At 39.7% G+C, this 115,343-nt stretch carries 101 protein-coding genes and 3 pseudogenes (2 of these 104 only partly in view); 71 read left to right on the plus strand and 33 right to left on the minus strand.

Features of this window, described 5'->3' with window-relative positions; translation table 11 throughout:
- From QWY86_RS04775 to QWY86_RS04805, 7 genes are all read left to right on the plus strand, one after another.
- Nucleotides 1–816: the 3' portion of an ATP-grasp domain-containing protein gene (locus tag QWY86_RS04775; protein ID WP_290239327.1), read on the plus strand. The gene continues 237 nt to the left of window position 1, outside the view; 816 of the gene's 1,053 nt are visible here — the last part of the coding sequence; its start codon lies beyond the left edge, outside the window; it ends in the stop codon at nt 814–816.
- Nucleotides 813–1,478, plus strand: a complete 666-nt coding sequence (locus tag QWY86_RS04780; protein WP_290239329.1) for a LysE family transporter — start codon at nt 813–815, stop codon at nt 1,476–1,478. The genes QWY86_RS04775 and QWY86_RS04780 overlap by 4 nt, the downstream gene beginning before the upstream one ends.
- Before the next feature lie 5 nt (nt 1,479–1,483).
- Nucleotides 1,484–1,702 carry a hypothetical protein gene (locus tag QWY86_RS04785; protein ID WP_290239331.1) on the plus strand — a complete coding sequence of 73 codons (219 nt, stop codon included), beginning with the start codon at nt 1,484–1,486 and terminating at the stop codon, nt 1,700–1,702.
- 852 nt (nt 1,703–2,554) lie between these two features.
- Complete coding sequence (locus QWY86_RS04790) at nt 2,555–2,683, plus strand: hypothetical protein (protein WP_290239332.1); 129 nt, start codon at nt 2,555–2,557, stop codon at nt 2,681–2,683.
- Entirely contained in the window at nt 2,680–3,930 is a 1,251-nt protein-coding gene (locus QWY86_RS04795; protein WP_290240376.1) for a serine hydrolase, read from the plus strand. The genes QWY86_RS04790 and QWY86_RS04795 overlap by 4 nt, the downstream gene beginning before the upstream one ends.
- A 437-nt stretch (nt 3,931–4,367) precedes the next feature.
- Nucleotides 4,368–4,721, plus strand: a complete 354-nt coding sequence (locus tag QWY86_RS04800) for a response regulator (protein WP_290239335.1) — start codon at nt 4,368–4,370, stop codon at nt 4,719–4,721.
- A gap of 114 nt (nt 4,722–4,835) precedes the next feature.
- The gene (locus tag QWY86_RS04805; RefSeq protein ID WP_290239337.1) at nt 4,836–5,186 is read left to right on the plus strand and encodes a response regulator transcription factor; all 351 of its coding nucleotides are present in this window, start codon (nt 4,836–4,838) and stop codon (nt 5,184–5,186) included.
- A gap of 50 nt (nt 5,187–5,236) precedes the next feature.
- Here the strand turns inward: QWY86_RS04805 and QWY86_RS20065 are convergent.
- The 3 genes and pseudogenes from QWY86_RS20065 to QWY86_RS04810 form a co-directional block, all read right to left on the minus strand.
- Nucleotides 5,237–5,470 (minus strand): annotated as a pseudogene (locus QWY86_RS20065) (DUF6766 family protein); the annotation flags it as partial.
- A 50-nt stretch (nt 5,471–5,520) separates the two neighbouring features.
- Nucleotides 5,521–5,637: pseudogene (locus QWY86_RS20070) on the minus strand (DUF6766 family protein); the annotation flags it as partial.
- A 197-nt stretch (nt 5,638–5,834) separates the two neighbouring features.
- Nucleotides 5,835–6,320, minus strand: coding sequence for a CinA family protein (locus tag QWY86_RS04810; protein ID WP_290239339.1), 486 nt, complete (start codon nt 6,318–6,320; stop codon nt 5,835–5,837).
- A gap of 469 nt (nt 6,321–6,789) precedes the next feature.
- On the opposite strand from QWY86_RS04810, the gene QWY86_RS04815 reads away from it, so the two are divergent.
- On the plus strand, nt 6,790–10,137 hold the full coding sequence (locus tag QWY86_RS04815) for a PAS domain-containing protein (protein ID WP_290239341.1): 3,348 nt from the start codon (nt 6,790–6,792) through the stop codon (nt 10,135–10,137).
- A 752-nt stretch (nt 10,138–10,889) separates the two neighbouring features.
- On the opposite strand, the gene QWY86_RS04820 is transcribed toward QWY86_RS04815, so the two are convergent.
- On the minus strand, nt 10,890–11,138 hold the full coding sequence (locus tag QWY86_RS04820; RefSeq protein WP_290239343.1) for a hypothetical protein: 249 nt from the start codon (nt 11,136–11,138) through the stop codon (nt 10,890–10,892).
- A gap of 348 nt (nt 11,139–11,486) precedes the next feature.
- Here QWY86_RS04820 and QWY86_RS20075 point away from each other — a divergent pair, with 348 nt between their 5' ends.
- A complete protein-coding gene (locus QWY86_RS20075; protein WP_353958902.1) occupies nt 11,487–11,684 on the plus strand; it encodes an Hsp20/alpha crystallin family protein in 198 nt (65 codons plus the stop codon).
- Between the two features lie 682 nt (nt 11,685–12,366).
- Here QWY86_RS20075 and QWY86_RS04830 read toward each other — a convergent pair.
- Both QWY86_RS04830 and QWY86_RS04835 read right to left on the minus strand, forming a co-directional pair.
- The gene (locus QWY86_RS04830) at nt 12,367–12,624 is read right to left on the minus strand and encodes a hypothetical protein (protein WP_290239346.1); all 258 of its coding nucleotides are present in this window, start codon (nt 12,622–12,624) and stop codon (nt 12,367–12,369) included.
- Nucleotides 12,625–12,701: 77 nt separating this feature from the next.
- A complete protein-coding gene (locus tag QWY86_RS04835) occupies nt 12,702–12,899 on the minus strand; it encodes a DUF6496 domain-containing protein (protein WP_290239348.1) in 198 nt (65 codons plus the stop codon).
- Nucleotides 12,900–13,155: 256 nt separating this feature from the next.
- Here QWY86_RS04835 and QWY86_RS04840 point away from each other — a divergent pair, with 256 nt between their 5' ends.
- From QWY86_RS04840 to QWY86_RS04850, 3 genes are all read left to right on the plus strand, one after another.
- The gene (locus QWY86_RS04840) at nt 13,156–13,329 is read left to right on the plus strand and encodes a hypothetical protein (RefSeq protein ID WP_290239350.1); all 174 of its coding nucleotides are present in this window, start codon (nt 13,156–13,158) and stop codon (nt 13,327–13,329) included.
- 485 nt (nt 13,330–13,814) lie between these two features.
- Complete coding sequence (locus tag QWY86_RS04845) at nt 13,815–14,084, plus strand: hypothetical protein (protein ID WP_290239352.1); 270 nt, start codon at nt 13,815–13,817, stop codon at nt 14,082–14,084.
- Nucleotides 14,077–14,613 (plus strand): hypothetical protein, encoded by a 537-nt coding sequence (locus QWY86_RS04850; protein WP_290239354.1) that lies wholly within the window; start codon nt 14,077–14,079, stop codon nt 14,611–14,613. Before QWY86_RS04845 ends, QWY86_RS04850 begins: the two co-directional genes overlap by 8 nt.
- Before the next feature lie 799 nt (nt 14,614–15,412).
- Here QWY86_RS04850 and QWY86_RS04855 read toward each other — a convergent pair.
- Nucleotides 15,413–15,925, minus strand: coding sequence for an RNA polymerase sigma factor (locus QWY86_RS04855; protein WP_290239356.1), 513 nt, complete (start codon nt 15,923–15,925; stop codon nt 15,413–15,415).
- Between the two features lie 176 nt (nt 15,926–16,101).
- Between QWY86_RS04855 and QWY86_RS04860 the strand changes: the two genes are divergently transcribed.
- Together QWY86_RS04860 and ligD are read left to right on the plus strand one after the other, a co-directional pair.
- Nucleotides 16,102–16,260 carry a DUF3606 domain-containing protein gene (locus QWY86_RS04860; protein WP_290239358.1) on the plus strand — a complete coding sequence of 53 codons (159 nt, stop codon included), beginning with the start codon at nt 16,102–16,104 and terminating at the stop codon, nt 16,258–16,260.
- A 34-nt stretch (nt 16,261–16,294) separates the two neighbouring features.
- Nucleotides 16,295–19,189, plus strand: a complete 2,895-nt coding sequence (ligD, locus tag QWY86_RS04865) for a DNA ligase D (protein ID WP_290239359.1) — start codon at nt 16,295–16,297, stop codon at nt 19,187–19,189.
- A gap of 53 nt (nt 19,190–19,242) precedes the next feature.
- Here ligD and QWY86_RS04870 read toward each other — a convergent pair whose 3' ends face one another.
- Nucleotides 19,243–19,449, minus strand: coding sequence for a hypothetical protein (locus QWY86_RS04870; protein WP_290239362.1), 207 nt, complete (start codon nt 19,447–19,449; stop codon nt 19,243–19,245).
- 204 nt (nt 19,450–19,653) lie between these two features.
- Between QWY86_RS04870 and QWY86_RS04875 the strand changes: the two genes are divergently transcribed.
- Genes QWY86_RS04875 through QWY86_RS04890 form a run of 4 tightly spaced genes read left to right on the plus strand, consistent with a single transcriptional unit; the run spans nt 19,654 to nt 21,541 of the window.
- Nucleotides 19,654–20,256, plus strand: coding sequence for a hypothetical protein (locus tag QWY86_RS04875; protein ID WP_290239364.1), 603 nt, complete (start codon nt 19,654–19,656; stop codon nt 20,254–20,256).
- An 11-nt stretch (nt 20,257–20,267) separates the two neighbouring features.
- On the plus strand, nt 20,268–20,528 hold the full coding sequence (locus QWY86_RS04880) for a DUF3606 domain-containing protein (RefSeq protein ID WP_290239366.1): 261 nt from the start codon (nt 20,268–20,270) through the stop codon (nt 20,526–20,528).
- Between the two features lie 3 nt (nt 20,529–20,531).
- The gene (locus tag QWY86_RS04885; protein ID WP_290239368.1) at nt 20,532–21,305 is read left to right on the plus strand and encodes a DNA-formamidopyrimidine glycosylase family protein; all 774 of its coding nucleotides are present in this window, start codon (nt 20,532–20,534) and stop codon (nt 21,303–21,305) included.
- 11 nt (nt 21,306–21,316) lie between these two features.
- Nucleotides 21,317–21,541, plus strand: coding sequence for a hypothetical protein (locus QWY86_RS04890; RefSeq protein WP_290239370.1), 225 nt, complete (start codon nt 21,317–21,319; stop codon nt 21,539–21,541).
- Nucleotides 21,542–21,962: 421 nt separating this feature from the next.
- Here QWY86_RS04890 and QWY86_RS04895 read toward each other — a convergent pair whose 3' ends face one another.
- Together QWY86_RS04895 and QWY86_RS04900 are read right to left on the minus strand one after the other, a co-directional pair.
- Entirely contained in the window at nt 21,963–22,679 is a 717-nt protein-coding gene (locus QWY86_RS04895; protein WP_290239372.1) for a DUF3891 family protein, read from the minus strand.
- A gap of 244 nt (nt 22,680–22,923) precedes the next feature.
- A complete protein-coding gene (locus tag QWY86_RS04900) occupies nt 22,924–23,733 on the minus strand; it encodes an SDR family NAD(P)-dependent oxidoreductase (RefSeq protein ID WP_290239374.1) in 810 nt (269 codons plus the stop codon).
- A 157-nt stretch (nt 23,734–23,890) separates the two neighbouring features.
- Here QWY86_RS04900 and QWY86_RS04905 point away from each other — a divergent pair, with 157 nt between their 5' ends.
- Together QWY86_RS04905 and QWY86_RS04910 are read left to right on the plus strand one after the other, a co-directional pair.
- On the plus strand, nt 23,891–24,541 hold the full coding sequence (locus tag QWY86_RS04905; protein WP_290239376.1) for a Crp/Fnr family transcriptional regulator: 651 nt from the start codon (nt 23,891–23,893) through the stop codon (nt 24,539–24,541).
- A 77-nt stretch (nt 24,542–24,618) separates the two neighbouring features.
- Nucleotides 24,619–25,389 (plus strand): hypothetical protein, encoded by a 771-nt coding sequence (locus QWY86_RS04910; RefSeq protein WP_290239378.1) that lies wholly within the window; start codon nt 24,619–24,621, stop codon nt 25,387–25,389.
- An 808-nt stretch (nt 25,390–26,197) separates the two neighbouring features.
- Here the strand turns inward: QWY86_RS04910 and QWY86_RS04915 are convergent.
- Nucleotides 26,198–26,392, minus strand: a complete 195-nt coding sequence (locus QWY86_RS04915; protein ID WP_290239381.1) for a hypothetical protein — start codon at nt 26,390–26,392, stop codon at nt 26,198–26,200.
- 581 nt (nt 26,393–26,973) lie between these two features.
- On the opposite strand from QWY86_RS04915, the gene QWY86_RS04920 reads away from it, so the two are divergent.
- Nucleotides 26,974–27,426 (plus strand): hypothetical protein, encoded by a 453-nt coding sequence (locus tag QWY86_RS04920; RefSeq protein ID WP_290239382.1) that lies wholly within the window; start codon nt 26,974–26,976, stop codon nt 27,424–27,426.
- A 194-nt stretch (nt 27,427–27,620) separates the two neighbouring features.
- Nucleotides 27,621–28,154 carry a hypothetical protein gene (locus tag QWY86_RS04925; RefSeq protein ID WP_290239384.1) on the plus strand — a complete coding sequence of 178 codons (534 nt, stop codon included), beginning with the start codon at nt 27,621–27,623 and terminating at the stop codon, nt 28,152–28,154.
- Nucleotides 28,155–28,898: 744 nt separating this feature from the next.
- Here QWY86_RS04925 and QWY86_RS04930 read toward each other — a convergent pair.
- From QWY86_RS04930 to QWY86_RS04940, 3 genes are all read right to left on the minus strand, one after another.
- On the minus strand, nt 28,899–31,100 hold the full coding sequence (locus tag QWY86_RS04930; RefSeq protein ID WP_290239387.1) for a hypothetical protein: 2,202 nt from the start codon (nt 31,098–31,100) through the stop codon (nt 28,899–28,901).
- 438 nt (nt 31,101–31,538) lie between these two features.
- Nucleotides 31,539–32,993: an ArnT family glycosyltransferase gene (locus tag QWY86_RS04935; protein WP_290239389.1), complete on the minus strand. Its 1,455-nt coding sequence runs from the start codon at nt 32,991–32,993 to the stop codon at nt 31,539–31,541.
- A gap of 709 nt (nt 32,994–33,702) precedes the next feature.
- Nucleotides 33,703–34,215, minus strand: coding sequence for an RNA polymerase sigma factor (locus QWY86_RS04940; RefSeq protein ID WP_290239390.1), 513 nt, complete (start codon nt 34,213–34,215; stop codon nt 33,703–33,705).
- A 395-nt stretch (nt 34,216–34,610) separates the two neighbouring features.
- On the opposite strand from QWY86_RS04940, the gene QWY86_RS04945 reads away from it, so the two are divergent.
- Nucleotides 34,611–34,811 (plus strand): hypothetical protein, encoded by a 201-nt coding sequence (locus QWY86_RS04945; RefSeq protein WP_290239392.1) that lies wholly within the window; start codon nt 34,611–34,613, stop codon nt 34,809–34,811.
- 1,395 nt (nt 34,812–36,206) lie between these two features.
- On the opposite strand, the gene QWY86_RS04950 is transcribed toward QWY86_RS04945, so the two are convergent.
- Nucleotides 36,207–36,578 (minus strand): response regulator, encoded by a 372-nt coding sequence (locus QWY86_RS04950; RefSeq protein ID WP_290239394.1) that lies wholly within the window; start codon nt 36,576–36,578, stop codon nt 36,207–36,209.
- A gap of 216 nt (nt 36,579–36,794) precedes the next feature.
- Between QWY86_RS04950 and QWY86_RS04955 the strand changes: the two genes are divergently transcribed.
- Complete coding sequence (locus QWY86_RS04955) at nt 36,795–37,427, plus strand: PAS domain-containing protein (RefSeq protein ID WP_290239397.1); 633 nt, start codon at nt 36,795–36,797, stop codon at nt 37,425–37,427.
- A gap of 527 nt (nt 37,428–37,954) precedes the next feature.
- Here the strand turns inward: QWY86_RS04955 and QWY86_RS04960 are convergent.
- Together QWY86_RS04960 and QWY86_RS04965 are read right to left on the minus strand one after the other, a co-directional pair.
- Entirely contained in the window at nt 37,955–40,147 is a 2,193-nt protein-coding gene (locus QWY86_RS04960) for a catalase (RefSeq protein ID WP_290239399.1), read from the minus strand.
- A 7-nt stretch (nt 40,148–40,154) separates the two neighbouring features.
- Nucleotides 40,155–40,709, minus strand: coding sequence for a YciE/YciF ferroxidase family protein (locus QWY86_RS04965; RefSeq protein ID WP_290239401.1), 555 nt, complete (start codon nt 40,707–40,709; stop codon nt 40,155–40,157).
- Nucleotides 40,710–41,023: 314 nt separating this feature from the next.
- Between QWY86_RS04965 and QWY86_RS04970 the strand changes: the two genes are divergently transcribed.
- The 19 genes from QWY86_RS04970 (at nt 41,024) to QWY86_RS05060 (ending at nt 59,760) form a co-directional block, all read left to right on the plus strand.
- Nucleotides 41,024–41,530, plus strand: coding sequence for an ankyrin repeat domain-containing protein (locus tag QWY86_RS04970; RefSeq protein ID WP_353958893.1), 507 nt, complete (start codon nt 41,024–41,026; stop codon nt 41,528–41,530).
- An 805-nt stretch (nt 41,531–42,335) separates the two neighbouring features.
- On the plus strand, nt 42,336–42,665 hold the full coding sequence (locus QWY86_RS04975) for an ArsR/SmtB family transcription factor (protein ID WP_290239403.1): 330 nt from the start codon (nt 42,336–42,338) through the stop codon (nt 42,663–42,665).
- Between the two features lie 53 nt (nt 42,666–42,718).
- On the plus strand, nt 42,719–43,183 hold the full coding sequence (locus tag QWY86_RS04980) for a DUF6428 family protein (RefSeq protein ID WP_290239404.1): 465 nt from the start codon (nt 42,719–42,721) through the stop codon (nt 43,181–43,183).
- Nucleotides 43,184–43,190: 7 nt separating this feature from the next.
- A complete protein-coding gene (locus QWY86_RS04985) occupies nt 43,191–43,676 on the plus strand; it encodes a GNAT family N-acetyltransferase (protein ID WP_290239406.1) in 486 nt (161 codons plus the stop codon).
- An 11-nt stretch (nt 43,677–43,687) separates the two neighbouring features.
- Nucleotides 43,688–44,107, plus strand: coding sequence for an arsenate reductase ArsC (locus tag QWY86_RS04990; RefSeq protein WP_290239408.1), 420 nt, complete (start codon nt 43,688–43,690; stop codon nt 44,105–44,107).
- A 1-nt stretch (nt 44,108) separates the two neighbouring features.
- A complete protein-coding gene (gene arsB, locus QWY86_RS04995; RefSeq protein WP_290239411.1) occupies nt 44,109–45,173 on the plus strand; it encodes an ACR3 family arsenite efflux transporter in 1,065 nt (354 codons plus the stop codon).
- A 221-nt stretch (nt 45,174–45,394) separates the two neighbouring features.
- Complete coding sequence (locus tag QWY86_RS05000) at nt 45,395–47,218, plus strand: hypothetical protein (protein WP_290239413.1); 1,824 nt, start codon at nt 45,395–45,397, stop codon at nt 47,216–47,218.
- A 24-nt stretch (nt 47,219–47,242) separates the two neighbouring features.
- On the plus strand, nt 47,243–48,436 hold the full coding sequence (locus QWY86_RS05005) for a sensor histidine kinase (RefSeq protein ID WP_290239415.1): 1,194 nt from the start codon (nt 47,243–47,245) through the stop codon (nt 48,434–48,436).
- Nucleotides 48,437–48,449: 13 nt separating this feature from the next.
- Nucleotides 48,450–49,481: a response regulator gene (locus QWY86_RS05010; RefSeq protein ID WP_290239417.1), complete on the plus strand. Its 1,032-nt coding sequence runs from the start codon at nt 48,450–48,452 to the stop codon at nt 49,479–49,481.
- 108 nt (nt 49,482–49,589) lie between these two features.
- Nucleotides 49,590–50,021, plus strand: coding sequence for a Rossmann-fold NAD(P)-binding domain-containing protein (locus QWY86_RS05015; RefSeq protein ID WP_290239419.1), 432 nt, complete (start codon nt 49,590–49,592; stop codon nt 50,019–50,021).
- The gene (hemN, locus tag QWY86_RS05020) at nt 50,021–51,367 is read left to right on the plus strand and encodes an oxygen-independent coproporphyrinogen III oxidase (RefSeq protein ID WP_290239421.1); all 1,347 of its coding nucleotides are present in this window, start codon (nt 50,021–50,023) and stop codon (nt 51,365–51,367) included. Before QWY86_RS05015 ends, hemN begins: the two co-directional genes overlap by 1 nt.
- Before the next feature lie 31 nt (nt 51,368–51,398).
- Entirely contained in the window at nt 51,399–53,783 is a 2,385-nt protein-coding gene (locus QWY86_RS05025) for a heavy metal translocating P-type ATPase (RefSeq protein ID WP_290239423.1), read from the plus strand.
- Nucleotides 53,780–53,962, plus strand: a complete 183-nt coding sequence (ccoS, locus tag QWY86_RS05030; protein WP_290239425.1) for a cbb3-type cytochrome oxidase assembly protein CcoS — start codon at nt 53,780–53,782, stop codon at nt 53,960–53,962. The genes QWY86_RS05025 and ccoS overlap by 4 nt, the downstream gene beginning before the upstream one ends.
- Before the next feature lie 61 nt (nt 53,963–54,023).
- Nucleotides 54,024–56,165 carry a cytochrome-c oxidase, cbb3-type subunit I gene (gene ccoN, locus QWY86_RS05035; RefSeq protein WP_290239427.1) on the plus strand — a complete coding sequence of 714 codons (2,142 nt, stop codon included), beginning with the start codon at nt 54,024–54,026 and terminating at the stop codon, nt 56,163–56,165.
- A gap of 5 nt (nt 56,166–56,170) precedes the next feature.
- Nucleotides 56,171–56,350: a hypothetical protein gene (locus QWY86_RS05040; protein WP_290239429.1), complete on the plus strand. Its 180-nt coding sequence runs from the start codon at nt 56,171–56,173 to the stop codon at nt 56,348–56,350.
- On the plus strand, nt 56,337–57,284 hold the full coding sequence (locus QWY86_RS05045) for a cbb3-type cytochrome c oxidase N-terminal domain-containing protein (RefSeq protein ID WP_290239431.1): 948 nt from the start codon (nt 56,337–56,339) through the stop codon (nt 57,282–57,284). Before QWY86_RS05040 ends, QWY86_RS05045 begins: the two co-directional genes overlap by 14 nt.
- A complete protein-coding gene (gene ccoG / locus QWY86_RS05050) occupies nt 57,268–58,632 on the plus strand; it encodes a cytochrome c oxidase accessory protein CcoG (RefSeq protein WP_290239433.1) in 1,365 nt (454 codons plus the stop codon). Before QWY86_RS05045 ends, ccoG begins: the two co-directional genes overlap by 17 nt.
- A gap of 1 nt (nt 58,633) precedes the next feature.
- Entirely contained in the window at nt 58,634–59,062 is a 429-nt protein-coding gene (locus tag QWY86_RS05055) for a FixH family protein (protein WP_290239434.1), read from the plus strand.
- 26 nt (nt 59,063–59,088) lie between these two features.
- A complete protein-coding gene (locus QWY86_RS05060; RefSeq protein WP_290240379.1) occupies nt 59,089–59,760 on the plus strand; it encodes a sulfite exporter TauE/SafE family protein in 672 nt (223 codons plus the stop codon).
- 272 nt (nt 59,761–60,032) lie between these two features.
- Here QWY86_RS05060 and QWY86_RS20080 read toward each other — a convergent pair whose 3' ends face one another.
- Together QWY86_RS20080 and QWY86_RS05065 are read right to left on the minus strand one after the other, a co-directional pair.
- Nucleotides 60,033–60,218, minus strand: coding sequence for a DUF1810 family protein (locus QWY86_RS20080; protein ID WP_353958903.1), 186 nt, complete (start codon nt 60,216–60,218; stop codon nt 60,033–60,035).
- Nucleotides 60,219–60,459: 241 nt separating this feature from the next.
- The gene (locus tag QWY86_RS05065; RefSeq protein WP_290239436.1) at nt 60,460–61,176 is read right to left on the minus strand and encodes a class I SAM-dependent methyltransferase; all 717 of its coding nucleotides are present in this window, start codon (nt 61,174–61,176) and stop codon (nt 60,460–60,462) included.
- A gap of 1,126 nt (nt 61,177–62,302) precedes the next feature.
- On the opposite strand from QWY86_RS05065, the gene QWY86_RS05070 reads away from it, so the two are divergent.
- Entirely contained in the window at nt 62,303–62,839 is a 537-nt protein-coding gene (locus QWY86_RS05070; RefSeq protein ID WP_290239438.1) for a hypothetical protein, read from the plus strand.
- A gap of 189 nt (nt 62,840–63,028) precedes the next feature.
- Here the strand turns inward: QWY86_RS05070 and QWY86_RS05075 are convergent, their stop codons facing one another.
- Nucleotides 63,029–63,859 (minus strand): helix-turn-helix domain-containing protein, encoded by an 831-nt coding sequence (locus tag QWY86_RS05075; RefSeq protein ID WP_290239440.1) that lies wholly within the window; start codon nt 63,857–63,859, stop codon nt 63,029–63,031.
- Nucleotides 63,860–64,903 (minus strand): aldo/keto reductase, encoded by a 1,044-nt coding sequence (locus QWY86_RS05080; protein WP_290239441.1) that lies wholly within the window; start codon nt 64,901–64,903, stop codon nt 63,860–63,862.
- 1,568 nt (nt 64,904–66,471) lie between these two features.
- On the opposite strand from QWY86_RS05080, the gene QWY86_RS05085 reads away from it, so the two are divergent.
- Nucleotides 66,472–67,476, plus strand: coding sequence for an SDR family oxidoreductase (locus tag QWY86_RS05085; protein ID WP_290239443.1), 1,005 nt, complete (start codon nt 66,472–66,474; stop codon nt 67,474–67,476).
- Between the two features lie 81 nt (nt 67,477–67,557).
- On the opposite strand, the gene QWY86_RS05090 is transcribed toward QWY86_RS05085, so the two are convergent.
- Both QWY86_RS05090 and QWY86_RS05095 read right to left on the minus strand, forming a co-directional pair.
- Nucleotides 67,558–68,325, minus strand: coding sequence for an alpha/beta hydrolase (locus QWY86_RS05090; protein WP_290239445.1), 768 nt, complete (start codon nt 68,323–68,325; stop codon nt 67,558–67,560).
- Between the two features lie 797 nt (nt 68,326–69,122).
- Nucleotides 69,123–69,275 (minus strand): hypothetical protein, encoded by a 153-nt coding sequence (locus QWY86_RS05095; RefSeq protein ID WP_290239446.1) that lies wholly within the window; start codon nt 69,273–69,275, stop codon nt 69,123–69,125.
- A 667-nt stretch (nt 69,276–69,942) separates the two neighbouring features.
- Here QWY86_RS05095 and QWY86_RS05100 point away from each other — a divergent pair.
- From QWY86_RS05100 to QWY86_RS05115, 4 genes and pseudogenes are all read left to right on the plus strand, one after another.
- Nucleotides 69,943–70,170 (plus strand): hypothetical protein, encoded by a 228-nt coding sequence (locus tag QWY86_RS05100; RefSeq protein ID WP_290239448.1) that lies wholly within the window; start codon nt 69,943–69,945, stop codon nt 70,168–70,170.
- Nucleotides 70,171–70,394: 224 nt separating this feature from the next.
- Nucleotides 70,395–70,715, plus strand: a pseudogene (locus QWY86_RS05105) (MASE3 domain-containing protein); the annotation flags it as partial.
- A 259-nt stretch (nt 70,716–70,974) separates the two neighbouring features.
- The gene (locus QWY86_RS05110; RefSeq protein WP_290239450.1) at nt 70,975–71,142 is read left to right on the plus strand and encodes a hypothetical protein; all 168 of its coding nucleotides are present in this window, start codon (nt 70,975–70,977) and stop codon (nt 71,140–71,142) included.
- 331 nt (nt 71,143–71,473) lie between these two features.
- A complete protein-coding gene (locus QWY86_RS05115; RefSeq protein ID WP_290239451.1) occupies nt 71,474–71,857 on the plus strand; it encodes a hypothetical protein in 384 nt (127 codons plus the stop codon).
- A gap of 170 nt (nt 71,858–72,027) precedes the next feature.
- Here QWY86_RS05115 and QWY86_RS05120 read toward each other — a convergent pair whose 3' ends face one another.
- The 3 genes from QWY86_RS05120 to QWY86_RS05130 form a co-directional block, all read right to left on the minus strand.
- A complete protein-coding gene (locus QWY86_RS05120; RefSeq protein ID WP_290239453.1) occupies nt 72,028–72,708 on the minus strand; it encodes a type 1 glutamine amidotransferase domain-containing protein in 681 nt (226 codons plus the stop codon).
- Between the two features lie 6 nt (nt 72,709–72,714).
- Nucleotides 72,715–72,873, minus strand: a complete 159-nt coding sequence (locus QWY86_RS05125) for a hypothetical protein (protein ID WP_290239454.1) — start codon at nt 72,871–72,873, stop codon at nt 72,715–72,717.
- A gap of 217 nt (nt 72,874–73,090) precedes the next feature.
- Nucleotides 73,091–73,492, minus strand: a complete 402-nt coding sequence (locus QWY86_RS05130; RefSeq protein WP_290239456.1) for a DUF5655 domain-containing protein — start codon at nt 73,490–73,492, stop codon at nt 73,091–73,093.
- Between the two features lie 268 nt (nt 73,493–73,760).
- Between QWY86_RS05130 and QWY86_RS05135 the strand changes: the two genes are divergently transcribed.
- The gene (locus QWY86_RS05135) at nt 73,761–74,063 is read left to right on the plus strand and encodes a hypothetical protein (protein ID WP_290239459.1); all 303 of its coding nucleotides are present in this window, start codon (nt 73,761–73,763) and stop codon (nt 74,061–74,063) included.
- Nucleotides 74,064–74,415: 352 nt separating this feature from the next.
- Here the strand turns inward: QWY86_RS05135 and QWY86_RS05140 are convergent, their stop codons facing one another.
- The gene (locus QWY86_RS05140; protein ID WP_290239462.1) at nt 74,416–74,862 is read right to left on the minus strand and encodes a Fic family protein; all 447 of its coding nucleotides are present in this window, start codon (nt 74,860–74,862) and stop codon (nt 74,416–74,418) included.
- A complete protein-coding gene (locus tag QWY86_RS05145; protein ID WP_290239464.1) occupies nt 74,786–75,508 on the minus strand; it encodes a hypothetical protein in 723 nt (240 codons plus the stop codon). Before QWY86_RS05145 ends, QWY86_RS05140 begins: the two co-directional genes overlap by 77 nt.
- Before the next feature lie 201 nt (nt 75,509–75,709).
- Between QWY86_RS05145 and QWY86_RS05150 the strand changes: the two genes are divergently transcribed.
- Nucleotides 75,710–77,272 carry a TlpA family protein disulfide reductase gene (locus tag QWY86_RS05150; RefSeq protein ID WP_290239466.1) on the plus strand — a complete coding sequence of 521 codons (1,563 nt, stop codon included), beginning with the start codon at nt 75,710–75,712 and terminating at the stop codon, nt 77,270–77,272.
- A 292-nt stretch (nt 77,273–77,564) separates the two neighbouring features.
- Nucleotides 77,565–77,870 carry a hypothetical protein gene (locus QWY86_RS05155; RefSeq protein ID WP_290239468.1) on the plus strand — a complete coding sequence of 102 codons (306 nt, stop codon included), beginning with the start codon at nt 77,565–77,567 and terminating at the stop codon, nt 77,868–77,870.
- A 493-nt stretch (nt 77,871–78,363) separates the two neighbouring features.
- On the opposite strand, the gene QWY86_RS05160 is transcribed toward QWY86_RS05155, so the two are convergent.
- Nucleotides 78,364–78,972, minus strand: a complete 609-nt coding sequence (locus QWY86_RS05160) for a GIN domain-containing protein (protein ID WP_290239470.1) — start codon at nt 78,970–78,972, stop codon at nt 78,364–78,366.
- 1,054 nt (nt 78,973–80,026) lie between these two features.
- Here QWY86_RS05160 and QWY86_RS05165 point away from each other — a divergent pair.
- The 14 genes from QWY86_RS05165 (at nt 80,027) to QWY86_RS05230 (ending at nt 103,878) form a co-directional block, all read left to right on the plus strand.
- Complete coding sequence (locus tag QWY86_RS05165; RefSeq protein ID WP_290239471.1) at nt 80,027–81,853, plus strand: sodium:solute symporter family protein; 1,827 nt, start codon at nt 80,027–80,029, stop codon at nt 81,851–81,853.
- A 20-nt stretch (nt 81,854–81,873) separates the two neighbouring features.
- Nucleotides 81,874–83,055 (plus strand): glycoside hydrolase family 130 protein, encoded by a 1,182-nt coding sequence (locus QWY86_RS05170; RefSeq protein WP_290239473.1) that lies wholly within the window; start codon nt 81,874–81,876, stop codon nt 83,053–83,055.
- Between the two features lie 484 nt (nt 83,056–83,539).
- Nucleotides 83,540–86,818, plus strand: a complete 3,279-nt coding sequence (locus tag QWY86_RS05175) for a SusC/RagA family TonB-linked outer membrane protein (RefSeq protein WP_290239475.1) — start codon at nt 83,540–83,542, stop codon at nt 86,816–86,818.
- Nucleotides 86,819–86,836: 18 nt separating this feature from the next.
- Nucleotides 86,837–88,636, plus strand: a complete 1,800-nt coding sequence (locus QWY86_RS05180) for a RagB/SusD family nutrient uptake outer membrane protein (RefSeq protein ID WP_290239477.1) — start codon at nt 86,837–86,839, stop codon at nt 88,634–88,636.
- Nucleotides 88,637–88,669: 33 nt separating this feature from the next.
- Nucleotides 88,670–91,528, plus strand: coding sequence for a SusC/RagA family TonB-linked outer membrane protein (locus QWY86_RS05185; protein WP_290239480.1), 2,859 nt, complete (start codon nt 88,670–88,672; stop codon nt 91,526–91,528).
- A gap of 13 nt (nt 91,529–91,541) precedes the next feature.
- The gene (locus QWY86_RS05190; RefSeq protein WP_290239482.1) at nt 91,542–93,248 is read left to right on the plus strand and encodes a RagB/SusD family nutrient uptake outer membrane protein; all 1,707 of its coding nucleotides are present in this window, start codon (nt 91,542–91,544) and stop codon (nt 93,246–93,248) included.
- A 41-nt stretch (nt 93,249–93,289) separates the two neighbouring features.
- Nucleotides 93,290–93,820, plus strand: coding sequence for a hypothetical protein (locus QWY86_RS05195; RefSeq protein WP_290239484.1), 531 nt, complete (start codon nt 93,290–93,292; stop codon nt 93,818–93,820).
- A 52-nt stretch (nt 93,821–93,872) separates the two neighbouring features.
- Nucleotides 93,873–95,408, plus strand: coding sequence for an FG-GAP repeat domain-containing protein (locus tag QWY86_RS05200; RefSeq protein ID WP_290239485.1), 1,536 nt, complete (start codon nt 93,873–93,875; stop codon nt 95,406–95,408).
- Nucleotides 95,405–95,671, plus strand: coding sequence for a hypothetical protein (locus QWY86_RS05205; RefSeq protein WP_290239487.1), 267 nt, complete (start codon nt 95,405–95,407; stop codon nt 95,669–95,671). The genes QWY86_RS05200 and QWY86_RS05205 overlap by 4 nt, the downstream gene beginning before the upstream one ends.
- A 23-nt stretch (nt 95,672–95,694) precedes the next feature.
- Nucleotides 95,695–96,402, plus strand: a complete 708-nt coding sequence (locus QWY86_RS05210; RefSeq protein WP_290239489.1) for a ThuA domain-containing protein — start codon at nt 95,695–95,697, stop codon at nt 96,400–96,402.
- Between the two features lie 24 nt (nt 96,403–96,426).
- The gene (locus QWY86_RS05215) at nt 96,427–99,846 is read left to right on the plus strand and encodes a ThuA domain-containing protein (protein WP_290239492.1); all 3,420 of its coding nucleotides are present in this window, start codon (nt 96,427–96,429) and stop codon (nt 99,844–99,846) included.
- 151 nt (nt 99,847–99,997) lie between these two features.
- Nucleotides 99,998–101,686 (plus strand): DUF5060 domain-containing protein, encoded by a 1,689-nt coding sequence (locus QWY86_RS05220; protein WP_290239494.1) that lies wholly within the window; start codon nt 99,998–100,000, stop codon nt 101,684–101,686.
- A 2-nt stretch (nt 101,687–101,688) separates the two neighbouring features.
- Nucleotides 101,689–102,720: a glycoside hydrolase family 26 protein gene (locus QWY86_RS05225; protein WP_290239496.1), complete on the plus strand. Its 1,032-nt coding sequence runs from the start codon at nt 101,689–101,691 to the stop codon at nt 102,718–102,720.
- Nucleotides 102,721–102,729: 9 nt separating this feature from the next.
- Nucleotides 102,730–103,878, plus strand: a complete 1,149-nt coding sequence (locus QWY86_RS05230) for an esterase (protein WP_290239497.1) — start codon at nt 102,730–102,732, stop codon at nt 103,876–103,878.
- Nucleotides 103,879–103,880: 2 nt separating this feature from the next.
- On the opposite strand, the gene QWY86_RS05235 is transcribed toward QWY86_RS05230, so the two are convergent.
- The gene (locus tag QWY86_RS05235) at nt 103,881–104,756 is read right to left on the minus strand and encodes an AraC family transcriptional regulator (RefSeq protein ID WP_231461665.1); all 876 of its coding nucleotides are present in this window, start codon (nt 104,754–104,756) and stop codon (nt 103,881–103,883) included.
- A 304-nt stretch (nt 104,757–105,060) separates the two neighbouring features.
- Here QWY86_RS05235 and QWY86_RS05240 point away from each other — a divergent pair, with 304 nt between their 5' ends.
- The 3 genes from QWY86_RS05240 (at nt 105,061) to QWY86_RS05250 (ending at nt 109,595) form a co-directional block, all read left to right on the plus strand.
- Nucleotides 105,061–106,254 carry an AGE family epimerase/isomerase gene (locus QWY86_RS05240; RefSeq protein ID WP_290239503.1) on the plus strand — a complete coding sequence of 398 codons (1,194 nt, stop codon included), beginning with the start codon at nt 105,061–105,063 and terminating at the stop codon, nt 106,252–106,254.
- A gap of 354 nt (nt 106,255–106,608) precedes the next feature.
- Nucleotides 106,609–108,018, plus strand: a complete 1,410-nt coding sequence (locus QWY86_RS05245; RefSeq protein WP_290239504.1) for a glycoside hydrolase family 30 protein — start codon at nt 106,609–106,611, stop codon at nt 108,016–108,018.
- Nucleotides 108,019–108,020: 2 nt separating this feature from the next.
- The gene (locus QWY86_RS05250; RefSeq protein ID WP_290239506.1) at nt 108,021–109,595 is read left to right on the plus strand and encodes a carboxylesterase/lipase family protein; all 1,575 of its coding nucleotides are present in this window, start codon (nt 108,021–108,023) and stop codon (nt 109,593–109,595) included.
- 911 nt (nt 109,596–110,506) lie between these two features.
- On the opposite strand, the gene QWY86_RS05255 is transcribed toward QWY86_RS05250, so the two are convergent.
- The 3 genes from QWY86_RS05255 to QWY86_RS05265 all read right to left on the minus strand — a co-directional run bounded on the left by QWY86_RS05255 (nt 110,507) and on the right by QWY86_RS05265 (nt 113,689).
- Complete coding sequence (locus QWY86_RS05255; protein ID WP_290239508.1) at nt 110,507–111,280, minus strand: hypothetical protein; 774 nt, start codon at nt 111,278–111,280, stop codon at nt 110,507–110,509.
- Nucleotides 111,270–112,292, minus strand: coding sequence for a type IV toxin-antitoxin system AbiEi family antitoxin (locus tag QWY86_RS05260; protein WP_290239510.1), 1,023 nt, complete (start codon nt 112,290–112,292; stop codon nt 111,270–111,272). The genes QWY86_RS05255 and QWY86_RS05260 overlap by 11 nt, the downstream gene beginning before the upstream one ends.
- A 785-nt stretch (nt 112,293–113,077) precedes the next feature.
- Nucleotides 113,078–113,689: a GIN domain-containing protein gene (locus tag QWY86_RS05265; protein ID WP_290239512.1), complete on the minus strand. Its 612-nt coding sequence runs from the start codon at nt 113,687–113,689 to the stop codon at nt 113,078–113,080.
- A 658-nt stretch (nt 113,690–114,347) separates the two neighbouring features.
- Here QWY86_RS05265 and QWY86_RS05270 point away from each other — a divergent pair.
- Nucleotides 114,348–114,914, plus strand: a complete 567-nt coding sequence (locus QWY86_RS05270) for a DUF6088 family protein (protein WP_290239514.1) — start codon at nt 114,348–114,350, stop codon at nt 114,912–114,914.
- 17 nt (nt 114,915–114,931) lie between these two features.
- Nucleotides 114,932–115,343, plus strand: partial view of a nucleotidyl transferase AbiEii/AbiGii toxin family protein gene (locus QWY86_RS05275; RefSeq protein ID WP_290239515.1) — the 5' end (the start) only. Its footprint extends 560 nt past the window's final position; the window shows 412 of its 972 coding nt (coding positions 1–412); its start codon is at nt 114,932–114,934; its stop codon lies off the right edge, out of view.

Consider the following 115,343-nt stretch of genomic DNA (forward strand, 5'->3'; position numbering starts at 1 on the left):
CTTGCCAGACTTGGTGCTAGTGAGGGCGAATTGTTGGCGCTCATGAAAAGTGCCAATCTTCAGTTTCCCATCATTGCAAAGCCCGATGTTGGACAAAGGGGAATTCAGGTAAAACTGATCCATAACCAAAAAGAACTGAGTAGTTATGCGGATCAGATTTTTACCGCTTTTTTGTTGCAGGAATACATTAGCTACCCTAATGAAGTTGGAATTTTCTATTATCGGATTCCAGGAGAAAAAAGGGGGAAGATTTCTGGTATTGTTGGAAAGGAATTTATGGAAGTTACCGGTGATGGCATTTCTACTTTACGACAACTGATCATTAAAAATACCCGCTACCTGTTTCAACTTAACACATTAGAAAAATTGATGGGAAAGGCGCTAGAACAAATACTTGAAATTGGAGAGCGAAAAGTTTTTGAACCCTATGGAAATCACTGTAGGGGAGCCTTGTTTTTAGATCTTGGCGAGCTAATTACTGATGGGCTGACCCAGATGATTGATAATCTTTGTGTGCAGATTCCAGAATTTTATTTTGGCCGGCTAGATATCAAATACAATACTTGGGACGAGTTATGCGAGGGTAAAAACTATGTCGTTATCGAACTTAATGGTGCAGGTAGTGAGCCTACGCATATTTATGATCCTAAACATTCGATTTGGTTTGCCTGGAAGGAATTAATTAGACACTGGAACATTCTTTACCGCATTAGCATGGCGAACCGGAAAAATAATGGGCTGCAACTGATGGGTTTTAGGGAAGGGATGACCTTGATCAGGAATAATAGTGATTATGTTAAATTAATTGCCCAATGATGAAATATCTTAAAATATTTACAGCTGGTTTTTTAATTAGTCTCCTCGGCTCTATCCCAATTGGTACACTTAATGTAAGCATTGTTGGCTTGATTTTAAAGAGCCAATTTGGTGATGCAATTGCTTTTGGAATGGGCGCTATTATCGTGGAGATGCTGTTGGTATGGATTGGTATTACCATCTTGGGTAAGCTTGAGAAATTAAAAGCAATCTTAATTATCCTAAATATTTTAATGTGCACTGTGCTATTTACCCTGGCAACTCTCAGCTTTATCTCGGCCTTTAAAATGAAAGAATTAAAAGATGTTATTCCTTTCAGTAGCAATTATCCATTTTGGGCTGGGATGCTCCTGAGCTTTCTCAACCCATTACACCTTCCATTTTGGATGGGTTGGACCTCAGTGTTAAGGGATAAAAAGCTTCTTATAGAAACTAGCCTTGGATACAAAATTTACGTTCTTTCCACTGGTTTAGGAACAAGTATTTCCTTTGTGTTTTATGGGCTAACAGGTAATCTATTTATCGATTTTTTTAAAAAAAATCAGTACATAGTCAATTGGGTTATTGGATTTACGTTATTGTTTACAGCCTTAATTCAATCTTATAAACTATTGAAGCCGCTTCTTTTGCTGCGAAAATCGGCCCCACCTAACTTAACCTAAGCGAAATGAAAAAATCAATCTTTTTAATAGCGCTGCTTTTGCTAATTTTTAGTCGCAAAAAGGAAAATACGCAGACACAAGTTATTAATGAAAAAGTAGGTCTTTTGGCAGTTTCCAAAACTGCAGGTAATTTTAGTAATGGACCCTATGGTTCTGTTTCGGGGGTCGGCAAAGGTATATATGGTTGCAGATGTTTTACATCTGGCCTTCGAAGATCTTTCTAGTAGCAATGCCCCGGATCTTAAGGTATAACTAAGTATGGAGATTAGCCCGGGGAACTTTATTAACCTTGAAGATTTGAAATCGGTAAGCGGAAACCAGCTGTATGCGCTATCTGCAGGTACCGTTACTAAAGATTATAAATATGCACTTGTTCATTGTCAGGGATGCAGCCCCCTATTTGGCTATCTAGAGTTAAAATTTTAGCATTGGTTTTAATGGTCTATGTGATGTTTACCATAGGCCATTCTCCAATTTAAATCAAGCGATTACTCGAATTTTAAAATTAAGATTTCAACCTTTTTGTGGACTTTATATAGATTTGCCACCAAATGAAAAGATAGACACGAAGGGCTTACAATTTATATTTTAAAACTGTTGGACCTTTTCGCAAGCATATCTGATTTCCTAACGACCATTTGAACTTTTTTCAAAGAATATTGCGAAACCAGGTCAGAGGCTATTTTGTAAAAATAATTTATTTGACCCCACTTCGCCAAATTTGTAGTTGTAGTGTAATCAATCATTTATTGTAAATATAATTCCGGCGAAATTGGGTCAGTAAGCGGTGGTTTATCCAATATGCAAAATTTAAAGAAAATGATTTTTTTAACATGATTAGAAACTTTGGAAATATATTAATAAAATTTAACTATAATTTTAGTTAAAAAAGCCTTTTATTCGCGAATTAATTGTGTAGCTTAGTCATTCAGGTAGATAACACTCAAATGAACAACACCTTACAATACCATTTCAAATCTGAAGGCATGAAAATATTCGTGAAGGCAATAGGGGTCACCAGTCTGCTAATCACAGCATTTTGCATATGCGCCCTAAGCGCCTCCGCCCAGCAAAGCGTGAACGATAGAATCACTCAGGTAGAAAACAACCTTACCGGCCAGACGCTCATCAGCGGCGAAAAACCAATGAATCTCTTAGATCGAATGAAACATTACAACATCAAAGCCTTAGCATCGCGGTTATAAGAGATTATAAAGTCGATTTTGCTAAAGCCTATGGCATGGCCGATTCCGCTAGACAGACGAAGGCCAGCATACATACACTTTTTCAGGCCGCCTCTATCAGTAAATCTTTCAATGCCCTGGCCATTATCAAACTCTTTCACGATAAAAAGCTTGACCTATATATCGACATCAACACCTACCTGAAAAACTGGAAATTCCCTTATGATTCCCTTTCCAATGGTAAAAAAATTAATACCGCTAACCTACTTAGTCATACCGCGGGGCTGAGTGTCCACGGATTTGGCGGCTACGAAGCCAGCGCCGCTTTACCTACCACCATACAGATACTCAATGGCATAAAACCGGCGAATTCTGATCCCGTACGCTCCCAGTTTGCGCCTGGAGAAAAAATGCAATATTCTGGTGGAGGCACGACCATTAGCCAGCAACTCCTGACCGACCTTACCGGCAAACCTTACCAGGATTACCTTAATAATACTATTCTTAAAGCCTTGGCCATGAACGAAAGTACTTTTGCCCAGCCGCCACTAGACAGCAATAAACAAAACCTAGCAACGGGGTACCTTGCAGATGGATCAGCGATTAGAGGAAACTTTCACATTTACCCCGAACAGGCGGCGGCTGGCCTGTGGACCAATCCCATTGATCTGTCTAAATACATCATCGAAACCCAGCTAGCCTACCAGGGTAAATCCAATAAATTATTAAACCAGTCAGACACCAAAATCCGTCTGACGCCATATGCAAACATCAATGGATCTGCTCTTGGCGTCTTCATTGAATCGCCAGATAGTACTAAATATTTTGGTCACGGGGGTTCCAATTACGGATTTCAGTCCGCTTATTACGGCAGTCTGGAAGATGGCAACGGTCTTGCCATCATGGTCAATTCAGACAATGGCGACATCATACCTGAACTCATCAACAGCATCGCCAAAGTCTATGGCTTCAAAGGACTTTACCGGACAGAAACCGTAAATTTGACTCAGGTTCCCGAATCATTACTGGAAAGTTATACAGGTCGTTATCAGCTTATGCCCAATTTTATCCTGACCATCAGCAGGGATGGAAAAAGTCTTTTCGCGGAGGCCACCGGGCAGCCGAAAATCGAAGTCCTTGCCCAAAGCCAGACTAAATTCTTTTCAAAGGAAATCAATGGCACCATAGAATTCGTTGCAGCTGAAGATGGAAAAATAACAGAGCTGATACTATTCCAGGGCAGGACAGTTCATGCAAAAAAGCTTTGATGAACTACATTAGAAGCTCGCATTTTATTGTTGCTATTTCTAATTCTAAATATTGAGCATGGCCTGAAACAAGTGTTTCAGATGAGTGGTATTTGTAGCGTTATGCTAAGAAATATCGAATTTGATATTCGCTAGACACTAAAAAGTTTTAAAAGATTTTTGGATAAAGGCTATAAATGACCGATGCGATGCAATCAAAACATTAGCCTATATTGTAAAGATCAATCTAGTTGACCCCCCTTCCGCCAAATCCCTAATCACAAGATAATTAATAGTATAATTTATTTGGGATTTGCATGAGTGTGGGACAATGGGTTGTGTTTTGTCCAGGCAGATAGGAGACTATGAAGATAGTCTGCGCCAGCGCCTTAACCATCAGACGTATTTATACAAAACTGAAGCGTATAAATTTCTTTTTTTAGTTTTGTGTAAAACATTTGAACCCTATCAAAAAGTTATTATTTATAGACGACGACATCTCGTTATGTGAATTGGCACCGCTGATTTTCGACCATTTTGAGGTCTTAACTTCTGTTGAAAGTGCGGGAATACTCGAACTCATTACAAGTTTAATGCCTGATATAGTATTACTAGACATCAGGCTAGGTAATGTCGATGGTGCTCGGATATGCCAGAAAATAAAATCCCTTGATATATCTGCAAACATTCCTATTATCTTAATGACTGCTGGATATATTAGTGAAAAAGATAAAAAAAGTGGAGCAGATGGTTACGTCGAAAAGCCTTTTGATTTACTTGAATTGAAAGAATTAGTTCAGCGACTAACTTAACCTCGCTCGCTCTGGTGTTATAAGAATTGACAAAAGTCAATCATTTAAATTCAAAATTAGAATAAAATTAAAACTTACTATCTAATTTACTGTATTCTTTGAAAGATAAACGAAATGCAAACCATTTTTTTACTCGAGGACGATAGAGACATTCGAGAGTTAATACAGATGATTTTAGAAGGGGAAAACTACAAAGTATATGCTTTCAGCAATGTAACCGATTTTACAAATAGAGACAAATCTATCCCTGCAGATTTATTTCTCCTTGATGTGATGCTACCTGATGGTTCTGGATTAGATGTTTGCGAACAACTATCGCAAGTGCAAAAGACACCTATTTTAATAATGAGCGCTCACGCAACCCTAAAAGATATTGAAAGCAAGTGCCAGGTTAGTGACTTTATTCAAAAGCCTTTTGATATTGAGAATCTAATAATGCAAATTAGAAGCCGAATAGCAAATTAGCAGGTAAGTTTTCAAGGAGGCTGTAGAAAAAAGCTTTACCGGATTACAAATTAAGGCAGCGGAATGAATTCTCTCTGCCAATTTTTAAAAGTTGCAAACCAGAAGTTGGCTTTGTCGATATAATTAATAATGCTTCCAAATGGCTTTCCTTGGAGAGAAGGTTCAGTATGGTTGTCTTGCCAGCTGTCGTAAGGGTGGAGCACCCAGGTGGAATGAAAAAGTATTCCGTAAATGATAGAAAGTGCATAGCTGTAAAATTTGAGAGGTAATCCCAACTTTTTAACTACCCATTGTGCATGTTAGAAAGTTTTGGCTCTCAATTCAATTCTTATGGCTAAGTGAGCTTTTTGGATTCTGCGGAGCAAATTTGATGTAGTGGTGAGATGGTCAAGACAACATATAGTCCCCCCTGCAGAAATTCGCTTTCATAATTAACGAAACTAGAAGGAAAAAAGTTCTCACTTTAGATATAAGTCGCAAGGCTAATTATATTTGCTCCAAAATCTTTTAAAATGGGATTTTATCACTTACATCCTGTAATCGCCCGGGTGGAAAGGATGAATAAAAAAACCTAATTAAAAATAGATGGACCATTTCTATATGAGCAAGTCTTCTTTGAATATTCTGTTTCGCTTGTCATTATTGTTCTTATTTATTAGTTAGGTATTGCTCAAGCAGAACTGCTGTTCGATTGATAGTTTCGGCGACAATATTCTCTCTATCCCCCGAAAAACTTATTCGCTCGGAAAACAAACGATTACCTTCTTTAATCGCGTAAATAAACATTGTGCCCACCGGCTTTTCCTTACTTTCACTCCCTCCAGGACAGGTAAGTCCCGTAATGCCGATAAGGATACTTGCGGGCAATAATTGCCCAAGTCCCTCTGTGATTGCTTTAGTTACCTCCATCGATTCGGGCGAAAATTTTTTAATAAGACGGGAATCAACATTTAAAAGGTTTTCTTTGATAGAGGCATCATAGCATGCTATCCCACCCATTAAAAAATTTCCGGCGTCATTAACTAATGAAAATTCTGAACAAAGTCTTCCAGCTGTCGCGCTTTCAGCAAAAGCTAAGGTTAAATTTCGCTCAATAAGCATTTGCCCCACCCGTTGTAATGTCTCATTAATCATAGTCTAACTCTTTAAAGATTTTATTACTTAAAAACAAGCAATAAGGTTCATGGTTTGGTATAACGACTAAACCTTTATTTTTGCTATACTGTAACCGCAAAAAATCATTCAGTAATTACCAATTCTGGAATTGAAGGCTTTACAATACCTCAATAACACTGGCAAGGCTATTCACTTTGTTCATTCCGACTTAGCCCTTAGATCCATAAGTGCAATAAATGTTGCACTGACTTTAAAGGATTTATATCTTCAATATCACTTTTTCTTCACCATAGGCGTCTTATCGTCGCAAATTTGACTTTTATTTACAGTTTCATTAATAGAATTTATACTGAAAACGAACAGATTTTAATGGAAAAACAGTAAAGTTTCTTAAAAGTGATTCCTGCACGTTGATTCATTAAGGAAATATAGATTATATTTAAAGTTCACTAAAAATCTCAAATTCTTGAGTTAATAAAAACTGAGCGTGAAAAATCTTAATAAACAGAAATATATAACTCAGGCAATCTCAATTGCAGAAAATCTTTTGATACCGGCAATAATTGTTTCCGTTTGTGCTGAACAACATGTTATTGAGTTTGAAAATAACGCTTTTCGTCAAATAGACGTGCCAGTTACTATAGCTAATCAAAAGCTTTTCTATGAGTATATTTTCGATAATATAACCAAGCCCCTGCAAAAAGGATTGACGTATCATCATCAACCTAATAAAAGTGAGAGGCCAATCGAACTTCGCATTGGTAACAATTTATTTCATTTAAAGACCCTTTGTTTAATGCATGACGCCTGCAACGAAATTCACTTTATCACGCTAACCCCGGATGAAGTGAAACAATCGACATTAGAACAAGCTGAACAAAATGTTTATAATAATTTAAACCAAAAGCTTTTCAAGGCTTTAGTTCACGATGGCCTTGACATGATCGCCGTGCTCGATAATCAAGCACTATACAAATACGTCAGCCCCACCTCAAAAACCATTCTCAATATTAGTTCAGCTGAATTTATAGGACGAAGCGCATTCGAATATATTCATGATGAAGATTTAGATAATATTAAAGCCCAATTTGCTTCCTGCGCGAATAAAAAGAAAATTACACTGGATACCTACCGCTTCAGAGATGGGAATGGTGGATGGCGGTACCTGAGAACAGTGATAACGGATCTTCGACATGTGCCAGAAATTCAGGGGTTTGTCGCAAACTCTCAAGATATAACTACAGCGGTTATAGCCGCAAAAGAAATTGAAGGTAGCAATGAGAGATATCGTTACGCGACTATGGCGACTGCGGAACTAATCTGGGATTTGGACATGCAAACCGGAAGCATTTTATGTGGTGCAGGCTTCAACTTTTTTGCTGGCTATGAGTTAAAGGGCGTAGACCTGAAAATGGAGTCATGGCTACAGCGTATCCATCCCAATGAGAAAAAGAAATTAATTCAAAGGCTACACAACCTTTGGAAATCTCCAGCAAAAAAGTGGGCTGAAGAGTTTCACTTGAAAAACGCTTACGGTAAATATATTCAGGTTCAAACCAAAGCGTACTTAATCCGTGGGGAGAACGGAACACCACTACGCATGGTTGGTGCCTTGGCTGATATTACCAAGCGAAAAACTGAGAAAAAGAAGTTAAGGATAATGAAGTCCATTGCCACGAGTACAATTGATGCGGTATTGGTGGCCGAAATTGCACACCATGGTGAAAATCTCACCAAGATAATTTTTGTAAACGAAGCTTTTGAACGTTTGACTGGATACAGTCTTGAGGAGGTTTTACATCGGAGTCCTTGGTTTCTTCAAGGCTCAGGAAGTGACAAAAATGAATTATACAAACTCGTAAATAGTCTTAAAAACAATAAACCATACCAAGGTTCGATCATTAACTACACAAAATCAGGGAAAGAGATTTGGGTAAGTTATTCAGTTACGCCGTTAGCAGATGAAGTTGGCAAGTTTACGCACTGGGTTGCGATACTAAGAGATGTTTCTAAGGAAAAAGTTTTGGAAAAAGAAGAAGCATTTTTGAGAGATATTAGTATGGTCTTTAGCGAGGTAAGAAGTTTTAAGGAGTCTATAAAAGCAGTCCTAGCTAAAATTGTATCGTACCATCATGCTGCTTTCGCTGTTTTATTAACTGGTGTAGATTCCAAAAATTCTCTGGAAATTCAGGCCCGATTTTGTGCGGACAGTATTATAGAGAATTTTTTTGACAAATTTATCTTTGAGAAAGACTTGATAAATTATGCTCAACGTTCTATTGATGAAGGCCGGCTGTTCTCTAACGAATCTTTTCCTTGGAGTAATGAATGGCATGGAGATGTTCAAAACGTGGTTGCCTTTCCACTCTACGATAAGAGAAAGTTTATAGGTGCCCTTATTCTTGGTACTACAAAATCTGATTTGATTTCCGCTATTCAACTACAAAAAATTCTTTCTACATTTCTGGGGGCAGAGGTGCATAGAAAACAAATGGAACAGGACCTTGGACAAATTTTTACCCTCGCGCCAGATATAATAGCTATAACTGATTTTAATGGAAATTTCAAGACTCTAAACCCCGCGGCGTCCAGAATCCTAGGTTTTTCACATGAACATTTAATTAAAAATCCCTTTATCGAGTTCTTATACCCCGATACACAAAAAGATATTTTGAAAAGATTATATCATCTTCGAGAAAGTGGAACGCCATACAATATTGAGGAACGTTACCTCACTAGTGACGGAAGGAGCAAATGGATTTCGTGGACTTCCCAGTCATTAGCAGAAGAGCAACTAATCTATTCCGTTGGAAAAGATGTTACTCAACAGAAAGAGCTAGAGGAACTTTTATCGAATGCAAATAGCCTCGCCAAAATAGGAAGCTGGGAAGTGGACTACGTCGCCGGTCAAGTGTCTTGGAATGAGATTACACGAGAAATTCTGGAAGTTGATTTGCATTTCAAACCGACCATTAAAGATCCATTCGGAAACATTTATTTAACAGAAAAAATCATGCTGATGAATAATCTGATAAAGGATTGTATGATAGAGGGTAAACCATGGGATGAAGTTTTGCAGTTTATTACCCAAGGAGATAATATCAAATGGCTTAGAACAATAGGTAAAGCAGAATTTATAAGCGGAAAATGCATCAGGCTTTATGGTAGCTTGCAGGATGTAAATGCTGAGATAACAGCAAAGCTAGCTGCCGAATCTGCCACAGTAGCTTTGGAAGCTTCAGAAAAGCGATACAGCGAACTTTTTCATTTTAATCCAAATCCAATGTGGCTGTACGACTATGAAACATTGACTTTTCTTGACGTTAACGAGACCGCAATTAACCATTATGGTTATTCAAGAAAGGAATTCTTATCATTAACAATTAAAGATCTTCGTGCAAAATCTGAACTAAAGGTTCTGGAAGACGCTATGCTGAAAAACCGAAAAGCGGAGCCAAATGTTTTTCAGGGGGTCTTCAGTCATCTGAAAAAGAATGGCGATAAGATACATGTCGATATAAAGAGCAGTATTGTTTATTTTAAAGGAAGAAAAGCTAAGGTTGTTGTCGCAACGGATATTACTGAACGAGTTAAATATTATGATGCATTAGCGGCCAGAAATGCAACCCTACAGGAAATTGCGTGGGTTCAATCACATAAAGTCAGAGCACCACTAGCAAGACTGATGGGGCTCGCTGATATGGTGCTTTCAAAAAGAACTGGAAGACTCTCCACAGAAAAGATTATAGAAAACATGGCTTCCTCAGCTAATGAACTCGATCTCATCATTAGAGAAATTATAAAGATGACTGAGGTATTTCCCACGAATAAATGATTTTGTTGATTATAACCATTGATAAATATTTTTTGCCGAAAACCAAAATCCCAGCCTCAACCAGTTCGTTTTATAAATTGAAAGGGATTCTTTAAAAGCTACTCACTTCACGCATCCGCGTTTTGTTTTCCCCATATGCTAAACCATTGAAGATGGCAATCATCTTATCGCAGGTTTATGAGTTCATTTTTTATAATGCAAACTTAAACGTCAGGTCTATCCTGTCTGCTAAAACCTTTACCTTCAGCATTAAGGAGGCTAAACCGGAGTAAATTGATCCCGCTTCCCCACCAAGATTTGTTTTTAAATTTTTGATTATCTTAATGGTGATAAATCGGCGAGAAGGGGTCAAGACTTTTGGTTTATCCAACAGCGGGTAATAATATAAGAAATTAAAATAATTGCATGTAGGCCGTTGTAATATTTCAGATCGGTGATAAACTTCGATTCATCTTTGCCAGGGGCCATCAAGATAAATTAATATCTTGCGCGACGAGTCTGTAAAATAGGCTTTGCGGCTATTGTTCATAGATGTTTGTGAACTATTCAGGTCTTTCATTGCAGAGGTTTTCCGAAACCGGCTGGCATGACTTAATATAAGCAGCCAATAGGTTAAGTTTTCTAATCTAAAATTTGAAATTGTTTTTCTTTAATAAAATTCATAGGTGCCATTTGGGAAAAAGAGCAATAATACTAGCGGTGTAGAAATTTTAGGAGTCAAATCCAAACTTTACTAAAAGGCGGCGACACTATTATTTTTTTTTTAGATTTAACTTTTGGAGCTTAAACTGGTTTGAACAGCTTTTGCCTTTTATTTTTGGATGGTTCTTTCTTCTTGCTTGCGCATTCAATGCGGAACCGCTTATCTTGATAGCTCCGTCTTTATCGTTACAGAAAAAACTTAAAAATTGCCTCAGAAATTTTTGGGTATGGCCCCCCTCATAGCATTGCAAAAAGGTATGAGCCGAATTTCGGGCATTCCTTCCCTGAAATTTTTTCATTTTTCCTGCAAATTTTTCAGCTCTAGCGGACTGCTTTTGCATTAGCACATTATTCGATATATGAGCGCAAAGTTCAGGGTTTAATTAATTGTAAGTTTTAATCATTAAAAAATCAATTTAAGGAGGAAAGACCTATGACACTGGTTAAATTTAATCCAGATGGAAACGGATGTGTAAAGAAAAATGGGTCGATGCCGGTCTTCACCGATGTTTTCGATTCGATTTTCAACGACACCTTTTTTCTGACCGCATGGTAAGCCGGGTTCCTGCGGCAAATATTAGTGAAAGCGGTGACCATTACCATCTTGAATTGGCTGCACCGGGACTGAAAAAAGGGGATTTCAAGCTATCACTGGAAAAAGATATGCTAAGCATTCAGTTGAGCAGCAAGAGCCGGAGGACCGCAATTTTAACAAACGTGAGTTTAGCTACAAATCATTTTTACGCTCATTCACTCTGCCGGATTCAGCTGATGATAACGGCATCCAGGCCAGGTATGAAAACGGCGTGCTGTGTATTGACATTCCAAAACGGGAGGAGGCGTGATTACACAGCCGCCTGATCGAGATCCAATAATTTCTGGAAGTCATTAATTTTTAACAGGAATTGCCTCGGGGCGGCTCTTTTATTGACATGGACTATGGAAACAGGATTTGAAATTTCAATAAACATGAAAACGCCGAAGGGTCTTGAGACCTAGGTTTGTTTTAAAGCAGGTGCTTAGAAAGTCTTTGCAACCTCACTCTATGCACAACTGCAGTGGAACGAGGATATTCTGCCAGATTCGGTGATTACTATGGACCTGGTCAAAAGGGAAAACGGATTGCTGATGCCATTGGGTCTTAAACACTGTAATTATGATCAGCTGGCCGAAAATGTCAAAATCATCACGTGTGAGCTGTTCAAGAAACTTAACCTCGAGACGTAGGTAGGTATTGTCGGCTGTTTAAGAGCCTTATAGACGCTTAGTCAACTTTGGAAGGAATACCATCCGTAATTTCCTGACTTTCTACATTGCCAAATACTTTTTGCTGGAGCAACTTGAGCTTTTAAGCAGTTATAAAGAGAAACTATACATCAGGATTCCTACATTTATATCTTTCAACCAATCTGCGGCATATCCTCCCAATGATGCACCTTATAAACTATACCACCGCCGTCTGGCTATCACAAAAAAATATCTTCATTTATTATCCTGCAATTCTAAATACAAGGTCTAGATGCCAAGCTATTCGATTTCCCCTTCAGCCAGACCATCTAGTGGCCAGTTAGAGCAGTAATCAAAAGGTATACTCTGCGAACGTTCCTTGTCCCAGACTTTGCTGGAAAAATTATGCGCAATCAAAGCCTGCTGCTCAAGGTAAGCCTTGATCGCAATGGCCACAGTCTGCAAATCATCATCCGTTTGAAGGACATACTCCGGAATGCCTTGTTCATCAAGCAGCTCATCGAGCTGTCCACTCTTTATTTTCTCTTTAATATTCATATCAAATGTTATAAAGTAAGTAAGGCGATATCATCGCTCCAATAACACCAAATTTCTCCCGTCCAAAGAAATACGCATCATGACTTCTTTTTAGGCACCTTAGCACCTCCCTTTTTAGCCTGAGAGAGTCCAATTGCGATTGCTTGTTTTTCCGAGGTTACTTTTTTACCTGTGCTGGTTTTCAGTTTCCCATCTTTCTTTTCAATCATAGCCTCTTCAACCTTTTCACCCGCTTTTTTGGAGTATTTTGCCATAACGCTTCTTATTTTATTCATGAGCATGAAGCAGATGAAATTCTTTATTCCAAACCAGTCATGCTAGTTACATAAACAACCTGCTCAAGCGATGGTTTTTGTGTTTTTAATTCCATCCTGGATTTAGCGATCAAAACTCAAAATACTACATCCTCGGATGTTTGATTATGGTTTAGGTCTATGCAAGCGATCATAAAAGCAAATCGCGACAACTTTTTAAAGATTTTAATGTTACATATCTATACATTCAGCAATAAGGCAAAAAAAAATCGTAATTATGGAAGAGCAAAACCAAAATAAAAAGGACAAAGAAAAAATCGGAAATATTCCCGCCGAGGAAATTAAAGGCAGTGATGCAGATATGGATTACGGAGACGACCTGGACGCTAGGGAAAAGGCAAAGCAAAATAATGGTAGCGATGCTGACACAGACACCTCATCTAAAGGATAATTCTGAATGCACAAGCCTGATTCACAACTAAAACCTCGCGGAAAAAGGGTGAATATACCAAAGTGAATAATCATGGGCAACTTACCTGGGTACTATGGAAGCAAGAATGATAACAGTTAAACAGTATACATCCATTGATTTTATGCCCGCCGGTAGCTTAATTTCCTTGGCCGCAATTTTGAGCTTAGGCTGGGAAGTTCGATATTTTACTTTGCCGAGGCAACAATACTTCTGTTACATCTCCCTCGCCAACTAACCTATAACTGCCAAAAGAATCATACCACTCAAGATACACCGTAAATTAGTTCCTTACAGTATTAGCTAGTTTGGCCTTCAGACCATGCGGCCTGTTATTTGAAAAGGAAACCCTATTTTAATTGTCATTTACAGCCCTTGCAGGATTAATGGGGCTAGTGACTAATCGTAAAAAAGATAAACAAATACTCGGAGTTGCGATCCGGGAATTAAATCAATTTAAAATTAATATGGAAAACTTCAATTTAGCCATTAAACACAGATCGCTTGAGCGGAAATTTCAGGTAAGCGAGTACATGCACCACATAGATGATAAGTGCAACATCTGCATTTTTGAAAACGAAAACTTTGTCGCTGGATTTGTTACCGGCCGTTATGGCGTGCTTGAGGTATGCAAAAATCCTGGTAAACTAAGCAAAAAAATGCTAGAGGGTATCGCAGATTTATTAGAGCGGGACCTTCATTTCGGAAGTGCTAAACTATTTTGTGATTATGAATAGTCTCATCCGCACCGCACTAAAAGTTGTCATTTGCGACATTTCAGGTACAAGTGTCATGACCCTATTCAGCTGGATGACTTCAAAGAAAAAGCCCGGCTTCCAGGAACCTGCACACCTGGGCAAAATGGCTCATCGCCTCTTACCATTAATCTCCAAAGATAAATCCCGCCTGGTGGGCTGGGCCGCACATTACGGAATGGGTGGATTATTCACCATACTATACATTTATCTCTGGGAAAACAGGAAATTAAAATGTGATCTTAGCACGACTTTATTGCTGGGACTGGTGAGCGGGGTAGCCGGCGCAGGCATTTGGAAAGCCACTTTCAAATACCATCCACTGCCAGGAAAAACCAACTATAACCTTTTTTATCTGCAACGTATCCCTGCACATATCGTATTTGCCATCTTTGGAAGCTTGACTTACCACATCATAAATAAGCACGAAAATAACATGGCATCCCAAAAAGTGCTACCTGTTGAAGTGGATTATCAGGCTTCGGAGAGTAGAAGGATAACATTACCTTAACATCCTTAGCTCAAGATAGAGCAGCTTGAAGTGTTTCAAGACAAGTTCATTTGCTCAGCATTTGGCCAGTGTATATCATATTTGTTGAGAGGTAGCTTAAGAAAGCAAAGTTGATGGTGGTAAAGAATTTAGGAAAGCTAATCGCCTGACCAAAAAATCATCAGCTTCTGCTGTAAAGGTCGATAGCTGATGCTGGGATAGCCAGTAAAAAAATGAGGTATGTTACCTCATCCAGCGCATATTTCCCCAGTTCAACTCCGCTGATGTAAATTTTAATATCCAGTAGAAGGAATTAATCCCAACAACCTTTTTTATTTCAAAGATTTCTGCTACAGATCCAGAAAGGCCTATTTTGGCATTAACTTGGGTATTTATGATAGCGTTTAAGCAGCGAAACGCGATTGAACTCATTTTCAATCGCCATGCAATTTTAACGTTTTTTATATTTCAGTATCAGAGACAACAATCCTGAATTACATTGGTTATCAGTAATGAGTGCTTGACCAATACATTGCGAGCATGAATTATTGCCTGTTGGATCCAAATAATTATAAAAATAACCAGATCACCAATTCCTTGGCCTTCTTTCGTTTGCAATAATTTGTCCCGGTCGCGGGGTACCTGTGTATGATTTTTGTTTTCCTCCATTTGCGCCAATCCACAACAATTATCCAAAAATTAAAATCATATGACCTTAACACACAGCCAGTGTTTTTAGACGCGGGCATGTTGAGAAAAATATATAAAAAGCAGGATCAAAATTTAATACGCCAAACTTTATTTTTTGGGATGTTTATACTTATTTATCCTCCTGGTACATCACCAGATGCTTTTTAAGCGCCACTCTAGCTTGATGGATGCGGGTTTTCACAGTTCCAAGCGGAATCGAAAGTTCCTGCGCAATCTCCTCATATTTATACCCCTCAACATACCGCACGAACGGCACCCGGTAGGCTTCAGACAGCCTGTTAAGTGCCTTACGAATGTCCCCCATAGCGAAACTGCCTTCTGCGGTATTCTTTGCTGAACTCACCATCAACTGATCGGAAGAAATCTCTTCAGTCTGCACGACCATAGATTGCTTTTTAGCTCTCCTGCGGTATTCATTGATAAAAGTATTGCGCATAATCACAAAAAGCCAGCCCTTGATATTAGTACCTTCTTCAAAACGGTCGTAAAATCGCAGCGCTTTCATTAGCGTATCCTGCATTAAATCATGGGCATCTTCCAAATCACCAGTAAACTTTAAGGCATGCGCTAAAAGCGCTTTGGCATGCGGGTGCACATGCACATTGAACTCATTCGCAGTCATATCGGTTTTTCTTTTAGGTAGGTTTACTTAAGCAAAAAAAATACCAGCCTTGGATTTTCTCATGATTTTTTACAAAACATTATATCAGAAAGGGTTTCAAATACGCAAGTCAAATTTTATCAAACCAATATGGATTCTGGAGTGTTATTGCATTAACCTATAAAACGAAAAACATTATGGCAAGAGGAACAAAAGTCGAAAGAAACTCTGTGTCCAATCAGGACCACGAGATTGCTTACGAGGCAAAAAAGCTGGACGTTAAACAAGAGAAGATAAAAGATGCGAAAGCATCTGCTGGTAACCAGCGTAAAGCAATCGAAAAAAAAGTAAAATAAGATAAGCCCCGCTAGCGGAGCTTTTTTCGCATCCATGAAAATAGCCACCTACAACATCAACGGCATTAATGGCCGCATTGACACTTTGCTAAAGTGGCTCAAAAAGTCAAATACGGATATTGTCTGCCTGCAGGAGCTTAAATGTGAAGATAAATCCTTTCCAATTGTTAAGATCAATCAGGCCGGCTATCAGGCCATCTGGCATGGGCAAAAAGCCTGGAATGGGGTAGCGGTACTTTCCAAAAAACCAATTAAAGAACTCCGCAGAGACTTGCCAGGAAAAGATGAGCAATTTACGCATAGCCGCTACCTGGAAGTATTTACTTATGACACCGTTATCGGCTGCATTTACCTGCCATTCGGAAACCCGCTGCCTGGGGAAAAATATGAGTACAAGAAGCGCTGGTTTGCAAGGTTAATCGAACACGCCAGTACCTTATTTGCTACCGGTCTTCCCATCATCTTAGCCGGAGATTACAACGTCATGCCAACCGAGCTGGATACCTATAAACCCGAAAAATATAAAAACGATGGGCTCTTCCACCCCGAAGTACGTCAAAACTTTCAAGACCTCTTAACCCAGGGCTGGACCGATGCTATCCGGACGCTACATCCAAACGAGCGCATTTATACTTATTGGGATTACCTGAGGAAAGCATGGGAGCGAAATGCCGGTCTTCGCTTAGACCATTTTCTGCTCAGCCCGGATCTTGCCGAAAAACTAAAGAAAGGATTGGTAGATAAAGAAGTCCGCGGCTGGGAAGCGGCAAGTGACCATGCCCCAGTCTGGATTGAGCTCGCATCGAAACCATTAAAGAAAAACCTGAAAAAAGCTAAAGCCAACACTAAAGAAAAAGGAAATTTTATTGCTGGACTGCCTAATCATATCCAGCAGCTTATCAAAGCCGGGGCACAAACCGAAATGCCTACAGGCATTAAACCCATGAAAGCCACGCTGGTGGATGAGCCTTTTGATGAGCCTGGCTGGCTTTATGAAATTAAGTGGGATGGCTACCGGGCCATTTCTAACCTTGAAAATCAACAGTCTAAAATATTTTCCAGAAACAACCTGGAATTTACCCAGTTTGAAAGTATCACAAATGCCCTAAAAACCTTAAGCTTCAAGGCCATCCTGGATGGCGAAATTGTGGCACTAAAAGGTGATGGTACGGCCGATTTCGGCGCCCTGCAGAACTGGAAAAACAAAAGAGACAATGAACTTCATTATTACATATTTGATATCCTTTACCTCGAAGGTCATTCCCTGCTCGAACTCAACCTTTCCCAACGCCGTCAGATCCTGGAGGCGATATTGCCCGACGACAACGAAAGCTTAAAATTAAGCAAAGCCTATGAAACCAGCGGCATAGATTTTTTTGATGCAGCCAAACGCATGAAACTTGAAGGCATCATCGCTAAACGATCTGACAGTTATTATTCATCCGACAGCCGCTCTAGAGAGTGGCTGAAAATCAAAGCCAAAAAACGCCAGGAAGTCATCATTGGCGGCTACACCAGAAATGAAGGCACTGAAAAATATTTCAGTGCCCTAGCACTAGGGTTGTACAACAGCAAATGCGAACTGACTTACATCGGTAAAGTCGGTACCGGCTTTAACGCAGCCACCCAAAAAGCACTCATGGCCGCTTTTGAAAAGCTGATCACCAAAACCTGCCCCTTTCAAACCATACCCGATGTGGATGAACCCTCACAGTTTCGGCCACAGCGCTTAGGCGCTAAACCCATTTGGCTTAAACCTAAACTCATCTGCGAGGTAGAATTTGCTGAGCTTACCAGCGATGGCAAACTCCGTCAGGCATCTTTTAAAGGACTACGGGAAGATAAGAACCCAAAAGAAGTCATGCTGGAAATTGAAAAACCTACGCTAAGCACCGTAGAAGAAGTTAAACTGGAACATGACCTGGAAGCACATGACGAAGAAAACACTAAAACGAAAACAACAAAACCACCTAAAACCAAAACCTTAAAAAAACAAACGCCACTAATCCAGGGAACCGGCGATACCCTGGAAAAGAAAATCGATGGGCATATCCTAAAATTCAGCCACCTGAATAAATTATACTGGCCGGAGGATAAAGTGACTAAACGTGACATGTTTAATTATTATGACGCCGTTTCACCGCTGATGCTCCCTTACCTTAAAGACCGGCCGATGTCGCTGAACCGGTACCCCGGAGGCATCCACAGCCAAAGTTTTTACCAGAAAGACGTGACAGAAATCGCGTCATCATGGGCCAAAACGATGGCCCATACCAACGAAAAAGGAGAGGAGAAAAGTTACCTTTTGGGAAATGACAAGGCCACGCTGCTCTGGATGGCAACACTCGGCTGCATTGAAATGAACCCCTGGTTTTCACGCGCCCAAAGCCCGGACCATCCTGATTATTGCGTCATTGATTTAGATCCGGATGAAAACACTTTCAACCAGGTCATCCAGGCCGCGCAGGTGACCCATCAGATACTGGAAGACATCAACGTACCCAACTTTGTTAAAACGTCCGGATCTACCGGCATTCACATCTACATACCGCTTGGCGCAAGATATACTTACGAACAAAGCCAGCTTTTCGCTAAACTTATAGTACGTGAGGTTAATCGAGAGCTGCCTAAATTCACTACGCTCGAGCGTAGCGTTAGCAAACGCGGTGGAAAGATGTACCTGGATTTTCTGCAGAACCGTCCCGGAGCAACCATTGCCGGTGTTTATTCGCTGCGGCCAAAACCTGGCGCTACGGTTTCCATGCCACTCAGTTGGGAAGAAGTCAAGCCTGGACTCAAGATGAAAGACTTTAACATATTTAATGCCTTAGACAGACTCAAGGAAACCGGCGATTTATTCGCTGACGTACTCGGTAAAGGTATTGACATGCATAAAGTTATACAGGAGGCGCAAGGGAAATTTGGCTAAAACAAAAAGGGTTTCTGTAAACAGAAACCTTTTTAAACAAGAAAAGCAAAATCTTACATTTTGCTCATCGTGTCTTTTTTCATCGAGTCTGCCATCATGGTATCTTTCATCATTGTATCGCTACCCATTGCCATTGAAGTATCCGCCATGGTGCTGTCCATTGATGTTGAATCCGCGCCATCTGCTTTTTTCTCTGAACAAGCTGCGATGCTTAAGCTTAAAGCCAAAGCTACAAAGCCTAATTTGAATAAATTTTTCATTTTGTTTTTGTTTTAGTTGTTATTAATCTACTGATTATGAGTTAATATCACTTGGAAACAAAGGGTAACCCAAACCCGCCACATTTATCCTCGATTATTCTACTGTAGAGTTGCTATGGTTATTTATACTCATTTATCCTCCAAGAGAAAACATCAAACAGATTGAATAAAACTTATTGAAAAATAAGGTGTTAACCTTAAACTATGAAAAACATCGAACGGGAAAGCATAAAACCTAAGACCAAAGGAATTATCCTCGGCGCGGTTATAGCCTTTGGAATCACTTCAGCTTACCTGATCCAAAGAAGAAAACAAAAAAATAAAAGAAAACCTATCCCAAAAATATTCAACCAGGACAACCTCACCATGGAAAGATATGTATTTAACCTGCCAACGGACGAAGGCAATATCGAGGCGGTAATTGAGCAGGGCGGCGAATGTTACGCCGTCCACATTAATGGAAAATACACAGGCTCCATGTGGCAGGACGAAGAAAAAGGCATGCAGTGGAATACCCATGATAAGGACTTAGAACCATATGTCTGGGAAATCGCGGCAAACCTTTCTGAGGCTTTCTCGAGAAAAGGATTCCCCTCCATATTAAAAGGAACCTATAACGAAATCACCGCCACAAACTGGAAAACCAGCGAAACCCTGGAAGTGATTATCAGCGAGGAAACCGATATGGGGGTATTCAGCACTTTTTTGAAAGACGAGGTACTCAACATAGTCACTTTTGAAGAGCACCTGGACCTGATCGTTAAAAAAGAGAACGATGATTATTTCCAGCTCATCGGCATTAACTAAACGAAAAATCCATGGATACCGAATACCAATATAAAAATAAAGAAGCTATTCCTGACCCGGAAGAAATCCGCGAACGCTTCCCGATAGAAGAGGATTCAGATACCCTTGAACCATATGATGATGCCAGCGAACACCGCGAAATCAATCTTGATGATCCCGGCGAGCTAAAATACTGGTTAAACGAATTTCAAATCAGCGAACAAACTTTAAGGGATGCGGTCGCAATGAATGGCACCAGCGCCAGAGCAGTTAAAAAATATTTAAGCGTTTAAGCCATGGCAGAACTCCCTGATTTAACTGTCTTTGCCAAAACCTTAAGTAACAGGTTTAAAGGTAAGACTTTAAGCAAGCTGGAAATCAAACATAGCAAAAAGCTTAACGTAAGCGAGGATGAATTAAAAAGCGCCTTGGAGCATCAGAAACTCACCAGCGTTGAACGCTCCGGCAAAACCCTGCAGTTTCATTTTGGGAAAGACAGCATATTTGGCCTGCACCTTATGCTCCGAGGCGAACTGAAAGTCATAAGAGAAAACGAGCCGCTGCTAAAACATAACATCCTGGTTTTTCACTTTTCAAAAGACGGATTTGCTGTTACCGATACCCTAAAGCAGGCCACCCCCACGCTCAACCCGCCAGAAAATAAAACCCCGGATGCAATGGACATCTCTGGAACCGATTTTTTAACCCTGCTATCAAAGCGCCGGAAAAAAATTAAAGAAGTCCTCATGGACCAGAAAGCGATTCGTGGAATCGGTAATTCTTATAGTGATGAGATTTTGTGGGATGCTAAAATTTCACCTTTATCGATTGCAAACCAAATACCGGAAAAACAGGCCAAAGCCCTGCATCAATCCATCACCAAAGTCTTAACCCAGGCCATTAAAGACATCGAAAAAGAAAATGGGGATGAACTCAAAGGAGAGCTCCGGGACTTTATGAAAATCCACGGCGCAAAAATCACGCATTCTCCGACCGGCAAAATCATAAAATCTGAAACCATAGCCGGCCGCTCGGCTTACTTTACCGATGAGCAGCAACTCTACACTTAAAATCTATTAACATGAAAAATCTATCCGTCAATATCGAGAATACTATCTATCAGATTTCCCTTCAAAAAGACCGCACCTTTCTTATCAGAGAAAACGGAAAAGCAATCGGCAATATTTATCCTTCCCAAGGCCACCTAAAACTGATCTGGAAAAGTGGTGACCAGATTGAAAAGCAGCTGATCAAAGAACTTGGAGAATGCATCGAATCCCACCAGCTTTCTATCCAGGTGCTCTAAGTTAAACCCAAAAACCATGCAAACTGAAAACCTGATCGGCATCGCCACCGGTTGCCTGATCGCCATATCGCTTTTGCCACAGATCTAATTCGTCAAAAAAAGATGCAAAAACCATCTCTGTCTTTATGTCCTTTGCATTACTGGCCGGAAACGGAGTATTGTGTTAATGTGGTTGAGATATATTAGCCTGCGTTGCAGCCTTCTCTAAATCATTGATTTTCAAATTTTTAGCACGGTTATTTAAAAAGTTGATACCGCTTGTAGACCTTTGTTTTGGCAGTTTACCCACACTATTGCAGAATAGCTTTAATTGGAATGTGTACCAGGATTTCTTTGTACGTAGAAGCCTTTTGTCTGGATAATAGTATAGACTCCTAGTTTAAATTAATGTGGGCATTTTTTTCAAAAAATCGAACAAACATTATTTACTTTTCGCAATTGTAAGTCTGCGCAAAAACACCGGGGCAGATTTCAGGGACTTCCTGAATCCGCTATCGCTGGTGAATTTTAGCTCCTTTATAACACGTGTTTCATAGGTAAGGTCAAATTTGTCCTGGATGAAAGGCCAGGGTTCTACAGAAAGGTTCTCACCGCTCTTATGCAAATAGTAAGATGAGTTATTTGGTCCATCACTGATTTCGAGTTTACGGTTTTCTGGGGGAATCAGATCCTGGCATATCAGCAGTGAGAAAGCATCACAGAACTCGAGGAGATTGTAGGCTTTATCAATGTCAGTTTTCTTTAGCCCTGACTCTTTTAGCCAGTCTTTTTCCTTTCCGTTTATCTCCGCAATAAACGCTTTTGCTTTTGGTTCCTTGCCATGGGTAAATTTAATGTGCCGAGCAATCAAAAGGCTTATAAAACGGCTTTTGGTCAGGGCCATATCGATTTGCGCTTTAGCCCTTTTCAGATTAAAGGTCGTTGACTTAAAATCAAGTGGGGCGCCGTTTGAATCGATCAGGGGTTTAATATCGAATTCATTGTAAACATCGTCATGTTCGCTGCAGGCGATAACTGTCTCCAGCCAACTCGGGCTATAATCAGCTGTTTTCAATAGTGCACATATCTGACCGGAAAGTAAGCCATGGGCACGTTGGGTAATTATTGTCCAGCCCTTATCATCATACCTTGTTATCATTGATTTATTTTATGGTAATACTAATTGATTTTGAACTGTTATTAATGTTCTTTATTTTTCTTCCTTTCACACTATACACTTCTGATGCGGACCTGTGAATCACTCCATTTAGATATGTGTTAAAATTTTATTGCATGCAGTTTATCTCCAGCTTCATTGCAGGTAAAATTTTCCAAATACTAAACAGGCAGGCGGAATCCTTTACCACGCTGCCTGCCTGTTTGATGAGGAAGATCAATTCTCCCTATAAACTTTTCTTATGCTCGACATTTACCGGTTGCTGTACTTTTTCCATCTGCTCAGCCTGTAAGCTGTCTGGAGTAATGTTCCCAATGGCAACCTGGAGCTTGTTTTTCAACCCCGAGACAACCATATCTTTTCCTGCAAGTAAGGCCTCATAGCCATCCTTTGCAACCTTGGCAGGATCCCCGAGATCACCTTCCTGGACAATTTTCGCATTAAGCATATCCGCTTTTCGGAAAAAATCAGTATCGGTGGCACCCGGTAAAAGCGAAGTTACGGTAACCCCGGTATCTTTTAATTCTACACGGATGGCCTCGGAAAAAGAATGAACAAAAGCCTTGGTACCATGGTAGACTGCTTGATATGGTCCAGGTGCTTTACCGGCAATCGACGCCAGGTTTAATATTTTTCCTGCGCCGTTCTTAACCATGTCCTGCGCAAAGTACTTAGTTAGTGTCACCAGCGAAGAAATATTTAGCTGGATAATGTCCAGTTCACGGGCCAGTTCATTTTCAGTAAACTTCCCGTAAACGCCCTGGCCGGCATCATTAACTAATACATCCACCGGGATCGAAAGGCCTTTAATGTGGGTATATAAATCTTCTGCCGCACCTTCATCAAACAGGTCCAGGCTAACAATAATTACCTCAATACCATGTTTTTCCAGTTCGCCCGCAGTTAGTTTGAGTTTGTCTTCATCGCGAGCGACAATTATCAGGTTCTTTTTATCTTTAGCAAATAACCTGGCGAGCTCCAGTCCAATGCCACTGGTGGCGCCGGTGATGAGCGCGAATTGCTTCTTATTTTCCATTTTTTCAAATTCTAGGTATTTCTTCAACACCGACTCCAAGCAAAAAGATTTGTTTTTGTGAATATTTCTAAGCTAATGTCCAGCATATTGTCTTTACTTTATTGATAAAATCAAAGCTTCTCGGCTGAATTTTTTTATTCATTTCCACTAATAACTTATGGATAAGATTTACATTTTGCCACTTGCATCAATATATTTTATCTTCACTTCAAAAATATACAACGTGAGCCATCCCGAAATCATCAGCAGAACGCTATCCAGGTTAGTCAACTTTAACGAAGATCAGCTTAAACTTTTCTTATCAAAATTCATAATAAAAAAATTAAAGAAAGTTGAGTTCCTGTTGCGGGAAGGCAAAGTCTGCAAAGCGATGGTCATCGTAAATCGTGGCGCTTTGCGATATTTTGGCATTAATGAAAGGGGGGAGCAAAGTCACTGGTTCGCTTTCGAAGGGGAATGGCTTGGTGATTATGAAAGTTTTTTGACCCAGGCCCCCTCACAGCATTATATCCAGGCGCTTGAAGACACAGACGTGTTCTGCCTTACTTACCGGGATATGCAGCAGCTCTACAATGAAGGTGCGAATTTTGAACGGTTCGGGAGGTTAATTGCGGAGGAACTTTTCATCTCAATTGGTCGTTCCAGATACGAACTGGCCAGTTTGCCAGCGATACTACGTTATAAGAACCTGATTAAAAACTATTCCGAAATACATAAACGCATTCAGATTAAACATTTGGCTACATACTTAGGGATTCAGCCACAAAGTCTTAGTCGCATCCGTAAAGAATTAGCGAAGTCAAAATAGATTGAGCCCGAAGCAATATGTGATTTAAGTAACCTGTGTTATTTTAATTTTTCCCATTTTCAAAGATTTTTGAGACCATGAAAGTACATTCAATCCTTCGGGTCAATGAATCTCAATTCAACCGATACCTTTACTACTGCGGCTTGTCGCATTTTGCTCTTGCTTTTCTGATTCTACTTATCATGCCATTTGAGCATCGTCAAATCATGGGTATCAATCTATGGATAAAACCATTAAAATTTGCTGTTTCAATTGGAATCTACGCAATCAGTTGGTCGGCAATTCTAAGCTATTTTCCTCAACAAAGTATTATTCGCCGATTCGCCCGCTTCACTGTATTTGCACTTTGTTTTGAAATGCTGGCAATATCCAGTCAGGCAGCCCGAGGGGAATTGTCTCACTTCAACCAATCCGGAATATATAATAGTACAGTTTATAGCCTGATGGGGACTATAATTACTGCTCAAACCGTTTTTTCCATCATTGTCAGCATTCCAATGTTCCAATCAATGCCTCAAAAAATTGGATATGCTATGGCTTGGGCCCTACGATTTGGGATTGCCACATCAATCCTGTTTGCGCTTCAGGGCGGCTATATCGGATACCACATGTCACATACCATAGGTGGTACCGATGGGAGCAAGGGCATTTTAATATTAAACTGGAACAGGCAGTATGGTGACCTCAGAATTGCCCATTTTTTTGGAATCCATGCTTTGCAAATTATCCCGCTATCAATATGGCTTTGCCGTATCAAAAAAATCTTATTGATTATCCTCATCGGTAGCTGTTATTTTCTTTTGGTAAGTTTTGTGTTTTACCATGCATTGCTTGGAAGGGGCTTTTAATTATCAAGTAATTCTAGAAAGAAATCGATGGCCTGCCTATCATTAAGTATCTTAGCATTGTAACATCATTACATTCAATCTGACACTAAAAAATAGAATCTTTACTCCTTTTATTACCCAATAGATACTCTTCACTTTTCAATACTTTTCCAAATCCTTACGAATGTGTAATAAACACCCTATAATTTTAAAGCATGTTATTATTCAGATTCATTGCCCGCGTTATTTTCTAATGATAAAATAATTAGCGTTGAGATTTCGCGGGAAGGGAACAACTTATTCCAGAATTTAGGGTTAATCTGCTACGGAATCCCTTGTTTATCCAAGCCGAAATCTCCAAATAGGATGCCTTTATACCTATAAAAAAGATACGTTGATAAAAAACTGCGCTATCAAGAATGCCCTTGAACTTATTGCAATGGCTTTTAGATATAGGATTAGGAAATAAAAAAACAGGTGCATGAGATTACACCTGTTCTTAAGCAAAGAACATCAACCATGAACGCAGATCTATTAGCAATTTAACAAAAAAACCAGTCACACTAAATGCAATTGGTTTGTATGCTGCCAAGGAGTGGATAAACGTATCCTAAAATAGCATCGGTTAATTCCCGATGGCCAACGAAAATGTTCCTTAACATAATACATGATACTGGCATAAGGTCGTTGCAAAAGGGAAGACAGGCACATAAATGTGGCCTATCTTCAAAATAATGCTCTCTTGAAATCGAAGATAAAACGAAAACTGTTGACAATTATCAATTAAAATTAAGTTCTTTAGATTATAGTCTTAAAACGATTCCAAAAGCTATTCAGTTGGCGGGAGCGTCCTGGTAGATGAATCGATATTTGTGGTATCCCTAATCTGCTGACTGCCAGTTGCAGTTGTATCAATGGTGTCAGTATTTACTTCTGATTCTCTGTTCTTCTCGGCTGTATTGTTGTTGCATGCAGTCAAAAAAATAAAGATTGCGGCGATAGCCATTAATTTTAAATTTTTCATAGTATTCCTTTTTGATGTCTTTTGAGAACATTATTTATTGTTTAAGGTTTGAGTTTTTTTGTGTATTCCTCAGCCAAAGATTTAATAAGTAAAATGTTAAATATCCGCAAAACCTTAAAAAAAATTACCTAAAGTTATCTTATGAATTGCAAACGGCTTAACTAATAAACTAAAACGCAATAGGTAACTACGCTTTATTAATAAAATCTCCAGCATAATTTTGAAACTGGATAAAACGGTAAAGGAATGGAAAAGAAAGCTGGTCCTAACCCAGAACAAATAAACTATTAATCAAAGGTAGTCATGCTAGCCGCCTTTGTCAAGCAAGGTCCAATTCGAAAGAAAAGCTCGTGTTGCACTATATTATTAATGAACGGTTACTATTATAATTTTACAGTTCTGATGTCTAAAGGTTCACAATTTGAATCCCAAGGCGAAAAGAGGGGATTGTTATTCAACGGTTGGTTGCATTATGCTCACTTTTTATTGCATGAGTTATTAACCAAACCTATCATCCACTTTAGTGTTTTACTAATACAGATTCTCCAACCTCAAATGGTATACAAAGAAACAGTTTACTTATGCTGAAAGTTACCTATATAAGTTTGGCTAAAATGTTGACGATCACCATTACTATTTTCCTTTATTCCTGCCACAAGGAAGATTCAGGAAGATACGCAATGGATAAGAACACTTTTGTCCCTTCCGTGATACTGAAAAGCAATTACCAATTAGAATTCATCACTAGGCTAGCAAATGGGTCCGGCGCCGTTGCTTATGCCAATAAAAGAAAGGCATATTGGAATGCATATATCAAAGACCTACGTTGTCATTACGAGGTAATACCGAATATATTTCTAAGCGATTTGTCCTCAGAAGATACTGATGTGCTGAATAAAATAGATAAATCTTCGGCAGAGGATGGTAAGAAGATTACCATTGAGGCAATTCTTCAGTCCGATCAGGATCTTATTGCCATTCATATTCGCGCGGTATCGAATAGCGGAATAGATAACGCAGTAATACGCAATTAGGCTGAAAAATGGATTGGCTCATTAAAAGAAAACTTGAACGATACACAGTTGTTTATGAAAATGTACTAGGTGATTTATTCAATATTACTTGTCACTGGGGGAGAGACTATTATTTCAGAGAAAATTAGTGGATTATACCGGATCAAATAAGTGATCTAAAAAGCGGAATATTAACTCAAATACATTAAATAGCTATGAAAGAATTGGAAAATCAAAACCCTGAAGTGTCCAAAACTCCACTGGACGATCAATCGCTACACCCGGCAGACCGTAGCAATATGCCCGAAAGTCAGATTCCTGTTTTTAGGAGTAACCGGGAAGCTGAACTAGGTCAGATGAAAACCAAGGCTGGGCACTTAGGTACAGAAGTGGGTGAGGGTGATTTCGGGTCAGAAGAGGCTCGGGCAGATGCAGATAAAGGGAATAAGGGTAGTGGAGGTAATATGCCCTACTCTATATCCAAGAAAAAATATAATTCAAAAGAAAGGTTTCCTGAAACGCTCATGCAGAATTATCCCGAGATAATAGATTATAATTGGAAAACCAGCGAAACGTTGGAAATTATACTAAAATCAGGAAATTCTACAGAAGGCTTTGCAAATGCACTTAAAGATAGTTTGTTGCTCGAGATCTCTTTCGCTGAGCATCTGTATATGATGTTAAAGGAAAATGGACATGCTTATTTTAAAATCATTGAATTAAATAAAAATTCGTCTGAGAAAAGTTAACCGGATTGAAAGGCAACTTAGCCTCATGAGCTCCCATTGGACCTGAGTTTGTGAGTTAGCTTTGCTGTGCCGCTTGGACTAATCAACACCGCAAAGTAAATTTCGTTTTTTTTTGATCATGATGAATAATATTAGGCAGAACCGAATATACTGATTCACGAATTATATTCGGTTTTGAATTTCCCCAATAATCTGATTTATAATTGTAGTTTGTAGTTCGGGGCCCTTTGAGTCGGTCGATTTAACAGTTTCAGGAAAGGTTGCTTTAAGATCTCCGTAGGCTATTAGTCGCCCCTCGTTGCCTTGTAGCTTTAAGGCTCCAATAATTTCATCGACATGTCTAATCAGAAAGAATTCATGCTTCTGGGAGATTGTAATTTTGTAATATTGGTTTCCTTGTTCAATGTTCATCACAAATGGGACCATAGTGTGTTTTCTTTTTAACATATTATTTTACCTAATACTTACTGGAGTGTTTGTTTATTATGTTACTACCTTATACATAATTCAGAAACCATTGTTAGGTTAACTTTTCAAGGTTGTTTGAGGTTTTTAGGTAAATAACAATTTAGCACTGTTCTAAGACACCTCATCCCAGCACGTTCCCTAAATGCTAAAACATAATTTTTTAAATTTAGGTTTTTTATAAGCAGGTCACGGGGTTCGACTGGGTCAGCCTTAAAATTCTCCAGCTTCTACTTTAAATTTCCTATAATTCATACGCTTTTTTTTGCAGCATAAAGGCTAGCGTCTATTCCAATGTAATTCATACATCTTGTCGCCTTCCAACGTTAGCTCAAAATCCTTATCCATCTGTATGTTTTCTTTATGGTCACTACCATGAAGTGAAAATGATAAACCCTTATAAGTGTTTTGTCCATCAACGTCTTTATTTACAATTTTTAGTATATGAGTCATTTTTGGACTGCCCAGCATTTTAAAACGTACAGATTTTTCTTTTTTTTCCATTATCGCATACGGCCCGTCTATGAATATCATAAAGTTATTTTTTAGGATAGTGATGAAATGTCTTGGTAAAATCCCAAATGCGTTCCCCGCACCGTAAACCTCCTGACCGACTGAACCGCTTTTTTTGTTTCCATCCTGAATATCCTCTAACACTATCCAAAGTCCTTTTTCCAATTTACCTGTTTTCACCTCTTCCGATAGTACCTCGGGGGATAACATTGGCGGATAGTAAAAGGGTGCCCGGTGTATCAAGTATAGGATATACTCAGCACATAGGAGCTTAATACTGGGTAATATTTGCATGTCTTTCGCCTGTTCAAGGTAGTCATGCAAAGCACTAAAAACCTCCTGTTCCTCGTAGGCTGCAGTATATGGAGCATCGGTCAGGGGAAATAAAGCAAAAAATGTTGGAATCTCTTTGCAATATCCATAACTGCATTCCCAGAGCTGAACATTTTGAAAAATTGCAGCAATGCATCTGTAGCTAATGTTGAGGTAGCGTTTGTTGCCTGTTATTTTAAATAATTTTAGCAAAGCCCCTGCGGCAAAAGCAGTGTTATTAGCTTGATACATAATATCATATCCGACTCTTTCCAGTCGATTTGCTGCCCGGATTGCTTCATCAAGATATTTTTTCGATCTGGTAAGCTCATAAGCTTTTAGCATTACATGCGCGTACAATCCAGCTACGTCAGTCTCTCCACCCTTGCCAGGTTCGGTTTCAGCCTTCACGATTTCCAAAGAATCCATTTTGTAGAATACCGGCCATGTGTAGTCAAACTTGTGCGCAACTTTTATTGCAAATCCAATAGAGTCTAAAAATAATTTTCTGGCCGCTTTATCGCCATCCAGTGCCATTCTGGAAAGATTTAACAAAGGATGATGCAAGTACCATGAATCCATTACTAAAGGAACTTTCTGTTCTTCTTCACCTTTAAGCATATCAACAGCTCCGGGGTGCCATCTTACCAATGATTTCAGTTTTTCATCATAAAATGACGGCAGTCCTTTTTTAATGATTTCTGTGACGGGTAGACTTACACCACTCCATTTAGTATAATCCAACAATGGTAACAATACAGCTAGTTGAACCATTATCTCGGGAGGCGTCTGATAATCGCATAAATAAGCATTCAAATAACTGTTTTCATTGAGGCGGGTCCAACATCCAGGGTTATATATTAAATCTTCTAACCCATGGGATAAAATTTTTGGCCAGTTTCTGTACTGAGTAGTCGGTCTTGGGAGCATTTTATAAACTTCACAGAGCATCTCCAAGTAATCGATAGCGAGATCAGACTGTGGGTTAAGTTTTGTGTTTAAACAAATAAAGGCGTCCGAGAGCACGATTGACTTTCCAGATCGAAGTGGCTTGGTTATGCTGGGTGGTAATGCCAGGCCTAACTCAGGAAGTTTGCCTCCCACTACGCCGCTTAATGAGGTGTTTGTCTGCTGACAATAATCATTTAGTGAACTCAGATTCTGGAAATACAGGACTCGCATCCTGCTTTTAGGTTTAGAAAAGTATGCTAGCCCGGATCGGGTATGGCGTTGTATGCAGTGAAGGGTTCCAAAGTCTTTTATCGGCTGAGTCTTGGAATGCTGTAATAAAATATCTCTTGGCCAAAACGAAAGAAAGATTTCATAAGCAGGTGTGAATGTACACTTGTATTGCAGCACTGCATAATCTAGAGTTTTTAATGAAATGTTAATCAGAAAATGACCAATCACAGCCTCAATTCTAACCGAAACTCCTCCATCAACCGTTCTTGATTTAAATTGATTTATTTTCCCAGATGGGACGTAACAAGGACGGAAATATATCGGCGCCTGGTTGCTATTGCTTATCCTAATCCAAACCGAATCAGATGTAAGGTAAACTTTCAATTCAATTTCTGCATGTTCCTGGCGATAAAGCACCATTGACGCTTCAATTTCACTTAACGCACTCAACGCCCACGGAGACAGTCCTTTCATAGCTTCTGGTTTTAAGGTTAGATGTTTGATAACATGCTTATTTAAAATATTGTTTTTCCAAGTTGGGAGCTACCGTCAATCTTATTTACAACTTGTTTTGCACAGTTTCAAATTTCTAGAATGTTGAATTACATTTAAATTAAAACGGGAAATTCTGCATTAACCGTTATGCTAAACCAAAATATGGATTATCTTTGAATAGCTGATCATAGCGAACAGTTCATAGGCTAGAGTTTTATTCTTTTTAGAAGTTCCAAATAAATGCCAATATATCAAATGGGGTATTCATTTAGGTTGTAGATAAAGGTATAAATTCAAACTTAAACGTACTATTTCTATCAACACTTTATAGGGCGCATTTTTACAGAATGAAATGCACGGAAAATGCGAACGCTTTTCCTCAAAACTCAACTTCTGCTTTAGAATGTAAAATTAGACTTAAGATGAATCGATACTATTCAACACTTCCATTGAGCTAACGTCAGTTTCACCTGGATAAAAATCCTTTTTTTCCTTTAAAAATTGTTGCTGAAATCTTTCATTTGTGTTATTGAGAATGTATATATGAAGGCATCTCAAATGCGAATTTTCAAAATTGTGTACCCCGACTATTTTGACATTATCTGCGAGTTGAATAGCATGTTTCAAACCTTTCTTAGATATCAAAATAATATTTCTGCCAGATAGTGACTTCGGCGCCTCAAGTATAAAACTGTTTGAAGGAGAAATGACGGGAAGGTCATTTTGGTCTCCATAGTATTTTAGTGCACCAGCAATAGCATAATTATCGGTGTATACAAGTATCGGCTTGACAGTGCTTTTGTTTGCCACTGAATTTATTCCTGCAGCAAAGTCAGACCAGCAAGTCATATCTGCAAAGAACTGTGGTAATTTGCCTACATGGCCATCCTGCCAAAGGAGTGGCCTTCGAAAACCAGTAAGGCTGACCATTTTCGAAATGTAAATTCTGGTGAAATTCAATGTAAATAAGGGAATTACAAGGGGTAGGCTCAACACACTAAAGCTATACAATACCGTGAAAAAGAAGCCTATTTGAATTCTTGATTTTCTGAAAAGCAATATCTCCCAACATAAGCCTCCATAGGCGAAAAAAATCGGAAAAATACCTAATACATAGTATAGTTTGCCTGGAAGTAAACTAATCCCAACTAGAAGGGTAAGAAGACAAAGTAGGAATGAAATTTCTAACGCATTCTTTTCTCTTTTAAAAAGTAAAAACATACACCCTGCTGTCCAAATAGCGACACTAGCACCATGAAAGAAAAAAAGTTGAAATAGATAATCGCCAATATCAACCCTCGCAGTTTTCTCAGTCACAATAACAGAGTAATGCAGAATGGGAAACCCGTGATTCCATTGCCATAAAAAGTTCGGAAAGATTACAATAAGCATTAGCAGCACCGGGCCGCCCATTTTTTTGCTCACCAGGCATTTGTATCTTCCTGTGGTTAAAATATAGCTTAAGAGTAGAACGATTGGGTAACAAATGATGGTATATTTATTCAGCATACCAAAAGACAAAGCCAGAGCACAAGCATACAGATCTTTTGGTTGCTCATATTTGTGATAAGATAATATAGTGTAGGTGAGTAGTACCCAGAAAAACTGATCAAACACGGCAGGCTGAAGAAGATAAGAGGTGGCAAGAAAGGCCGGGGAACAGATTACTGCAGAACAGGCAATACAAACCGCCAAATTTCTTCCGCCCACTATTTGGGTGATTTTTCCGGTTAAAACAACCGTAAAAGCAGAGAATAAAGAAGGGAAAAAACGCCATGCAGTTAAGGAATTTCCAATTAATGACGCAATTGCTGCGATCCAGGTAATAAGAGGCGAAATATCCAGATAACCAAATGCAAAATCTTTACTCAACGCAATATAATAGAGCTCGTCCGCGTGGAGGCCATATCTGTTTATTGTGAATAAGTGTACCAGGAATTTCAATATGCCAAATAATACAACAATGATATTGGTTTTATAGGCGGAATGCATTTCTGATTTACTGCATCTGTTCCGTATTATCTTGGGAGACTCGGTATGCGCAGAAACGGTAAAGATTAGCTTGCGAATATTTCCCTCCCACATACAAAAACATTAAAAGTGAATTGACCACTGTAAGCGTGCTTATTTATTATCTTAAAAGCCTTTACTTTTGTGCTTAAAGAGATTACATCCCTAAAATCAATTGATAATGTTTCAGGCGAGTGAAACCCGATTGAGACATCAAAATTACGTAGCTCAAAAATTAGTGTTTCAGCCATATTGATGCCTCTTTGATTTAGTAAGTGTATATTGTCCTGGGCGGGTAGGTTTGGATGCATATTTTCAGAGCCGGCATGGTGGCTTAATTTTCAGATTACAGAATTGAATTAATAAAAAGGAAAAATGATTACCGCATCATTTACAAAATACCACCACTGGATAAGCTTTCGAAACTGATATCTGCTTTTGATAATGGCGGCTGAGGATTATAAAAACTCCGGCTAAATAACTTACGCAAATAAGTAATATTAAGACCCGTTCAATAAGTTGTAGTTTTCTCATCTGGTAAAAATCTATCAATTCTATAAATTCCTGGTTTTCAATTTTTGGGTCTATATATTTTGAGGTATTTCTTAAGTTCTTCTCTTGCCATATGAATTCGGGTTTTAACCGTACCTAGTGGAATGTTTAGCTCTTTAGCAATTTCAGCATATTTATAACCTTCGAAATATCGTTGGAATGGTATGCTGAATGTTGGGTTAATCGCTTTCAGAGCTTTTTGAATATCGCCCAATGCAAATCCTGATACTGCCAAATTAGAACTTGCTGAACTGCTTAGCTGGGCGTAAGTGATCTCTTCTTCGTTTGTAATCACCGCAAGTTTAGCTTTTTCTTTACGGTAATAACTGATGAAAGTATTTCTCATAATAACATATAACCAGCTATTCAAATTTGTTGAGGAATCAAACTTCTCACAAAAGCGAAATCCTTTCAATAAAGTTTCCTGGACCAAATCTTTTGCATCATCTGAATCCCTGGTAAAACCAAGTGCGTGGGAAAATAGCATTGCTTCTACTCGCTTTGCAGCAATGGCAAATTCATTGGTTTTCATAGGCTTGATTGGATTAAGGTAATAAACTAACAATGAGAAAATGCGTTTGTTTCATCCATGCTCCTCACTCAAGAATTTCGGGTATAAATTCGGTACAAGGTTTGCTATTTTACGTATATATTGCCCGAAGTCTAGATAAACCGCGTTCAAATTAACGCCCCCTCATCACTATAAAAGGCCCCTATGCGAAGTAATTTGATAAGGTCCGCCGATCCAAACCCCTCTTGAAATAGTAGATTCGTTTGTGCTGAATGGTTTGTTGGAATATGTTTTTGTTTAGCTTTTGCAAAACAAAAACTGCTGATTAAAATGTTCAATAAGCCTATCAAAATGAATAAACTAAGACAGATGATCCGTCTATACAGTCAGGGATTGGAACCAAGCGCATCTATGGAATGGAATCAACCTTAAGCAATACCATTAAAAAGTATATTTACATCTGGCAGACATTCACCGACCGTAAAAACGCACTTCGCTATTTCGGGGGTATACCGGAGGCGATTTTTTCTAATGAGCTTGGCGCTTCTATTACAAGGGAAAGCAGGTATGAGGCGGTACTCAACGATGAGTTTTTCAGCGTTTGCGGAACATTATAACACAACATTTGTTCCCACATATGCCTACAAACCTCGAGACAAATCAATCCTAGAAGGAGCTGTGAAGCCTATTTGTCGAAGCATCTATAAAATGCCTGATAACAGCCAATTTGAGACTTTGAGCAGCTCTATTCTGAGATGTTCCATTTCTGGAAATCCGTAATAACAAACCTTTTTCCGGCGGAAGCCGTTCACGCAGGGAACAGTCTTGAGAAATCGACATGAAGCGTTGCCGTGCTTAATCCCGTTCAATATGAGGTGCACAAGTTGGCGATGGTTACGATAATGAGAAATGGGTGTTAGATATCATTAAAATGCCATCACCAATGCTTACTAAAAAATTTTAGGGTATATATTTATTGGCTCACTCACCACCCAAATCTTTTCCTATGCCCATGCGTTTAACCAATAATGTAAATACACCCTTAGGTAGCGTGTATCCATAGGTATGTGACCATTCAGCATTCGTAAATGTCAATATTCCTTTATAAACTCCGTCAATATAAATTCGAAATTGGTTAGATTGATTTTCTAGTCTGGACACCACGATTGTACGGTTATTGAATACGACGATACGCGTATCCGTGTATGGATTATTAAACATCAGAGCGATATGTGGTTAGGTATGAGGGTGGCTAATATACTACCAAAATCAAAAAGTTTTGTATGATATTCCTTACGGCTATAAAAGAAAACTGGTGTAATGATAAAGGGTAAAATCAGCGGCTAATCGCGAAAATAATATTGCCTAAATTATATCGGGATTTCGCGGGGAGCAATCAACTTATTTCGACTTTTGGGTCAGCGTGTTTTGCTCTAGATTGACCACTCAAATAAACTGATGATTAATGTGCTAAAAATAACTTATACGTTTTCTTGGACTGGTCAATCTGCTACGGAATCCCTTGGTCAACGAAGCCGAAATCTGCCGGGTAGAGTGACTTTCTATAATAGAGTATCTGTTATCTTGTAATTGGTCAACAGCCTGTTGACCAGTTGATGATTTATAAAACGAATAAAACTTTGACAATATTTTAAGTTAGAACAATAAATGCAGAGGACATTGACCAAGCCTCGCCGGAGATAAATTGTCTGCAAAGTTTTGCTTGTCTATATTTTAGTGAATTGGAGGGGGGTAATACGAATTGGTTTTTGCATTTGACGAGTGTATGCGCATTTGCAAGTCAATTATTATGATCATAGCTTTATTGTAATGCCAAAATTACTATTGAAACCAAACGTAAGTATTCACTGCTAAAAATTGTTCATTTTTTACATTGTCATCAGGAATAAAGCTTCCATTCCAGCAGCAGTGTAGATATTCACCATATCCCTCATACGCCCTAGTAGCAACTTTTAGATTTATTAGTTTTAAAATAAACTTCTAGGACTTTCTTAAGCGGATAGTATACCTTTTGCAACTTCACTATCCAGGGGCTTTAGAATGTAATCCTGCACCATAGGATAATTTCTCGATCGTTCCCGGTCTTTCACATCTACTGAAGAACTCAGGATATAGACCTCCATTTGGATTTCCGTATCTAAAGAACTTAAGGCTTCCAGTACGTCCCATCCGTTCATTTGTGGCATATTAAGGTCTAAAAAGAGCCATACACAACCAACATTTTGTTCATTCTGGAGGTACTCCAGGCCTTTAATGCCGCTATCGAAGCATTTTATAGGTAGATTGGTATGTTCTGCGATAATTTCCCTGTTAATGAAGAGACTGTACTCATCATCATCGATCAAAAAAATTTCATTCCTCATTTCTAATGTTTATAAAGCGTAACATGCCATTTGAACTTATCACCCGCAACAGTTTGTGAGGATTTCTGGATCATTGCTCCAATCTCGTTAAAATAAAATGATTCTCGGCACAAGAATATCAAATTGGGTATTAATTGGGATTAAAAATGTATAAACTCCTTTAATGACTTAAAACAATAATAATGGTCTGGCTGTTGTGATGAATATCCCGTAATTATGCAGAATTTTCCAGAAATATGTGGCCTCATGGAGGCTTCTTCTTTCTATTACATCATCAGCATTGATATGAATGGTCGTTATGCTTATACTAATGCCAATTACGCAAAGCATTTTGCCAAAGTATCTCCGGGCTTGGTTGGTCAGCCTTATTACATCACCATGCATCCCGATGATACATCGACCTGCGAGCAAGTTGCAGCACAGTGTTTTCAACATCCCGATAAGTTATTTCCAGCAACCATCCGGAAGCACGATGGCCTTGGTGGATTCATATTTACCCAATGGGAGTTCCGCGCTATTTTTGATGAGAAAGGTCAGCCTTCGGGGATTTTCTGTGTTGGTTATGATATTTCTGAACTAATGATTCAAAGAGACCAGTCAAAAAGAATTTCAGAGGAGATTAATGCACAATCTACTTTACTTGAAGAAATTGTTTTCACACAAAGCCATACCGTAAGGGCGCCACTTGCTAATCTGATTGCGCTCACACGGATTCTTAAAAAAAACCTGCATAACCATCAGTACAGCGGACAACTGGCGGATATGATTCTCGCATCTGCAGCGAGACTCGATGAGATCATCACCGATATTGTATCTAGTGTGAGAGCACAAACCGACAAGACTGAATGATTAAATAACATTATTAAATTTAATCTCTGACGGCATATTTTAATTTTTTTATTTAAGGCTTGTCTTCCGATTTGAATGCCCTGGCATAAAAAATTAAACTAGAATAACATTGTTGCTTGTATAAAAACTGATCAACGGTGCAACCTATTGCTCGGTATTGAGTAACTCTATGTTTTTAACAATTAAATGGTTGTTGGAATATTCAGTTTCGAAACTAACCTTGTCACCTTTTAATCGCATTCTTTTGAAGTTGTGATTGATAAATTTTACGGTGTGGGCATTGAAAAAATCCCGATCCAGACAATTTATTAAATGACATTATTATTTAAGCCTCCCGCAAGACTGATGGCATTATAAACTTGTTCTTATAAAGCAGCATTATATTTTTATGCCTTAGTGGATAAACCAGAAGAGAATGCCCCCTTTGTGCCAATTTTTTTATGGTTGATAACTCTGTTGTTTTATATTGAGTTATGTAAAAGATTTTTTTGGCGAGAGGGGCAACTGATACTGGTTTATCCAAGAAACTAAGCAGGTATCTTTCTAGGTATTTCTCTATTCCAAAATCTGTGCATGGCAATCATTTTTGGAAAGAGTGATGAAATCGAACTGAGCTTGTCTGAAACTATGATCCCCTCGTCAAGCACGGTTTCTTCAGAATACTCCGCTGGCAACTTCTTAAAAAAGTAACTGGCTTCCAATACCTGAATCGCAGCACTCTCCGCAGCTATAGCCTTACAGTGTTTGAAAGCCTCATTTAAAAAGTGGACAGCATTAGCGTCAGCTTCCAGCGTGGCTGAGCTATTTACGCCTCCTGGCAAGTAAACAGCATCATATAAAACCGATGCCGCCGTGAGAAAACTTTCGTCAACCTGCATCCGCTCATCATCCGCACAAATTAACTCACCTTGCTTCGGGGCGATGATGTGAACAACAGCCCCTTTGCTTACGAGTAAATTTTTGATCTTACTCACAGATTGTCCATCAACGCCATCGGCCGCCAAAATAGCCACCTTTCTGGTGGAAATGGAATCCTTAATCGTTCCATTCATACTGAGGGCTTCCGAACTGGCAATCTCTCCTTCGATATTTTCAGGCGTATAATCGGCAGAGTTGCCGTCTGCAGGGATGCTGCCATTCAATTCCGAAAGGGCAATTTCAGGCACGTGCAAGCCAAGTGCATAGGCCACAGATGCGGCTAGCCCTTTGTCAATATGGGCTAGAAGGCCTAGCATGCGTTCACGAATTGCTGTCAGCTTAACTTTGCCAAGCTCAAAACTCAATGCGTCGGTAAGATGGTTTTTTTCTGCTTCTGACTGGCTATTTAGAAAGAGCCTTGCCTGCGAGAAATGGTCAAAAAAGCTCTTGCTCCTTGCCCTAATTTTTCTGGCATCAATACGTTCATTGTAACTGACAAATCCTCCATCGGCTTCCTTTACCTGTAAGGGATCATTGCCAGCAATGTCATTTGGCCCATAGCTCGTTTTGCCTCTGTTTATCGTCTGGCGCATGTAACCATCCCTTTGATTGTTATGAACCGGTACAATTGGTCGATTTATCGGAATTTCGTGGAAATTCGGACCGCCAAGCCTTATCAACTGCGTATCAGTATATGAAAAGAGTCTTCCCTGGAGCAAAGGATCATTAGTGAAGTCAATTCCAGGAACTACATGCCCTACATGAAATGCCGACTGCTCAGTTTCTGCAAAAAAGTTATCGGGATTTCGGTTCAGCGTCATCTTCCCAATGCGCTGTACAGCCACAAGCTCTTCAGGAATAAGTTTTGTTGGGTCCAGAAGGTCGAAACCATACTTGAATTCATCCACTTCTGGAACAATCTGCACGCCAAGTTCCCATTCCGGAAAGGCACCCTCTTCAATTGCATCCCAAAGGTCTCTTCGGTGGAAATCCGGATCCTTGCCAGAAATATTCTGCGCCTCATCCCACGCTAAAGAATGAACGCCTAGCAAAGGTTTCCAGTGAAACTTAACAAAGCTCGACTGCCCTTTTTCATTGACAAAACGAAATGTGTGCACGCCAAAACCTTCCATCATTCTATAACTTCTTGGTAATGCCCGATCGCTCATCAGCCACATAATCATATGTGAAGATTCAGGAATCTGCGAAATGAAGTCCCAAAAAGTATCATGGGCAGAAGCAGCCTGTGGCATTTCATTATCTGGCTCCGGCTTAACTGCATGAACTAAGTCAGGAAATTTGATGGCATCCTGTATAAAAAAAACAGGCATATTGTTTCCTACCAAGTCAAAGTTTCCTTCTTTGGTATAAAATTTTACAGCAAATCCCCTCACATCCCTGGCCAAATCAGTTGATCCACGCGAACCAGCAACCGTAGAAAAACGGACAAAAACAGGCGTTTCAAGGCCAGGCTCACACAAGAATGAGGCTCTAGTTAAAGATGACATGTCTTCATATACTTTGAAGACGCCATGTGCACCCGATCCTCTCGCGTGTACGATTCGCTCCGGAATGCGCTCATGGTCAAAATGGGTAATTTTTTCACGCAGAATAAAATCTTCCAATAAAGTTGCGCCACGATCTCCCGCTTTAAGCGAATTCTGGTCATCATTTATTTTAACGCCGTGATTGGTAGTCATCTGCTGTCCGCTACTATCGGCAACAAATTCCTGAAGTTTATTGGTTTTATCATTTGTAGGCTGAGTGGATTGCCCACCATTACCTGTCATTTTCTTAGCCATAGTGTTTTTATAATTCGTCAGCAGCTTTAGTAATAATTTCGTTTCCGGCAATGTCAGAAAGCTTAGCATCCGCAAGCTTTTCTTCCGATAAGGTTTGCCCTAAAATGTCTGCAACCTCAGACAGTCCAAGTGATGTGGCCAGCTGGAAAAGGCCAGTGTAAGAGGCGATCTCATAATGCTCAACTTTTTGGGAAGCCAGGATAATCCCCATGTCCCTGGTCGCAGTTCCGGCCCTGGTTTCTTCAATAATTCCCTCGCCCTCCTTTGTCAACCCTTCCATCGCATCGCATTTTTTTGCTACAGGTTTCTCCCCTAATAAGACAAAAATCTGCTCGATCCGACCCACATGACCTTCAGTTTCTTTCAGGTGTGACTTAATGGCGGCGATTAAGTCCGGAGAAGTTGCGGCCGAAATCATTTTTGCCAAAGCTTTTACCAAATGATTTTCCGCCCAGTAAAGGTCACGGATACCATCTGTAAAAAGTTCTTTTAATGGAGCCGATGGTTCGGCCTCAGGCTTTGTGCTCAGTTTTGGTGCACTGTCGCTTTCTTGTTTTTTCATGTATGTTTTGTTAAGGTAAATGAATGCTAACTACTTAAAATTCTCTAATTATCTCCACCAGGTCTTATGATTCTGAAACACCGGTCATGAAATATTACTTGTGACTTTCTAATTAATATCACATTTGGTTCTTACATAACCACATGAAACGAACATTAGTTTTACATTATTAAATTGAAATCACTAATTAGAACACCCTGTTCTGTAAGTTTATTTCATGGCTTCATGCGATTCTGAATGCAGCAGAAAAAATTAAAACCAAAATCAGATTTAAAGGTTATTGCAATATTACTGGAAAATGTAATTATCTGCATTTGGCCTTAACCTATATGTACAATACCTTTATGGAAAATATCGACCAACTTATTATTCCGGCAGCAAGGCAAGGAGAAAATGAAGTCATTTTGGAACTCATTAAAAGAGGTGTCAACCTAAACATTCAGGACCAGAAAGGATACACACCGCTTATCATTGCTGCCTATAATAACAGACTTGAAACAGTAAGGCTCTTAATCGATAATGGTGCGCAGTTGGATGATACAGATGCTGGCGGTAACACTGCATTAATGGGTGCCAGCTTTAAAGGTTATCTTGACATAGTGCAATTGCTGGTAACCCGGGGAGCAGAACTCAACATTCAACACGGCAATGGCGGTACAGCGCTTATGTTTGCTGCGATGTTTGGCAGAAATAATGTATTGGAGTATCTCTTAAGTACTGGGGCCGATAGGGATATAAAAGACCTAAGAGGACAAACAGCCGCCGACCTTGCCGCCATGCAGGGAAACGAAGTAGGGTTAGATCAGTTAACTAAATCTTGAGGTAGATGTGTTTGAACATCCTCAGTAAAGAAGGCCCATAACAGATCAGTTTAGAGTTAATAATGCTAAGGCAACAGCCGATCTTTTAAAACAAACCTATCCTGTCTGTTGACTATTTTTTGCATCAATGGCCTGAACATTTGCTTGAGATGCCTCCCTTACCACCAACAGGTAATATTTGGGTTGATAGGTGCAATTTAAGATTGTTGATCATTCAATAAGCTTGTGCTGCAAAGAGCGTAAATCCACTTGTGCCGGAAGGCGCTGTAAATAAAAGAGCGGATAATTTGTTTTTCCATGCCGAGTGGAGATTTCGGTTATCTTAAGCAAGTTATTCGTGTCAGATTGACCACTCTAAAAAAACAAAATTTATCACTAACATATTATTTTTATCTTGTCGGGGGTCGTCAGTATACACTAGAACACTCTAACCCCTGATTCCTAAATAAGTTGATCAGTGCTGATGATTTTTCTGTCGCTGGAAAGATTTTCCAAATAGTCGACAAGCATCAGTTTTATGAACACAACAAGATCGATACTTTTCTGTCTAATACTTAGCGGTTGCGCGATAAACGAAATCGAGATCGGGCATGTCGCTTAAACGTTTGTAAAAATTATCTGTGGGGATATAGTCTGAGCGTTGAAAGCTGATAAAAAGCTTTTCATGATAGTTCTTCTTGCCTTGCATGATATAAAAATACAATTTATATTATTGATTAGCAGTTAATTGAATATATTAATCGCAAAATGACGATGAATTATTTGCCTAGGATAGTTTACAATCGTAATATTGCGATACAGAATTATGGGACTTACAAAGACAGAAATATTTACAGAAGAGCAGAACCAGCTTTCGATACTACTGAAGGCTATTGCCCATCCCGCAAGGATTGCAATCCTGCAGCAGATCATATCGGCGAACGCCTGCATCTGCGGAGATCTTGTGGAAGAGCTTGGCCTTGCACAGGCGACGATTTCCCAGCATTTGAAAGAACTAAAAAATGCAGGTATCATCCAAGGAACAATCGATGGGGTTAAAGTGTGCTATTGTATAGAGCCAAAAACATGGAAGCTGTTGGCAAACCTGTTCGGGGAGTTTATGGGGTCTTATACCGATCCGCAGGGCTGTTGCTAGCCCCTTTTTTGAGCAAATACATCGCAAAATTAAGATACATAAATAAAGAGGATATGAAATTATCAGAAATCAAAACCATCTTGGCAACCGCTGAAGCAGTTAATTTCCGAGTAGAAAACGGGGAAACCGTACCCGAACATTTCCATGTGACCGAGGTGGGCATCATTACCAAGGACTTTATCGACTGTGGAGGTAAGGTTCGCCATGAAAAGGTAGCCAACTTCCAGCTATGGGATGCAGATGACTATGAGCATCGCTTAAAAGCAGAAAAACTGCTAAATATCATTTCGCTTTCCGAGAAGGTACTGGGAATGGAAGACCTTGAAATCGAAGTGGAATATCAATCTGGAACCATTGGCAAATATGACCTCAGTTTTGACGGAACGAATTTCCTACTGCTGGCTAAACAGACTGCGTGTTTGGCAAACGAGGCTTGCGGAATCGAAGCGTCAAAAAAGGAAATGGTTAATCTGGCAGGCCCGGCAAAGAGTTGTACACCTGGTGGCAGTTGCTGTTAACCCGCTTATGGAAATAAGGGAACTATTGGCCTCAGATTGGGAGGCTGTAAAATTGATCTACGAAAAAGGCATAAACAGGGGCAATGCCACTTTTCAGGCTAGCGCACCCTCCCACGAAGAATGGGACAGCACCCATCTTTTAACCTGCAGGATTGTTGCCGAAGAAAAGGGAAGATTGGTCGGATGGGCAGCATTGACACCTGTTTCCTCACGTTGCGTATATGCAGGGGTAGCTGAAGTTAGCGTATATGTTGACCCCGAACAATCAGGTCAGGGCATCAGGCTTGCACTCCTAAAAGAACTCGTTGGGTTGAGTGAAGCAGAAGGAATATGGACGCTGCAAGCAGGTATATTCCCTGAAAATATCGGAAGCCTTCGCATCCACGAAAAGGCGGGCCTTAAGATACTTGGGATTAGAGAAAAAATTGGAAAACAGAACGGCGTTTGGAGGGACACTGTACTAATGGAAAGAAGAAGTAATACAATCATTTAACGATAAAATTTATGAAGAAAATATTAGTGCTATGCACCGGAAACAGTTGCAGGAGCCAAATCGCAGAAGGCTATTTAAGGCATTTTGCCGGAGATAAGGCAGAAGTATATAGTGCAGGTATCGAAACACATGGCGTAAATCCAAAGGCCATTGAGGTTATGAGAAGGGATGGCATAGACATTTCCGGGCATACCTCAAACAATATTGATGAATATTCAGGATTAGATTTCGACTACGTGATCACTGTTTGCGATAACGCAAAAGAGAACTGCCCGTATTTCCCGATCAATGCAGTAAAGTTCCATTATAACTTTCCGGACCCAGCAAAAGCTACAGGAACAGAAGAAGAGGTCATGGGAGCTTTCCGCGAAGTAAGAGAGATGATCCGCAAATACGCACAGAACTTTGTTATCGAGAACCTAAAGCGTTAAGATGTCGGTAACTAATTGTGCGCCCACAGTCGAGCGAAAAAAACTGGGTTTCCTTAACCGTTACCTCACCCTTTGGATATTTTTGGCGATGGGAATCGGGGTAAGTGTTGGTTATTTTATACCATCATCATCATCGGACTTTATTAATTCATTCTCCAGCGGAACAACAAATATACCACTGGCAATCGGGCTGATCCTGATGATGTATCCGCCACTGGCTAAAGTGAGATATGAGAAGATGGGCGAAGTATTCAAGGACACAAAGGTTTTAACCGTTTCACTGGTATTGAACTGGGTCATCGGGCCGCTATTGATGTTCTTTTTAGCGATAACTTTTTTAAGGGATTATCCTGAATATATGGTTGGCCTGATCTTAATTGGACTTGCCCGTTGTATCGCAATGGTCGTGGTGTGGAATGAACTGGCAGGAGGAAACCGTGAATATGCAGCTGGCCTTATAGCGCTGAACAGTATTTTTCAGGTATTGTTGTACAGTGTTTTTGCCTATGTTTTCATTACGATATTGCCTCCCTATTTTGGATTAAAAGGTCTGGAAGTGGACATCACAATTGGTGAAATTGCCAAGAGTGTCGGCATATACTTAGGTTTGCCTTTTGCAATGGGTATTATCTCAAGGTTCGTTTTGCTCAAACTTAAGGGAGAAGAATGGTTCCGGGAAAAGTTTGTGCCGATGATATCCCCGATTACCTTGATTGCATTGCTTTTCACTATCGTAATCATGTTCAGCCTTAAGGGTAACCTCATCGTTCAGATTCCGATGGATGTGGTCCGGATTGCGATACCGCTAGTGATCTACTTTTCGATCATGTTCGTGGTCAGCTTTTTTGCAGGCAAATACTTCGGTGCAGATTATTCACGCAGCACATCAATTGCTTTTACGGCAACGGGAAACAACTTCGAACTGGCCATTGCAGTTGCCATAGGCGTATTCGGGATCAACTCTGGTCAGGCATTTGCAGGAGTGATCGGTCCACTCGTAGAAGTTCCAGCGCTGATTGCGCTGGTCAACCTCGCATTCTGGTTTCGCAGGAAATATTATAAATAAAAAATGCGGCAATGTTCAGTTGCCGCATACTAATCTATCTTTTATGGTTATTTAATATTCGCGAATTGAAAATATTTTAAGAGAAGCTGGACAAACACTAATAGGCCTGGTAGGACTTTGGGCGCTGTTTTTCTCAGCCTAGTAATCTATATCAACATGAAAGATGATCTTTGTCACATTCTTGCAGGCCAAAAAGATGGTTCTTTGAATTAAAACGCAAAATGGCACATACTTTTCATATCCCGGTACTAGGTTTGGCTTATTCTATAGACACACCGCTCAAAGTTGCAAAATTTGGCATTTCATCTGTTGTATCTATCGTTGATGATGAACTTTGCGAAAGAATGCGGCAGTACCATGCTGAGCTGAATGACGAAATTTTTGTAGGTATTTTAAAGTCCGAAAACGATTTCCGTGCTAAAAGAATAACTGCATATCTCAATTTGATAAAAAAAATAGTGGATAAGCAAATAGATGCGATCAGAAATCAAAAATTTGAACCAGAGGAAGATATTATCAAGTATTTTGAATTACTGCCTCAGACAGCGCCTTTAAAAATTGTTTATGAATTGATGTTAGCTGAAAAATCACCTGCAAGGAGAAAAACGCTCCAAAAGCAGCTAAGAAACGAAATTAAACCGGGCAGGATTGATGTTAACATCATGGCGAAAGTTGATAAAATCAACTTCATTAAAGGCATTAATTCCGGGCTTGAAAATAGTGATGCTTTGGCCGCTTTGAGGGGATTTGCCAACAGTAATCTGAATTCAGCTGTAGTGATTTCTGCCGGTTTAAATCCGAGGTTATACAGCTATCTGGAAACATTTGAAGATTTTTATCCAACCGGGAGTGGAGTGTGTCATAAACAAATTATTTTAAAAGTCAGCGATTTCAGGTCTGCAAATGTTCAGGCAAAACTGCTCGCTAAGAAAGGTTTGTGGGTCAGCGAATTCAGGATTGAATCAGGTTTGAACTGTGGTGGTCATGCTTTTGCAACCGAAGGGTTACTACTTGGACCGATTTTGCGCGAGTTTAAAAACTCGAGGGAGGCACTGCATAATGATTTGCTCCCAATTTACACAGGCGCCTTAAATTTAAAAGGAATACACGATAATTTTATACCTGAGCAAAGAATAACAGCGCAAGGGGGAATTGGAACTGCAGGTGAACAAAATTATTTAATGGAAAATTACGGCCTTGATGCAACAGGTTGGGGGAGTCCTTTCTTGTTGGTTGATGAGGCAACAAGTGTTGATAGCGACACTTTAAACCAACTTGTTATCGCGACTGAAGATGATTTTTATTTAAGCAATTCATCTCCACTCGGCGTACCCTTCAATAATTTCAGAAAAAGTTCAGTAGAAACAGAAAGAATGGAGCGAATAGCTAAAAACCGTCCGGGTAGTCCGTGCACCAAAAAGTACCTGTGCAGCAACACTGAATTTACTACAGAACCGATTTGCACGGCATCAAGAAAATACCAAAACCTGAAAATTAAATCGCTCGAATCCTCAAATTTATCAGCAATTGAATTAAGCAGACAAATTGATTCCGTTACCGAAAAAATATGTCTTTGCGAGGGTTTGTGTAGTTCCACTTACATCAAATACAACTTACTAAAACCAAAAGAAAGTAAAGCCATAAGTATTTGTCCGGGGCCAAACCTGGCTTATTTTTCGAAAAAATACACATTAAAAGAAATGATTGACAACATCTATGGTAGAATTAATTTGCTTGATGGTATTCACAGGCCAAATCTATTTACCAAAGAGTTAAAATTATACATAGACTACTTTAATAAAGAAGTTGAAAACTTTAGTAATGGTATCTTCAACGTGGTTCAAACCAATAAAAAAATCGATTACCTGAAAAAATTCTATAATCAGCTTCAGCAAGGAGTAGACTATTATCGCAGCAGCATTGAAAAGGCCGATGCCAATTTAAAAGTATGGAGTCAGGAGCAGATCTCTTTATTTGAAAAAGCAGTCATGCAAATAGGTGATTTAACACCTCAATTGTTAAATTTGTGCAGTAAGTCGGAGTAAAAATCCAGCTAACACAGCGTTTATATGGAAAGAGCAAGGTTACTGAGTGCGATAATAGAAAATGCAATTGATGGTATTATTACGATCGACGATAGGGGAATTATCGAACATGTTAATCCTGCAGCGCTTAAACTTTTCGGCTTTGAAAACGGTGAGTTAATCGGTAAAAATGTGTCGGTTTTAATGCCTATGCCAGACAAAGAAAAGCATGATTCCTACATAAAACACTATAACGATACCGGTCAAAAACGCATCATTGGCATTGGCAGAGAGGTAACCGGACAAAGGAAAGATGGCTCTACCTTCCCTTTTCGTCTAGGTGTTAGCGAAGTTAAATTTAGTGACCGTAAAATATATACGGGCTTTATTCACGATTTAAGTAAGCTTAAAGAAAATGAAGCCCGGATTTTAAGTTATACAGAGCAACTGGAAGATAGAATTAGGGAACGCACGCAAGATTTGGTTAAACTGGTTTCGGAACTTCAATCGGCAAAGGAACACGTTAATGCTCTTTTTGAAAAAGAAAAAGAACTAAATCAGTTAAAAACCCGGTTTGTTTCAATGGCTTCTCACGAATTCAGAACACCTTTGAGTTCAATACAGCTATCGGCAACATTAATTGATAAGTATAATCCAAAACGCGATACCGAAAATATCGAAAAACATACTGGTAAAATTAAAAACGCAGTAGGTAACCTTACCACAATTCTCAACGATTTTCTGTCTCTTGAAAAATTAGAAGCCGGAAGAGTTGAGGTTAATCCATGCTGGTTTAATGTTGTTCGTTTCGCTGAAGAAATTGTTGAAGAAATGCAGCTAATCAGCAAACAGGATCAGCATATTATTTATGAACATAAAGGAACCTCAGCAGAGGTGAACTTAGATAACAACCTTTTAAAAAACTGTATAATTAACCTAATCTCAAATGCGGTGAAATATTCAGGAGAAAATACGATGATCCAGTTTAACAGCGCTTTAATGGATAACGAATTAATAATTGAAGTAAAAGACAATGGAATTGGTATTCCTGAGGCCGACCAGCAAAACCTTTTCGAACCATTTTTTAGAGCCCACAATACCGGTAGCATTCCGGGAACCGGACTCGGCTTAAACATTGTTAAACGGTATATTTCTTTAATGCAAGGTGAGGTATCTTTGGAAAGCGCACAAAATATTGGCACCACAATCCGCCTGAAAATTCCTTTTACAAATCAATAATTTTCCATTTTAAATGAGCAAAAAAGTTCTGATAATTGAAGACAACGATGATATCCGCGACAGCACAGCTGAAATTTTGGAGCTTGCGGGATATAAAACCTTTACCGCTGTTAACGGTAAAATCGGTGTAGATTCAGCCATTAAAAATCATCCGGATCTTATTTTGTGTGATATTATGATGCCTGAATTAGATGGCTATGGCGTGTTGTACCTCTTGCATAAAAACCCGCAAACGGCTTCCATCCCCTTTATCTTTATTACTGCAAAAAGCGAAAGGGCTGATATGCGAAAAGGTATGGAAATGGGTGCTGATGATTATCTAACCAAACCTTTTGATGATATCGAATTGCTAAAAGCGATTGAAGGCAGGTTGAAAAAATCAACAACAAGCGGTAAATTTAACCACCAATATAGCGATACACAAACACTATTTGCTGATTTGATTAAAAAAGGAAAAATTAGAATTTTAGCCAATAAGCAAATCATTTACATAGAAGAAGACCAGCCTACGCACGTTTACTTCGTAAAAAAAGGACAGGTAAAAACCTACAAAAGGTTTAAAGATGGACGTGAGTTATCGTCCGCGCTCTACCAGCCTGGCGATTTTTTTGGTTATGAAAGTCTGTTTACAGAAACCCCTTACCAGGATAATGCGGCTACGCTTGCCGATAGTGAAATCATCTTGATACCCAAAACGGAATTTATCGACTATCTCTATCAACACCAGCCCATTTCGGCTGCATTTATTAGACTTCTATCTGGCAATATTCGCGATAAGGAAAATCAAATGTTGCAGCTGGCTTATTTTTCAGTACGTAAGAGGGTTGCAGATGCACTAATCCAGGTTGCGGAGAAATTTGATTCAATAGCAGATGACAAATCCACTATTAAAATCTCCAGAGATGATTTAGCCGCAATTGTGGGTACCGCAAGCGAGACGGTTAGTAGAATGCTCGCTGATTTTAAGGAAGAGAAACTGATAGAAAAAAGTGGTAATGCTATTAAAATCTTCTCGATAGATAAATTAAAAAATATCAAGCATTAATTTTTGAGCTAAAAAAAATCATTCCTGATCAAAATCACTTTTTAAGGTGACTCACCTCAGGGCTGCTGCCCTAAACAAACGATAGTTTTGAGCACTAAAAATTTGTTTATGAAAGCAATCGCTTATAACATTAAGCCCGATGAAAAAGAATGCCTGGTACTTGCCAATCATAAAAAGCATGATATCACTATAATTGCAAATAGCCTTTCTTTTGAAACCATAGCATTTGCCGAAGGAAAGGAAACGCTTTTAGTTTTTAACAACGATATTGTTGATGAGCAAATTGTAAATAGGTTAAAAGAATTGGGCGTTAGATACATAGCAACTTCATCATTTGAAACCGGACACCTTGATTTAAAATCCGCGGCAAAAGCCGGATTAAAAATAGCCAACGTACCACTGAAGGATGAGCAAAGTCCTTTAGATAGAATGAATCGGGTCATTAAAAATCTTGATAATTGGTCAGCTGGAAAATGTGTTGGAAGTGCCTGTTGTTGCCAGAATAATTGTGGTGTTGTTAAATCATTAAATCAAGAGTGATGGACACGCTAGCATTATTAAAAAAATACAATGTTGCTGCACCCCGCTACACAAGTTATCCAACAGTGCCTTTTTGGGATGTAGATAAATTTGGGACCGACCACTGGCTTTTTTCAGTTAGGAAGTGTTTTGATAAAAGTAAAAATGATGGGATAAGTTTATACATCCATCTTCCCTTTTGCGAGAGTTTATGTACTTATTGCGGCTGCAATACCAGAATAACTAAAAACCATCAAGTAGAAAATCCATACATTGAGGCTTTGCTAAAAGAATGGCAAATGTATGTTGGAGTTTTGGGCGAAAAACCTAAGATAAAAGAAATTCATTTAGGTGGCGGGACACCAACTTTCTTCAGCGCAGAAAATCTATCAAAATTAATAAAAGGTATTTTATGGAATAGTGAGCCTACTGCAGATTCCGAATTTTCTTTCGAAGCACATCCCGATAATACCAGCGAGGCGCATTTACAAACACTTTACAACCTTGGTTTTCGCCGTTTAAGTTTAGGGATTCAGGATTTTGATGAAAAGGTTCAGCAGATGATCAATCGTTACCAAACGCCACTGCAGGTTGAACACGTAACCAAACTTGCCCGAAAAATTGGCTACCAGTCTATAAACTTTGATTTAATTTATGGACTTCCGTTTCAAAGCTTAAAAGGTTTGGAGGAAACGATAAACCAGGTGATTAACTTGAATCCCGATAGGATTGCATTTTACAGCTATGCGCATGTACCATGGCTGAAACCCGGCCAAAGAAGATATACAGAACAAGATTTACCCAACAGTAAAATGAAGTTTGAACTGTACAATTTGGGTAAAAGCAAATTACTAAAAGCCGGATTGGAAGAAATCGGGATGGATCATTTCGCAAAAAAAAGCGACAGCCTGTTCACCGCTTTGGATCAAAATAATCTGCACCGAAACTTTATGGGCTACACCCATCAGCATACCGCGTTACTTATTGGTCTGGGTGTTTCATCAATAAGCGATAGCCTAGATGCTTTTGCACAAAATGCTAAAACTGTAGAATCATATCTCGAAAAGATTAACAAGGATAGTTTTGCAATAGAAAAAGGTCATATTTTAACTGATAGAGATTTAAAAATCCGCAGGCAAATTACAGAAATTATGTGCCGTGGTATGAGCAGCTTTACCAACGGGATTTCACAATCCATACACCACAAACTTGCACCCCTGATCAACGATGGATTGATTTACTTAAGCGAAAACAGACTCATCGTTAACAATTCCGGTAAACCCTTTTTAAGAAACATATGTATGGCATTCGATGAGCGGTTGTGGGAAAAAACTCCAGCCACGCAGATGTTTAGCTATTCGATTTAGTATTCAATACAGCATCAAAATTTAGGCAAAGATGGAAAAACTATACAAAATTGCTTCCAATGAAATTTGTTACCATTGTGGCGAATTGCTTGATTGCGTCATACATAGCCTTGACAACCACGATTTTTGTTGCGCAGGCTGTAAAACCGTCTATAAAATTTTATCAGAAAATAATCTCTGCAATTACTACAGCTACAACGATACGCCCGGGAAAAGGATTCAAAATAAGCGTCATTTTGAATATTTAGAAGAAGCTTCAATAATTACGCAGTTACTGGATTATCAACATGAAAAAGCAAGCATTATTACCTTCTATATTCCTGCAATTCATTGTAGTTCTTGCATCTGGCTTTTAGAACATCTCTATAAAATTAACGAAGCAATTTTTTCTTCCAGAATCGATTTTTTAAAGCGCCAGGTTACCATCGGCTTTAAACATGAAGAAATTTCCCTTAGAAAACTCGTTGAAACTTTGGCAGATATCGGTTACGAACCACTTATTAGTTTGCAAGATGTCGTAAAAGAGCATGGTAAATCTATAAACAAAACCCTCGTTCAAAAAATTGCTGTTGCCGGTTTTTTAATGGGCAATGTTATGCTTTTCAGTTTTCCGGAATATTTTGGGCTAAATGGATTTGAATCGCAATTTCAAAAGCTTTTTGGCTGGCTGAATCTAGCATTTTCTATTCCGGCAGCATTGTATTGCGGGAAAGAATATTTTACATCAGCCATTACAAGTTTAAAACATAAACAAATTAACCTCGATACGCCACTTGCGCTAATTATTACTGTGCTATTTATGCGCACAGCTTTCAACATTATTTTTGATAGGGGACCTGGTTTTGCAGATACCCTAACTGGCTTGGTTTTCTTGCTTTTAATGGGTAAATGGGTGAAGCAGCGAACCTACCACCACATATCATTTGAAAGAGATTACCGGTCCTACTTCCCCCTTGCGGTAACCAAATTGGAAAACGGTAAAGAAACACCTATTGCGATAGAAAAGATAAAAATTGGAGATAGGTTATGGATACGAAACGGAGAAATTGTGCCTGCTGATGCGATTTTAATGAAGGGTGATGCCTGGATGGACATGAGTTTTGTTACCGGGGAATCAGAACCAATTGCTAAAATTTTGGGCGAAATTATTTATGCCGGTGGACGGCAAACTGCCCAGGCAATTGAAATTGAAGTGATTAAACCGGTTTCTCAAAGTTATCTGACTGGTTTATGGAATAATGACAACTATCAGGCTCGCTCAAAAAAACAGACTTTTAATGATAGCATCGCAAAGTATTTCAGTCTGGTCGTTTTCATAACTGCTTTTGGTGCAGCGGTCTATTGGCTTTTTGAAAATAATACACAAAAAGCATGGGCCGCATTTACGGCAGTTATTATTGTGGCTTGTCCTTGTGTGCTGTCCTTAAGTACACCATTTACACTTTCTGCAATTTTATCAATTTTTGATAAAAAAGGATTTTATGTAAAAAATACAGATGCAATTGAAGCATTTGCCGCTTGCGATACGATAATTTTCGATAAAACAGGAACCTTAACGACCGCGGATAATTCAGAACTATTATTTACGGGTTTTCTCGATTATCACGAACAGGTGCTCGTTGCATCATTGGTTAGAAATTCTGCCCATACACTCAGCCGGCAAATACTACAAAACCTTTCATGCGCCAATTACCTGCCGGTTTCGAATTACATGGAAATACCAGGGAAAGGAATTACTGGCGTTATTCACAATAGCGCGCTATATCTGGGAAATACAGGTGTTTTACCCGAAACGTTAAAAAATATTCAGCATAATGGTGTTCATTTTGTAATAGATAAAGAATATAAAGGTTGCTTTCAATTAAGGCAACAATGGCGTGAGGGCTTGCCTGAACTGCTGAATCAACTTGCAAAAAACTTTAAGCTTCATGTTTTGTCTGGTGATACTGACCACGAATATTCGATACTTAAAACTTTATTTCCCGGTAATTCAAGGATAAACTTTAAAGCAAATCCCCACCAGAAATTAGAATATGTTTTATCAGAGCAACAGAGAAGTAAGAGCGTTATCATGCTTGGTGATGGATTAAATGATGCAGGCGCATTAAAGCAAAGCGATTTTGGAATTGCCATTACCGATAACATAAACAATTTTACGCCTGGTTGCGATGCAATCCTAACGGGAAAGAATATTGGCTTGCTCCCAAATTTTGCTGCACTCAGCCGGGATGGTTTAAAGGTTATTAAAATAAGCTTTGCGATTGCTATCCTATACAACTGTATTGGCATTTATTATGCCGTTCAGGGGACTTTATATCCATTAATTGCTGCCGTTTTAATGCCAATAAGCACCATTACAATTATATCTTTTACCTCTGTCGCTACGCATTTTTTCGCCCGTAAAAACAGATTATGAACATACTTTACTTTCTGGTTGGTTGTAGTGTACTTATGGCAGTAATATTTTTGGCAGCTTTTTTCTGGGCATCAAAAACGGGTCAGCATGATGATGTTTATACTCCTGGTGTTAGAATTCTTTTCGATGATGAAGATAAAACTGATGAAAATCACTTTTCAAGGCAATCATCATCATAATTGGGATCCCACCACTCCAATACCTTTGCGACACTAATACTAACAAACCTTTCTTATCTATATGCAGTTAGAAAAATTTACTTACGACAATAAGATTGTCCGCGATTTTGGTATTGCAACAATTGCATGGGGCCTTATCGGTATGACAGTAGGTCTTATTGTTGCTATCCAGCTTTTTACACCAGGCATGAATCTGGGTAATCAGTACACCACCTTTGGCAGAATCAGACCTTTACACACAAATGCGGTAATTTTTGCCTTCGTCGGCAATGCTATTTTTATGGGTGTTTATTATTCTCTTCAACGCCTGCTCAAAGCGCGTATGTTTAGTGATGCGCTGAGTAAAATTCACTTTTGGGGATGGCAGCTCATAATTCTGTCTGCAGTAATTACGCTACCACTGGGTTTTACAACATCTCACGAATATGCGGAACTGGAATGGCCTATTGATATTGCCATCACTTTAATTTGGGTGGTATTTGGTATTAATATGTTTGGTACAATATTTAGAAGAAGAGAACGCCATTTGTACGTTGCCATTTGGTTTTACATAGCTACGTTCGTAACCATAGCGGTATTGCATATTGTAAATTCTTTTGAATTACCAATCTCTTTTATGAAGAGCTATTACGTGTATGCGGGCGTTCAGGATGCGCTTGTACAATGGTGGTACGGACATAACGCAGTAGCCTTCTTTTTAACAACGCCTTACCTGGGAATGATGTATTATTTTCTTCCAAAAATGGCTAATCGTCCGGTGTATTCTTATAAATTAAGTATCCTCCACTTCTGGTCTTTAATATTTATTTACATCTGGGCCGGTCCGCACCACTTATTATATTCTTCATTGCCTGGATGGGCGCAATCTTTAGGCGTAGTATTTTCAATTATGCTGATTGCTCCAAGCTGGGGTGGTATGATTAATGGTTTGCTAACACTAAGAGGCGCCTGGGATAAAGTAAGAGAGGATGTGACTTTAAAATTTATGGTCGTTGCGCTAACCTGCTATGGGATGGCAACCTTCGAAGGACCTTTATTATCTATTAAACAAATCAATGGCGTTGCACACTTTACCGATTGGATTGTTGCGCACGTACACGTAGGTGCATTAGGTTGGAATGGATTTTTAACTTTTGGCGTTTTGTACTGGTTAATCCCCCGTATTTATAAAACAGATTTATACTCTAAAAAAATGGCTCGTTTCCATTTCTGGATAGGCACTTTGGGTATTCTTTTTTACGCCGTACCGATGTATTGGGCTGGCTTTACCCAGGGTTTAATGTGGAAAGAATTTACCGCTGAAGGTTTGTTGAAATACCCGAACTTTTTGGCTGTGACCTTACAAATTATTCCGATGCATGTTTTCAGAGCTGTCGGAGGCGCATTTTATTTAACGGGTGCTATTTTTATGGCTTATAATTTGGCCAAAACCATGTTAAAAGGTAAGCTGGTTGCAAATGAAAATGCAGAAGCGATGGCTCTGGAAACGGTTCTGGCAGATACCAATCCCATGGATAAATCCTGGCACCGCATTTTAGAGCGTAAGCCAATGAAGTTTATGGTAATGTCCTTAATTATCATTTTAATTGGTGGTATGGTGGAAATGATGCCAACTTTTACCATCCAGTCGAATGTGCCAACCATAAAAAGCGTGAAGCCTTACACCGCTTTAGAGTTGCAAGGAAGGGACTTATATATCCGCGAAGGTTGCGTGAACTGCCATTCACAAATGGTCAGACCTTTTCGCTCTGAAACTGAACGTTACGGGGAGTACAGCAAGGCCGGAGAATTTGTCTATGACCATCCTTTTTTATGGGGAAGTAAACGCACGGGACCTGATTTACATCGTTTAGGTGGCAAATATTCAGATGCCTGGCATTTCAATCATTTGGTCGACCCAACATCTATGTCGCCCGGAAGTATTATGCCCCCTTACCCATGGCTGGTAGACCAGAAGTTAGACATTACGACCACGCCGGGAAAAATCAGGGCAATGCAAACTCTTGGTGTTCCGTATCCGGACGGTTTCGAACGTGAGGCTAATGATGAGCTAAAAAAGCAATCAGAAAAAATAGCTGCTGAGCTAAACCAGAACAACATTAAAGTAAACAGCGATAAGGAAATTATTGCCATTATTGCTTATCTGCAGCGCTTAGGAACGGATATTAAAACCAATAAAGAAAATATTCCATCTAATCAATAAATCTCATGTTCGAACAAATAAAAAACCTGGCAGGTAGAGAATTTTATCTAATTAGTTCATTAATAATCTTCCTCTTCTTTTTTATTCTGGTGAGCATTTACCTCGTAAAATTGAATAAAAACCATATACGAATGATGAGTAAGTTACCATTGACCGATAACGATACAGAACATGAAGAAGATTAATTTAACCTTGCTTTTAAGCTTAACATCTGTAATTGTGTTTGCTGCTGATGAAGCTTCGGTGGCAGAACTTCCAAAATCAGATCCAAAATTATTGGGCTTAAACCAGCCTGATTTAGTGATTTTAATACTGTTGATTTTTGCGGCTGTATTGCTTTTTGTATCCATTACCTTGTTAAACGCATTTAAGGTGATGTATAAGGAACAACTAAATCCAACACCACTTAAACTACCCGTTATGGATAAGGCTCTGGATTACGACAGCTGGCTAAAAACTAAGAAAACAAAGCGGTCCATCTGGAATAAAGTTTTAGGTTTAAAACCCATTGAAGAAGAAAAGAATCTGATTATAGAACATGCTTATGATGGTATCCATGAGCTAAACAATCCTGTTCCCGGCTGGTTTAACTTTCTTTTTTACGGAACTATTTTATTTGGTGCAGGCTACTTGTTCTACTATTATATTGGTGGTTATGGTTTAAATCAAGACCAATTGTACGAAGCTGAAATGGCAAAATCTCTTGAGGAAAAAGCAATTTATCTTGAAAAATCTGCAAACACAGTTGATGAAAATTCTGTAAAATTCGATAATTCGGTTGCGGTTTTAGAATCAGGGAAAAACATTTTTAGTGGTAATTGTGCGGTTTGCCATGCGCCAACAGGCGGAGGTATAATTGGTCCGAATCTTACCGATGATTTCTGGTTACATGGTGGCGGGGTAAACAATGTGTTTAAAACCATAAAATACGGAGTACCAGAGAAAGGCATGGTGAGCTGGGAAAAACAACTTTCGCCAAAGCAAATCAGTGATGTAACCAATTATATTTTATCATTACATGGTACAAATCCGGCTGGAGCAAAAGCGCCACAAGGCGAAAAATATGAAGAAAAAAGCCCGGCAGATAATGAAATGAAAGAAGATGATTCAAAAAAATAAAGCCGAGCAAAAAAAAAGCAGGAACTTTCTTTATCCTAAAAAACCTTCAGGAAAACTTTACAACTATCGTAAATGGCTAAGTTATGTTTTATTGCTTTGTTTGTTCAGCTTTCCTTTTTTGAAATATAAAGGAGAACAATTGGTTTTATTAAATTTTCTGGAAAGAAAATTTGTATTCTTTGGATTGATTTTCACGCCGCAGGATTTTTATCTTTTTGCTTTCGCAATGCTCATTTTTATACTCTTGGTTATTTGTTTTACAGTTATTTTGGGTAGGTTATGGTGTGGCTGGATCTGCCCTCAAACTATTTTTATGGAAATGGTTTTCCGGCGAATAGAATATTGGATCGAAGGGGATGCTGTCCGTCAGAAAAAATTAGACAAACAACCCTGGAATAGCGAGAAAGTTTTAAAAAAAGGGGGTAAACATTTTATCTACATCGTTATATCGTTTGCCATCGCAAATACTTTTTTGGCTTATTTAACCGGCTCTGAAGTCTTATACAAAATCATTGCTGAACCTATAACATTACATCTTTCAGGTTTCATTTCGATATGTTTTTTCACGGCGATATTTTACGGTGTGTTCGCCTATGCGCGGGAAGTCATCTGTACAATAATTTGCCCCTATGGAAGACTGCAGGGCGTTTTATTGGACAATCAGAGTTTAATTGTTGCCTATGATGAAAAGCGTGGTGAACCCAGAGGAAAACTATCGAGGAACCTGTCTGATGTCATGGGCGATTGTGTTGATTGTGCATTATGTGTGCAGGTTTGTCCTACCGGAATTGACATTAGAAAGGGAACTCAACTTGAATGTATTAACTGCACGGCTTGTATAGATGCCTGTGATGGGGTGATGCTAACAATCAATAAACCCAAACGGTTGATCGGGTTTTACAATAACGATTACATTAAGTTCAGAAAAACATTTAAAGCAGGAACAAAAGCTTATGGTTATGCTGCTGTTTTAGCCATAGCTGTTTTGCTCTTTTCATCATTAATTTATAAAAGGGAGCATGTGCAGACCACGGTTTTGCGGGCGAGTGGAACACTTTTCCAACAGCTACCGGATGGAAAAGTCAGCAATTTATATACCGCCGAATTAATCAATAAGACCAACAAAGAAATACCATTTACCTTCCGATCGTCGCAAGAAACCGATAGCCTAATTTTTATTCAAAAAGAGCAGTTTTTGCCAAAGGAAGGAACGGTTTATTTAACCTTTTTCCTGGTTAAAAAACCTGTAACGATTAAGCGTTATAAGAGCGAAGTGAAGTTTGAAGTTTTGACCAATAATTCAATTATAAGCACAGCCAAGACAAGTTTCTTTGCAAATCCAAATTAATATGAACTGGGGAGGAAAACTGATTTTAGCCATGCTTATTTTCATTGCGTTTATTTTAGCAATGGGAGCATTTATGTTAAATAAGCAAAGTAATGATGCACTTGTAGAAGGTAATTACTACGAAAAGGGGCTAACCTATGACAAGGAATACCAGGCTAAACAAAACACAATTGACGATGGGCAAACACCAATCATTATTATCAACGAAAAACACATGGTTATACAAATGAAAGATAGTACTGATTATGAGTTGCGTTTAATCCGCCCATCTGATGCAAAAGCGGATAAGAAATTAAATGGACATACCATAGGGGATAAAAATTTGATACTAATAGCAAAAAAGCCACAGGATAAAGGCTTGTGGTTTTTGGATATCGACTGGAAAGTCAACCATAAAAATTATCGTTTTAAACAAAATATTACACTTTGATAAACTTTTTTCCATTGGCTTTTTTAATGGGTTTATTTGGTTCCCTGCATTGTGCTGTAATGTGTGGGCCGATAATGTTATCATTGCCCATGCAAAGAAGGAGTTTATTTGAGGGCGGTTTAAGCTTGCTTCTGTATCAATCTGGAAGAATTCTCACATATACAGTACTAGGTTTTATTGCAGGCTGGATTGGGCAAACATTCAGCATAATTGCTAATCAGAAAATATTGAGCATCAGCCTGGGAATGATGTTAGTTTTAATGCCCATTATACAGTTTAGTGCAAAGTATGGGAAAGTGTTAAGTAAGGTGCAACTCGCATTTGTTAATCCGATGAGTAAACTGACCTCAAAAGTTTTTAAATTACCTTTTTGGGAATTTTTTGCAGGGGCTTTGAATGGTATTATTCCTTGCGGGATGGTATACCTGGCGTTCGCTACCGCGATTAATTCTGCTAACGCTACAGGTGGTGCTGAGTTTATGTTTTTGTTCGGATTAGGCACGGCACCACTATTGATCATGATTTCTTTAGGCGGCATTTATTTAAAACGCTACATCCGGTTCAATACTAATAGGCTGATTCCCTGGTTTATGTTATTTGTTGGGATGCTCTTAATTTTAAGAGCCTGTGAATTGGGTATTCCTTTTATATCCCCGTATACAAACACACATTTTAGCAAAGGCGCAATCTGCAAGTAAATAGGCAGCTCAGCTGTTTAAAAATTTTAGATTTTTCTCATTTACCACGGCACTCCTGTGATGGAAAAAGTCATTTGGCTAATCTAGTAATCCAGCGAACAATAAACGCCTAAGGGTATGGGCAGTTAGGATATCATTTCTTCAAAATTGGAATGATTATCTGATTTTGACAAACAGATATGTCAGTCTAACCCGATAATCTCCTCGGCCGGAGAGACTGACATCCATCGTAACATCTCCATCGTTTTTTATCCGGTACACCATTAAAATACTTATCCCGGACGTTGCTGGAATACACTTTCTACATTCTTTATCTGCGCAAAAAAGGTGATTAAGGATTGCAGTTTTAGATCATTCAGATAGCCGAATATTTCACTTGCCATCCGGTTCTCGATACTCAATAAAACATTTGAAATTCCTAGGAAGTTTGCCCCGAGCATAGGCTGTGTATAATAGATTTGTCTCTTTTAAATCCTCAATCCCATAAAGGATTACAACAGGAGCGGGTCCTATTCACCTTGAAAGGAAATCCGTTCGGTGCAAAAGAGTCAAAAGCACCTACCGGGATTGAAATCAGGGATAAAAAGGCTATAAAAATGATTATAATCTTTGGTCCTATGACTTCTTTTCTGTGCTGAAGCCATCGCTTTGAAATCATCACCTTATTGGCTAAATGAAAATATTAGATTAAACAGAACTTTACTTATTGACTGTTTTCTCAAAAAGCAGAAAATGTTGCAGAGGCAAAAATGTACCGTTTTTGACCAGTTTAAAACCATTGGCTGCTAATTCTTTTTTCGCTTGCTTTACACTCATCTTATGCTCAGCTTTTATGGCCACCGCAGGATCCTCCTCTTTGTACTCGAGTAGCAGAAGCTTGCCATCTGGCTTAAGTGCCTTGCTCAAAGCAGCCAGATAGGCTACAGGGTCTTCTAGTTCGTGATAAACATCCACCATAAATGCCAGGTCGATGGAATTGGGTGGTAAGTTAGGAGAAATTTCTGTACCCTTAATCACTTCAACATTGAATAGTTTATCATCAAGAGCTTTTTTTTTGAGATAGGCAATTGCATCATTTTGAATCTCCACAGCATAGACTTTACCCTTTGGAACGCGATGGGCAACCCGGGAAGTGTAAAACCCCGAGCCTGCACCCACATCGGCAACTACACTATTGCTTTTTAGCGGCAGGGAAGCGATGGCTAATGTGGTGTTTTCTTCCTGCGCTCGGCTGTTGCGTTCCAGCCAGTCTACACCCTCAAAACTCATGACGTGAGCAATCTCTCTACCCAAATAAACCTTTCCAGTACCATTAAAAGGTGGTTTTTTGAACGTGTAAGGTGATTTATCCTGGGAAAATGCAGTATTTAAACATATGACAAGACATAGGGAAAGAAGAAGCTGAGCTATTTTCATAACGATATGGGTTAGAGTAGAAACGCTAAGTATCCCCGAAAGTTTCTAATAATCGTCTTTTAATACATCGCATCCGATTTTCATCTATCACCTCGCTAGTCCTGTGTGATGTCAAATCTATAGAACGTTTATTTTGACCGAAGGTCTTAAAGCAGTAAGTAAACAAAATGAAGTAATTCAGAAACCTCATATGTAGTTTCAGTGAGAACCCTGGTTGTGAAGGGATGAATTGTTAGTGTGAGGTCGGTTTATTTCTTCAATCAGGGTTCTTTGTTCCTGTATTAATTTTTTTGTGTACAAATTTGTTTCCTCTAAACCACCCCAGCTTGATGCCCAGGATTCATTATTATTTATATTGGGAAACATTTTTTTATGCAACTGAAAATTTGGCGCGCAAAAGGCCTTCGATTAGTTTAACAATGTATCGGATTAAGGGCTTATAAGCAATCTAACAGATGCCTGAACTTTATAATGGCATTCTAAAATTTTTCATTTCACAGAAGTTATAATTTAAAAAGTTAGCCTCTGAAAAAGAAAGTGTGAATTGCCGTTGAAAGGGTGAAAGCAAATCGATAGCAAACGACTTTTTGGGATAATAACCCTACTACCTTCTCAATAAAAAACTATTCAGAGGCTTACCGACGCGGTAATCATTTTCAACTGCCTCTACTTTAAGTTTCCGATTTAAAATCAAGTCAGATTTTATAGACCTTTTTAATAAATTTTAACGACTGTAACGGAATGTTTTAATGAAGTCATACTTTGTTAAGTTAATTATTCCTTTTTTGAGCAAACTTCTATCTCTATAATAACGATTTAAGTATCCTTAATATTTGATATAATCCAATTTCGCTGTGATCTTTATCAAATTAATAAGCCAGTAGAGATTGGCCTGATTTCATTAGGAATAAACTTAATGCAAATTACTGCTAATCTTTTTGAAGAAGCCTTAGTTGGATTGGTTTTTTCAATATCCATTACGAGCTTAATTTTAGTTTTGTAGATTTATCTGCTTTAACGCATTTACCTATCAATTTAAGCCTGAATGCTACTGCGACAACTCCAAAAACCCACAACTTTGCGGATTATTTGTAAATTAAATACTACCTTGTACCGCAAAAATGCAATGAACGCTTTTATCCCTATAGTTTTCTTCAGTTATTTGGGCTTTAATTACACAAGTGTAGATCCCCTGAAGGGCAAAGATTTGTTTGGAAGTCCAAAAGAAATTAAGGAAGGTTGGCTCGGCTACTTGAAGTCAAAAACCAACGTCCTTAAATTTAGCAATGTTCCAATGTTTATCATAGATAAGCCTGATGGTACGCACGCGAAGATATTAGGGATCCCGAAGAACCCAAACCTATGGGCTTCTAAATTCATAGGCAAAACGACTGTGGAAAAAGTAGCCATATCGAAGACTCTAATTCAAGGGATACATACCCATTCGATGGGTGAAGCTGTTTTTAAAGTATTTGCTATAGTGCAAAGATCAGATAAATCGAACTTGGCAAATCCAAAAGGAAAATCCATTCAAGCTAAGTTCCCTTACAAAGTATCGGTATATCAAAATGAAGGGCTTAAATGGAACCCAATTTTAGAAAGGGTAATAAATAATATTGAGGCTTATCAAAAACTACAATACGAGATTGCCATTAACTACTAAAGCAGAAACCTATCCCTTGCATAAGGTCAGCGAATTTATAATATAACCTATGTTAGATGAATTGGAATGATGACTTTTTGTAGCCGTTAGGGTAATGAAGTGTTTTTCGCTTTTCATAATACTGATAAAGTAGGCTCTTACTTTCCAAATGCAATGTAAGCATGAAATCTTTACTTTACTGATTTATTTTCACTCTGAGCGAACAATATACTTATTGAGTTGGCTGGGCATTAACCCAAACTTCTTTTTAAAAGAATGAGAAAAATGCGAAAGGCTTTCAAAGCCCAAATCCAAATAGATAGCTGAGGGTTTTAGATGCTTGTTTTCAATCAAAGATTTTGCTGCATCTAATCTTCGGGATAGCAGCCATTGTCGAGGTGGAAGAGCAAATGCTTTTTGAAAATCACGTTTAAATCCTGCGAGGCTCCTGCCGGTTAGCTGAGCGAATTTTTCTACTGGTACATTAAAATGAAAATTATTAAGCATGAACTTTTCTAGATCAATTTTGTGAGGTTCTGCGTAATCAAACAAAAAATACCGTAATGCAGGAAGCGCCAGCAGCAATAATTTAATGCCTTCTTTGACTTTTAAAATCCCCATCTCATCGGTCATGGTTGCCCCCGAACTTCTAGCATAAGGAACGATGGATTGAAAATAGCCCTGCAAAAATTCATTTGAGGGAATCAGAAGGTTTGGGCTTCCGATGTATTTGTCCTGGGATTTAATTTTTTCTTCTAGTGCAATTTTGCGCATTAAGTCTTCTTGAAGTGATATTACAATGGTCTCATAGCTTCCGTTCTCGCTGGGTGTTTTGGTAAGCGTGCCCAATTGGTTTTTTCCAATCAGCAACATTTCCCCCGCCCCCATGGAAATGCTTTGTGCGGAGGTTTCCAGTTTAAATTTACCGGAAACCTGCAGTATCAAAGTATGGTGATTCCAGAAACATGCTTTCTGTTTCTTTTGCGTAGAGAGATAAGAGTAAAAAATTACACCCGGAAGAATTTCTGTTGGACTTTCCATTTATCGCGCTAAATATGTACTCCCTTTGATGGCATCTATTGCAAAAGTACTATTTAATGTGTTCATTTCTTCTTTGCTAAACTCGATTTCCATTGCAGCGATATTTTCAGCCAGGCGGGATCGTTTGCTCATACTCACTAAGGGCATGATATGTTGGCTCTGCTGTCTTACCCAAGCGATCGCAAGCTGTGTCGGGGTAAATCCCTTTGCGGACGCCAAACTTTTCAGTACTTCGACTTTTTGAAGATTATTTACCAGATTTCCTTCTTGAAATCTGGAAAAATGCTGTCGGTAATCCTTATCACTAAGTGGTGCGCTTAATCCGCCGCTCAATAAACCTTCAGCAGTGTTTGCAAAAGCGACGACGGCTATCCCTAAATCTCTGGCTGCTGGGAGCAATTCATTTTCTATTTGCCTATCCGCTAACGAGTAGCCGATTTCCAGTGCGCTTATCGGATGAACATCGTTGGCTTTACGCAGCTGCTCGGCAGTTATTTCGGATACACCGATGTGACGGACTTTTCCCTCCTTGACCAGTTGAGCTACCGTTCCGATAATATCCTCTACTGGGACGCTACCATCCATCCGGCTAGGTTGATATAGGTCAATGGTTTCGGTGCCAAGTCTGGTGAGTGAGTAATTGATAAAGTTTTTAATTGAATTTGGCTTAAGGTCAAGGCCTAGCCATTGACCGTTATGGAAAATCGCACCAAATTTGACACTGATAAATGCCTCATGCCGTCTCTCTTTTATCGCTTTTCCGATGAGCAGTTCGTTGTGGCCAGCGCCGTAAAAATCGCCGGTATTTAAAAAGTTGATGCCCAGATCCAAGGCCTCATTAATAGTAGCAATACTTTCTGTTTCATCAGGGGTAGGTCCTCCCCAGATTGAAGACATTCGCATGCAACCCAGCCCGAGGCTGGATACGAAAGGACCATCCTGGCCCAATTGAATTTGATTGAAGTTTTTCATATCACAAATATCTATCAGAGAAAGGAAATAAAATTGTCTGCACGGCTCAATTAATTTGCTTATACGGCTCATGCTTCCGATCTTAAAAAAACAAACCACCTCACTGCCGAACGAAAGGATATTGAAGGAATGGATTCTGTATCTGCTTATTTTCAGAGTAATAACAAGCGAGACAATGTGTCAAAACATGAACCATTGATACATTGAATGTTCAAGATCTGGCAACTATTGTGGATATGCTACAAGTGAGTAATGAGTTCTCTTGGATTGGTCAATCCGCTACGAAATTACCTGGTCGATGAAGCCGAAATCTTCACCTATGGCACCGAAGAGAATATGTATTCTATAAGCTTGGTACAGAAAGAAGTCACCATGGATAATTTATTTGTGCCTTAGTACAAGGTATCGAAAGGATTCAAAATGCTGCTTTTACTGGATTGTTTTGCCCACTAAAAACCAAAATTTTAGGCAAGCACCTATACTTTTACCCTAATTCTATTACAGGAATTGCAAATATTTACCCTAATTCTGTTACATGCATCTCAACATCTACCCTAATTCTATGTCCAATTATTAATTTATTTCAGCTTGTTTCGTGAAGATATGTAGGGATTAGCAGCGAAAATAGATAAGTAAGTTGCACAAATGCTTGCGCTTTTAGTATTATACCTACTCGACTTAACTTCTACATAAGTCCTAGCATTTATGCAGATGGTTTCATTCTCCATCGCCTCCGCAGATTAAATGGATTTATGAGAATTTAGGTGAGATTACTGGCTTAGATTTTTGGACTCACATAGAGGAGAAACTTGCAGGTGTTAATTGGAATAAGAGAAGCCTATGTCATAAAATCCCAAGAAATACTTGAACACTAGAATTTATACGTTATTATATTCATAATGGTGGTAAAATCTCTCTGCTTTGAAATTCTTTAAGGCTATGTATTATCTTTAAAAAGTAGGATTTCAAAGTTCTACAACGTTTGAGAGCGTTAATTTAGATTAGAACAGGTGTATGGATTTATACCTGTTCTTTTTATATCACAAAATTGATACTTGCTTGATTATCAGTGAGGTTAATTAAAAATTATATTTGTAACGGTCATCTGGAACTAACTGAGGACTAATTTAGGTTACCTTAATCAAGATATTAATCGATGATTAACGTTTTTGTTTTAAAGCACTTACGGGGTAAGTGCTTTTTTATTTCCAAATAATTTAAACAATTGTTGGTGTTAATGGTTTAATATTGCACATCCATCTACCGATGGTCGACATATATTTGGTTTAAAATAGCAGGGTTTTTTTCTCTGCTTTTTTTTTATTTTATGATTCCATATCTAAAAGCCATCAGAACAAGTTCCACAGCATTCCTTGCTCCAAAATTTCTCATTAATGCATCTCTATTTCAAGCAACGATACGTCTGCTTAGGAACGTTTTGACGCCTTTGGAAAACTCGTCCAATAGGAGCTGATCTCACGCATTAGTTCATCCTAGTTCTACTTTGTGTTTCCAAGAATAGTTTCAATTATTGCCTCTAAAAAGGAATTATTGTCTTTCTGAATCAGATAGATTTAAAATTATAAAACTAAAGCAAATAAGCAGAGTTGTAAAAAAGTACAACTTTAAAATTTAAGCTTATGAACGATAATAAAATGAGCCGTCGTAAAGCGCTCAGTGGGTTAACACTTGCCATGGCAGCAGTTGCAGCCACCCCGGTTTTAACTCATGCATCTCAGCCTTTGGATTTGAATTTTCAACCTGCAGATCTTCAAGATCCAACCACAAAATATCCAAGACCACCCTTTACTCATCAAAATCAGCCTTGGCCTGCATTGGCAAGTAAAATGGAACCAAGACCTGATCATGGAGAAACCAGCTATAAAGGTTCTGGCAGATTAGCTGGTAGAAAAGCATTGATAACCGGGGGAGATTCGGGTATGGGTAGAGCTGCGGCAATTGCCTATGCCCGGGAAGGTGCTGATGTAGTCATAAATTATCTCCCGCAAGAAGAACCGGACGCAAAAGAAGTTATTGAACTGATAAAAAAAGCCGGTAGAAAAGCAGTTGCAATTCCTGGTGATATTCGAGATGAGGTTTTTTGTAAAAAATTGGTCGATGAGGCCGCCAAGCAATTGGGAGGTTTAGATATTTTAATCAGTAATGCAGCGCGCCAACAATCCAACCCTTCCGTGCTAGACATTACTACAGACCAATTCGACTGGACTATCAAAACTAATATTTATGCACCTTTTTGGATAATCAAATCAGCAATACCCTATTTAAAACCGGGCTCATCAATAATTGGAACTACGTCTGTACAGGCTACGGATCCTTCACCAGATTTATTCGATTATGCTTTAACGAAAGCAGCAACAACAAACTTTATTAAGTCGCTGGCAAAGCAATTAGGTCCAAAAGGCATAAGGGTAAATGGAGTAGCACCGGGTCCAATCTGGACACCTCTTCAAATGGGTGGCGGTTCTACCCCTGAAAAATTGAAAGAATTTGGGAAAGATACTCCACTTGGAAGACCCGGACAACCGGCAGAACTGGCATCTATTTACGTACAGCTGGCTGCCAATGATGCAAGTTTTTCAACCGGACAAATTTATGGTGCAGCCGGCGGTAACGGTCAGCCATAATATTGATGATTTTTCTCTATTGGAAAAATATTTAATAACAAAGGGATTCAATTATTCGATCCCTTTGTTGGTTTAAAAGACTTACAGGTTGTCTACCTGTTCTAACCAGTTAACAACGTATTCTGCAACTTCTTCCCACCCGGGTTCGCCGCAAATATAGTGGCTTCTTCCTGCAAACTCTTTAAAACTTATGATGCTTGATGGATCTGTGTAAGCATCAAAATTTTTCAGCGTTAATGTATTTGGAATAATTTCATCTTTTTCACCAGCGATCAATAAAAGTGGTGCATGTGGTGCTTCAACGTCGATTTTGCCATCATCGCCCATGCAATCCCGTAGAACGTTTCGACTATCATGCGTAGCAAACTCATTAAAGGCTTGACTAGAGGAAGCTTCATCTAATGTATTTGCAAAAGAGCCATGAAAAGCCTTATCATCCATAAAGAAAGGCTCGTTACCCTTGAATGGATTTGCAATTAATGCACTGTTTTTAAAAAAGCCCCAGTCGAAATCAAGCATACCATTTGGCGCTACAGAATTAATTGCCACACCTGAGGCAGCCAATCCTTGATTTATGAGCAACTGAACAATTAATCCACCCACGGAGTGACCAATAACTATTGGATGTTCAGTTTCAGAAACAACACTCTTTATTTTAGTTATAATATCCTGCAAATGCAAATCTCCCAATCCTTCTGGTGGGTTGGCCCTTAATGTAGCAGGCTCTCCATCATGTAATGGCCATGCCGGGGAAATACAGTTGTAACCTTGTAATGAGAAGTATTCTTCCCATTTTTTCCAGCTTTTTGGATTTTGGAACATTCCGTGTATAAAAATGATATTTTTCATTGTGATTCTTTTATGTACTTCTACAACATTACTTCTATACGCTGAGTTTTCAAACAATTTGCTTTATTCGTTTAAGAAGTGGCATTCCAATTATACAGTAACAGTTAAATGTTAGTATCAATTCTCCAAAGAAGTGTGACTTTCACCTTGTACTTTCACAATAGCAGTAAAAGTTCCATTTAACGCTATAACGACTTCTGGTACATCATCCATTCGGTGGATTCTGGACTTTTTAATCTCAGTATAGTTTCTTCCTAAGTAATTACTTCCTTATTCAATGCATTATTAAGAAATATTCCGTTGTAAAAAAAAGTGTCTTTACTAAATTCATAATCGCCTCCGACCTCTGAGATTTTTTGGCCGTCCATGCAAGCGCGTATTGGAGCAGTATGATAATAACCGGTGCAATTAGTCCTACTGCTAATGTAACTTCAGGCAAAATCATAGATGCTAAAGTAGAGCTTAGTATTAAAACAACCCCAAATTAAAAGCCTATAGCTTTGCTAGAGTTCTTTTTTTTCCGAAATACGGATGAAAATAAATATGTGGGTTTAGGCTACAATTGCTAAAAAAGCTACACTGCCCAGGCGTTTCCTCAAAAATAAGTGTTTACATAAAATAAATAAATATTTTAAGTTCAGCGTATCATTAGACTATTAAATGTAGAAAAAACAGGCGATTTGCTTAATAACTACCTATTCAAATTTAAGTTGCATTCCGGTTGCTGGCGCCATGCATATCAACATTTTAACAATTTGAGTTAGTTTGAGCAAGCCAACAGCTCTATAGCTAAAGGGCTATTTTTTATTGAATGCTTTTAAAACCATTGCAGTAACCAAAGCACCAGAAAGGTAATAGGCAACAGTCAATATTTTTGTTTTTGATGTCCTAGTTACAGGCTCATCATCAAGCCCCATTTTTTCAAGCAGGTTAACTGCACCAACTATCAACCCTTTTTATAATATCATAAATATCAAAAGGCTTGACAATTAAATCATCCGCCTGGCATTTCTTGCGGATTTTTTCGATTTGCGTATTGGACGTCATCATCACCACCTGGCGTGTTTGAAAGCTTTGGATCCTTTTTAACAAGTTTGCAGATATCCAGACCATTTCCGTCAGGAAGCATTACGTCCAGTAGGCAAAGGTCCGCTTTCAGGGTATTAAAACCTGCCATCAGGGGGATAAGGGCACTAAACTTTTAACTGTATAGTTTTTTTCTTCCAAAAGGATGGTCAGGATTTCAGTGATTTCTTCACTGTCCTCAAGGATACAAGTTACTTTATTTGTTTTCTGGCATGCCCACAAGGGGCTATTTTTGCATAATTTTATGCAAAACTTTCAACCCATGTTTATTTTAAACAATGATAATTTAACGTATTTCTTTCCTGAAACTATGCCCGCGCATATCAACAATAGACCCAAAATAAGGTTTTTAAATAGAGACAACTCAAGGCTTTAAATCAAAACCGCATGGAGTGCTTATAAAACAGATTTTAAAATCTTTTAGGAAAGCCTTTGCGTTTATTATATCAAACGACGGTGAAAACCCGGAAACAGAATTCGCTGAAAATCTATAACAGAGTAGGCAGGAAACAAAACTTGAATATTATGAAAATGCAAGAATTGAATTTAAACGAAATGAAAGAAATTAACGGTGGCGGTATCCTTGGTAACAATGATTCTGCAAGTTCTGGTGGTTTGGGCGGTGCGCTGAATATTGGCAATCTGTTATCATTCTCCAACACAACAACTGATGGAGATGAGTCCAGCAGTACCTCGTTCTCACTGGGGAATAACATTGGTGGCAGCTTAGCTGGTATCTCTGATTCCTTAAGATCATAAGCTGAAAGCTTATCTGAATGCAAAGGGTGTATCTTTTAAAAAAGGGTACACCCTTTTTTAGTTATATTTGTCAGCTAAGCACTTACGAGATTGTCACAAAACGCCTTCCCACTAAACCAGAATTACCGCACCCTGTTTGCCACACCTTGGCTAATACTGACTTTCTATTTCAGTAAAATACGGGGTTATTAGCTCTTTCATGTCCTAGTGGAGCTTTTTTTCTTCCCCTCCTTTGTATCAGCATGCTCATCACTTTGAGTATGCTTGTCTGGAAAATCTTTCCCGAATGTTTTGTCGATGGCCAGGGACAGACCGCTTTTAAAATTAACACAGAGTATTTGATCATCGGCCTTCTTAGAGATTTCGCTAGGAATCATCAACTCATTTCGGAATTTAAGATCACTGGATTCCGGCGTAAACTGGCCGTTTTGATGATTTGGTTACTAGTATGTTATAGTTGTATTGCTGATTTTCTCGAACTGGTCAGTCGGCTACGGAATCTCTCGTTCTGTGAATCCGAAATCTCCAGTTTAGTTTTTGAGTAGATTTTTTAAGATGTCTGTCGTATGTTAGATGATTCGCAGCTGAAGCCCATCTTCGTGGTAAATATACCTTGCTCATCTTGATAATCCCTCAAGTTTAACATAGTCCGGGGTATGGCTTAGCAGGTGGACAATTGTAATAACAGTTTTTTTATGAGTTACAGATGTATGATGGATAAACCGGATTATATTGAGCCCGTCTAACCGGAGATAAATTTGCTATAAAGTTTTGCTTATCTGCATTTTAGAGAATTGGCAAAAAGTGGTCAAGTTAATTGGTTTATGCACCTATATTAGGATGTTGCAAAAAGCACAATTATTCAATGCAACAATCCATGGAGCAGATATGTATCAAACGCTACAGGTATTAAAGGCAAGCGATGCGTTCGAAGAAGGGGAAGATTATATTCTAAAAATTGTGAAAAGCTAAATTCCAATTCAAAGCAAACCATTAAACAAACATATTTTGCTTCGAACGCTAATGAACTGACCAAAGTCTCCGTAATATACACCATTCACCCGGGCCGGCATTTGATAGCGTTTTTCACATTATAATGTGAAAAATATCCACAGTTCACACAAAAACCAGCTTTTTCGCTATAATTCACATTATAATATGTTTTAGCGATTACCGATTACTATATCAAGGTTATTTTCGATACTGATGTAGCGTTAATCCTCATATTTCCGTTTAAATGATAAACCATAAGAAAATCAATCCGATAAAAAACTTAAGGTTGCTTACCCCTAAAACAAAGCAAATGAAAAGAATCCTTGTTTTTATTTTCGCGATCAGTATGCTCGTCGCTTGTTCAAAAGAGAAGATTACCGGCCAGTCCGGACCAGAAATCCGCTTGTCCAACAGCAGCCAGCAAACCTTTAAGAACATCATTGTCAATACCGGAACCGGAGAAGTAAATTTCGGCGATTTGGACGCCGAAAAAAAGACAGCCTACAAGAAATTTACTAAAGCGTACAGCTATGCCTTCGTTAAACTGGAAATCGATGGAAAAACATACACCATCCAGCCCATTGATTATGTCGGAGAAACGCCACTAAAAGATGGCCGCTATACTTACCAGATAAGCGTCAATGTCAACCAGGGTCAATACAGTAACTTAGGCTTAAAATTAATCGAAGAATAAGAAAGCAAATCGCTTGCCCGGATTTATTGCTTGCCTTTGATCTGAAATTGAGTTCAGAGCCGCCAGTAGAGGTATGATCGAGGCGCGTTAGAAAAGTATTAAAACCAAAAGATCAAAAACAGCAAAGGCACCAAATGAACGGTGCCTTTATCAAATAATAATATCAATTCTTAATCCATGAGCTCAATCAGAGCCCTTGCAGTAGGTCCGGCCGAAAGCGGGTTTTGGCCGGTGACCAGCAGCCCGTCTACTTCCACATGAGAGAGGAAAGGCACCAGTGCTGTTTTCACATCCGCCCCAAGCTTTCCCAGCGTCTCTTCTAATAGATAGGGCACATTGCCCGCTCTGCCCACTAGCTTTTCTTCCATATCACTAAAGGCAGCAACCATTTTCCCTCTTAAAAATCCCGGCCGCTGGCCCTCCGCACTAATTAGCGCCGCAGGCCCGTGGCATACCATTCCAACTGGTTTGCCAGCATCCAGAAGATCCAATATCAATATCCCGCTGTCATTATCCCTGGCCAAATCCCAAATAGGTCCATGACCGCCCGGATAAAATACGGCATCATATTCCGATGCAGAAAGCTGGTTCAGTGGCACCGTATGTGAAAAGGCATGTTTGGCTACCGCATCATCCAAAAAGCGGCGGTTTGACCCCGTGATATGCTCGGTCAGTTCGCTCATCGGATCTACCGGTGGCCTGCCGCCCTTGGGACTGCTTAGAGAAACCGAATAGCCTGCATCAATAAATTCATAATATGGGTCGGTAAACTCACCCAGCCATACACCCGTCTTGCCATCCGTATTTTCCATCTCACTGTGAGAGGAAAGCACCATCAGTATCTTTTTCATCTTTTGTTATTTAATATCGTTCGGAGCGATTTCATTGCCTTCCTCATCAATCTGCTGATGGGCATTCCAGTTACCCTCATTCGCTGGGCCTTGAGCTTCCGTAGCCCCGTTTTTATTTTCTTCCCGCTCCTGCGGATCTTTGTCTTTTGGATCTGTCATCATCATATTTTTAAATGAACAACAATCCAGCATGCCAATGGTTCGGGAAAAATAATTCAGGTCCGAATCATACAGCAATGCTCATTTCCAAAGATTTCTCTTATATTAGTTATCGAGAGCGTTAATTTAGATTAAAAGGGTACTGATGAAAATCGGTATCCTTTTTCATTCTTAATACAAGCACTGTTCAAAATCATTCAAACAGCTTCTCAATAAATCAGGCCTATTGAAGTTCATAAGACTCCCGGAGATACACAAACAGTCCCGGGCGAACCTCATCCACTCGGGAAATCCGGATATGGTTCTCAAATTTTTTGCCTGAGGGGATACTTTTAACCACTGGTTTTTCAACATGTGCAACCGATGAATAAAATTTGATATCCATTTCCTTCTTCATCGGCCTTATAATCAAAAAACCAACCATTTTGGTAAACACGATACAATTTGGCGTTACTCCTATAAGCACATCCGGCCAGCCGGATACCTCCGCCAGAATTTTATCAAAGGCCAATACCAGCTCGGCGGAACGCCCGACAAATAGACTGTCCAAATCTACCTGCTGGCAATAGTGGCGGTAGTTATTCCAGGGCAGTTCACGATCACATTTCGGGCAGGTCCAGCTCATCGTCCATTTTTTTTATTACCACAGCGAAATTGATGCCAATGCCTAAACAGCGCAATCCCACAGCGCTATCAGCATTTATTGTCTGCCAAATCAATCAGGCGGGAGTTCTGTTATCTCTATATGGGATCCACAGTCCGATATCAAAGCCAAAATTTTAATTTACTGTCCACGTTTTTATTATTCGTATATGATCAGAGTTTATAATAAGCTACAGACTATTAAGAAGGCCGAAAAACTAATTTTTGTAAACAAGACTTACTGAATCGTCATGAGTAATGGAACTTTTATTAAAACAGAAAATTATCTATCAACAGCCAAAACACTATATTTGGACAATGTTTTGGCTGCGGATAAAATTGTTTTAATCTCTTGGTTTGAAACTTCAAAAGTCTTTCAGTCTTACCTGGTAAAATTTATCGAAAGTGGTAATCCCAATGTAGACGGTCTTTCCAGATGTTTTGGCCTTCAAAGCAGCATTCCCAAAGTTATGATTATTGATAGTGACAGTAAATCTATACCTGAAAAGAATGGCAAAAGGTCTATGCAGTTTGATGGAATACTGAATCCATAGTTCAATTCTTTCGTGATGCCTTTAATTTGTTTGTCATCAAGTGCTAATCCAATCTTGGACTAACCAATTAATTTGAACCCGTTGTAACAATTTAAAATTATTTGTAAGATCACTAATAAATAGAGTGTTAGGAAGAAAATATTTTTGGCGTGAAGGGCTCAATCGTAGTCGGTTTAGCCAATAAAGTGAAAATTCCTACGAAAGCAGGGATTTTTTATAACCGTTTTTTACGCACCCTATTTAGGTAGTTCAGCCACCGGCTTACCCTTCATTCCTTGGTTGACCAGATAGCCAATAAATTTAGAGAAGGTGCTGAAATCCTGTTCAACACTGGCATTCTCTAGCGCTTTCATTATTCTTTCCGCTTTTCAACTGGTATTACAGTCCATGGGTATCCACCCGATGCTAGCATGGTATTCATCAGAAACCTACCCATCCGTCCATTGCCGTCCATATACGGATAAATGAATACAAAAATAAAATGGCCAAGTACAGCCCTCAAATATGCCTCGGTTTCATTCTCCAATAATTCGAAAAATACAGGCATGCAATCCCGCCTCACCTCAACGCCCAGGGATACATGTTGCGGATTTCCAATATAGACCTGATGGCTTCTGTAGCCTGAAAGGTCAGAAGCTTTCAATATTCCCGCTGTTATAATAGGGTCAGACAGCTCGCGGTACCACTTTTGATGATCCTGATCTACCGCTGCGCCTGAATTTTTACCTTTTAGGATACTGGCAAGCGTCTCTTTTACTGCGCCAAAAGCCTGAAAATAGCCACGGGCGGGCCATTGCATCCCATTGTTGTCTATCCTCTTCCCTGTGCTGTGAATTCCTGTTACCGGAACTTACCCGCTCGATGAGTTCAGGGGTAACCTTATAACGCTCTATTGACAGGGAGTGATAAGCATCGGTAATGTATATAGCTTCGACGTTTTCCATATAGGCATCAATATCATTTGGGGCGCCGGGTGCAGCTGGAAAATCCTGGAGCACAACCTCCCGCATTTGTTGCCACATGAGCTTAAGGCGGTTGACAAAAGGAGAAAGTTCTCGCAAGGAAAGATTAATATTCAATTTAACCTGAAAGGGATCATCCTCCCGGACATCGTAACCGGCCTGTCGCATCGTGTCTATAATTTGGTCCGCAATTCGATCGCGCCCAATGTTCCTGAAAGCCCCAGCGAGCCTGCCCGCTATGGTCGTGTGGCAATTATCCAATAAAACCGGCAAAAGCTCGGATGCGTCCCGGATGAGTGAAAGCGCTGTCCTGGCATCAAGCCCATTCCCACTAGAGACGGCTGGGCTACTGTAAATAATTGCCCCTTGTAAGCTGTAGATATTGATTCCCTTTTCATCAGCCAGAAGACCATGCTCAGGTAAATCAACCCTATGGTTGAAAACCGAAGTGTTGTATGGCAACGGAGTGGGATGATTGCCCATATTTTTATTTCTATCATTAAACGGTTAATAATCGGGAAAATCCGAAGACGGATGTGCTATTGTCCATTTATATATTGATCAATCGGAATTTATAAATCTTTTGATACGTTTGTAAATGCTGGGAATACTTTATGTATTAAAAAAATTGAACTAAACTTTTAGGTATATCTTTTTTATAACTATATTTATGAAAATATGATTATGAAAAGATTTATTATGATGCTTGGCGTAATTTTGCGAACAAACGGATTGTTGGCGCAGCAAGATTTGAGTCCGCATTACCAGAAAAATCTGGAATCCATTATCTTATCTGTCTCCCTAAAACCAAATAGCCAGATCACATTCAGATATTTCGAGGACTATTATCGGGAAATTTCTTACCGGAATCCAGGTAAAAGAGATAGTATTATTAGCAAGAGGCTAAATGTGAAAAACCCCACGCTGTTAGAATACAACAGCATGCTAATGGATCCTGCCGGACCTGTAGAACGATCTTACCCTTTGCTATTAGTTCCTGGCGATACTGTTATGCTAAAAACAGGAATGAATGCAGGAATCCTAATTCAATCTAGTACAGGACTAGAACAGTTTGCCGATAGTATAATTTATTTTCCGAAAAGTTATCACTGGTCATATGATGAAGATGCGAAATTTTTAAAAACAGAAGGAGTGAATAAAATGGTTGAAAAAATTGATGATCGGTTTGAAAAAAATGAAGCATCGATTAAAAATACTGGTTATGATTACGCTCATTTAGCAGCGCTTAAATATCTGAATGCAAACATTAAATACATTTCAATCTCGAAATTACTTTCAGACAAACATCTTACATTTTCAAAGCTTACTGATAGCCTTTATAAAGATTTATACAATCATGCAGGCGAAATCAATTCTGTAAGTACCGTTAATAACCTTCAAACTAGCAACAGTATTATTAGATATAATTCAGTCCGGCAAAATCAGGAACTCGCCAATAGTGATATTTGGTCATGGATAGTCGGAGCAGATATTCAGCTCAAACAAACAGATTTTTATCGAAACTACCTGACCTTTTTACTGGCGCAAACTTTTAAGCAGTTACCTGCGGATCTGCCCAAATTAACTCAGGCGCTTGACCTCATTAAGGAAGAAGTTCCTGCGATTGATACCCTGTTTCAGGTTTCAAATATACTAAAGGAGACATATATAGATTTTCCCACTGCCAGAAAAAGACTCAGATCATTCGCTAACGGTCGATACAGTTTTATTATTGACAGTGATGAAAAGTCAGCAAACCGTGAACTCAAGAACATCAAGAATTTATCAGCAGTTGTTCTGACGGATTTTTCGGGAAATAAAACTGATTTCAAATCCCTCATAACAAACGGGAAAGCCAGACTCACTGTGATAGACTTTTGGGCTAGTTGGTGTATCCCCTGTATTGCCGAAATCCCTTTTATGAAGATAGTTGAACAGAAATTAAAGGGGAAGCCTGTAAGATTTATGGCTGTTAGCATAGATCAAAATAATGAAGTTGGAAAGTGGATAGAGGCAGCCAAAAAAAATCAGATTTTCAAACAGCCTTTTCAATATAGATTGGCCGATTTTAAAAAATCAGCTTTGACACAATTGATAAATCTCCAAACGATTCCGCGTTATGTAGTGATAGACTACTTAGGAAATATACTAACTGATGATTTTTTGAGGCCAAGCAATCCTCAATTCGAAATCCGATTGAATAAGTTCCTAGCTAATCTTACTGATCGGAAACAAACAATAAAATAAGTGCTTTCTAGGATGCTTCGCTGCCTTATACTAAAAATATAACGAATAACCTTTAATTTTCACAATTCTTAAACGAATGTAATCCATTGCTAATGCAAAAAAAAAACGCAGGAATAGGGGAGCAAATTATTATCTACTGCAAAAATAGTGGGGATTATGAACTATTGAGGGATAGCTCAATAACGGTTTGTATATGACCACTACCATCGTCGGCAGTAGATTTTATTTACCTTTTTTATGATTATACATCGTAATTTCATAAATGGTTTCTCTATCATTTGTAATTAGAGCCATGGAAATAAGGGAATCAAGTGCATATGTCAAAGCTCGTACTGTAGTGTCCGCTGAATACTTTGCAGAAAGAGGCTGGAAAGTTGCAGAAGGCAAAAATAATGCAATTCTGATTTATATTCCTTCTGATCAATCTTGCGAATATAGCTATGAGGATTTTGCAGGAATTATTGGTGAATCAGATTATCATATCATTGAGACCGGCCTTAAGATGAGCTTTGTGGTTTACATGTTTTTTCTCAATGGAAGATTGTATAAAAAGGTAGAGGTACTCCCACTTCATGAATATGATATCTATACCGACTAGACTTATGCTGCCTTTATATTATAAGACGAGCAAAGTCACTTATGCTTTTCGTTAGCCCATAAACCGCTGTTTTTAGCAATGCAAATGATGCATATGCGGAGCTAATAACTAGACAGCGCAAATAACGTTCTAGGCACATGCGAAATGAAGTTTTCAAATACTGAGCTCACGATAGATAAAATCTACACTGCGGAATTACATTGTAAGCTTGTTATGTGTCGCTAGGAGAGGCTGAAAATTTCTCACAGGTGGATTGTAACTTTCTTTTACAAGCAAAAACCTACCGATTATATAATATTAGGGTGCCAAAAATTTTTACGCCTGCAAATACATATTCTTGAAAGGAAAGTAAGTTCATGAGAAAATTCGCATGAACCTTTAAAATTTGCCAGACTCTCTTTGTCATTTAAGTGAGTGAACTACACATTCAAATCGCTGCAATAAAAAAAGCTACCCTTAAAAAGGCAGCTCTCATTAATCATGATTAATTTACTTATTTTGCTAAAGCCATTGCATTTTGATCTGCTTCCAACGCTTGAGAAGCATAAGATACAGATTTAAGACTGGCGAAGTCAGCTAATTTTACATTTTTCATATTACTGGCAATCATTGTACTTTCACCGGAAGTACCACTTAATTTTAACACCGCGTCATCCTTAACGATGGTATATAAACTGCCTGCAGTTGTTTTGATTTTCGCTGTAGCACTCTGACCCAAAAATAACTGAAGGTTTATTACATCAAAATTATTATTAGTTACTACAACTGATTGGCCGTAAGCTTCAATCCTTTCCAAATCTTTTACAGTAATGTTAAGCGTCACCTGACTTGTTTCTAATGAATTAATAAATAAGGTTTTCCCATCAGTTGAAATCGAGGTTTTTTTAGCATCGTAGTTGCTGGTACCCTCTACAGTTTGATTGTCGCCCTGCGTTAAAATAACTTTTACATTTCCACTTACCCAGATTCTTTCAAACTTTGCCAGTGGAGAGGTTTTTGTTTCGGAGTTGATTGGCTCAGCGGCATATGTTGCCACCATTGATGAAGTTAATAATACTGCGGTTAAAGCTGCTGCGAATATTGTTTTTGCTATAGTTTTCATAACTTTTTTATTTTAGGTTTTGCTATTGTTTGTTATTAAGACGCCGCCACTTAGCAAACGTTGCAGGCAAAAGCTATGTATTATACTAGTAACATTAAGCTCTAGACCAACGCCTGTAATATCTCGACGAACGCCTACCTCGTTTTCCTGTGTCACAATAATTTCCAGAATAAACACTGTAATCTTTAATGGTTCAAACCTTAGGTTGACAACAAGCAATTTATCTTTGAATAGAATGATTAGCTTTAAAATCTTGGTTTTTTTTCGCCTCCGTATTGTTTAATTTTTTAATTATATGTAGCATGTGATATTTTGGAAACATAACAATGCTGATTATTGGTTTGGTGCTTTTGATAGCTCAATTTAAATCCCAGGCCCAGCTTTTACAGACTTCTTCGCAGACCCTCACGTCAATGAAAACCCTGACCTATACCGATATCGTTCAAACCAGATTTTTCTTCCAAGAAGGCTTTAATGCTGATACACTACGTTCGCCAATTTACCAGATAAACTCTGGACGTCTAACAGCAGGCAGTTTCTTCTGACAGGAAACAATAAATCGTATGCTTTTGATGGAAACAGAATGGTTACCTTATATTTTAAAGATAGTACCTATGCTGTTCAAAAGGAAAGTGTCACTGGCCAGCATACCAGAACATTAATCCTCCTCAGCATAGCCCAGGCAGTTATTTTTTGATAAAATACTATCGATTATATTAAAAATCCCTACCAACATTTTAATTACTATTTGAGAATTACACCGTCAAATAAATCTCAGAAATATGGCCTTGCCTATCATTGCACTCCATTATCTCCTCAACCGCACAGCTAACGCATGCTTTTAAAATACAAACATTGGATAAAATAGTATTAACATTTCATCCTTTTCAAGGCTACTTTTGATATATAAAATGCATCAGCGAATCTTAAATTAGTGGTGCACTAACCAAACATTATATGAGAAATACTCCAGTTTTGATTCAGGACCACTACAACTTCCAAATTCCAGTTTCAACCCTTACTACTTTAACCAAACAAGTAATAAACGACTAAGATGAAGCTGCACCTAATCGATATTTTAATCCTGGTCTTTTATTTAGTGATGATGGTCTTCATTGGCTGGTATTACCGCAATAAAGCCCGATTAAACAAAGAAAGCTACCTGATGGGCGGCAAAAAATTGCCTTGGTATATGCTCGGCTTAAGTGATGCTTCGGACATGTTCGATATCAGCGGAACCATGTGGATGGTATCGCTTTGCTTTGTTTATGGACTTAAAAGCATCTGGATTCCTTGGCTGTGGCCTGTTTTCAATCAGGTATTCAACATGATGTTTCTTGCCAAATGGTTAAGACGATCAAATGCTGACACTGGTGCGGAGTGGTTAGCTACACGTTTTGGCTTAAAGGGCCGCGGTGTTAAGGCATCACATAACGTTACGGTCGTTTTCGCCCTGATTGGCTGCCTGGGGTTTTTAGCTTACGGTTTTATCGGACTTGGTAAATTTGTCGAAATTTTCATGCCATGGAACATCGTGGAGCCCTATATTCCCTATAATGTCAGCGCACAATATGTTCCCCACTTTTATGGTATTTTGTTCACCTTATTTGCAACTTTTTATTCCATACTCGGGGGAATGCATAGTATCGTATTGGGAGATGTGATCAAATACATCATCATGACCATAGGCTGTATTGCCATTGGTTATATAGCCTTTACTCACCTGCAAAGCCAGTCCATTCAGACCCCGAAGGGCTGGGCGAATCCTTTTTTTGGATGGAAACTTGAGCTGGATTGGTCAAATATTGTGGCTGATGCCAATAAAAAGATTGCCGATGACGGTTACGGTTTATTTGGCTTATTCTTTATGATGATGCTATTTAAAGGTGTCTTTGCAAGTCTGGCCGGGCCCGCACCAAACTATGACATGCAAAAAGTACTTTCAACTAGTTCTCCCAAAGACGCCTCGAAAATGACAGGTTTTGTTTCTATAATACTTCTTCCTGTCCGATATACTATGGTTATCGGGCTTACAGTACTAGCACTATTATATTACAAACAACTGGATTTAAGTTCACCAACAGGAACTGATTTTGAGCGGATACTGCCAGCAGCCATCAATTCATTTTTGCCAGTAGGCGTGTTGGGTATTGTACTCACCGGTCTTATGGGTGCCTTTATGGGGACTTTTTCAGGAACTTTAAATGCCGCTCAAGCTTACATCGTAAACGACATTTATCTTAAATACGTCAAGCCTGAAGCGTCTACCAAGCAAATCATGACTATGAATTATCTAACCGGACTAGTGGTGGTTGTAGTGGGGGTATTTCTGGGTTTTTTTGCCAGAGACGTCAATAGCATTTTGCAATGGATCGTTTCAGGTCTATATGGCGGCTATATTGCGGCGAATATGCTTAAGTGGTATTGGTGGAGATTCAACGCAAACGGCTTTTTCTGGGGCATGCTTGCAGGTATCGCTGGTGCTTTGGTCTTCTCTCACTTCTTCAGTGGTATTGAATTCCTTTATTACTTCCCGGTACTGTTCATCATTTCCATCATTGGCGCTTTGGCAGGAACCTTTAGCGCTCCTCCAACAGATGATCAGGTTTTAAAGAGCTTTTATCGCACAGTTAAGCCTTGGGGGTTCTGGAAACCTGTTCATGAACTGGTGGTAGCCGAAAGCCCTGAATTCAAGGCAAACAATCGCTTCAAGCTTGACATGTTCAATGTCGCCCTGGGGATTGTAGCTCAACTCTGCCTGACCGTGCTACCGATGTATTTTATCCTTTGGATGAAAATACCATTAATCATCACCATCACACTTATTGCCATAATTGCAGTGATATTGAAACGCACCTGGTGGAATAAATTAGAAAATTAGATTTTAGACTTTAACATAAGATGAATTTTAACAGCAGACTGGAAAAGATAATAGCGCAATATGAATCGCTCATCCGTCAAAAAAACGAAGCAATAGAGTACACTAATGGTATTTTTCAGCGTTACCTAAATCCAGTGCTTACCGCCGGCCACGCGCCTTATAAATGGAAGTACGATTTGGATGAGAACAGTAACCCGCTTTTATTGGAACGGATCGGCATCAACGCAGTATTCAACTCGGCGGCCATCAAATTTGAAGGTAAATACGTGCTGATGGCAAGAGTGGAAGGCAGTGATAGGAAATCTTTTTTTGCTATCGCCGAAAGTGATAACGGGATCGATAACTTCAGATTTTGGGATAGACCAGCTATCATTCCACACCTCGAAGGGGAAACGAATTTATATGATATGCGCCTTGTTCAACACGAAGATGGATGGATTTATGGTGTGTTTTGTACCGAAAGCCGTGATGCTTCGGCTTCTGAAGCAGATCAATCTTCTGCTGTTGCGCAATGTGGGATCGTTCGTACCAAGGACCTCATTCATTGGGATAGATTAGCGGATTTCAAAACCCACTCCGCTCAGCAGCGAAATGTAGTTTTGCATCCAGAATTTGTGAATGGTAAATATGCATTCTATACCCGTCCACAGGATAGCTTCATTGAGGCAGGTAAAGGCGGAGGTATTGCATTTGGGCTTGCAGATGATATTGAGCATGCAACAGTTGATGTGGAAACTGTCATCGATAAGAGAATATACCATACAATTTACGAGGCTAAAAATGGTCTTGGCCCAGCTCCGATAAAAACCGAAAAGGGCTGGTTGCAGATGGCGCATGGAGTTCGTAATACTGCCGCCGGTCTTCGTTATGTTTTGTATTTATTTTTGAGCGATGCAAATGATCTTACCAAAGTCACTCACAAGCCTGCAGGTTATTTTCTCGCACCAGAGGGCGAGGAGCGGGTAGGGGATGTGTCAAATGTTGTTTTTTGCAACGGCTGGATAGCAGATGATGACGGAAAGGTATTTATTTATTACGCATCTTCAGATACAAGAATGCACGTGGCGACCTCCAGCATTGATAGCTTGTTGGATTATACCATGAATAGTCCACAGGATGGATTTACCAGCGCCGCATCAGTACAACAAATTTGCAAAATGGTTGAAAAAAATGAACAATTGGAATTAATTGAAAAACGTTAGTAATTTCTTTAATTTATAAGAAGTTCGTTATTAAAACATTAAGATAGGTTAAAATACTATCAGCTTAAAGTTAGCTTGCAAAGGCTGTTAGTCAATTAGCCGAAATGAATTTTATAACTGGTTTAGCGGTTGGAGGGCCCTTGATAAAATGGGTCCTCTTTTTTTTCTTTTTTTGCAAATTACCATTCAGATAATAGGTAGGATAAAAGATGTTATCAGTCTAATATTGTATCTATGGGGCTGAGACTTTTTATCAGCTAAAAAAATAATTTGCCAAATTCCGCAATAAAATACCGCGCCATTAGTGCTGCTAAAATCGATTCAAGCCACTAAAGAGATAATGCTAGAAAGCGCTTGACTTCGAATTTTATCTATACGAATTATACCACATTTTGTTAAAATACCATTAATTAACAGGCAATATGTTAACTAATATTGCTTATACAATTTGCACCCTGCAAATCAACTAACCAAAATAATCTTTATGAAAAGTTTTTTACACACAACAGCGGTGTGCCTAACCTTTTTACTAGCCTTTACTTACCAACTCTTTGCCCAGCAAAGAAACATAAAAGGCGTAGTCAACGACGATAGTGGCCAACCCTTGCCTGGCGTTTCGGTGATGATAAAAGGTACCCAGCAAGGCACCTCAACAAACGGGGAAGGGCAATATTCCCTAAATGTATCTTCATCCTCTGCCATCCTGATTTTTAGGGCCGTGGGTTACGCAACACGTGAACTAGAAGCCAGCAGTTCAACAATCAATGTATCACTAAAATCAACTACCGGCGATTTGGATGAAGTTGTGGTAAAAGGATTTGGAGCCCAGCAGAAAAAAATAACCGTAACGGGTTCGGTCTCTACCATTGGCGGAAAAGAACTGGTATCTACCTCTGTATCCAATATATCCAATATGCTTATCGGTAATGCTCCGGGCGTGTCAGGTTTGCAACAAAGTGGAGAGCCTGGTCGCAATAATGCAGCCATTAATATCCGTGGAGTATCCACTTATGCTGGGTCAACAGATCCGCTTATCGTAATTGACGGAGTGCCAGAACCGCCTGAGCAGACCTACTCGAGGTTAAACTCAATGGATGCCAATGAAATTGAAAGTATTAATATTCTCAAAGATGCATCTTCCACTGCAGTGTATGGCGTAAGGGGTGCAAACGGTGTTATTATCGTGACCACAAAAAGAGGTAAACTTGGTAAGCCTGTTTTAAGCGCATCAACTAATTTCGGATTCACCACAGCAGCCAACTTGCCGAAGAATGTAAGCTCCTATGATTTCGCTTTAATGCGCAATGAGGCGATTCGAACCGAGCAGAGCACTTATGGCGTGTCTGCTTACAATGATTACCTTTTCGATAGCAACGACTTATGGAAGTTTGCCAACAACCGCGACTATACCCCGGCTGAAGTCGCGAATTATCCAGGGCTCACCAGTGCCCAGAGGGATGCGCTGAACGCCAGTCCTGCGCTGTATTATTCTAGTCGCGATCTCTTTAAAGATCAGTTTGGTGGTAAGGGTCCACAGCAACAGTTTAACTTAAACATTGCGGGGGGTACTGAAAAAGTAAAGTATTATACCTCATTAGGATATTTTTCACAAGGCTCCATCCTTCAGAATACAGATTACTATGGCGCAAATACAAAATCAACCTATGAACGCTACAACTTTTTATCCAACTTTGACATCAACGCTGTAAAAAACCTGGCCATCTCGGTTAATCTATCCGGACAGTTCGGCACCATTGTTGGACCTGGTATCGATGGCGGAACTTCGCTCACTGACCGCTACAAAATTATTATGCAATACCTTTATGATACCAATGCCATGATGGCGCCAGGTATTATAGACAATAAACTCATCAACAGTATTGCCGGTAACCCAGGTACCGCATCGAATCCACTGGGACGTAAAATTGGAAGCTTACTGGGTAACCAGAATTCTATTAGAAACTTACTTGCCAGCGGAACAGAAACCACATATGATTCAAGATTAACCGGACGCATCGGGGCCAAATATACTATGGACTATTTAACTAAGGGTCTATCCCTTAGGGCTAATGTGAATTATGAAAACAATTACTCAAAAGCAACCACTTACCGGGTAACTCTTCCGGAGTTTTCTGTTCGCCGCAATCCAGTTGATCCAAATATACTTGATTTTTTTGGTGGGGAGCGTACCTCTTCAGGTACGTTTAATCCTAACCCCAATCATAATAGCGTGAACCGTACTTTCTATGTGGATGCAGGGATTGATTATGCGCGTAGCTTTGGCAACCATAGCGTTACGGCCCTTGTGCTTGCAAATGCACAAAAATATTATCTGCCTATAGATAATTTTAACACCCCGTCAGGAAATATGGGGCTTGTAGGTAATGTGGCCTATAACTACAAAGAGCGTTACCTGGCAGAAATCAGCGTTGGGTACAATGGTACTGAACAGTTCGCTGAAGATAAAAGGTTCGGCCTTTTTCCTGCATATTCAGTGGGATGGGTCGCTTCAAATGAATCCTTCTTTCCTAAAAACGACTGGATAACTTTCTTAAAATTCCGGGGCTCATATGGACTGAGCGGCTATGATAAAATTGGTGGCGACCGCTATGTATATCTTCCCAGTACTTTTGTGATCAATCAGCCAGGGTATTATTTTGGCAATAGTGACGGGTCAACCCCAAATACGCTAACTACTGGAACAAATGAAAGTAAACTTGGTAACCCGGCGGTAACCTGGGAAGAGGAAACCAAAAGAAACTTAGGCCTGGAGGCGAAATTTTTCAAAAATAAACTCTCGTTAATCATTGAAGGGTTTAAAAATGACAGGACCAATATTTTCACCCAGCCTGGTACCATCCCGGCAAGTTATGGAGTGGCAGCAGCGAACGTACCCAGAGCAAACCTGGGCATCATGAACAACAAAGGTTATGAAGTAAGCTTAGGCTGGTCAGAAACCAGGGGACAGGTTGGTTATAACATCAACGCTTACCTGAGTTATGCAAAAAATAAAATCGTTTACAATGCCGAGGCCCTCAACCCATACCCTTGGATGAATACCTCAGGTTATAGTTTTGGTCAGTACAAAGGCTTTGTATCTGATGGTTTTTACAATACCCAGGCAGAACTTAACAACCGCCCTGTATTAACTTATAATGGCAATCAGGCTGCCCTTGGAGATATCCGCTATAAAGACATTAATGGTGATGGTCTAATAGATGCATCAGATAGGGTTCCTATAGGATACACCAACCGGGCATTGTATGATTTTAGCCTGAAAACCGGCATCAATTATAAGGGCTTTGATTTAAACGTACTTTTCATTGGCAAAAGCAAAGGTTCATTTAATATCAATAACGGAATGAATCACCCATTTGTGAAAAATGCAGGAAACGCATTCCAATGGCAGTTTGATGGTAGATGGACCCCTGAGAAGGTTGCCAATGGAGAGAAGATAACTTTTCCAAGAGCTACCATCGCAGGTTCAGCCAGTGAGGCAAATAATTACCAGAATTCTGATTTCTGGTTAGTCTCTACCGCTTTCAAGAAGTTAAAAAATATAGAACTCGGTTATACTTTCAATACTTACGGATTCATGAAAAAAGCCCGCATCAGTTCCCTTAGGATTTATGCAAATGGCAATAACCTTTTCACTTGGGACAATGATTTTGATGAGATTGACCCTGAGCAGACCGATAGCGGAACTTCTTACCTTTTCCCGCTAACCAGGGCTTTCGTTTTCGGCGCCAATATTCGTTTTTAAACCTGATTATCAAAAAATATGAAAAAGATAATTTATTTCATCTCCGCAATAATAGGCGCAAGTGGCCTTTATTCTTGCCAGAAAGAATTTTTAGAAAAACCTGAAACTACAGGGAATACGACTATAGAGACGGTTTTCGCTTCCTCTGTTGAGGCTACCAAGGCGCTCGCCAATGCCTACAGGACTTCTCTTTGTCAGGGCCTTTTTGATAATGGTGGCACCAATATCGGAAACGGCACACTGTCTGGCATTTCTGGCGAGGCCATGCCTGGAGAAAGCTGGGCAGATATTTATGCTGCTTATAGTTTAGCAGGACTTACCTCAGAACGCAGTACCGATAACTTTGCGAATAACTTTGTAGCCATCAGGCGTAACTATATTATTTCTGAAAACATTGATAAAGTGCCTGATATGGATGGGGCCACAAAAGCTTACGTAAAAGCTGAAATGGCTGGCTTAACCGCCTACCGTTATATGGGCATGTTCATCCGTTATGGCGGTGTGCCGATTGTGAATAAAACCTTTATCTCTTCAGATGATTTAGCTGTTCCTAGAGCTACCCTGCAGGCAACCCTTGATAACATTATTCAGCTAAGCGATGCCGCTTACGCCGGGCTTCCAGATAGCTGGCCGGATAAGTCTGTGGGCAGGTTGACTAAAGGCGCGGCACTGGCGATAAAAGCCAGAGCATTGCAATATGCTGCAAGACCCTTATTTAATTCAGCAACACCTTATCTAAGTTTAGGGGCAAACAACAATATGATATGTTTTGGTAACGTAAGCCAGCAAAGGTGGACGGATGCAGTTACCGCCAACGAAGCGGTCATTGCCTGGGGAAAAAGCCATGCTACCGACATTATCAATAGCGGAGGCGGTACAAATACGCCTAACCCTAATGCACTTGATGACTACGGAACTGCAACCTCAACACCCAATAATAAAGAAGTATTACTGGCCTATAAAGTGGATAATAATGCCAATAATGTTAAAATGTTCAAATTCTATATTCCTGTCCGAGGATCTTCAGGAAGAGGGGGCACTGACATTAACAACGAAAGATATCTCACTGATAATGCAGGCATGATCACAAATTTTCTTCGCATTTATTATAAAGCAGATGGTACTGATCAGGACTGGCCAAAGGTTGGAGATCCGGCAAGACCCTATACTGACTATAATACACGCATGCAGCAGATGGAGCCAAGATTTAAGGCAGACAATTATGCGCATGGAATTGATGCATGGAATAACCCTGGAAACTCAGTCTGGTCATATGATAACATCAATTCAGGTGTGAATATCTCAGGATCCGGAAAAGGCGATGCACAGAGCACCAAATTTTATTACAAGGCAGGCACCCGTTCCTGGTTTGAGTGGCCACTGTTCCGTATGTCTGAATTCTACCTGAATTTAGCCGAAGCTTATAATGAACTGGGTAATACGGCTAAAGCCCTTCAAAACTTAAATATTGTCCACAACAGAGCAGGTCTTCCAAGTATTACCGAAACCGAGCAGTCTAGGCTTCGCCTGTTAATACAGCGGGAATGGAGCATAGAGTTTTATAAAGAAAACCGCAGGTATTTCGATGTTAAACATTGGAAACGTTCTGATATCGCTAGCGGCGTGATTGGCGGGCAGTATGAGGAATTCAGGTTTACTTTCGCACCTGGCAAAAGCAATCCTGCCATAACCTCTGATATTTTATCCTACACCAATAACAATACTTTGAGTCCGTACTGGAACGCAAAGATGTATTTAGAACCCATTCCACTTTCGGAGATTAATAAACGCATACTGGTGCAAAACCCAGGTTATTAAACGCTGAAAACAAACTAAGTAATTACAGGAAATATGACTAACCAATATATAAAAAGCACTGTTCTTTCCGCCTGCCTGCTCCTGGGCACAGCGATGAATGTTGCCGCACAAGATAAGAGCTTAAGTGATAGCGCGGCAAGGGATACCGCGCGCATAGAGCCGGGGAGACTGCTTAATATCAAAAAAACTAACTCAACAGCTGCCGTCTCCTCTGTGAGCGGTGAGGCTTTGTATCAAACCCCGACCATGAATTTAACCAACACACTATACGGCAGGTTGAATGGCTTGAGCGTCAACCTTGGCTCCGGTGAGCCAGGTTATGATAACGCGGCGCTTGGCATCAGAGGCGTGGGATCGCTGTCCTCGAGCTCTGCTGGTGGCTATAATACCTACAAAGTATTTGTTGACGGCTTTGAAACCAATCTCAATTACCTCGCTTACCTCTCCGCTGCAGAGATTGAAAGCATCTCTATTTTAAAAGATGCAGCAGCGCTCGCCACCTTCGGGATGCGCGGGGCTAATGGGGTGATTTATGTAACCACAAAAAGAGGAAAAATTGGTAAGCCAACAATTTCTTTTCAGGTAAGGACCGGCATTCAGAAAGCTATCAATATCAATAAGCCCCTCGATGCTTTCGGCTATGCTAGCCTGTATAATCAGGCCATCAGTAACGACAGGGGCAGGGTCTGGTCCCCTCTTTATTCGCCGGCACAGTTGCAGGGCTACAGAAACGGCACGGGAACCAATGTTGATTGGTTTGCTGAGGTGTTAAAAAACCATGCGCCATATACTGATGGTGACCTGAGTTTTACCGGGGGGGATGATAATGCCAGGTACAATATTGTGCTGGATTACGCCAACCAACAAGCTTTATATAATGTCAAGCAAACCGATGCCACCTCGAATTCGATGGTGAAACGTTATAATTTGAGATCAAACTTGGACTTTAAAATGTTTGACATATTTGAAGCGAAGGTAGATATTGGCGCTAGGATTGAAGACCGTAAAGCGCCAAACTATAGCGGAGCGAGTCTGTGGCAAAACCTTTCGCGTTATCCATCCAATATTTATCAGGTAAGGGATGGGGCTACCGGAAATTACTCTGGTACTTCGCTTTTTCCCGATAATCCCGTAGCATCTATCAATTCGCTAGGCTGGTTTTCTTCCCACAGACGCATCCTTCAGGGAAATTTTACACTAAAAGAGCGTCTGGATGAGCTCACACCAGGCTTATATTTAAGCCAGGCCTATTCCTTCAATAGCTATTCACAAAGTAATTACTCCAAAACGGCAGATTATCCCCGCTTCTTTAATGGTCAGCCCGGTGGTCCGACAAATGTACTCACTCCGCTCCGGGCAACGGGCATGATTCCCGGCGGACAGGAAGATTGGAAACAGCTCATGGGTACAATCGGTTATGAGAGAAGTTTTGGAAAACACCAGATTTTATCTGCACTAAATTACCATCAGTCTGATTTTAAAACCGATGGCGGCGTCGACGCTTATATCTACCGTTACCAAAATATCAGTGGACGGGCTAACTATAGCTATGATAATCGTTATGTTGCTGAACTTGGTTTTTCTTATTTCGGCGCTGATGGTTATGCGCCTGGTAACCGGTGGGGATTTTATCCCGCGATTTCTGCCAGCTGGATAGTTTCCAACGAGGCATTCTTAAAAGATAGCAAATCCATCACGCTTTTGAAATTACGCGCATCTGCCGGAAAGACAGGAAGCATGGATTCAGAAACCCAGAATAGCGGACGATTTCTCTATCAGCAGTACTATAATAACAGTGGAACTTTTTACACCGGAAACTCCAGCATCACGGGTAACTCAGGCCTGAATCAGAATATTTTAGCCAATCCCGATATTTTTGCTGAACAAAGCCTAAAATACAACTTTGGGGCAGAAGTGAATTTCTTTAAAAAACTAAGTCTGTCGGCAGATGTATTTTTAGATAAGCGTAGTGGTATCCTTACCCGGGACAATACCATTACCGGAATTTATGGCACTATAAATAGCTTTGCCAATCTTGGAAAAGTGACCAATAAAGGCTTTGAACTTTCTGCCAACTTCTCAGATAAAAAAGGAGATTTTGGTTATGGCGTCTGGGGACAGGTGGCTTACAATAAAAACAAAATCGACTATTTTGCTGAAATTCCCCAGCCATATGAATACAACCAGCAAACCGGGCGATCAATAGCCCAGAATTATGGCCTTGTTTCAAAGGGGTTTTATCAACTCGAAGATTTTAATGCCAATGGTTCTTTAAAAGGTGGCGCGCTACCTGCCTTTGGGCTTGTTCAGCCCGGAGACTTAAAATACCAGGATTTAAACGGGGATAATATTATTGATGAAAAGGACATTACCTCAGTGGGCAAATCCCTATTTCCGGAAATGACCTATTCTTTTGGTGCAAACTTTAGCTATAAAGGTTTTGACTTAAGTGCACTCTTTCAGGGTATTGGCGGTTCATCAGTGAACATTTTAAGTGCTGCCCCTAATCAGATTCAAGCCTTCGTAGGCAATGGAAATGTATTTCCGGTTGCACAAAATGCATGGGCTTATTACCCGGACCAGGGCATTGACACCAGGGCTAGCGCGAATTATCCACGCTTAACCACCGCTGCGAACAATAATAATTACCGCGCGAGTGACTTTTGGGTGAAAAGCAGGGATTTCCTTCGCCTGCGTAACGTAGAATTAGGTTATACTTTTAGTCCGGCTTTTGTTAAAAAGCTTTCGCTTTCTAACCTTCGCTTCTATGTAAATGCTGTCAATCCATTAACCTGGAGCAGGCTGGAAAAAGACTACGGATTAGACCCAGAAACGCTAAGCGCTTATCCAGGCATTAAATCATTCAATACCGGACTGTCGGTTACTTTTTAATTCTAAAAATAAAATGATGAAAATCAGAGCACCATATTTGACCCTCTTTTTCGCTGGCCTGCTTTTAATCAGTGCCTGTAAAAAAGATTTTTTGGATACCAGGATGGATACACTTCCAACACCTGAAACCATTCAGACCACCAGAAGCTCGCTGACTGGCTTTGCGAATGCATTTTATGCACCGATTAGTTTTGCTGTAGGATTTACGACTTTAGATAATAGCTTTTTTGACGCTGCCAGCGATGATGCCCAGCAAACCCTAACCTTTGCCCAAGGGGTGATTCCTTTTAATCAGGCGACCTTGAGTGAGGCTAACCCTTCGACAGAGGCTAACAAGTATTATGCCTGCTATGAAGGTATCCGCGCGGCGAATTTCTTTTTGGATTATTCTAAAAACTGGAAAGCGATGATCAGCCAGAATCGCGATACCCTTACGGATGTGACAAATTATAACCGCGATAAACTCTTCATTAGTGCTTACCGTGGCGAGGCGCATGTTGCAAGGGCCTATTATTATTCTGAACTTATTAAACGCTATGGCGGGGTACCTATTGTTACCAAAACGCTGCAGCAGGCTGGTGGAGACTTAGCAGTGGCAAAATCCAGTTATGATCAGGTGGTGGATTATATTGTCTCGGAAATCGACACCTATAAAGACTCTTTGGTTGTGAGCTGGAAAACTAACGGTTTTTCAGACCAGGATGGACGTTTCTCTAAAGGTTCAGCGCTGGCGATAAAAGCACGTGTACTTTTATACGCGGCAAGTCCTTTACATAACCCATCGAATGATCCCGCCAAATGGGCCAGGGCAGCGGCTGCCGCCAGGGAAATTATCAGTACCCCTGCATTTGGTTACGCGCTTCATACCGGAGGTTACGGGAATTATTTTCAGGGAAATAATTCACTCAGCAGCGCCGAAACTATTCTTGCTATTCGCAGGCCTGCATCCAATGATTTAGAGCGAGCCAATTATCCCATTACAACTACTGGTGGCGCGAGTGGGGTGACCCCATCGCATAATCTTGTGGCCGAGTATGAACTCAAAGGCAGCGCCGATGCTGCCAACATTTATGCGAACCGCGACCCAAGACTTTCAGAAACGGTAGTATTAAATGGCAGCAGTTGGAACGGTCGTACGATTGATCAGTCCCCTGGTGCTGTTGATGATATGGCTAAAACCAATACTTCTCGCACAGGCTATTATTTAAAAAAATTCCTGGCGCCAAATCTGGATTTAGTGAACAATGCCACCGCGCAACATCAGTGGGTAGCCATTCGTTACGCCGAGGTGTTGCTTAATTACGCCGAGGCGATGAATGAGGCTTACGGTCCAGATGGCACAGCACCTGATGCGCCAGCAGGGATGACCTCCAGAACAGCACTCAATATGGTGCGTTCAAGGGTAGGCGTGGCGATGCCAGCAGTTTCGACAGGCGGAAAAGATGCTTTCCGCGCAGCAATCAAGCATGAACGCCGAATTGAGCTGGCCTTTGAAGATCACCGCTACTGGGATCTGCTTCGATGGAACGATGCCGCCACATCATTAAATCAGCCTATCAAGGGGGTTAATGTAAGTAAAAATACAAATGGCAGCTTCAATTATACCATTGTTGATGTCGCTACACGGACCTTCAGGGCTCCGGCGATGTATTACTTGCCATTTCCAAGAGCGGAAGTTGTGCGCTCAAACGGATCAATTACCCAAAACCCAGGTTATTAATATTAAAAGCAATGAAAAAAATATTTTATAATTCCGCCATTTTGCTTGCGCTATGCGCCGTGGCGCTTTTGTTCTCCTGCGAAAAAAACGATCAGGACTTAGATTACGGTGATGCTAAAATTTATATGCCCCAGGGTTTAAGTTCAAACCTTAATTACCTGGTGCCAAAGGGCCTGGATTCTGCTTCTAGGAACTATACTTTGGATGCAAAGACTAACCAGCTCAAGGTGATTCTCGGTGTGGCTAGAAGTGGAAAGACCACTGATGAGGGCTACTCGGTAAATATCAGCACCAGGCCAGATACCATCAACACTTTGATAGCATCAAACCTGCTAACCAATACAGTACTCCTCCCGGACGGACTCTACAGGCTTCCTGGAAGTATTTCCGTGCCTGAGGGGCAAAGTGCAGGCACCTTTTTGCTGAGTATTGATGCCGCCCAGCTAAAATCGGGCTATACCGGAAAAAAAGTAGCGCTTGCGGTAGCGATTTCCTCGCCAAGTAAATTTTCTTTGAGTGCAGTGAACAACAAGGTTATCATAATTATCGACGTGAATGCATTGAAACTTTGATAAAAGACTCGCTTACATCCCTAAAAATTTGAGTAAAAGCAAAAGAAATATAATGATAATCACCATTGCGCTTATTAGCGCGATGGTTTTTTATATTCTTGGTAAGTCTAACCTTAAAACACCGAAACAAAACTTAAATTTTAACGCAGCAGATAATCAGCTTGGGGAGTTGCTGGCTAAAAGATACTGCAGCTCCTGCCATCAATTTGCTGAGCCTAATCTGCTGCCGAAAAACAGCTGGCGAGCTGCAGTGCTTCCAGCAATGGGCATGTTTTTAGGAGTGGAAGCCCCAAGCGTTTCGCTAAAGGCAGAGGGAGGGAATCTCATTCCCTCCAGTCCGCTATTATCCATTAAGGAGTGGCAGGCTATCAAAGGGTATTATATTGATTCCGCCCCGGAAAGATTAGCTGAAGAGGAAAGAAAAGAAATTACGTTTGGCCTTCCATCTTTTGAAGTACTCTTGCCAAAGCAAGATATTTTCTATAGTAAGCTTGCTTTAGCAACTTACGTGAAAATTAGTCCAGAATCAAATCATTGTCTGCTTATCCAAAACGGCATATCAAACCAGTTGTACCAAGTCAATGCCCGGCTAGATACTTTGAAATCTTCAAAGCTGCCAGGGATCTTAGTGGATGTGGATTTATCTGCCAGGCCTAATCTTGCCACTTTCATTGGGGAAAATTATATGGCCAGCCAAAGCAGTGGAGGGCGCGTTTATGAGCTCAGCCCTGCTGCACTTCATCAGCTTTCAGGCAGAAAACCGATATTTTCTTTACTTTCCAGGCCAGTTAAAAGTCTAAAAGTGGACTTAAATGGCGACGGGTTAAAAGATATTTTAATAGGTGAGTTTGGAAGGCTCACTGGTCAGCTCTCATGGGCGCAGGCGAGTAAGAATGGTACTTACAAAAAGCACATTCTGAGACCGATGCCTGGGATAATAGATTTTATGATAACCGATGAGAATGGTGATAATAAAGCGGACATTTATGCTTTATTTGCGCAAGGCGATGAAGGGGTATTTCTGTTTAGAAATCTTGGAAACGGTAAATTCGATACTGAAAAAGTATTAAGCTTCCCCCCGGTTTATGGATCAAGCAGTTTTGAACTTGTTGATTTTAACCAGGACGGCTTTAAAGACCTTTTGTATACCTGCGGGGATAACGCAGACCTCTCTCCGGTACTAAAACCCTACCATGGCATTTATATTTTTTTCGGTAATAAAAAAGGGCAGTTTAGAAAATCATTTTTTTATCCAATGAACGGCTGCTATAAAGCTATTGCCCGCGATTTCGATTTAGACGGGGACTTGGATATCGCTTCCATCAGCGCATTTCCTGCCGCATCGAGCCCTTGGGAAGCGTTCATCTATCTCCAAAATCAGGGGAACTTAGCCTTTAAGGGCTTTACTTTAGCTAAAAATGTACCTTTTCAAAAAGGCCTAACGATGGATAGTGGAGATTTTAACGGGGATGGGAAAATAGACCTTTTACTTGGAAACAAATATTACAGCTCGGATAAAGGTGGCGAAAGTCAGCCCTTATTTGTGCTGCTAAAAAATACTTCGTCGGTAAATAAAAAGACCAAATGAAAACCAACCAGAATTTTTTAAAATCAGCCAGTTCATCTGCAAACCTCAGCGCGGTGGAGACTTATGCACCTGCGCTAGCGAATGCTTTCAAATGGGCTATGAAGCCCATTTTAGCTGCAGACCGGCACATTACAATCCAGGAAGATAAGTCCAGAATTTTACTGAAAGACATTTTTATGCTAAACAACCTTAAATACAGATATGAAACCATCATGATTTTCCAACCACAAAAACCAATGAATAAAATCATGATAGCTTCATAACCATTGAAAATAATTTTATACGGATGAAAAATATATTTACTTTACTCCTTTGCATTAGCCTGAGTTTATTAGCCAGCGGCCAGAAAAAAGTATTGATCTTTTCAAAAACGGCGCGTTACCACCATGAATCAATTGATGCAGGTATTAAAGCGATAAAAAAACTTGGCCTGGTAAACCATTTTTCTGTAGATCAGACTACAGACTCCACCGCACTAAACGAGGAAAATCTAAAGCAATACGCTGCAATAATCTTTTTAAGCCCCTCTGGAAATATTATCGACAGCGCAGAAAAAGCAGCAATGCAAAAATTTATTCGTTCGGGCAAAGGATTCGTTGGTATTCACGCGGCTTCCACGATAGAGAAAAACTGGAGTTGGTATGGAAAGCTTGTTGGCGGGGTATTCACCGGTCACCCCGAGCCTCAAACTGCAACCCTTCACCTGGAGGATAGCAACCATCCCGCTACTAAATTTTTTCCGCCATCCTTTTCCAGAAGAGATGAGTGGTATAACTTTCGGGACTTACAACGCGGGCTGCACGTATTGCTTAGCGTAGATGAAAAAAGCTACAAGGGAGGCGAAAATGGCGCCTATCATCCTATCGCATGGTATCATGAGTTTGAAGGGGGAAGGAGTTTTTATACTGCGCTTGGCCATTTCCCCGAACACTATGAAGACCCTTTATTTTTAAAACACCTGCTCACGGGTATACAGTATGCCTTGCAGGATTAATCCATTTGGTACGATAAAACTTCAATGATGAACAATTCACTACAAATAAAATATTTTACGCTTCTATTCAGCCTGCTACTCATTTTTGTTGAGGCCTTTCAGGCGCCAAAGTCAAAACCAGCCTTGCTTATTTTTTCCAAAACTGCTGGCTGGCACCACAGCTCGATTCCTTCAGCAATTGCTGCAATAAAAAAGATAGCAGAACAAAAAGGATATTGCGTAGATACCACGACAAACGCAGCTTATTTTAATGAACTAAAGCTCTCTGCTTACAACGCTGTAATTTTTAACTCTACAACTGGCAATGTGCTTAACTCAGAACAGCAAACGGCCTTCGAGCGATACATTCAGGCCGGTGGAGGCTATGTAGGCATCCATTCCGCGGCTGATACTGAATACGATTGGAGCTGGTATGGACAACTCACCGGCGCTTATTTTGATTCTCATCCGCATAATCCAAATGTGCGTGAAGCATCCATCCAGGTCAGCGATAAAAGCCATCCGGCAAGCAGCAATTTGCCGGAAAGCTGGACAAGAAGCGATGAGTGGTATAATTACAGGTCTTTCTATCCCGGCATCAAGGTCCTGGCCAGCCTGGATGAGGATAGTTACGATGGGGGAACAAATGGCACCGGACACCCTATCATCTGGTATCATGAATATGATGGCGGACGCGCTTTTTACACCGGCCTGGGACATACCGAAGAAAGTTATTCAGAACCTTTATTTTTAGCTCAGCTTGCCGGCGGCATTGAGTATGCGCTTGGAAATGGGGCTAAGCTAGACTATGCTAAAGCCTACGCCAAACCACTCCCCGAGCAAAACCGCTTTACCAAGACTATCCTGTCTACCAACCTAAATTCCCCGATGGAGCTCGCTGTGAGCGAAGATGGCCGTATATTCTACACTGAACTTTTCGGTAACCTGTATCTCTATAATACCAAAACACATAAAAACACCCTGGTTGAAAAATTAGCGACCACCAATATCGGGGGCACCGGGCTCATCGGCATAACGCTCGATCCTGAATTTGACAAAAACAACTTTATCTATCTTTATTATGCGCCAGCAGGCCAAAGCCAGGAACCTCTTTATTTTAACTTATCCAGGTTTAGCTTGTCAAAAATGAGCGTCTTAGACTTATCGAGCGAAAAAATACTACTGCGTGTCCCGGTAGAAAAAAATAGCGGCTCCCACCATGGCGGCTCGCTCGCCTTCGATAAGGAGGGAAATTTATACCTTTCAACGGGTGATAGCAGCAGCCCTTTTTCTTCTGAAGGTTACGCTCCGCTGGATGAGCGCCCGGGTGAAGTTAATTTTAGCGGCGATGCTCAACGCAGCGCGGGGAACACCAATGATTTCAAGGGAAAAATTTTGCGCATACACCCCCAGGCTTATGGAACCTACAGCATTCCACAAGGTAATTTGTTCAAGCCCGGGACACCAAAAACAAAGCCTGAAATTTACGTGATGGGAACCAGAAACCCCTACCGAATTGCGCTGAATCCAAAATCCTCGACCCTTTATTGGGGCGACATTGGCCCGGATTCGGGTCAGGAAAGCGAGCGGGGCCCAATGGGCTTTGATGAGGTGAATCAGGCTAAGTCCGCGGGCAACTACGGATGGCCCTATTTTGCTGGCGATAATCAGGCCTATGCGCATTGGGACTTTGCAAAAAAGACGGCCGGAGGAAAATTTGACCCTGAAAAACCAGTCAACCATTCACCAAACAATACCGGACTAAGCCAGCTGCCGCCGGCCAGGCCTGCGATGATCTGGTATCCATACCTTGCTTCCAAAGAATTTCCCGAACTTGGACTTGGAGGCAGATGCATCATAGGCGGAACTTTCTATAGCTATAAGCAAACTGGCGCTGTAAACCGCTTTCCGGAGTATTATGATGGAAAATTTTTTATTGCCGACTGGATGCGGAATTGGGTATTCGCCTTGAGTTTTGATGAAAAAGAAAACTATGTGCGAAATGAGCCTTTTATGGCGGCCAATGGAAATTTTAAAAGGCCCATTGATATGGCTTTTTCCAGCGATGGTATACTCTACATGCTCGAATATGGCTCTGTATATGGAGCGGCCAATGCGGATGCTTCCCTGGTGAAAATTGAATATAACACCGGAAACCGCTCGCCTGTTGCCAAAGCAGAAATTGTAAATGAAAAAGAGCACCAGCGGTTGGACAAAACAGTATTTTTAACTTCCGAGCGAAAAAAATTCCCCTCCCATCGCAGCATTGCAGGTAAAGCGCCACTACTGGTAAACTTTCGTGGGCAAAAAAGCTATGACTTGGATGACGATGAGCAGCTTAGCTACCAGTGGCAATTTGAGGGCAAGGTTGTAGCGTCCAATAAAATTAACCCTGTATATACCTATAAAAAGCCAGGTACCTTTAAGGCTATTTTAACGGTTCTTGATAAAAGCGGCGCCAGCGCAAAAGACACTTTAATCATAAAAGTCGGTAATACCCCGCCAGTGGTCTCTATTTCTAGCGCTGAGAATAAATCATTTTTCTGGGCTGATAAACACTTTACTTACGCCATCCAGGCCAGTGATAAGGAAGATCTAAAAATTGCACCTAAGCGGTTGAAGGCTTTTTACACATATCTTTCGGCAGGTCAAAAAAATCAATCCGAGCAGCCCAGTTATTCAGGTAAAGCGCTAATGGCGGCCAGCGATTGTAAGTCCTGCCATCTGGCAAATGCTAAGGCCATAGGACCAAGTTACTTTGATATCGCCGCCCGCTATAGTTCCCAAAACGGCTCGGTAGAAAAACTTGCGAAAAAAATTATCAAAGGGGGTGGGGGAAGCTGGGGGCAAACAAGCGTGATGAGCGCCCACCCGCAACTTTCCACCAGCGATGCAAAAGAAATCGTAGCCTATATTTTCTCCATGCCGCAGGAGAAAACCGCCCAGCGCATCGCGCTTGCCAAAACGGGCACACTGAAGTTAAATTCAATTAAAGACGAGCCTGAAGGTGGATACCTGTTTCAAGTAAGCTATACAGATGGTGGAAGAAAGCCTATTGGGCCGCTTTCCAGCACTGAAGAATTTTTCTTAAGAAGCCCTGTTCTCAACCCTGCGCTGGCGGATGCTCATGTGGGGTTTGAGCGTTTCCGCAATAGCCTATCTGAGGGAGATAATAAGGCTTATATTTTATTAAAACAGACGGACCTGAATGGAATTAAAAATTTCACATTTAATTATGCCTCCACTATGGATGGAGAAATCGAGGTTAGGCGGGATTCGCGTGCAGGACCCTTAATCGCAAAAATCCGCTACAGTTCAACCGGCTCGTTTGATAAATATGCTGATATCATAAGTCCAATCAACTCGCCAGTCGAAGGTAGACACGACTTGTATTTTATTATGCGGCGCAGACAAAGTCCATATAAAGGAATTATAAAGCTTAGCAGGATAACTTTTGGAAGATAATTCTTTTTGTTGTATCATTTATGTGAAGAAAATTTGAGTATAGGATTTTGTTAAAATACTATTAACGCTTTATCTCTCCACTCTTGTAGATTTGAATCTAACACTAATGCTAACCAAATCCAATTTCCGGGGAAATTCCGGAATGAAACCTATGAAAAAAAATATCTCTTTTTGTTTTGCCTTTGTTATTTTGATGAGTTTTTCTGTGCAAGCGCAAAATCGTATTATAAAAACAACCCAGGTTAATCCGGTTGTGAAAACTTATGAAAAAGCAGAATGGACCATCGAATTGCAGGCAGATTTCGATAATCCGTATTTTCAGGAAGATTTAGCCCTTGACATGCAGCTTACTTCTCCTAATGGTAAAAAAATTAACCTGCCATGTTACTATGAATCTGGGCAATCCGGAAAAAGATCGCTTTGGAAGGCGCGCTTCAGTGCCCAGGAAAATGGAAGCTATGCGTATACTTTCGCGCTGCGCAAAAACGGCAAAGAGGTTTCTTTAAGCAAACCCTCTTCATTTAAAGTAACACCATCTAAGCTTAAAGGCATATTGCATAAGGGCAATGACTGGACCTTCAGTTTCGATAATGGGGATGCTTTCAGGGGCATCGGAGAAAATATTTGCTGGGAATCAAGAGATGACGATGATTCAAAATACTTTAAAGCCCTTCATGAAAATCCCAAGTATAACTATGAGTACATGTTACCTTCGCTGGCTAAACATGGGGGAAATTATTTTCGAACCTGGATTTGTTCATGGAATTTGCCCCTGGACTGGAAAAGTGGAATAAATAACAGGCGATACAGCAATTCCCCGGCCTACTTTAATCCAAGCGCGATAGAAAAAATGGACCGAATGGTTAATTTATCTGATTCACTGGGACTGTACATTATGCTCACTTTAGGTCCGGGATCTCATGATGCTAAAAACGGGCGTTATGGGGTTTCTTCAGCGGGTTTTTTTATAGATGAGAAGGCTAAGGAGGAATACCGCAACCGCCTGAGGTTCATTATTGCCCGCTGGGGTTACAGCAGTGCGATAGGTGCATGGGAGTTTTTCAACGAAATAGACAATGTTCAGTTCAGGGATAAAAACAATCCAATCCCAGCTGAACATATCGTGCAATGGCACCAGGAAATGGCAGAGTACGTCAAAAAAATAGACCCCTTTAAGCACCTGGTGACCACAAGCATTTCTCACCGGGATTTAAAAGGTCTAAATTCTATTGATGCCATAGATTTTAACCAAAAACACATTTACAAAAATAACCGCGCCTTACCGACCACCATTATAAGCTATACCAAAACCTATGGTAAACCATATGTGATTGGTGAATATGGCTATGAGTATGACTGGTCTAAAAACTTCGATGATTTCGCTGACGGCATGGATTCAGATTTTAAACGTGGATTGTGGTATGGCCTTTTCTCGCCAACCCCCATTTTGCCGCTTTCCTGGTGGTGGGAGTATTTTGATAACCGTGGCACCGATAAATATATTGCCAATGTTCGCCGCATCCAGGACGAAATGATGCAGTCCGGGAAAGGGAATTTTGATAGCCTGAGGGTGAAGAGCACTAACACGGCTATTGAAGTGTTTAGCGTAAAATGCGGCGCTGATATTTTTATCTACCTGTATAACCCTAAAGCTGAAATCCAAAAAACTGATATTAGCTTACCTGTTACCTTGTCAAATTATAAGCTTTCTAAATATAACTGCGAAACTCAGCGTTTTGATGCAGATCTCAAAATTGCTGCTATTGGTGACAGCATGGACATCAATAACCTCGAGCTTGCCCCCAACACAGATTTTGTATACATTTTAAAGAAACCTTAAAGATGAAAAATAGCCGATACGCTTTAATTTTAATGATACTTTTTAGCTTTAGCCATTCCGCTTTCGCGCAAAATCTTGCTCCTCAGAAAGGGAATAAAGCCGTAAAAACGACGAAAGGCCCCACCCGGTTTAAATCACTGAATTACCTTTACTCGGTATCGGGAAAATATACCATTTCTGGTATACATAACCGGGAGCCAAATGCAGAACCAAAAAAATGGACGCAGGAGGTATTCAACACGACCGGGAAATATCCCGGGCTTTGGAGCGGGGATTTTCTATTCCAGTCTGAAAATATTCAAAACAGACAAACGATGATCAATGAAGCTGCGGAGCAGTGGAGGAAAGGAAGTCTTGTTAATATCATGTGGCATGCCTGTAATCCTGCGCTCGAGCAGCCATGCGGCTGGGATAAGCAAGGGGTGTTAAGTAAATTAACTGATCAGCAGTGGAAGGAGCTTTTGACCGAAGGAACTTTGATAAATACCAGGTGGAAGTCAATGATGGATGAGATCGCTTTATATCTAAGCCAGCTCAAAGAAAAAAATGTGGAGGTGCTGTTCAGACCTTTGCATGAAATGAATCAGGGCGTTTTCTGGTGGGGCGGAAGACCTGGCGCGGAGGGTACTAGAAAACTCTACCAGCTGACTCACGATTACTTAAGTAAAACCAAAAAGCTTGATAACCTGATTTGGGTATGGGACATACAGGATTTTAAAACCCTGGAAAAAGATGCAGTGGATTATAATCCCGGTGAAGAGTACTGGGACGTTGCTGCGCTGGATATTTATGATGACAAAACAGGATTCAGCCAGGAGAAGTATGATATTATGGTAAAAGCTGGTGGCAAAAAGCCCATTGCCATTGGTGAATGTCAGGTGCTTCCTACTGCTGAAGTGATGGCAAAACAGCCAAAATGGACCTTTTTTATGGGGTGGTCAGAACTAGTATTCTCACACAATACCCCTGCTCAATTAAACGCTCTAATGAAAGCTGAAAACATCATCTCTTTGGATGAGATGAAAGGCTGGTAAAATATACATATGATGAAAAAAATTCTGTTTCTCCTTTTAAGCCTGGTTTCCTGCTCAATCCTGGCGCAAAAACCTGCTAATACTTACAGCGTTCAGGGATGGTGGGGCCCGGCCTCTCCGCCATATTCTCCGGTAGTGGAAAATGATAAAAGCATTGTTTTCAGGTTTAAAGCCAAGTCTGCCAAATCGGTCAAACTGCTTTTTGGTGAATGGGATATTAAGCCCATACAGATGCAAAAAGACACTGCAGGAAATTGGGAAATTAAAATTGCCCCGCAAAAGCCGGGGATTTATTCCTATGTATTTTCTGTAGATGGAATTCAGAGCCTTGATCCTAAAAACCCGGTTGTAAAATCCGGTACTGAGCTTTACGGGAGTATCGTGGAAGTGCCAGGTGATAAGGCAAGGTTTGATGAGCATCAAAACGTCCCGCACGGAATTTTGCAATTCATTAAATATCAATCTTCGGCTTTAGGTAAACCTAGAGGGATGTGCATTTTTCTCCCTGCAGAATACCAGACTAGTCCAAAGCAAATTTTCCCTGTTTTATACCTTCGCCACGGTGGGGGAGACAATGAAACCAGCTGGAGCCAGAGCGCGGGGAAAGCAGATGTAATTTTAGAAAACCTTATCGCTGAAAATAAAGCAAAACCGATGCTTATTGTGATGACCAACGGACTCACAGACGGCAGCTGGGCAGGAGGAAGCAGCAAAGAAGGGGTCGAGCAGTTGGAACAGGAACTTTTAAAGGACGTTATTCCATATGTAGAAAAAAATTACCGTGTCCGGGCAGATAAAAAATCCAGAGCCATCGCAGGGCTTTCCATGGGTGGCGGGCAGGCTTACTTAATTGGGCTAAAAAACCCAGATAAATTCAGCTACATTGGCGAATTTAGTGCCGGGTTGTTGAGTGATGCAAAATTTGATATCAATGAACGCGTGCCTGGAGCTTTTGCTAATCCAGCTAAACTGAACAAAGAAATTAGCCTGCTTTACCTCGCCTGCGGTAAAGAGGATCCAAGATACCAGGGACACCTGGCGTTAGATTATGATCTAAAAACAAAGGGAATCAATCATGAATTTCACGATAGCTCGGGCGGACATGAGTGGCGATTCTGGCGTGAGCAGCTCCATAATTTTATGCAAAAAATCTTTTAACTTTAAATAAATACGCGCTTGCCAACATAGTTTTCACGGAACTCTTTTGGCGTGCAGCCTTTTTTACTTTTAAAGGTGCGGTTAAAGTTGGCCATATTATTAAAGCCGCAAATAAAGGCAATTTCAGCAACAGACTGGGTCGTGTCAATAAGCATTCTGCTGACATGCCCCAGTCTGATTTCGTTCAGCGAATCAATAAAGTTATAACCGGTGCGTTTTTTAATAAACCGGCTGAATGAAGCTTCTGGCATGTTGGCTATCTTGGCTACTTCAGACAGGGTGATAAGCCTGTTGAAGTTATTATTCATATACTCAAATACCTTTTCAATCCTTCTGCTATTATAGTTATAATCTTCTTTAGTAAAACTGGAATCCGAAAGCAGTTTGGTATCCCTGGATATCGAGAGATCATGCAATATCGATAGTAGCTCTAATATCGAGTCAAAGCCGCTTTTCTTACTCAAAGCCAAAAGACGCGGGGAAATGCGTTCAATGGTCTCCTTAGAAAAAAGCACACCACGCTTACTCTGCTCAAACATATTGCGAATGAAAGACAGCTGATTGCGTTTTAAAAACTTTTCATCCAATAAGTCCTTATGAAACTGAATGGTGACCTCTCTAATGTCCTCACTTACGCAATTATGAGTAAACCAGCCATGAGATAAATTGGAGCCTACCAGCACGAGTTCCTGCTGCTCTATTTCAGCGATGTGATCACCCACAATCCGTTTAGCTCCGGCCGCATTGAGTACTAAGTTAAGCTCCATATCCTCATGGTTATGCAGCGGGAAATCAAATTCTTGTTTGGTTCTTGAAAAAATGGTAAAACAGTCGTTTGGCGTCAAAGGGGTAATTTCCCTAATTACATTTTTAGACATCTTATATTTGGTTATATAGGGCAATATAGTTAAAAAAACACTATATGTTTAGGTCTTATGATTATGTGATTATGTTGGTAAAAATTTTGAAAAAAGCTAACATAAGGTTTGAAAGGGCGTATAGCTAAACTTTTTTAGGAAAGCTATACCAATTGACTTAATTATTAAGGTAAAATAATATCAAAAAATGCTCGAATAGTATAGGTGCTGTAGCCATAATGCATTAGTATCAGCTTATGTTAAAAAAATATTAGTTTTATCGGTTTAGTCCAGTTAGTTTTAAGCCAAATTAAATTTACAGACTATGCCAGCTACATCCCTTCCGAGCGCTTCAGAAATTGAGTTCGAATTACAAGCTATACTCCATTACTGGAAACAGCGCAGCATAGATAATGAGTATGGTGGTTTTGTCGGTCAGATTGATGAATCAGAGCAGGTCATCACTATGGCTGATAAAGGTTCAGTTTTAAATGCCAGGATTCTCTGGAGTTTTTCTGCCGCCTATTTAATGACTAGCTCAAAGGAGGATTTAGAAGTCGCTGAGCGGAGCTACCTATACATAAAAAACCATTTCATTGACTACAGTTTTGGCGGGGTATACTGGACAGTTGACTTTAAGGGCGACGCGAAAGATAAGAAAAAACAAATCTATGCCATTGCATTCACCATTTATGGCCTTACCGCCTATTTTAGCGCCAGTGGTGATGAAAACGCGTTATTGCTTGCGAAATCCTTATACGCTGATATCGAAAAACATAGTTATGATAAAAATGAGCTGGGATATTTTGAAGCTTTTGCCCGGGACTGGACGCAGTTAGATGATTTGCGCCTGAGTGATAAGGATGCAAATGAAAAAAAAACAATGAACACCCATCTGCATATTCTAGAGGCTTATAGTTTGCTATATACCTTGTGGCCTGACGAAGGTCTTAAACATCAGATCATTAAGCTTTTGGAAGTTTTTCGCGGGCATATCTTAAAACCTAACGGCCATTTAGGGCTATTCTTTAATGAATTCTGGGAGCCTAAATCCAGCGCTATTTCTTACGGACACGATATTGAGGCTTCCTGGTTATTGCTAGAAGCTGCTGAAGCTGTAAAAGAGGTTGAACTCATTACTGAATTTAAGAAGTTAGCCCTTAAAATCAGTACAGCAGCGATAGAGGGTATTGATAAAGATGCGATGGTGTATGAGTTCAATCCAGAAAGCCATCACATGATTGCAGAAAAACACTGGTGGGTACAGGCAGAAGCCCTGGTCGGGTTATATAACGCTTTTCAAATTTCTAAAGATGAAAGATTCCTTGAGCATTTCAATAAAATCTGGAACTATACCACTACTCAGCTTATCGATAAAACCAACGGAGAATGGTTTTGGGGCAGAAAAGAAGATGGCAGTTTGATGGCTGGAGAAGACAAAGCCGGATTATGGAAATGCCCGTACCACAATAGCAGGGCCTGTTTAGAGCTGCTTAATAGATTTCAAAAGGTAGCTTAAATTTGGCGTGAACGGGTGAGAGAAAAATAATAACGGCATCAAAGAATTGTGAAATTCAAATTTGCTGGAGAAAAGTTTAGTTAGGCCCTTGAGGGTGAGTGTATATTAAAAAGTAATCCCAGCTGAAACAATCTAAGCTCAGCCTTAAGAGAGAAGTAATTGTCAAGGCTTGTCCTGGAAATCCCGGAACTGGAAAGTTTGCAAAAGGAATAATCGTTTTGCTAACTAGTAAAGGTCTTTAAGATTTATTGGTTAAATTGATGGTCATCAGATTCAAAACATTATAAATTGTTAAAATCCTATTAAAAAGGGTATAACCTGGAGCTTAAATTTGTATAAACCAAGTATACCGTTATGCCCAGATACCTCCAGTCCATTTATTCTTTTAAGCTCGCGCTGCTTCTAATTTTGCTGCTCAATATTTTTCCCTTTTTGCTTCAGGCACAACTCAAGGCGGAAGGTTGGGAGACCAGTAATGATAAAACGATGCTTTTATCAAAAATGGAAAGTCTAGAACCAAGAGCTGGGCAGCCAGAAATTATTAACATTAACGCAGCAAGAAAATATCAATCTGTTGACGGGTTTGGTTTTGCGCTGACAGGTGGCAGTGCGCATCACCTCATTCGTATGTCCCCTCCGCAAAGAAAGAAGCTTCTCCATGAACTGTTTGGAAATGGACCAGACCAGGTGGGGATTAGTTATCTTCGGGTGAGTATCGGGGCATCTGATCTGAATGAATATGTCTTTTCTTACGATGACTTAAAAGCAGGGGAAACTGATGCGGCGTTAAAGCATTTTTCCTTATCGCAGGATGAAAAAGATGTGATACCTGTTTTAAAGGAAATTTTAGCAATATCCCCAAAAATAAAAATTATGGGTTCTCCATGGTCCGCCCCGGTGTGGATGAAGTCAAACCAAAATGTTCAGGGTGGCAGATTAATGGATAAGTATTATAGCACTTATGCCAATTACTTTGTGAAATACGTCCAGGCGATGAAAAGCCATGGAATTGTGATTGACGCGGTGACCATTCAAAATGAACCATTCAATGATGGCAATACCCCCAGTATGCAGTTTTTGGCCAAAGAAGCGCTTCGTTTTATTCGCGATCATCTCGGGCCCGCCTTTAATCAAGGAAACATAAAAACTAAAATTGTTCTTTACGACCACAATTGTGATGCCCCGGAATATCCAATTTCAATATTAGCAGACAGAGAAGCAGCAAGCTACATTGATGGTTCAGGATTTCATTTATATGCCGGTCAGACTTCAGCGATGGGCAAAGTACATGATGCGTTTCCCGATAAAAACATATATTTTACTGAAATGATGGCTGTAAGCAAGGATGGAGGTTTCAATACCGCTTATCCTGTGGGAAGGATACTCATCGGTGCTTTACGGAACTGGAGTAAAAATGTGATTCTCTGGAACCTCGCTGCGGATCCTAAATATAACCCGCATACAGACAATGGCGGCTGCTCAATATGTCAGGGAGCGGTAACCATAGATGGAGATAAAGTCGAGCGGAATCTGGCCTATTATGTCATTGCGCATGCATCCAAATTTATTCCCTTTGGATCATCAAGAATTGAGAGCACTCTTACCACAAAGGTTAGCAATGTAGCCTTTTTAACCCCGGAGGGAAAACGGGTGCTTATCGTGTCTAACAATTCAGCTCAGCCACAAACGATCAAAGTCGTTGAGGGAGATCAGTCTTTTTCTTACACTATAAATAAAGGGTCATCAACGACTCATATCTGGTGATTATGATTAAAATAAAAAAATATACTACGCTGTTGCTTCTATTATTTTTAGTGAGCCACGCTTTCGCTCAGAGCAAAATTGCAAAAGGTGATGAAACTTTGGTCACCCTTAAGGAAGGGAAAATCAGGGGCGCTATTTTGTCCAGCTCTGTGGTAGCTTTCAAGGGTATTGCTTACGCTGAAGCCCCCATCGGTGAGCTCAGATGGCGTTCACCAGTTCCTAAAAAGAAATGGAATGGAATAAAAAACGCGGTAGCTTTTGGTTCCAGGTCTCCTCAGCGCAATAGTTACGGTGACATGATTTTTAGAAGCGGTGAAGAAAGTGAAGATTGCCTGTATCTTAATATCTGGAAACCTCAGATAAAAGGTGGTAAGTTCTTGCCCGTGGTAGTGTACTTTCATGGAGGAGGGTTTTCCAGCGGGGATGGATCGGAGCCGAGGTATGATGGAGAAAGCATGGCGAGCAAGGGAGTTATTTTTATCACTATAAATTACAGGTTAAGTGTCTTTGGGTTCTTGGCACATGCCAGTCTGTCCAAAGAAAGTAAACGGGGAAGTTCTGGTAACTATGGATTGCAGGATCAGAATGAAGCATTGCGATGGGTGAAGCGCAATATTTCAGCTTTTGGAGGAAATTCGGATCAAATCACCATTGCTGGGGAATCCGCGGGTTCTATGTCGGTTTCTGCCCAAATGTGTTCACCACTTTCAAAAGGACTTTTTCATGGGGCAATAGGGCAAAGTGGGTCTGTGTTAGGGTTCGAACCGCCCGTGAGCTTAACAAATGCGGAGAAAATAGGGGAGGAATTCGCTAAAGCTTGCGGAGTAAATAGCATTGATGAGTTGCGAAAAATTCCCACTAAAGAGCTTTTAAAGCGGTCAAAAGATTACTGGTTTCCCCTAACAATAGACGGTTACTTTTTCATAGAACAACCACTTATTACCTATAGCTACGGTCGTCAGATGGATGTACCGCTCCTGGCTGGATGGAACTCGGCAGAGCGAAGCATGAATACTATTCTTTCTAATCAGAAACCTACAGTCGAAAATTATAAGGCTGGAGTGGAAAAGCTCTTTATGTCCAAAAGCAAAGAAATATTGGCACTGTATCGGGCAACTGCAGATGAACAGGTCGCGCAGTTGGCGACTGACCTTTCTAGCGATCGCTTTATTTCCTATTCTACATGGAAATGGATTGATGTGCATAGCAAAACCAACGGCTATCCTGTTTATCGATATCTGTTCTCTAGAAAACGTCCAAGTTTCATCGGACAGGGGGGGCACAATACCGACGTCATGGGCGCGGTACATGCTTCGGATATTGAGTACGCCCTTGGCAATCTCAAACTAAATAAGAGTTACAAATGGGAGAGTGAAGATTTTGAAACCTCAAAAGTCTTTCAGTCTTACTTGGTAAACTTTATCAAAAGTGGTAATCCCAATGGAGACGGTCTTCCAAGGTGGTTCGGCCTTCAAAGCAGTATTCCAAAAGTTATGATTATTGATAATGATAGTAAATCTATACCTGAAAAGAACGGCAAAAGGTACATGCAGCTTGATGGAATACTGAACCCTTAGTTTGATTCTTTGGCAATGCCTTTAACTTGGTTGTCATCGAGTGCTAATCCAATCTTGGCCAAACCAATTAATTTGAACCCGTTGAGTCACACGCTATTCGCTGTATTTCGTTTCGTGGTAAATTTAGTAATGATTGCTGTGATATTTTTAGTATTTATTGTTGTGTTTATTTTAGTATTCGTTGTTGTTTTGCGTTTCGTGTTTTTCGTTATGTTCGTTTTTATGTTTGTTGCAGTGCTTGTTTTACGATCTGTATTCGTATTATCCTTTGTCAAATTGGATAAGCCAGAGCGCATTGACCCCGTCTTAACGGAAATAAATTTGCTGTAAAGTTTTTGCTTTTCTATATTTTGGACAATTGGCAGAAAGTGGTCAAATTAATTGGTTTATGCACTCCGCAACAGTATGGCCGAATGCAGGATTTTTTTAGAGCGGTTTGGTTTCAGTTTCTTTAAAAACTGCTAGAACTAATTTGCGTTTGGAAAAAAAACTTGGTGGCCAGTTTGGAGCGGAATCCAGTGACCACATTACCGTTTCTTCGTCACTTTTGGTAAAAACCAATAGATGTTGCTATATTTAATTAGACCTCTAGGTGGACACTAAGCTTTCTCGAAGACTAAAATTATTCTTTTACAGTTGGAGACTCCTTCACTAAAAGTGACGAAGAACCACATTTTCCGTAATCTACATGGTTCTGCGAAGTATCATTTTGAGCAAGGGATTTAGGCTTTTTTAGGAATACTGATGGATGCCCGTTTAATATTTGGTTGTCTGAAAATTAAAAAAGACCTGAGCATATGTTGAGGTCTTTTTCATTTTTTATGTTCTGAGTTAAAATTTCGTATTTGTGGAGTCTAACTGCAAATACTTGTTTAAGTTTTTCCTATCTTCATAGGGCATACCATGATTTGTTAATCATCTAAACCTGCTAATATAGCTTCTGTCCAATCTTCATTTCGTTTGTTCAGTATTGCTTTGATAGTCCCTTTCAATTTGTCGGAAGTCTCCAGGATTTTCTTCATTTTTCTTCCTACAACTCTTGCGGATACCATGGATAGATATCGCCTTTCTTTTGTGTCATATAATTCCATGATATCGAAATATTCATCGTAGACATCCGCGCTGCAAAGTTCAAAATAAGAATCAATGAGGTGCTCAATATCGTCGATGTCTTTGGTCCGTTCAGGTCTATCGTTGTAGGCTAAAAGTTTTAGTATGATGATGCCTTCGATTGGGCATATTTTCAGGTTTAGGTCATCCGGTAGTTTAACATCTTGAATAAATGGATAGATTTCTTTAAAGCCTGGCATATTGAGCCTAAATGCGTTTGGTGTTTCTAAAAACACTTTGCTTTCGGCATTTTCAATTTGCCCGAAAGGTAAGAGATCAAGTTCTATGGCATTTTTATAATACAGTTTAATGTGCTCGGTTTTATTTGCTGCAAATTTTCCTGTTTCAAGTAAGGCTTCCTTGAGTTCGTTGAATTGCTTTGGGTTGCTCAACATAATGGCAATATCCACATCATCCGTTTTTCTTTTGGATACAGCTTCTGCATCTACTGAAAGAAAATAATCTCTGGCTACAGCGCCAACTATAAAGAAATCTATTCCGAATTTTAGGAATACTTCTTCCAGGTCTTTGAACATTGGTAAAAGACCTTCAGGTATGTTGGGTTTACTGCTCAAGATATTTGGTTTTGATTCGATTCGCAGTCTCTCTGCATCGACTATCAAAACTAGTAATAAGTTCGCAGTATGCCAATATTGGTGGAATTATATCATCATGTGAATGGATTGTAGCATCATTCCAGAATTTCCTGAAGATTTCCAATTCGCCTTCATTGTCTGGTACAAGCTTTAATAAACGCATTAGTTTTAATGGTTCTGATTTTGTGTAGATGGTGAATTTTTCAGGACTTAGGTAATTGGTTAATAATGCGCCCGCATTTTCTCCTCCCCAAATGAATTCTTCAGTTTTGATATTTTTCCATTCCGTCTTTTTGTCTTTATCAATAAATCGGTACTTACCTTGGCTTAGCTTTGGAAGGAGTGTTGTCTTGTAGAGTTCAGCCCATTTGTCTCTAAGCCTATCTTCCTGTTCAAAAAAACGGAAAGGTTTTCCTTCTTTGGTTCTATTTTTTAAGTAGCCTTCTTTTTCAAGTTCGTCAATAAATCCTTTAATTGTACCAAGTGCTACTCCTGAGCGTTCGGATATTTTGCGGTAAGACTCATTAATTAGATTCGGTTCAAGCAAGATTGCGAATAAGAACCTTAATCCACCAGGCGTCCAAAGCTTGCCTTCAGTTTGTATTCTTGCCTGGGTAACGGGCTGGTCATTTATATAAATGTAAAGTTCATCGGCATTTATATACGCATTTCCAGATGCTTCTAAGTAATTGATTCTATGGTTTCTCAGGACTATCTTGGTTGGTGCTGGTATGTAGGTGCTAATTAATAATATATTAGCATTATGTTTTATTTTTTCAAATTTATCCAATAGCTTGGGAAGCTGCAGTCCTCTGATTTCATTTTTGATTTCTACATAAAAGACTTTTACAGCTTTTTTAGATCCAATCGAGACTTTTGCATCAATTTCAAAACCGTTCTTAAGTATGTTTCGATCAAGAACCTGATACTCTAAGTTTGTTAAGCTTTTTAAAGTATCCAGCGAATTTAAAAGAATGTTTTGTTCATTCATATTATTATGTTCATGATTCACGAACAATCAAATTTAGTGAACATAATTTTATATTCAAACTTTTTGTTCGATTTTATTTAATGTTCGTGATTCACGAACAAATGACTTTAGTGAACAAAATTGGATTGTTTTAAAAATACAATTCAATTTAATAACCTGCCCAAATAAAGTTGCACTAGTTTACGTCTTTTCATATTATTTAAGATTTACACTTTAGACGCAGGTATATCCATAATGCATAAGATCAACTTTGTTAGTGGGATTCGACCATCAGCCAAACAAATGCGATGAACAATCATATTTTTGAGCGCTCTAAATAAGATTCGCAGCCAGTTTTGCTTGCGTTGGAAATTTTTAATCCTTCAAAAATTAAAAAACAAAACATAAAAAAATCACGTTAATTGCTTCTATCAGCTTAATATCTCTGTCTGTCAAATGATCGGAAGCCTTTGATGATTAATTTTGAGATGCGCATTCTTCTTTTTGTTTGTGGAGGTAATTTAATAAAAAAAGTGCTTTTTGATAATTTAAAATTCTTTAGAGTATTGCACTAAGATTAAGGTAATGTGTTTGGGAGAGAATTTTGCTGTCCAAGTAACTGGATGGGCATCTGCTGCATCTTTTGTACCAAAAGGATGTCGCAACTGTCCCTGACATGCATACTATTATTAGGCATGAATCTTCTTTAACAATCCAAGAGCTTTAATTCTAAGTCAGCTCATCCTTACTCCTTAAACAAAAAAAGCCACCCACATGGGTAGCTTCAACCTATCTTATTAATATTTCTATTTTGCTAAAACCATTGCATTTTGCTCTGCTTCCATGATGCTTTCAGAAGCATATGATTCTGATTTAAGACTGGCAAAATCCACTAATTTTACATTTTTCATGTTGCTAGCGATCATTGTACTTTGATCAGCAGTACCGTTTAATTTTAATACCGCATCATCCTTAACGATAGTATATAAACTGCCTGCTGTAGTTTTAATCTTTGCTGTAGCACTTTGACCCAAAAATAACTGAAGGTATTTTACATCGAAATTATTGCTGGTCACCACAACTGATTGACCATAAGCTTCAATTCTTTCCAAATCTTTTACGGTTATATTAAGTGTTACCTGACTTGTTTCCAATGAATTGATAAATAAGGTCTTTCCATCAGTTGATACAGAGGTTTTTGCAGCGTCATAGTTGCCCATACCCTCTACGTTTTGTTTGTCTCCTTGCGTTAAGATGATTTTAACGTTCCCGCTCACCCAGATCCTTTTGAATTTTGATAATGAAGCAGTTTTTGTTTCTGCTTTAACTGGCTCAGCGGCAAAAGTTGCCACCGTTGATGAAGTTAATACTACTGCTGTTAATGCTGCTGCGAATATTGTTTTTGCTAAAGTTTTCATATCGTTTATATTTTAGGTTTTTGCTATTGTTTGTTATTAGGACGCAGCTGTACATCAAACGTTTCAGGCAAAAATCCCGTAATATACCAGCGTAGGGAACCACTAGACCAACGCCAGTAATTTCTAGACGAACAGGTGCGAATTCTATAGCCAGATTTGCATAAATTTATCTATTGTGGCAATACGTATGTTTTTTGAATAAGTCCTATATCTAATGATTTGATGGCTACCATATCATCGGCAGATAGTTCGAAGTCAAATAGGTTAAAATTTCCTTAATCTTTTATTTACTGATTTTTGAATAGCACTGACCTCTCTTTGAATGAACCATCGCAAGACTACTTGGGCAATGCCCTTATTATATTTACCTGACAGTTCTTTTAAAAGTTCATGGATAAAAAGAGCGGCTCGAACACAAATTGTGAATAAAAACAGATTTTATCAATGGCGCTTCCATGACGAACTCAAACTGGAAATATAGAGATGTAAAATTTTTCAACTTGAATATGTGCTTATATTTAGATGCATGTAAAAAGATAATAGAAGCAAAAGCTCTTTTCAAATTTGATTTTTTTAGAGCTGATTATTGAATGAAGTTTCGTCAAAAATCATGCAAATACTTTAATAATCCATATATTTGTAACCGAAAGGATTTGTTATGCCAAAATTAGAGGAATTAAAGAGTCATCTTAAAAAAGGGGTGATATACAAAAGGGATGAATTGCAAAAGTGGTCAAAATCAATAGACAGGCATCTTTCGGAACTTACAGGCGAGGGGACTTTGAAAAGAGTTGGCCCTGGTCTATATCACTTTCCGAAGAAAAATGCATTTGGTTTTGAGCCACCGGCGGATGATATGCTCATCAAGAAATTCTTGGACAATACCAACTTTCTGATTACTTCTTTCAATTATTTTAATGCGTTGGGCCTGGGGACGACACAGTTGTATAACAAACAGATTGTTTACAACCACCTGCGCAGCGGAGATATTAAATTGGGTAACAAATTGTTCACCTTTAAAAAAAAGTCTGCTTTTCCAACCAAGCCTACCAAGGAATTTTTGGTGATTGACCTAATCAATAATTTGGATTCACTTGCTGAGGATCAGCCCAAGGTACTTGAAAAGGCATTGAAAACAGCGAGGAGCTTGGATCAGCAGTCTTTAGAATATGCCGCTGAAAAATATGGAAACCCAAAAACAAGAAAATTATTAGCAACGAACTAAGTAATTACCTAAGTTATATGAGCAGTAAGTTTCTTCACCAGCGAAAGGATTTTAAAAGCCTGATTAGTACATTGTCAGCTGAGACTAGTATACTTGATGCGTTGATAGAAAAGGACTATTGGATTATGCACGTACTTTATGGCATGAAAAACCTGGGACTCGGTTTTGAGCTTAAGGGGGGGACCTCTCTATCGAAGGGCTTTAAGATCATTGACCGCTTCTCAGAAGACATTGACTTGCATATCATCCCGCCACGGGCATTTTTTGACCAGACGGGCATTCAGGTAAATGAAAATCCGAAATCAACTGGTAAGAATACCGTAAAAAATAGGATGAAGTTCTTTGATTGGCTGTCGGACAATATTGTTATAGACGGTATTCAGCCAGAGCGCGACATCGAATTCGATGACGAAAAGGGAAGGAACGGTG

The organism is Pedobacter aquatilis (assembly GCF_030409415.1).
In the GTDB taxonomy this organism is placed as follows: Bacteria; Bacteroidota; Bacteroidia; order Sphingobacteriales; family Sphingobacteriaceae; genus Pedobacter; species Pedobacter aquatilis.

Coding starts and splice junctions, on each gene's coding strand:
- QWY86_RS05005 (WP_290239415.1), top strand. CDS start 47,243: ATGGAAAGAGCAAGGTTACTGAGTGCGATAATAGAAAATGCAATTGAT.
- QWY86_RS05155 (WP_290239468.1), top strand. CDS start 77,565: ATGGAAATAAGGGAATCAAGTGCATATGTCAAAGCTCGTACTGTAGTG.
- QWY86_RS04855 (WP_290239356.1), bottom strand. CDS start 15,925: ATGACTGCGAATGAGTTCAATGTGCATGTGCACCCGCATGCCAAAGCG.
- QWY86_RS04830 (WP_290239346.1), bottom strand. CDS start 12,624: ATGAATATTAAAGAGAAAATAAAGAGTGGACAGCTCGATGAGCTGCTT.
- QWY86_RS05075 (WP_290239440.1), bottom strand. CDS start 63,859: ATGGAAAGTCCAACAGAAATTCTTCCGGGTGTAATTTTTTACTCTTAT.
- QWY86_RS04965 (WP_290239401.1), bottom strand. CDS start 40,709: ATGAAAAAACAAGAAAGCGACAGTGCACCAAAACTGAGCACAAAGCCT.
- QWY86_RS05100 (WP_290239448.1), top strand. CDS start 69,943: ATGCAAGAATTGAATTTAAACGAAATGAAAGAAATTAACGGTGGCGGT.
- QWY86_RS05205 (WP_290239487.1), top strand. CDS start 95,405: ATGAAAACCAACCAGAATTTTTTAAAATCAGCCAGTTCATCTGCAAAC.
- QWY86_RS04900 (WP_290239374.1), bottom strand. CDS start 23,733: ATGGAAAATAAGAAGCAATTCGCGCTCATCACCGGCGCCACCAGTGGC.
- QWY86_RS04805 (WP_290239337.1), top strand. CDS start 4,836: ATGCAAACCATTTTTTTACTCGAGGACGATAGAGACATTCGAGAGTTA.
- QWY86_RS05265 (WP_290239512.1), bottom strand. CDS start 113,689: ATGAAAACTTTAGCAAAAACAATATTCGCAGCAGCATTAACAGCAGTA.
- QWY86_RS05220 (WP_290239494.1), top strand. CDS start 99,998: ATGAAAAAAAATATCTCTTTTTGTTTTGCCTTTGTTATTTTGATGAGT.
- QWY86_RS04925 (WP_290239384.1), top strand. CDS start 27,621: ATGAAAGAATTGGAAAATCAAAACCCTGAAGTGTCCAAAACTCCACTG.
- QWY86_RS05250 (WP_290239506.1), top strand. CDS start 108,021: ATGATTAAAATAAAAAAATATACTACGCTGTTGCTTCTATTATTTTTA.
- QWY86_RS04895 (WP_290239372.1), bottom strand. CDS start 22,679: ATGATAACAAGGTATGATGATAAGGGCTGGACAATAATTACCCAACGT.
- QWY86_RS05245 (WP_290239504.1), top strand. CDS start 106,609: ATGCCCAGATACCTCCAGTCCATTTATTCTTTTAAGCTCGCGCTGCTT.
- QWY86_RS05185 (WP_290239480.1), top strand. CDS start 88,670: ATGACTAACCAATATATAAAAAGCACTGTTCTTTCCGCCTGCCTGCTC.
- QWY86_RS04845 (WP_290239352.1), top strand. CDS start 13,815: ATGGAAAACTTCAATTTAGCCATTAAACACAGATCGCTTGAGCGGAAA.
- QWY86_RS04850 (WP_290239354.1), top strand. CDS start 14,077: ATGAATAGTCTCATCCGCACCGCACTAAAAGTTGTCATTTGCGACATT.
- arsB (WP_290239411.1), top strand. CDS start 44,109: ATGTCGGTAACTAATTGTGCGCCCACAGTCGAGCGAAAAAAACTGGGT.
- QWY86_RS05165 (WP_290239471.1), top strand. CDS start 80,027: ATGAAGCTGCACCTAATCGATATTTTAATCCTGGTCTTTTATTTAGTG.
- QWY86_RS04940 (WP_290239390.1), bottom strand. CDS start 34,215: ATGAAAACCAATGAATTTGCCATTGCTGCAAAGCGAGTAGAAGCAATG.
- QWY86_RS05235 (WP_231461665.1), bottom strand. CDS start 104,756: ATGTCTAAAAATGTAATTAGGGAAATTACCCCTTTGACGCCAAACGAC.
- QWY86_RS05015 (WP_290239419.1), top strand. CDS start 49,590: ATGAAAGCAATCGCTTATAACATTAAGCCCGATGAAAAAGAATGCCTG.
- QWY86_RS05230 (WP_290239497.1), top strand. CDS start 102,730: ATGATGAAAAAAATTCTGTTTCTCCTTTTAAGCCTGGTTTCCTGCTCA.
- QWY86_RS05190 (WP_290239482.1), top strand. CDS start 91,542: ATGATGAAAATCAGAGCACCATATTTGACCCTCTTTTTCGCTGGCCTG.
- QWY86_RS04990 (WP_290239408.1), top strand. CDS start 43,688: ATGAAGAAAATATTAGTGCTATGCACCGGAAACAGTTGCAGGAGCCAA.
- QWY86_RS05055 (WP_290239434.1), top strand. CDS start 58,634: ATGAACTGGGGAGGAAAACTGATTTTAGCCATGCTTATTTTCATTGCG.
- QWY86_RS04950 (WP_290239394.1), bottom strand. CDS start 36,578: ATGAGGAATGAAATTTTTTTGATCGATGATGATGAGTACAGTCTCTTC.
- QWY86_RS04785 (WP_290239331.1), top strand. CDS start 1,484: ATGAAAAAATCAATCTTTTTAATAGCGCTGCTTTTGCTAATTTTTAGT.
- QWY86_RS04985 (WP_290239406.1), top strand. CDS start 43,191: ATGGAAATAAGGGAACTATTGGCCTCAGATTGGGAGGCTGTAAAATTG.
- QWY86_RS05200 (WP_290239485.1), top strand. CDS start 93,873: ATGATAATCACCATTGCGCTTATTAGCGCGATGGTTTTTTATATTCTT.
- QWY86_RS04860 (WP_290239358.1), top strand. CDS start 16,102: ATGGCAAGAGGAACAAAAGTCGAAAGAAACTCTGTGTCCAATCAGGAC.
- QWY86_RS05085 (WP_290239443.1), top strand. CDS start 66,472: ATGAACGATAATAAAATGAGCCGTCGTAAAGCGCTCAGTGGGTTAACA.
- QWY86_RS05000 (WP_290239413.1), top strand. CDS start 45,395: ATGGCACATACTTTTCATATCCCGGTACTAGGTTTGGCTTATTCTATA.
- QWY86_RS05210 (WP_290239489.1), top strand. CDS start 95,695: ATGAAAAATATATTTACTTTACTCCTTTGCATTAGCCTGAGTTTATTA.
- QWY86_RS05170 (WP_290239473.1), top strand. CDS start 81,874: ATGAATTTTAACAGCAGACTGGAAAAGATAATAGCGCAATATGAATCG.
- QWY86_RS05070 (WP_290239438.1), top strand. CDS start 62,303: ATGAACGCTTTTATCCCTATAGTTTTCTTCAGTTATTTGGGCTTTAAT.
- QWY86_RS04870 (WP_290239362.1), bottom strand. CDS start 19,449: ATGAAAAATTTATTCAAATTAGGCTTTGTAGCTTTGGCTTTAAGCTTA.
- QWY86_RS05135 (WP_290239459.1), top strand. CDS start 73,761: ATGAGTAATGGAACTTTTATTAAAACAGAAAATTATCTATCAACAGCC.
- QWY86_RS04905 (WP_290239376.1), top strand. CDS start 23,891: ATGGATAAGATTTACATTTTGCCACTTGCATCAATATATTTTATCTTC.
- QWY86_RS05045 (WP_290239431.1), top strand. CDS start 56,337: ATGAAGAAGATTAATTTAACCTTGCTTTTAAGCTTAACATCTGTAATT.
- QWY86_RS05140 (WP_290239462.1), bottom strand. CDS start 74,862: ATGCAATGGCCCGCCCGTGGCTATTTTCAGGCTTTTGGCGCAGTAAAA.
- QWY86_RS05080 (WP_290239441.1), bottom strand. CDS start 64,903: ATGAGCCGTATAAGCAAATTAATTGAGCCGTGCAGACAATTTTATTTC.
- QWY86_RS05025 (WP_290239423.1), top strand. CDS start 51,399: ATGGAAAAACTATACAAAATTGCTTCCAATGAAATTTGTTACCATTGT.
- QWY86_RS04820 (WP_290239343.1), bottom strand. CDS start 11,138: ATGAAAAAATTTCAGGGAAGGAATGCCCGAAATTCGGCTCATACCTTT.
- QWY86_RS05145 (WP_290239464.1), bottom strand. CDS start 75,508: ATGGGCAATCATCCCACTCCGTTGCCATACAACACTTCGGTTTTCAAC.
- QWY86_RS05010 (WP_290239417.1), top strand. CDS start 48,450: ATGAGCAAAAAAGTTCTGATAATTGAAGACAACGATGATATCCGCGAC.
- QWY86_RS05090 (WP_290239445.1), bottom strand. CDS start 68,325: ATGAAAAATATCATTTTTATACACGGAATGTTCCAAAATCCAAAAAGC.
- QWY86_RS05260 (WP_290239510.1), bottom strand. CDS start 112,292: ATGAATGAACAAAACATTCTTTTAAATTCGCTGGATACTTTAAAAAGC.
- QWY86_RS05125 (WP_290239454.1), bottom strand. CDS start 72,873: ATGATGATGACAGATCCAAAAGACAAAGATCCGCAGGAGCGGGAAGAA.
- QWY86_RS05215 (WP_290239492.1), top strand. CDS start 96,427: ATGATGAACAATTCACTACAAATAAAATATTTTACGCTTCTATTCAGC.
- QWY86_RS04915 (WP_290239381.1), bottom strand. CDS start 26,392: ATGAAAAATTTAAAATTAATGGCTATCGCCGCAATCTTTATTTTTTTG.
- ccoG (WP_290239433.1), top strand. CDS start 57,268: ATGATTCAAAAAAATAAAGCCGAGCAAAAAAAAAGCAGGAACTTTCTT.
- QWY86_RS04875 (WP_290239364.1), top strand. CDS start 19,654: ATGAAAAACATCGAACGGGAAAGCATAAAACCTAAGACCAAAGGAATT.
- QWY86_RS04960 (WP_290239399.1), bottom strand. CDS start 40,147: ATGGCTAAGAAAATGACAGGTAATGGTGGGCAATCCACTCAGCCTACA.
- QWY86_RS05270 (WP_290239514.1), top strand. CDS start 114,348: ATGCCAAAATTAGAGGAATTAAAGAGTCATCTTAAAAAAGGGGTGATA.
- ccoN (WP_290239427.1), top strand. CDS start 54,024: ATGCAGTTAGAAAAATTTACTTACGACAATAAGATTGTCCGCGATTTT.
- QWY86_RS05225 (WP_290239496.1), top strand. CDS start 101,689: ATGAAAAATAGCCGATACGCTTTAATTTTAATGATACTTTTTAGCTTT.
- QWY86_RS05180 (WP_290239477.1), top strand. CDS start 86,837: ATGAAAAAGATAATTTATTTCATCTCCGCAATAATAGGCGCAAGTGGC.
- QWY86_RS04955 (WP_290239397.1), top strand. CDS start 36,795: ATGCAGAATTTTCCAGAAATATGTGGCCTCATGGAGGCTTCTTCTTTC.
- QWY86_RS04880 (WP_290239366.1), top strand. CDS start 20,268: ATGGATACCGAATACCAATATAAAAATAAAGAAGCTATTCCTGACCCG.
- QWY86_RS05240 (WP_290239503.1), top strand. CDS start 105,061: ATGCCAGCTACATCCCTTCCGAGCGCTTCAGAAATTGAGTTCGAATTA.
- ccoS (WP_290239425.1), top strand. CDS start 53,780: ATGAACATACTTTACTTTCTGGTTGGTTGTAGTGTACTTATGGCAGTA.
- QWY86_RS05175 (WP_290239475.1), top strand. CDS start 83,540: ATGAAAAGTTTTTTACACACAACAGCGGTGTGCCTAACCTTTTTACTA.
- QWY86_RS04920 (WP_290239382.1), top strand. CDS start 26,974: ATGCTGAAAGTTACCTATATAAGTTTGGCTAAAATGTTGACGATCACC.
- QWY86_RS05160 (WP_290239470.1), bottom strand. CDS start 78,972: ATGAAAACTATAGCAAAAACAATATTCGCAGCAGCTTTAACCGCAGTA.
- QWY86_RS04780 (WP_290239329.1), top strand. CDS start 813: ATGATGAAATATCTTAAAATATTTACAGCTGGTTTTTTAATTAGTCTC.
- QWY86_RS05130 (WP_290239456.1), bottom strand. CDS start 73,492: ATGAGCTGGACCTGCCCGAAATGTGATCGTGAACTGCCCTGGAATAAC.
- ligD (WP_290239359.1), top strand. CDS start 16,295: ATGAAAATAGCCACCTACAACATCAACGGCATTAATGGCCGCATTGAC.
- QWY86_RS04945 (WP_290239392.1), top strand. CDS start 34,611: ATGGAATCAACCTTAAGCAATACCATTAAAAAGTATATTTACATCTGG.
- QWY86_RS04840 (WP_290239350.1), top strand. CDS start 13,156: ATGGAAGAGCAAAACCAAAATAAAAAGGACAAAGAAAAAATCGGAAAT.
- QWY86_RS05150 (WP_290239466.1), top strand. CDS start 75,710: ATGAAAAGATTTATTATGATGCTTGGCGTAATTTTGCGAACAAACGGA.
- QWY86_RS05040 (WP_290239429.1), top strand. CDS start 56,171: ATGTTCGAACAAATAAAAAACCTGGCAGGTAGAGAATTTTATCTAATT.
- QWY86_RS04835 (WP_290239348.1), bottom strand. CDS start 12,899: ATGAATAAAATAAGAAGCGTTATGGCAAAATACTCCAAAAAAGCGGGT.
- QWY86_RS05115 (WP_290239451.1), top strand. CDS start 71,474: ATGAAAAGAATCCTTGTTTTTATTTTCGCGATCAGTATGCTCGTCGCT.
- hemN (WP_290239421.1), top strand. CDS start 50,021: ATGGACACGCTAGCATTATTAAAAAAATACAATGTTGCTGCACCCCGC.
- QWY86_RS04975 (WP_290239403.1), top strand. CDS start 42,336: ATGGGACTTACAAAGACAGAAATATTTACAGAAGAGCAGAACCAGCTT.
- QWY86_RS04930 (WP_290239387.1), bottom strand. CDS start 31,100: ATGAAAGGACTGTCTCCGTGGGCGTTGAGTGCGTTAAGTGAAATTGAA.
- QWY86_RS04885 (WP_290239368.1), top strand. CDS start 20,532: ATGGCAGAACTCCCTGATTTAACTGTCTTTGCCAAAACCTTAAGTAAC.
- QWY86_RS04910 (WP_290239378.1), top strand. CDS start 24,619: ATGAAAGTACATTCAATCCTTCGGGTCAATGAATCTCAATTCAACCGA.
- QWY86_RS05065 (WP_290239436.1), bottom strand. CDS start 61,176: ATGAAAATAGCTCAGCTTCTTCTTTCCCTATGTCTTGTCATATGTTTA.
- QWY86_RS04890 (WP_290239370.1), top strand. CDS start 21,317: ATGAAAAATCTATCCGTCAATATCGAGAATACTATCTATCAGATTTCC.
- QWY86_RS05060 (WP_290240379.1), top strand. CDS start 59,089: ATGGGTTTATTTGGTTCCCTGCATTGTGCTGTAATGTGTGGGCCGATA.
- QWY86_RS04980 (WP_290239404.1), top strand. CDS start 42,719: ATGAAATTATCAGAAATCAAAACCATCTTGGCAACCGCTGAAGCAGTT.
- QWY86_RS05120 (WP_290239453.1), bottom strand. CDS start 72,708: ATGAAAAAGATACTGATGGTGCTTTCCTCTCACAGTGAGATGGAAAAT.
- QWY86_RS04810 (WP_290239339.1), bottom strand. CDS start 6,320: ATGATTAATGAGACATTACAACGGGTGGGGCAAATGCTTATTGAGCGA.